This window comes from Aeromonas sp. 96A, assembly GCF_051919165.1.
Classification (GTDB): Bacteria; Pseudomonadota; Gammaproteobacteria; order Enterobacterales; family Aeromonadaceae; genus Aeromonas; species Aeromonas veronii.
Genome location: NZ_JBQBFE010000001.1, coordinates 1,775,542 through 1,887,660, shown reverse-complemented (window position 1 = coordinate 1,887,660; position 112,119 = coordinate 1,775,542). Strand labels below are relative to the sequence as shown.

At 52.9% G+C, this 112,119-nt stretch carries 112 protein-coding genes, 1 tRNA gene, 5 pseudogenes and 1 other annotated feature (1 of these 119 only partly in view); of the genes and pseudogenes, 71 read left to right on the top strand and 47 right to left on the bottom strand.

Going from position 1 to position 112,119, the window contains the following annotated elements:
• Window positions 1-127: 127 nt before the first annotated feature.
• The gene (locus ACTG2W_RS08500) at window positions 128-2,065 is read right to left on the bottom strand and encodes a methyl-accepting chemotaxis protein (protein ID WP_128836359.1); all 1,938 of its coding nucleotides are present in this window, start codon (window positions 2,063-2,065) and stop codon (window positions 128-130) included.
• A gap of 105 nt (window positions 2,066-2,170) precedes the next feature.
• Window positions 2,171-3,055: a DMT family transporter gene (locus ACTG2W_RS08495; protein WP_128836358.1), complete on the bottom strand. Its 885-nt coding sequence runs from the start codon at window positions 3,053-3,055 to the stop codon at window positions 2,171-2,173.
• 386 nt (window positions 3,056-3,441) lie between these two features.
• Here ACTG2W_RS08495 and ACTG2W_RS08490 point away from each other — a divergent pair, with 386 nt between their 5' ends.
• The gene (locus tag ACTG2W_RS08490) at window positions 3,442-3,639 is read left to right on the top strand and encodes a hypothetical protein (RefSeq protein ID WP_440016168.1); all 198 of its coding nucleotides are present in this window, start codon (window positions 3,442-3,444) and stop codon (window positions 3,637-3,639) included.
• A 35-nt stretch (window positions 3,640-3,674) separates the two neighbouring features.
• Window positions 3,675-4,766, top strand: coding sequence for a tyrosine-type recombinase/integrase (locus ACTG2W_RS08485; protein ID WP_440016167.1), 1,092 nt, complete (start codon window positions 3,675-3,677; stop codon window positions 4,764-4,766).
• A gap of 167 nt (window positions 4,767-4,933) precedes the next feature.
• Here ACTG2W_RS08485 and ACTG2W_RS08480 read toward each other — a convergent pair whose 3' ends face one another.
• Window positions 4,934-5,893 carry a hypothetical protein gene (locus tag ACTG2W_RS08480; protein WP_245147381.1) on the bottom strand — a complete coding sequence of 320 codons (960 nt, stop codon included), beginning with the start codon at window positions 5,891-5,893 and terminating at the stop codon, window positions 4,934-4,936.
• A 451-nt stretch (window positions 5,894-6,344) separates the two neighbouring features.
• Between ACTG2W_RS08480 and ACTG2W_RS08475 the strand changes: the two genes are divergently transcribed.
• Window positions 6,345-6,521: a helix-turn-helix transcriptional regulator gene (locus ACTG2W_RS08475; protein ID WP_245147382.1), complete on the top strand. Its 177-nt coding sequence runs from the start codon at window positions 6,345-6,347 to the stop codon at window positions 6,519-6,521.
• A 503-nt stretch (window positions 6,522-7,024) separates the two neighbouring features.
• Window positions 7,025-7,708: an inovirus Gp2 family protein gene (locus ACTG2W_RS08470; protein WP_421308846.1), complete on the top strand. Its 684-nt coding sequence runs from the start codon at window positions 7,025-7,027 to the stop codon at window positions 7,706-7,708.
• Between the two features lie 416 nt (window positions 7,709-8,124).
• Here ACTG2W_RS08470 and ACTG2W_RS08465 read toward each other — a convergent pair whose 3' ends face one another.
• The 3 genes and pseudogenes from ACTG2W_RS08465 to ACTG2W_RS08455 form a co-directional block, all read right to left on the bottom strand.
• Window positions 8,125-9,153 (bottom strand): IS110 family transposase, encoded by a 1,029-nt coding sequence (locus ACTG2W_RS08465; protein WP_245147384.1) that lies wholly within the window; start codon window positions 9,151-9,153, stop codon window positions 8,125-8,127.
• Window positions 9,154-9,239: 86 nt separating this feature from the next.
• A pseudogene (locus ACTG2W_RS08460) lies at window positions 9,240-9,510 on the bottom strand (transposase); the annotation flags it as partial.
• Between the two features lie 74 nt (window positions 9,511-9,584).
• The gene (locus ACTG2W_RS08455; RefSeq protein ID WP_245147385.1) at window positions 9,585-10,391 is read right to left on the bottom strand and encodes a DeoR family transcriptional regulator; all 807 of its coding nucleotides are present in this window, start codon (window positions 10,389-10,391) and stop codon (window positions 9,585-9,587) included.
• Between the two features lie 279 nt (window positions 10,392-10,670).
• On the opposite strand from ACTG2W_RS08455, the gene kbaZ reads away from it, so the two are divergent.
• From kbaZ to ACTG2W_RS08355, 20 genes are all read left to right on the top strand, one after another.
• Window positions 10,671-11,966, top strand: a complete 1,296-nt coding sequence (gene kbaZ, locus ACTG2W_RS08450) for a tagatose-bisphosphate aldolase subunit KbaZ (protein ID WP_167566996.1) — start codon at window positions 10,671-10,673, stop codon at window positions 11,964-11,966.
• A gap of 12 nt (window positions 11,967-11,978) precedes the next feature.
• Window positions 11,979-13,181, top strand: a complete 1,203-nt coding sequence (locus tag ACTG2W_RS08445) for an SIS domain-containing protein (protein WP_245147386.1) — start codon at window positions 11,979-11,981, stop codon at window positions 13,179-13,181.
• Between the two features lie 124 nt (window positions 13,182-13,305).
• Window positions 13,306-14,505, top strand: a complete 1,200-nt coding sequence (nagA, locus tag ACTG2W_RS08440; RefSeq protein WP_245147387.1) for an N-acetylglucosamine-6-phosphate deacetylase — start codon at window positions 13,306-13,308, stop codon at window positions 14,503-14,505.
• On the top strand, window positions 14,496-15,350 hold the full coding sequence (locus tag ACTG2W_RS08435; protein ID WP_107682504.1) for a tagatose bisphosphate family class II aldolase: 855 nt from the start codon (window positions 14,496-14,498) through the stop codon (window positions 15,348-15,350). Before nagA ends, ACTG2W_RS08435 begins: the two co-directional genes overlap by 10 nt.
• A 432-nt stretch (window positions 15,351-15,782) precedes the next feature.
• Window positions 15,783-16,283, top strand: coding sequence for a PTS N-acetylgalactosamine transporter subunit IIB (gene agaV / locus ACTG2W_RS08430; RefSeq protein WP_245147388.1), 501 nt, complete (start codon window positions 15,783-15,785; stop codon window positions 16,281-16,283).
• A 50-nt stretch (window positions 16,284-16,333) separates the two neighbouring features.
• Window positions 16,334-17,098, top strand: a complete 765-nt coding sequence (gene agaW, locus ACTG2W_RS08425) for a PTS N-acetylgalactosamine transporter subunit IIC (protein ID WP_107682502.1) — start codon at window positions 16,334-16,336, stop codon at window positions 17,096-17,098.
• Window positions 17,088-17,990: a PTS system mannose/fructose/sorbose family transporter subunit IID gene (locus tag ACTG2W_RS08420; RefSeq protein WP_107682501.1), complete on the top strand. Its 903-nt coding sequence runs from the start codon at window positions 17,088-17,090 to the stop codon at window positions 17,988-17,990. The genes agaW and ACTG2W_RS08420 overlap by 11 nt, the downstream gene beginning before the upstream one ends.
• Window positions 17,991-18,051: 61 nt before the next feature.
• On the top strand, window positions 18,052-18,492 hold the full coding sequence (gene agaF, locus ACTG2W_RS08415; protein WP_167566946.1) for a PTS galactosamine/N-acetylgalactosamine transporter subunit IIA: 441 nt from the start codon (window positions 18,052-18,054) through the stop codon (window positions 18,490-18,492).
• A gap of 168 nt (window positions 18,493-18,660) precedes the next feature.
• A complete protein-coding gene (gene kduI / locus ACTG2W_RS08410) occupies window positions 18,661-19,491 on the top strand; it encodes a 5-dehydro-4-deoxy-D-glucuronate isomerase (RefSeq protein ID WP_107682499.1) in 831 nt (276 codons plus the stop codon).
• 65 nt (window positions 19,492-19,556) lie between these two features.
• Entirely contained in the window at window positions 19,557-20,312 is a 756-nt protein-coding gene (kduD, locus tag ACTG2W_RS08405) for a 2-dehydro-3-deoxy-D-gluconate 5-dehydrogenase KduD (protein WP_107682498.1), read from the top strand.
• Window positions 20,313-20,327: 15 nt separating this feature from the next.
• On the top strand, window positions 20,328-21,374 hold the full coding sequence (locus ACTG2W_RS08400) for a glycoside hydrolase family 88/105 protein (protein ID WP_107682497.1): 1,047 nt from the start codon (window positions 20,328-20,330) through the stop codon (window positions 21,372-21,374).
• Window positions 21,375-21,539: 165 nt separating this feature from the next.
• Entirely contained in the window at window positions 21,540-22,766 is a 1,227-nt protein-coding gene (locus ACTG2W_RS08395; RefSeq protein ID WP_167566948.1) for an anaerobic sulfatase maturase, read from the top strand.
• Window positions 22,767-22,800: 34 nt separating this feature from the next.
• Complete coding sequence (locus ACTG2W_RS08390) at window positions 22,801-24,390, top strand: sulfatase family protein (RefSeq protein ID WP_245147389.1); 1,590 nt, start codon at window positions 22,801-22,803, stop codon at window positions 24,388-24,390.
• Between the two features lie 4 nt (window positions 24,391-24,394).
• Window positions 24,395-25,915 carry a DUF2264 domain-containing protein gene (locus ACTG2W_RS08385; protein ID WP_107682494.1) on the top strand — a complete coding sequence of 507 codons (1,521 nt, stop codon included), beginning with the start codon at window positions 24,395-24,397 and terminating at the stop codon, window positions 25,913-25,915.
• Between the two features lie 253 nt (window positions 25,916-26,168).
• Window positions 26,169-27,122, top strand: coding sequence for a sugar kinase (locus ACTG2W_RS08380; RefSeq protein WP_167566954.1), 954 nt, complete (start codon window positions 26,169-26,171; stop codon window positions 27,120-27,122).
• Entirely contained in the window at window positions 27,119-27,760 is a 642-nt protein-coding gene (locus ACTG2W_RS08375; protein WP_245147390.1) for a bifunctional 4-hydroxy-2-oxoglutarate aldolase/2-dehydro-3-deoxy-phosphogluconate aldolase, read from the top strand. The genes ACTG2W_RS08380 and ACTG2W_RS08375 overlap by 4 nt, the downstream gene beginning before the upstream one ends.
• A complete protein-coding gene (locus tag ACTG2W_RS08370; RefSeq protein WP_167566956.1) occupies window positions 27,757-28,353 on the top strand; it encodes a DJ-1/PfpI family protein in 597 nt (198 codons plus the stop codon). The genes ACTG2W_RS08375 and ACTG2W_RS08370 overlap by 4 nt, the downstream gene beginning before the upstream one ends.
• A gap of 290 nt (window positions 28,354-28,643) precedes the next feature.
• Complete coding sequence (locus ACTG2W_RS08365; protein ID WP_245147391.1) at window positions 28,644-30,197, top strand: sulfatase-like hydrolase/transferase; 1,554 nt, start codon at window positions 28,644-28,646, stop codon at window positions 30,195-30,197.
• Window positions 30,198-30,237: 40 nt separating this feature from the next.
• On the top strand, window positions 30,238-30,957 hold the full coding sequence (locus ACTG2W_RS08360) for an oligogalacturonate-specific porin KdgM family protein (protein ID WP_107682489.1): 720 nt from the start codon (window positions 30,238-30,240) through the stop codon (window positions 30,955-30,957).
• A 67-nt stretch (window positions 30,958-31,024) separates the two neighbouring features.
• A complete protein-coding gene (locus tag ACTG2W_RS08355; RefSeq protein WP_245147392.1) occupies window positions 31,025-33,442 on the top strand; it encodes a polysaccharide lyase 8 family protein in 2,418 nt (805 codons plus the stop codon).
• A 63-nt stretch (window positions 33,443-33,505) separates the two neighbouring features.
• On the opposite strand, the gene ACTG2W_RS08350 is transcribed toward ACTG2W_RS08355, so the two are convergent.
• From ACTG2W_RS08350 to ACTG2W_RS08290, 13 genes and pseudogenes are all read right to left on the bottom strand, one after another.
• Entirely contained in the window at window positions 33,506-33,829 is a 324-nt protein-coding gene (locus ACTG2W_RS08350) for a hypothetical protein (RefSeq protein ID WP_245147393.1), read from the bottom strand.
• A 109-nt stretch (window positions 33,830-33,938) separates the two neighbouring features.
• The gene (locus tag ACTG2W_RS08345) at window positions 33,939-34,196 is read right to left on the bottom strand and encodes a hypothetical protein (RefSeq protein WP_421308839.1); all 258 of its coding nucleotides are present in this window, start codon (window positions 34,194-34,196) and stop codon (window positions 33,939-33,941) included.
• A 64-nt stretch (window positions 34,197-34,260) separates the two neighbouring features.
• Window positions 34,261-34,599, bottom strand: a complete 339-nt coding sequence (locus ACTG2W_RS08340) for a hypothetical protein (RefSeq protein WP_421308837.1) — start codon at window positions 34,597-34,599, stop codon at window positions 34,261-34,263.
• 9 nt (window positions 34,600-34,608) lie between these two features.
• The gene (locus tag ACTG2W_RS08335; RefSeq protein WP_421308835.1) at window positions 34,609-35,034 is read right to left on the bottom strand and encodes a DUF2787 domain-containing protein; all 426 of its coding nucleotides are present in this window, start codon (window positions 35,032-35,034) and stop codon (window positions 34,609-34,611) included.
• Window positions 35,035-35,053: 19 nt separating this feature from the next.
• On the bottom strand, window positions 35,054-35,401 hold the full coding sequence (locus ACTG2W_RS08330; protein WP_421308833.1) for a YkvA family protein: 348 nt from the start codon (window positions 35,399-35,401) through the stop codon (window positions 35,054-35,056).
• 83 nt (window positions 35,402-35,484) lie between these two features.
• Window positions 35,485-35,934, bottom strand: coding sequence for a hypothetical protein (locus ACTG2W_RS08325; RefSeq protein ID WP_421285501.1), 450 nt, complete (start codon window positions 35,932-35,934; stop codon window positions 35,485-35,487).
• 41 nt (window positions 35,935-35,975) lie between these two features.
• Window positions 35,976-37,139: a hypothetical protein gene (locus ACTG2W_RS08320; protein WP_421308831.1), complete on the bottom strand. Its 1,164-nt coding sequence runs from the start codon at window positions 37,137-37,139 to the stop codon at window positions 35,976-35,978.
• A 70-nt stretch (window positions 37,140-37,209) separates the two neighbouring features.
• Entirely contained in the window at window positions 37,210-37,527 is a 318-nt protein-coding gene (locus ACTG2W_RS08315) for a hypothetical protein (protein ID WP_421308829.1), read from the bottom strand.
• A gap of 69 nt (window positions 37,528-37,596) precedes the next feature.
• The gene (locus ACTG2W_RS08310) at window positions 37,597-38,148 is read right to left on the bottom strand and encodes a recombinase family protein (protein ID WP_047435435.1); all 552 of its coding nucleotides are present in this window, start codon (window positions 38,146-38,148) and stop codon (window positions 37,597-37,599) included.
• A 289-nt stretch (window positions 38,149-38,437) separates the two neighbouring features.
• Window positions 38,438-39,421 carry a recombination directionality factor gene (locus ACTG2W_RS08305; RefSeq protein ID WP_440016166.1) on the bottom strand — a complete coding sequence of 328 codons (984 nt, stop codon included), beginning with the start codon at window positions 39,419-39,421 and terminating at the stop codon, window positions 38,438-38,440.
• Window positions 39,418-40,407 carry a YqaJ viral recombinase family nuclease gene (locus ACTG2W_RS08300; RefSeq protein ID WP_421308825.1) on the bottom strand — a complete coding sequence of 330 codons (990 nt, stop codon included), beginning with the start codon at window positions 40,405-40,407 and terminating at the stop codon, window positions 39,418-39,420. The genes ACTG2W_RS08305 and ACTG2W_RS08300 overlap by 4 nt, the downstream gene beginning before the upstream one ends.
• Window positions 40,408-40,501: 94 nt before the next feature.
• Window positions 40,502-41,452 (bottom strand): DUF932 domain-containing protein, encoded by a 951-nt coding sequence (locus ACTG2W_RS08295; protein WP_245147400.1) that lies wholly within the window; start codon window positions 41,450-41,452, stop codon window positions 40,502-40,504.
• 648 nt (window positions 41,453-42,100) lie between these two features.
• A pseudogene (locus ACTG2W_RS08290) lies at window positions 42,101-42,160 on the bottom strand (SEC-C metal-binding domain-containing protein); the annotation flags it as partial.
• Between the two features lie 359 nt (window positions 42,161-42,519).
• Between ACTG2W_RS08290 and ACTG2W_RS08285 the strand changes: the two are divergent.
• From ACTG2W_RS08285 to ACTG2W_RS08250, 8 genes are all read left to right on the top strand, one after another.
• Window positions 42,520-43,533 (top strand): LacI family DNA-binding transcriptional regulator, encoded by a 1,014-nt coding sequence (locus ACTG2W_RS08285; RefSeq protein WP_245147401.1) that lies wholly within the window; start codon window positions 42,520-42,522, stop codon window positions 43,531-43,533.
• 326 nt (window positions 43,534-43,859) lie between these two features.
• Window positions 43,860-44,180: a PTS sugar transporter subunit IIB gene (locus tag ACTG2W_RS08280; RefSeq protein WP_069529424.1), complete on the top strand. Its 321-nt coding sequence runs from the start codon at window positions 43,860-43,862 to the stop codon at window positions 44,178-44,180.
• Window positions 44,181-44,366: 186 nt separating this feature from the next.
• On the top strand, window positions 44,367-44,735 hold the full coding sequence (gene chbA / locus ACTG2W_RS08275) for a PTS N,N'-diacetylchitobiose transporter subunit IIA (RefSeq protein WP_224968541.1): 369 nt from the start codon (window positions 44,367-44,369) through the stop codon (window positions 44,733-44,735).
• 14 nt (window positions 44,736-44,749) lie between these two features.
• Complete coding sequence (locus ACTG2W_RS08270) at window positions 44,750-46,159, top strand: glycoside hydrolase family 1 protein (protein ID WP_224968539.1); 1,410 nt, start codon at window positions 44,750-44,752, stop codon at window positions 46,157-46,159.
• Window positions 46,159-47,502 (top strand): PTS sugar transporter subunit IIC, encoded by a 1,344-nt coding sequence (locus ACTG2W_RS08265; protein WP_245147402.1) that lies wholly within the window; start codon window positions 46,159-46,161, stop codon window positions 47,500-47,502. The genes ACTG2W_RS08270 and ACTG2W_RS08265 overlap by 1 nt, the downstream gene beginning before the upstream one ends.
• Window positions 47,503-47,703: 201 nt before the next feature.
• Window positions 47,704-49,014, top strand: a complete 1,311-nt coding sequence (locus ACTG2W_RS08260; protein WP_245147403.1) for a carbohydrate porin — start codon at window positions 47,704-47,706, stop codon at window positions 49,012-49,014.
• Between the two features lie 279 nt (window positions 49,015-49,293).
• Window positions 49,294-50,640 carry a 6-phospho-beta-glucosidase gene (locus tag ACTG2W_RS08255; RefSeq protein ID WP_245147404.1) on the top strand — a complete coding sequence of 449 codons (1,347 nt, stop codon included), beginning with the start codon at window positions 49,294-49,296 and terminating at the stop codon, window positions 50,638-50,640.
• 75 nt (window positions 50,641-50,715) lie between these two features.
• A complete protein-coding gene (locus tag ACTG2W_RS08250; protein WP_245147405.1) occupies window positions 50,716-51,588 on the top strand; it encodes an ROK family protein in 873 nt (290 codons plus the stop codon).
• A 172-nt stretch (window positions 51,589-51,760) separates the two neighbouring features.
• On the opposite strand, the pseudogene ACTG2W_RS08245 reads toward ACTG2W_RS08250, so the two are convergent.
• The 3 genes and pseudogenes from ACTG2W_RS08245 to ACTG2W_RS08235 form a co-directional block, all read right to left on the bottom strand.
• Window positions 51,761-52,095: pseudogene (locus tag ACTG2W_RS08245) on the bottom strand (DUF932 domain-containing protein); the annotation flags it as partial.
• A gap of 235 nt (window positions 52,096-52,330) precedes the next feature.
• Window positions 52,331-52,407: transfer RNA gene (locus ACTG2W_RS08240), tRNA-Arg, on the bottom strand.
• A gap of 50 nt (window positions 52,408-52,457) precedes the next feature.
• On the bottom strand, window positions 52,458-53,612 hold the full coding sequence (locus ACTG2W_RS08235; RefSeq protein WP_019446850.1) for a flagellar assembly protein FlgT: 1,155 nt from the start codon (window positions 53,610-53,612) through the stop codon (window positions 52,458-52,460).
• 206 nt (window positions 53,613-53,818) lie between these two features.
• Between ACTG2W_RS08235 and ACTG2W_RS08230 the strand changes: the two genes are divergently transcribed.
• Entirely contained in the window at window positions 53,819-54,439 is a 621-nt protein-coding gene (locus tag ACTG2W_RS08230) for a FlgO family outer membrane protein (protein ID WP_106842335.1), read from the top strand.
• Between the two features lie 10 nt (window positions 54,440-54,449).
• Window positions 54,450-54,875, top strand: a complete 426-nt coding sequence (locus ACTG2W_RS08225; RefSeq protein ID WP_005349622.1) for an LPP20 family lipoprotein — start codon at window positions 54,450-54,452, stop codon at window positions 54,873-54,875.
• Window positions 54,876-54,952: 77 nt separating this feature from the next.
• Here ACTG2W_RS08225 and pheA read toward each other — a convergent pair whose 3' ends face one another.
• Window positions 54,953-56,125 (bottom strand): prephenate dehydratase, encoded by a 1,173-nt coding sequence (gene pheA, locus ACTG2W_RS08220; RefSeq protein ID WP_005338715.1) that lies wholly within the window; start codon window positions 56,123-56,125, stop codon window positions 54,953-54,955.
• 38 nt (window positions 56,126-56,163) lie between these two features.
• Window positions 56,164-56,285: a sequence feature (Phe leader region), on the bottom strand.
• 170 nt (window positions 56,286-56,455) lie between these two features.
• On the opposite strand from pheA, the gene ACTG2W_RS08215 reads away from it, so the two are divergent.
• The 17 genes and pseudogenes from ACTG2W_RS08215 (at window position 56,456) to ACTG2W_RS08135 (ending at window position 69,494) form a co-directional block, all read left to right on the top strand.
• Window positions 56,456-57,067: an HAD family hydrolase gene (locus ACTG2W_RS08215; RefSeq protein WP_106842336.1), complete on the top strand. Its 612-nt coding sequence runs from the start codon at window positions 56,456-56,458 to the stop codon at window positions 57,065-57,067.
• Window positions 57,068-57,085: 18 nt separating this feature from the next.
• Window positions 57,086-57,364, top strand: a complete 279-nt coding sequence (locus tag ACTG2W_RS08210; RefSeq protein WP_005338699.1) for a DUF6482 family protein — start codon at window positions 57,086-57,088, stop codon at window positions 57,362-57,364.
• Between the two features lie 79 nt (window positions 57,365-57,443).
• Window positions 57,444-58,280: a hypothetical protein gene (locus ACTG2W_RS08205; RefSeq protein ID WP_108611964.1), complete on the top strand. Its 837-nt coding sequence runs from the start codon at window positions 57,444-57,446 to the stop codon at window positions 58,278-58,280.
• A gap of 106 nt (window positions 58,281-58,386) precedes the next feature.
• Window positions 58,387-58,959, top strand: a complete 573-nt coding sequence (locus ACTG2W_RS08200) for a DUF3157 family protein (RefSeq protein WP_106842338.1) — start codon at window positions 58,387-58,389, stop codon at window positions 58,957-58,959.
• Window positions 58,960-59,148: 189 nt separating this feature from the next.
• Window positions 59,149-59,790 (top strand): autotransporter, encoded by a 642-nt coding sequence (locus ACTG2W_RS08195; RefSeq protein ID WP_106842339.1) that lies wholly within the window; start codon window positions 59,149-59,151, stop codon window positions 59,788-59,790.
• 180 nt (window positions 59,791-59,970) lie between these two features.
• On the top strand, window positions 59,971-60,918 hold the full coding sequence (locus ACTG2W_RS08190) for a YbgA family protein (protein ID WP_005343644.1): 948 nt from the start codon (window positions 59,971-59,973) through the stop codon (window positions 60,916-60,918).
• A 69-nt stretch (window positions 60,919-60,987) separates the two neighbouring features.
• Complete coding sequence (locus ACTG2W_RS08185; RefSeq protein ID WP_128836352.1) at window positions 60,988-61,875, top strand: MerR family transcriptional regulator; 888 nt, start codon at window positions 60,988-60,990, stop codon at window positions 61,873-61,875.
• Window positions 61,872-63,293: a deoxyribodipyrimidine photo-lyase gene (gene phrB / locus ACTG2W_RS08180; RefSeq protein WP_440016165.1), complete on the top strand. Its 1,422-nt coding sequence runs from the start codon at window positions 61,872-61,874 to the stop codon at window positions 63,291-63,293. The genes ACTG2W_RS08185 and phrB overlap by 4 nt, the downstream gene beginning before the upstream one ends.
• A 1-nt stretch (window position 63,294) precedes the next feature.
• Window positions 63,295-63,723: a nuclear transport factor 2 family protein gene (locus ACTG2W_RS08175; protein ID WP_429030060.1), complete on the top strand. Its 429-nt coding sequence runs from the start codon at window positions 63,295-63,297 to the stop codon at window positions 63,721-63,723.
• Complete coding sequence (locus tag ACTG2W_RS08170) at window positions 63,720-64,454, top strand: SDR family NAD(P)-dependent oxidoreductase (RefSeq protein WP_335836942.1); 735 nt, start codon at window positions 63,720-63,722, stop codon at window positions 64,452-64,454. The genes ACTG2W_RS08175 and ACTG2W_RS08170 overlap by 4 nt, the downstream gene beginning before the upstream one ends.
• Window positions 64,451-65,710: an NAD(P)/FAD-dependent oxidoreductase gene (locus tag ACTG2W_RS08165; RefSeq protein ID WP_440016164.1), complete on the top strand. Its 1,260-nt coding sequence runs from the start codon at window positions 64,451-64,453 to the stop codon at window positions 65,708-65,710. The genes ACTG2W_RS08170 and ACTG2W_RS08165 overlap by 4 nt, the downstream gene beginning before the upstream one ends.
• Complete coding sequence (locus ACTG2W_RS08160) at window positions 65,707-66,489, top strand: DUF1365 domain-containing protein (RefSeq protein WP_167564708.1); 783 nt, start codon at window positions 65,707-65,709, stop codon at window positions 66,487-66,489. The genes ACTG2W_RS08165 and ACTG2W_RS08160 overlap by 4 nt, the downstream gene beginning before the upstream one ends.
• Window positions 66,489-67,744, top strand: a pseudogene (locus ACTG2W_RS08155) (class I SAM-dependent methyltransferase). The gene ACTG2W_RS08160 and the pseudogene ACTG2W_RS08155 overlap by 1 nt, the downstream one beginning before the upstream one ends.
• Window positions 67,745-67,746: 2 nt before the next feature.
• Window positions 67,747-68,223, top strand: a complete 477-nt coding sequence (locus ACTG2W_RS08150) for a DUF2878 domain-containing protein (protein WP_421308327.1) — start codon at window positions 67,747-67,749, stop codon at window positions 68,221-68,223.
• Window positions 68,220-68,441, top strand: a complete 222-nt coding sequence (locus ACTG2W_RS08145) for a TIGR02450 family Trp-rich protein (protein ID WP_005338671.1) — start codon at window positions 68,220-68,222, stop codon at window positions 68,439-68,441. Before ACTG2W_RS08150 ends, ACTG2W_RS08145 begins: the two co-directional genes overlap by 4 nt.
• Entirely contained in the window at window positions 68,398-68,940 is a 543-nt protein-coding gene (locus tag ACTG2W_RS08140) for a chalcone isomerase family protein (RefSeq protein ID WP_181281548.1), read from the top strand. Before ACTG2W_RS08145 ends, ACTG2W_RS08140 begins: the two co-directional genes overlap by 44 nt.
• Before the next feature lie 14 nt (window positions 68,941-68,954).
• On the top strand, window positions 68,955-69,494 hold the full coding sequence (locus tag ACTG2W_RS08135; protein ID WP_106842348.1) for a DUF3833 domain-containing protein: 540 nt from the start codon (window positions 68,955-68,957) through the stop codon (window positions 69,492-69,494).
• Between the two features lie 73 nt (window positions 69,495-69,567).
• Here the strand turns inward: ACTG2W_RS08135 and nqrM are convergent, their stop codons facing one another.
• From nqrM to ACTG2W_RS08090, 9 genes are all read right to left on the bottom strand, one after another.
• Window positions 69,568-69,792, bottom strand: a complete 225-nt coding sequence (nqrM, locus tag ACTG2W_RS08130; RefSeq protein ID WP_005338668.1) for a (Na+)-NQR maturation NqrM — start codon at window positions 69,790-69,792, stop codon at window positions 69,568-69,570.
• A 9-nt stretch (window positions 69,793-69,801) separates the two neighbouring features.
• A complete protein-coding gene (locus ACTG2W_RS08125) occupies window positions 69,802-70,839 on the bottom strand; it encodes an FAD:protein FMN transferase (protein WP_106842349.1) in 1,038 nt (345 codons plus the stop codon).
• Between the two features lie 3 nt (window positions 70,840-70,842).
• Complete coding sequence (nqrF, locus tag ACTG2W_RS08120) at window positions 70,843-72,066, bottom strand: NADH:ubiquinone reductase (Na(+)-transporting) subunit F (RefSeq protein ID WP_005338656.1); 1,224 nt, start codon at window positions 72,064-72,066, stop codon at window positions 70,843-70,845.
• Between the two features lie 32 nt (window positions 72,067-72,098).
• Window positions 72,099-72,695: an NADH:ubiquinone reductase (Na(+)-transporting) subunit E gene (nqrE, locus tag ACTG2W_RS08115; RefSeq protein WP_005338645.1), complete on the bottom strand. Its 597-nt coding sequence runs from the start codon at window positions 72,693-72,695 to the stop codon at window positions 72,099-72,101.
• Window positions 72,696-72,698: 3 nt separating this feature from the next.
• Window positions 72,699-73,331, bottom strand: coding sequence for an NADH:ubiquinone reductase (Na(+)-transporting) subunit D (locus ACTG2W_RS08110; protein ID WP_005338644.1), 633 nt, complete (start codon window positions 73,329-73,331; stop codon window positions 72,699-72,701).
• Complete coding sequence (locus ACTG2W_RS08105; RefSeq protein WP_005358609.1) at window positions 73,324-74,112, bottom strand: Na(+)-translocating NADH-quinone reductase subunit C; 789 nt, start codon at window positions 74,110-74,112, stop codon at window positions 73,324-73,326. The genes ACTG2W_RS08110 and ACTG2W_RS08105 overlap by 8 nt, the downstream gene beginning before the upstream one ends.
• Entirely contained in the window at window positions 74,102-75,331 is a 1,230-nt protein-coding gene (locus ACTG2W_RS08100; RefSeq protein ID WP_005338642.1) for an NADH:ubiquinone reductase (Na(+)-transporting) subunit B, read from the bottom strand. Before ACTG2W_RS08100 ends, ACTG2W_RS08105 begins: the two co-directional genes overlap by 11 nt.
• Before the next feature lie 3 nt (window positions 75,332-75,334).
• Window positions 75,335-76,678 (bottom strand): Na(+)-translocating NADH-quinone reductase subunit A, encoded by a 1,344-nt coding sequence (locus ACTG2W_RS08095; RefSeq protein ID WP_005349684.1) that lies wholly within the window; start codon window positions 76,676-76,678, stop codon window positions 75,335-75,337.
• Window positions 76,679-77,112: 434 nt separating this feature from the next.
• Entirely contained in the window at window positions 77,113-77,427 is a 315-nt protein-coding gene (locus ACTG2W_RS08090) for a BolA family protein (RefSeq protein WP_440016163.1), read from the bottom strand.
• A 204-nt stretch (window positions 77,428-77,631) separates the two neighbouring features.
• Here ACTG2W_RS08090 and ACTG2W_RS08085 point away from each other — a divergent pair, with 204 nt between their 5' ends.
• From ACTG2W_RS08085 to ACTG2W_RS08065, 5 genes are all read left to right on the top strand, one after another.
• The gene (locus ACTG2W_RS08085; RefSeq protein WP_429189585.1) at window positions 77,632-78,765 is read left to right on the top strand and encodes a methyltransferase; all 1,134 of its coding nucleotides are present in this window, start codon (window positions 77,632-77,634) and stop codon (window positions 78,763-78,765) included.
• 17 nt (window positions 78,766-78,782) lie between these two features.
• A complete protein-coding gene (locus ACTG2W_RS08080; RefSeq protein ID WP_005349692.1) occupies window positions 78,783-79,367 on the top strand; it encodes a YajG family lipoprotein in 585 nt (194 codons plus the stop codon).
• 2 nt (window positions 79,368-79,369) lie between these two features.
• Window positions 79,370-79,957: a peptidylprolyl isomerase gene (locus ACTG2W_RS08075; protein WP_042053243.1), complete on the top strand. Its 588-nt coding sequence runs from the start codon at window positions 79,370-79,372 to the stop codon at window positions 79,955-79,957.
• A 173-nt stretch (window positions 79,958-80,130) separates the two neighbouring features.
• Window positions 80,131-81,510 (top strand): AmpG family muropeptide MFS transporter, encoded by a 1,380-nt coding sequence (locus ACTG2W_RS08070; RefSeq protein ID WP_335827177.1) that lies wholly within the window; start codon window positions 80,131-80,133, stop codon window positions 81,508-81,510.
• A gap of 156 nt (window positions 81,511-81,666) precedes the next feature.
• Window positions 81,667-82,515, top strand: a complete 849-nt coding sequence (locus tag ACTG2W_RS08065; protein WP_111899935.1) for a nucleoside-specific channel-forming Tsx family protein — start codon at window positions 81,667-81,669, stop codon at window positions 82,513-82,515.
• Between the two features lie 107 nt (window positions 82,516-82,622).
• Here the strand turns inward: ACTG2W_RS08065 and ACTG2W_RS08060 are convergent, their stop codons facing one another.
• Window positions 82,623-83,105, bottom strand: coding sequence for a YajQ family cyclic di-GMP-binding protein (locus ACTG2W_RS08060; protein WP_005338634.1), 483 nt, complete (start codon window positions 83,103-83,105; stop codon window positions 82,623-82,625).
• Between the two features lie 200 nt (window positions 83,106-83,305).
• Between ACTG2W_RS08060 and ACTG2W_RS08055 the strand changes: the two genes are divergently transcribed.
• Both ACTG2W_RS08055 and ACTG2W_RS08050 read left to right on the top strand, forming a co-directional pair.
• Window positions 83,306-84,259, top strand: a complete 954-nt coding sequence (locus ACTG2W_RS08055; RefSeq protein ID WP_440016162.1) for a ketopantoate reductase family protein — start codon at window positions 83,306-83,308, stop codon at window positions 84,257-84,259.
• A gap of 37 nt (window positions 84,260-84,296) precedes the next feature.
• On the top strand, window positions 84,297-84,857 hold the full coding sequence (locus tag ACTG2W_RS08050) for a DJ-1 family glyoxalase III (protein WP_247824065.1): 561 nt from the start codon (window positions 84,297-84,299) through the stop codon (window positions 84,855-84,857).
• Between the two features lie 111 nt (window positions 84,858-84,968).
• On the opposite strand, the gene ACTG2W_RS08045 is transcribed toward ACTG2W_RS08050, so the two are convergent.
• A complete protein-coding gene (locus tag ACTG2W_RS08045; RefSeq protein ID WP_040068504.1) occupies window positions 84,969-85,175 on the bottom strand; it encodes a hypothetical protein in 207 nt (68 codons plus the stop codon).
• Between the two features lie 131 nt (window positions 85,176-85,306).
• On the opposite strand from ACTG2W_RS08045, the gene dinB reads away from it, so the two are divergent.
• The 6 genes from dinB (at window position 85,307) to rlmM (ending at window position 91,923) form a co-directional block, all read left to right on the top strand.
• Entirely contained in the window at window positions 85,307-86,362 is a 1,056-nt protein-coding gene (gene dinB / locus ACTG2W_RS08040) for a DNA polymerase IV (protein ID WP_440016541.1), read from the top strand.
• A 66-nt stretch (window positions 86,363-86,428) separates the two neighbouring features.
• Window positions 86,429-88,570: a methyl-accepting chemotaxis protein gene (locus tag ACTG2W_RS08035; RefSeq protein WP_440016161.1), complete on the top strand. Its 2,142-nt coding sequence runs from the start codon at window positions 86,429-86,431 to the stop codon at window positions 88,568-88,570.
• A gap of 285 nt (window positions 88,571-88,855) precedes the next feature.
• The gene (locus tag ACTG2W_RS08030; RefSeq protein ID WP_005338622.1) at window positions 88,856-89,776 is read left to right on the top strand and encodes a transcriptional regulator GcvA; all 921 of its coding nucleotides are present in this window, start codon (window positions 88,856-88,858) and stop codon (window positions 89,774-89,776) included.
• Window positions 89,769-90,398, top strand: coding sequence for an alpha/beta family hydrolase (locus ACTG2W_RS08025; protein ID WP_368209766.1), 630 nt, complete (start codon window positions 89,769-89,771; stop codon window positions 90,396-90,398). Before ACTG2W_RS08030 ends, ACTG2W_RS08025 begins: the two co-directional genes overlap by 8 nt.
• 51 nt (window positions 90,399-90,449) lie before the next feature.
• A complete protein-coding gene (locus tag ACTG2W_RS08020; RefSeq protein WP_058052208.1) occupies window positions 90,450-90,836 on the top strand; it encodes a DUF423 domain-containing protein in 387 nt (128 codons plus the stop codon).
• Window positions 90,829-91,923, top strand: a complete 1,095-nt coding sequence (rlmM, locus tag ACTG2W_RS08015; protein ID WP_005338617.1) for a 23S rRNA (cytidine(2498)-2'-O)-methyltransferase RlmM — start codon at window positions 90,829-90,831, stop codon at window positions 91,921-91,923. Before ACTG2W_RS08020 ends, rlmM begins: the two co-directional genes overlap by 8 nt.
• An 82-nt stretch (window positions 91,924-92,005) precedes the next feature.
• Here rlmM and ACTG2W_RS08010 read toward each other — a convergent pair whose 3' ends face one another.
• The 7 genes from ACTG2W_RS08010 to queF form a co-directional block, all read right to left on the bottom strand.
• Window positions 92,006-92,464, bottom strand: a complete 459-nt coding sequence (locus tag ACTG2W_RS08010) for a hypothetical protein (protein WP_279488967.1) — start codon at window positions 92,462-92,464, stop codon at window positions 92,006-92,008.
• A 117-nt stretch (window positions 92,465-92,581) separates the two neighbouring features.
• Window positions 92,582-93,589, bottom strand: coding sequence for an isocitrate dehydrogenase (locus ACTG2W_RS08005; RefSeq protein WP_005349723.1), 1,008 nt, complete (start codon window positions 93,587-93,589; stop codon window positions 92,582-92,584).
• Between the two features lie 159 nt (window positions 93,590-93,748).
• Window positions 93,749-94,549, bottom strand: a complete 801-nt coding sequence (gene xni, locus ACTG2W_RS08000) for a flap endonuclease Xni (RefSeq protein WP_123173615.1) — start codon at window positions 94,547-94,549, stop codon at window positions 93,749-93,751.
• A gap of 135 nt (window positions 94,550-94,684) precedes the next feature.
• Window positions 94,685-96,040: a nucleotide 5'-monophosphate nucleosidase PpnN gene (gene ppnN, locus ACTG2W_RS07995; RefSeq protein ID WP_005338611.1), complete on the bottom strand. Its 1,356-nt coding sequence runs from the start codon at window positions 96,038-96,040 to the stop codon at window positions 94,685-94,687.
• Between the two features lie 148 nt (window positions 96,041-96,188).
• Window positions 96,189-97,805, bottom strand: a complete 1,617-nt coding sequence (locus ACTG2W_RS07990; RefSeq protein WP_368176582.1) for a diguanylate cyclase — start codon at window positions 97,803-97,805, stop codon at window positions 96,189-96,191.
• A gap of 83 nt (window positions 97,806-97,888) precedes the next feature.
• A complete protein-coding gene (locus ACTG2W_RS07985) occupies window positions 97,889-100,171 on the bottom strand; it encodes a tetratricopeptide repeat protein (protein ID WP_368176583.1) in 2,283 nt (760 codons plus the stop codon).
• A gap of 210 nt (window positions 100,172-100,381) precedes the next feature.
• Window positions 100,382-101,230 (bottom strand): NADPH-dependent 7-cyano-7-deazaguanine reductase QueF, encoded by an 849-nt coding sequence (gene queF / locus ACTG2W_RS07980; RefSeq protein ID WP_440016160.1) that lies wholly within the window; start codon window positions 101,228-101,230, stop codon window positions 100,382-100,384.
• 204 nt (window positions 101,231-101,434) lie between these two features.
• On the opposite strand from queF, the gene syd reads away from it, so the two are divergent.
• On the top strand, window positions 101,435-101,983 hold the full coding sequence (gene syd / locus ACTG2W_RS07975; RefSeq protein ID WP_106842364.1) for a SecY-interacting protein: 549 nt from the start codon (window positions 101,435-101,437) through the stop codon (window positions 101,981-101,983).
• 92 nt (window positions 101,984-102,075) lie between these two features.
• Here the strand turns inward: syd and ACTG2W_RS07970 are convergent, their stop codons facing one another.
• The 5 genes and pseudogenes from ACTG2W_RS07970 to ACTG2W_RS07950 form a co-directional block, all read right to left on the bottom strand.
• Window positions 102,076-102,861, bottom strand: coding sequence for a Zn-ribbon-containing protein (locus tag ACTG2W_RS07970; RefSeq protein WP_047435581.1), 786 nt, complete (start codon window positions 102,859-102,861; stop codon window positions 102,076-102,078).
• A gap of 3 nt (window positions 102,862-102,864) precedes the next feature.
• Entirely contained in the window at window positions 102,865-103,161 is a 297-nt protein-coding gene (locus ACTG2W_RS07965) for a DNA-binding protein (RefSeq protein WP_106842365.1), read from the bottom strand.
• A gap of 84 nt (window positions 103,162-103,245) precedes the next feature.
• Window positions 103,246-103,482: a DUF2789 family protein gene (locus tag ACTG2W_RS07960; RefSeq protein ID WP_005338602.1), complete on the bottom strand. Its 237-nt coding sequence runs from the start codon at window positions 103,480-103,482 to the stop codon at window positions 103,246-103,248.
• Between the two features lie 74 nt (window positions 103,483-103,556).
• Window positions 103,557-103,855: pseudogene (locus ACTG2W_RS07955) on the bottom strand (DUF3301 domain-containing protein).
• Window positions 103,856-103,966: 111 nt separating this feature from the next.
• Window positions 103,967-105,007, bottom strand: coding sequence for a DUF3549 family protein (locus ACTG2W_RS07950; RefSeq protein ID WP_244775415.1), 1,041 nt, complete (start codon window positions 105,005-105,007; stop codon window positions 103,967-103,969).
• Between the two features lie 276 nt (window positions 105,008-105,283).
• Between ACTG2W_RS07950 and ACTG2W_RS07945 the strand changes: the two genes are divergently transcribed.
• The 6 genes from ACTG2W_RS07945 (at window position 105,284) to ptsG (ending at window position 111,644) form a co-directional block, all read left to right on the top strand.
• The gene (locus tag ACTG2W_RS07945; RefSeq protein ID WP_005338596.1) at window positions 105,284-105,619 is read left to right on the top strand and encodes a YqcC family protein; all 336 of its coding nucleotides are present in this window, start codon (window positions 105,284-105,286) and stop codon (window positions 105,617-105,619) included.
• Window positions 105,616-106,389 (top strand): tRNA pseudouridine(65) synthase TruC, encoded by a 774-nt coding sequence (truC, locus tag ACTG2W_RS07940; RefSeq protein ID WP_323890810.1) that lies wholly within the window; start codon window positions 105,616-105,618, stop codon window positions 106,387-106,389. Before ACTG2W_RS07945 ends, truC begins: the two co-directional genes overlap by 4 nt.
• 89 nt (window positions 106,390-106,478) lie before the next feature.
• Complete coding sequence (locus ACTG2W_RS07935) at window positions 106,479-106,919, top strand: flavodoxin (protein ID WP_304520134.1); 441 nt, start codon at window positions 106,479-106,481, stop codon at window positions 106,917-106,919.
• A 542-nt stretch (window positions 106,920-107,461) separates the two neighbouring features.
• Window positions 107,462-108,700: a maltoporin LamB gene (gene lamB, locus ACTG2W_RS07930; protein WP_019445215.1), complete on the top strand. Its 1,239-nt coding sequence runs from the start codon at window positions 107,462-107,464 to the stop codon at window positions 108,698-108,700.
• Window positions 108,701-108,782: 82 nt separating this feature from the next.
• Window positions 108,783-109,790, top strand: coding sequence for a MalM family protein (locus ACTG2W_RS07925; protein WP_440016159.1), 1,008 nt, complete (start codon window positions 108,783-108,785; stop codon window positions 109,788-109,790).
• Between the two features lie 423 nt (window positions 109,791-110,213).
• Window positions 110,214-111,644 carry a PTS glucose transporter subunit IIBC gene (ptsG, locus tag ACTG2W_RS07920; RefSeq protein WP_005338586.1) on the top strand — a complete coding sequence of 477 codons (1,431 nt, stop codon included), beginning with the start codon at window positions 110,214-110,216 and terminating at the stop codon, window positions 111,642-111,644.
• A 279-nt stretch (window positions 111,645-111,923) separates the two neighbouring features.
• Here ptsG and ACTG2W_RS07915 read toward each other — a convergent pair whose 3' ends face one another.
• On the bottom strand, window positions 111,924-112,119 hold the 3' portion of the coding sequence (locus tag ACTG2W_RS07915; protein ID WP_005338583.1) for a DUF3461 family protein. The gene runs 188 nt beyond the window's last position; 196 of the gene's 384 nt are visible here — the last part of the coding sequence; its start codon lies off the right edge, out of view; the stop codon is at window positions 111,924-111,926.

Here is a 112,119-nt window from a genome sequence, read left to right as displayed (position 1 = left end):
GGTTTTCATCCGGTACGGGGGAAGAGGTGTCAGTTAACCTGCCGATAACAGATAATTTTGTGCTACAAAAAAACTTTCCCTCTGGTCGAGGGAAAGTGATCTGGTGAGGATGTGGGGCAAATAGGGGTCAGCCTTGCTGGCCGAGGATGCGGGGGATCTGCTGCGCCTGATGGTGGATATGGGAGGAGACCTGCACCGAGAGCTGACTCACCTGACGGGCATGCTGATGGATACGGGCGATCAGATCGGCAAAACTGGCCAGCTTGTGTTCCTGACTTTTGGCGTTGTCGGCCCCCTGCAGGGCGATCACTGCGGTGTTGCGGGCGATCTCCCGCACCGCCTGGGTGGTCTGGCGCAGTTGTTCCGCCTGCGCCCGCTGGCGGCTTGATTCGCTGGTGATCCGGTTCAGTACAGTGCCAAGTTGTTCGCCGGATTGGGTCAGGCGCCCCAGAATATCGGTGATCTGGTTGAGGGATTGCTGGGTATTGGCCGAGAGGTGGCGCACTTCATCGGCAACCACGGCAAAACCGCGTCCCTGTTCCCCTGCGCGGGCCGCTTCGATGGCGGCGTTGAGGGCCAGCAAGTTGGTCTGCTGAGCGATATGACCGATCACATCGACAATGGCCGTCACATCGACAACCGAGCGGGTGAGGGCTTGCAGCGCCTCATCGCTTTCGTCAATCGCCAGTCCGGTCTGATGAGTGGCGTGTAGCATGCTCCCCACCAGATCTTCGCTCTGGCTCATCGCCTGTTCGTTATGGTGGGCATGCTGGGCGATGTCGGCGGCGACCTGATGGACCTCTCCGGCCAGCTGGTTCAGCTCATCCATCATCTGGCCGCTCTCGTCGACCACCTGTTCGGTGGTGCGGGTGCTGTGGTGGATCTCGTCAACCTGACTGACCATCCCTTGCAGACTGAGGGATACCGCTGACAGCTGCCCCTCTTTTTGTTGTTGGTCCAGTTGCAGGCGACCGATCAGCCGATTGTAGCTGGCAACAATATCGGCCAGCTCGTTGCGATCGCGCCCGTCAGGCAACGGCTCGGCCTGCCCCGTCTGATCGAGTTGCATAAAAGCTCCGCGCAGTCGCAACAAGGGGGTGAGCAGCCAGCGTCGTTGCACCAGCGCAAACAGCAGGGCGACTATCACCAGACAGAGCGCCAGCGTGCCGAGGATGGTGGCCAGCTCCTGATTGACGGCTTGCCGTTCGCGGGCAAGTTGTTCCCCCATCTGTCTGGTCGCTTGCAACATGGCCATGATGTCTTGCTGCACGGTCTGGCGGCCAGCCTGTTGCTGTTGTAGCGCCGTGCGGCTGTTGGCCAGCTCCTGCGGATAGCGGCCCAGCAGCGAGCGTAATTCGCTGCGCGGTTGATCTCCCAGCTCCTTGCGTACCGGCTCCCCCAGCGTGAACTCATCGGCGGGAGCCTCTTCATACAGGCCGATCAGCGGCAAGGCTTGCAGCGCTTGCGCCTGTTTTTGCAGTGCCTCCAGCTCGAAGCGGATCCCTTCGAGCAGCTTTTCATTGCCCTGCTCCATATAGCTTTGGCGCAAATGGGCGAGGCGCGGCAGGCCCGCCAGGATCTCGGCCGCACCGCGGCGATATTGTTGTGCCGCGGCAGATTGTTCCGTGCTGGCGCCTTGCTCCCCATAGCGGATCAGCGCCATGGCCTGGCTGCCCAGCTCACTCTCAGCATTTTGCAGCAGCAGCTGGCTGTTGCCCGAGAGCTTGCCTGCGGCCTGATAGTCGTGCGCGATGCGCTGCGCCATCTGTTCGAGTTGCTGTCTGAGCGGGGCCGCCACGGCATCATCCTGAGCGGCCAGCGAGGAGAGCGCTTGCTGGCGGACCTTCTCCGCTGCTGTCAGTTGTTGCGGATCGCCGCTGTTGAGGTAGTCACGCAGGCTGTTTTGCAGGGTCACGGTTACCAGTTGTTGCAGCGTCTCGTGCTGATGCTGGGCCTGATTGGTATGGGCAAGCTGTTGCCAGCCGTGGTAGAGGGCCAGCGCCTGTCCTCCCGCAACCAGTAACAAAACAAGGGAGGATAGGGTGGCGTAATGGGCGATTTTCACGGGGTAATTCCTGTCAACACAGACCATGGGGGAGCGTGGCCAGAGCCTAAACAGGGATGATGGCGTTTTTATGACAGCACGGTCAGGTAGCCCTATCTTGCCGGCTTAACTGGATGGGGATACCTGAGCGCTGTTGCGTTGGCCAAGCATACCGAGCAGGGCGCCTCCCATGATAAGTGCACCGGCCAGCAGATGGCGCGAGGTCAGCGTTTCTCCATTGAGCAACACCAGCAGCAAGGTGCTCAGCAGAGGTGTCAGGTAGGCAAGGGCACCGATCCGGCGTGGATCGCCGTCTCGCAGTGCCAGATACCAGGTCACAAAGGCCGCCCCCATAGGGCCCAGCGCCAGCCCGATGATGAGACACCAGTCACTGGTGGGGATCTGCGCGAGCGGCAGGGGCCCCTCCAGCAGACGGGCAAGCAGCAGCGCCAGCAAACCCGCGGGCAGACAGGCTGCCGCAGTGACCACGGCGGGGGCTGGCGGCAGACGGCGTGATAATACCGAGTAGGCTCCCCAGACGACAGCTGCACCGAGCGCCAACAGGTATCCCGGCAGATAGGCCTGCTGCAGTTGCAGCTCGCCATCGACCATCACCAGCATGGAACCCGCCAGACCAAAGGCGCCAGCCAGCAGGTGATGGGCATGGAGTGGATGGCCGGGCAACAACAGCGGGGTGAACAGAATGATGCAGAGCGGCCAGAGGTAGTTGATGAGGTTGGCCTCCAGCACCGGGGCATGGCGAAAGCTCATAAAGAGCAGCAGATGGTAGAGCTGCAATGCCGTAATCGTCACCAGCCAGGTAAAAGGGCGAGCACGCCACTGGCGCCAGAACGGCAAGGCCCCGACCCCGCAGAAAAACAGCACCAGCCCGACCAGCACCAGTGGTGACACGCTGGTGACCCGTGACGTCAGCGCCGCCAGCGAGGCCCACAGCACAATGGTCAGCAAGGCAAAACCGGTGGATCTATCCCACCAGGAACATCCGGACATCCAACACTCCTTTGCAAGATGAAACAGGGCTTGGCCTCAAAGACAAGCCGAAGAGAAGCAGTCTATCAGAGAGCGCATGCTCTGAACGCAGAAAGGAGAGGGTCATTACGGTTGGATGGTCGGATTCATTGTCGCCAAAAACGACCAAGGGGTTGGCATCATCACGATGTCAACCCCTTGTTTTATATGGCGCTCCCGACTGGAGTCGAACCAGTGGCCTGTCCCTTAGGAGTCTAGGTGTTATTAGTTTCATATAGAATCAGTTGGTTTTATATGAGATTATATTTTGATTAAAAACAGCATGTTACATAATATGTTTGTATCCAGTGGTTTCATGAAGTCTCACTCCAATGCACTGCGTTGGAGGGGTACAAGGAGGGGTACGGATGGCGATAAGTAAAGACTTGGAGGTCTCGTCACTCAAGCCAGTTGAAGGGGTTAAAGTGAAGCGCTATGCGATTCAATCGAAGCATGGTGGTGGGCTCAAGATAGAAATCCGTGAAAGTGGCCTCAAGCGTTTTGTATATCGCTTCAAGATTGGTGGTAGTGAAGGCGAATTGTTGCTGGGGAGTTACCTGCCCTGACTCTGGCTAAAGCTAGAGAGGAGCATGGGAAAGCCGTGCAGCTTGTGAAGCGGGGCATTGACCCCACCAAGTTTGCGGCACAAGAAAAGGCTAAAAATGAAACGGCTCTGACGATGGATGAGTTACTCGGACGATGGCTCGATGCGCAACGTGTTGCTCAGGTCGTCAAACCCAAAACCCTCCAATGTCATCAGGATCGTTGGAATCGTCATCTCAAGAAGACCTTGGGCAATATTCGCTTAATCGATCTGACTCGTGCCCACTTGGCACAAGCGTTAGAGATAACTAGGCGCGCAACAAAAGACGAAACCCGTAAGGGGTTGGGAACGCTGAATCAGATGTTGGATTATGCGGTGGTTCACTGCCTGATTGAAGCTAACCCGGCAAGGCTATTACGGCCAAAAGATTTTGGCGCCAGCGCAGGGGCTCCAAGAGAGCGTTGGCTGACTGTCCCCGAATTGCGCAGGTTATGGAAGGCCATTGATGAGGACTTGGGGAGCGGCGGCAGCCTGGCTGCTGGGGGACGGGGCGTTTCTCGCCATGCTACTATTTCTCTGCCTGCAGCGAATGCGATCAAGCTATTGATACTGACCGGATGTCGGCGTAGTGAAGTCGCCAATATGCGTTTTTCACAGATCAAGGATGATATATGGACCATACCAGAAACAAAAAATGGTAGAGCTCATACAGTCTTTATTTCTCCTCAAGCAAGATCAGTAATTGAGGAACAGGGGCAGTATGCCAATGGTGATTTCGTATTCGAATCTGATCGTCCAAAAAATGATGAAATAGAGCCAATTTTAGTCGACTCAATTACACGAGCACTAAGACGATTCATTGCCAGATGTTTAGCTGATATGGAACCATTTACTGTCCATGATTTACGGCGTAGTGCGGCTACTAACTGGGCGGAAAGACTAGATATTGAGGAAAGAGTGATTGAGCTTTGTTTGAATCACACTCCTATTAACAAACTGATTAGAACTTACCATCGTTCACGGCATACCGAGAAAACCCGCCTTGTATGGATTAATTGGGGCCGACTGGTAGCCGATGAGGTGATGCAAGATCCTGCTGCTGAAGCAGCATTCAAGAACGTTGTGAAAGTGAGTTTTAATAGAAAATAAGTGGCTATGATAATGCTGAGTGATGGACTAAACTATTAAATAGTTTAGTCCATATTGATTTTGTTTACACTGAATTAACTTTAATAATCTCTAAATTGCCCTCAATGGTTTAAATTAAATCAAAACTGGTGGATAATTCAATTTTTATATCTATTCAATTGTGGAATTCAAGTTATAGCAATTTTCTCGTACTCAGCCCTGATCAGCGCCTCAACGATTTTATTTTTATTTTCATTTCTAGCTAAGCTAAGTTTATCAAGAATATCGCCAATATCTTGGCTCATGTTTATACTGTATTGTTTCTTATCTTTGTTTTTATCTCTGTATTTTCTCTGGCTCCATGATTTTTTCATGGTGAGTGCAATAAGTTTTGAGCTATCCTCATTGAATGTTCGCGTCACATCAAAAAATGAAATAATATCATCTCGAACTCCAATTGAGCCTCGAGGTACTAGCGGAATATAATCTGACCTAGTACCACGCAAGTAATCATACATCCAAGGGATTTTTTGCTTTTCATCTTTTTTTAGCCAATGTGTGATTTCTTGATTATCTATAGCATATGAAGACGCCTGTTTTATCTTCTCTAATATCTGCAATTTATTAACTTTGTCAATTTGCAGTCTATTGATGCAACAGATAATTAAAAATACACTTATATTCCTGTTTGTGATTTCGTTTACTCTCACAACTCTTTGAATATTATTCGGCTGTACAGTTTCACCAAGTTCAAGCTTGAAATTATAGTTAAATATTCCATTAGGAGTGCTTTCAAGTATTAAATGACTTAAGGTTCGCCAAATGTAACAAAGCAATCGAGTGTTTTTATCATCTATCCAAGAGAGGTCATTGTTGGAAATACAATTTCGGGAATATTCTTTGTGGAGTATTTTTATAAATCGGTCGAGGTTAAGTGGTGAATCGTCTCTAATATGATTTTCAGACATGAATTTTTGGGCGTTAGGTTCTAAGCTGGCTCTTGATAGTTCGTTTTCAAGATTCTCAGCTGTAGGAATTATGCATACTGAATACGCATTTATTTCACATGTTCTATACCAAAGATAATCAACGAAGTATCTGTCGAGTAACTGTGTTCTGATAACTTTTCCATCCGCCCAGACTGCCATATTTTCACCCCAATAACTTAAAACTACATTGTAGTTTTTATTGTGTGTTTTATGTGCGTTTCATGAGTGTTTTTTGTGGGGTTTTGTGATGCATTTCACGTGTTTTTTATGTTTGGCCTGGTGCAGGCTAGTGTCAACTGGTGTCTGGGGTGTCTGGGGTGTCTGGGGTGTCTAGGGTGTCTGGCTTTAAGCTCCCTATGTATCTGATGGTTTGGTTCCTGATCTTGTTTGGTGTGCTATGAATTACTGTGTGTGTCAGTAAAGTTATTTCTTCATGAGTTTATCACACAAAGTTCAGTGGAGGCTGGGCTTTATTATTCAGTTGTGGGAGGTAGTAAATTTACTCTACTAATTAATGAGATTGAGATTAGAACGGTTAGATAGTGGTTTTCTTCGGATGGTAATTTTTCACATGAGGTCCTTCGTTATGAAGAAATAACGGAGAGATAACATGAAGTTGATTAAGCTGAAAGAAGTCATCGAAATGACTACCTTATCCAAAGCGACAATTTATCGCTTGATGAGTAAGGGGGAATTTCCAGGTGCCATTTCTTTAGGGCCTCGTGCGGTCGCTTGGAAGCTGTGTGAAGTAATTGAATGGATTGATTTGAAGGCATCTGCCAGATAGGAGGTATCGAGCTAAGTTCAGAGTAAATTTTTTGTCTTAATGCTCGGCATTATCGAGCGCTTATCGAAAATAACCAAGCTTTTCTCGGCGATTTAGAATGTCACTCAGTTCGGTAATAGTATTACATATACACACAAGGTGTATAACAAGGTAGAGGGGGTAGGAGATATATCGAGGGTGAGAGTGATACACCATCAGAGTGTATCAAAGGGTATGTGAACGAGAACATGTTATATATACACATCGTGTATACCAATCAGATGCACATCAGGCTTGTACATCAGATATAAGCCATTAGCTGTATAGATCTGCATAACAAAGTATATGTAATGCACAGAGTGCTAAATGCAGGTTGGTATATCAACCTAGTGGTTTGATAAGAGAGAACAGTATCAGTTGTCCGTAAAGTTTTACGTAGCAATCCTCATTAATTACGATAAGTGAAGTCACCTGAGTATCTAACCAACGGGTATAGGTATTCCATGCGTGCTATAGGAACTTATATGAAATCAAAATTCGGGTATCATTTAATAGCCGACGAGCTAGAAAACTTACGAGTTGTGGCTGAGGCTAAGTATGGTTCAATATCTTTTGAACAGTTGAAAACATCCGTGGAGGTAATCGCTAACTTCTTGAATAAACACCCACGAGTGTTTGCAGTGCGTGTTGACCTACGCTTTCCCCAGATACCAGTTATGGATGATCCGGACATGCCGACAAGTTTTCCACCGGAGGTAGAGGAGGAAAAGGTTATTAAGCGCTTTATAGCTTCACTAAAAAGCCACATACAGGCGGCACGTCACCGTAAGGGTAAGACGGGTAAACCATTCTTCTTTGGATTTATCTGGGTGAAGGAGCAAGTAACGAGCCAGCACCCTCATTATCACGTGGTGCTACTATTTAACCGAGATGATTACGGTCATCTTGGGGATTACTCTAATTTCGATGGAGATAACATGGCTACGCGTATCAGTAAAGCTTGGTGTAGTGCATTGAGGCTCGCATACCCTGATTATGCGTCTTTGGTGCATTTCCCTGATGATGCAGAGTATCGATTTGATCGCCGAGATGCTGACCTGCATAATGAGAAATTTTATAAATTCTTGGAGAGGACAGCATATTTATTTAAGTTACGCTCAAAAGTAAGAGGCAGCCGTAATTTTGGGCGTAGTCAACTGATAAGGTAATCTTTACACTGGCGTTGTTTCCCAAATCAATCATCAAGCAGAAAATGCCCCAGCCCCTGCGACCGCTACACTCGGGGCTTTCTGACAGGTAGGCCAAGGGTATTCATAGATGGTCGCCCCGGTTTGCCAAGCCCTCAATCAATGAAAGTGAGTTAGGTTGAGATTGCAGCCATAGATCCGGATTTCACCGAGGCAACAGCCCCTATCCCTGATGGAATTCACTGACTGGCTCCTCTATCAGCTAAACGCACTTATTAGTGCCCTGTGTCTGTCGGGTTTTGCCAGTCACGGTCTGACCTGCCTCGCCATCACGTCATGATCGCCCGTGCAATCGGTGATACTTTCTAACGCTGGTTGTTAACTCGATACTTTGTCACGCTTGCGATGAAACACAGTTCTTGTGCTGACTATTGAGCTTAGGCCGCTACTGCGTAATCAGCATCGTACTCGCGCTCATGGGCAAGTAATGCCCAGATGATGCGTGCATTCTTGTTGGCCAGTGCCACTACCGTTACATTATGGTTACGTCGCTCCATGACCCCCGCAAGCCAGCTTCCTGCGTACTCCGTCTTACGCTCAGCGACCCGGAGCACGGCGCGAGCACCGTGGATCAGCAGTGTGCGTAAATAGATGTCACCGCGTTTGCTTATCCCCAATAGGGTCGGCTTGCCACCGCTGGAATGTTGCTTGGGTACCAAACCCAGCCAGGCTGCTAGCTGGCGGCTATTTTCGAACTGCTTTGCATCGCCGATAGACGCAACCAGTGCACTGGCCGTGAGAGGACCAATACCTGGCATCTTAGCCAGCTTCTGACTTGCCGAGTTTTCTTTGTGCCAACTCCAGATCTGCTCTTCCAGTTCATTCACCTGCTTGGTGAGCTCTTTGAGGTGCTCCCCTAAACGCTCAATTAATTGACGAAAAATTCCGGGTAGGTCGTTCTCTGCGTCCTCCAAGATCTCGGGCAATCGTGGGTTAATGTATGCAATACCTTTAGGGACAATGATGCCATGTTCAGCCAGCATGCCCCTGATTTGATTAGCTTGTGCCGTTCTGGCTTTGACGAACCCTTGCCTTGCACGATGTAGCGACAACACGGCTAACTGCTCGCCATTTTTTATTGGCACAAACCGCATATTGGGTCGGGTGACGGCTTCGCAGATAGCTTCTGCATCCGCAGCATCGTTCTTGTTGGTCTTCACATAGGGCTTCACGAACTGCGGCGCCATCAGTTTGACAGTATGCCCCATTCCTTGCAGTTTATTGGCCCAGTAATGGGTACTGCCGCATGCCTCCATGCCGATCAGGCTAGGAGGAAGATTGCTAAAGAATGAGAGCATCTGATCCCGCTTCAACTGTCGCTTGAGGACCGTCTTGCCTTGTTGATCAACGCCATGTAATTGGAAGAGATGTTTTGCCAGATCGATGCCGATAGTCGTAGCCTTCATGGTGGTCGCCTCTCTCATCAGTGGGAACTTACATTCGCCACTTTGGCACTCTGATGCCATTTTGGGGAGGGGCGACCATCCCATTAGCTATAATCGGGGTCACAAAGCGATACGTTCCTCAACTTGAACAGGGAGTCGAGTAACCCGCTGAGTGATGCTGACAATCCCCTTGAGCATCAGGAAGGTCGAGATGCTCTGATCAGTGCAAAGCTGGCTTTGGCCCCTTCGTCCGTGATGGTCATGGTGAAACAAGTTGCGCATGGCCTCGGCATCAACCCTGAAGGTGAGTGAGCCACGGTTAATCAGAAGCTTGTAGCATTTAGGCCAGTTGGGGATGGGGAGAAGCGTTTTGCTCATAATGAAGAATTGAAGGTGAAGGTCTCCCTGTAATTCGTCCCATTCAGCCGCATCGATTTGGGCTACAACACCGACTAGTGGGAATCATTCGGTACTAACAGTACCTCAATCCCTGCATGACGCAAGCCAGTCAGCACTTCTGCAGGCAGTGAATCATCGGTGATCAGGGTATGAATACGTGTGGTATCGATGATCTTATGCAGACTAGAACGACGAAATTTGCTGGCGTCGGTGACTACAATGATCCGCTCTGCTACTTGACACATGCAGCGATTAAGGCGTGCTTCGTCCTCGTGATGAGTACTGACACCACGTTCGAGGTCGATGCCATCCACCCCGAGAAATAGCAGGTCAAAATGGTAGTTTTGCAGGGATTGTTCGGCCTGCGCACCATAAAACGAGAGTGATTTTCGGCGCAGATGGCCGCCTGTCATCAGCAGATCTACCCCCTCCGCCTCAAGCAGAGCATTGGCTACATTCATTCCGTTGGTCATCACTAGGATCTCCTGATGCTCGCGTAGATGGCGAGCTACCTCCAGAGTTGTAGTGCCCGAATCTAGGATAATACGACACCCAGGCTGTACTAGTGTGGCCGCCAGTGCGCCTATCCTCTGTTTGACCGGCGTATTGAGCACGCTCTTGTCGGCAATGGTCCGCTCGGGCACTACTTGATTAGGTTCGCACAGCAGGGCACCCCCATAGGCGCGTACCGCGACTCCTTGCTTTTCGAGGAAAGCCAGATCGTTACGAATTGTGACGGTTGAAACCTTAAAATGTGTTGATAAATCATTTACTTGCACACTTCCATGGCTACGTAGTTGTTGGATGATACGCTCACGGCGCTCACTGGTGCCGATGGGATTTTTCTCGGTAATTTGCATTATTCCGCTCTGTCCGTATTAGTTGTCCTGTCTGCACATGGACTTTCACTTTATTGCATTTTGCGTATTAACGCTTAGTGGACAATCCAAATCAAGTCTTGGCCTTGCGCTTTGTGACAAAAAAATCACTTCAGTCAAAGTCCTTTCTTTTCCTTTTGTTTTTCGTGATCTGGTTCATAAAAAACATGTCATTTCATTTCATTTCGTTTTCATTGGGTTTATCTTTTTAGAAATGAAATGAAATGTCACGGCTGGTTTTTCGATGGCCTTGGAGGAGAAGTGAAAGGTATCGCTCAGTTAATAGAAAGAAACAAGAATGGGGAAGCAGTTGGCATCACCTCGGTATGTTCTGCTCACCCGTTAGTGCTGGAAGCTGCATTAACGCTGGCTAAGAGAGAAGGAAACGTTCTGCTGGTCGAGGCCACCTCTAATCAAGTGGATCAATTTGGTGGCTATACCGGTATGACACCAGCAGATTTTCGCGAACGTTTATATCAGTTGGCAGATCGCTGTGGTGTTGAGCGTGAGATGGTGATCCTTGGTGGCGATCACTTGGGTCCAAATCGATGGCAGGGACTTTCTGCTTCCGAAGCCATGGCACATGCAGAAACGCTTATTGCCACATATGTGGCGGCAGGTTTCAAAAAAATCCATCTTGACTGCAGTATGGCTTGTTCAGATGACCCCTTATCACTCAGTGATGAAGTGGTTGCCGAACGTGCAGCTAGGCTTGCGGTAGTTGCTGAGCGTACTTGTTACGAGAAGTTTGGGCGCTGCGACCTGATTTATGTAATTGGCACCGAAGTACCCGTTCCTGGTGGGGCGCATGAAGATCTCTCAGAACTTGCGGTAACAACACCTCAGGCTGCGCGTTATACATTGGAAGCACATCGAGCGGCCTTTACTCGTCATGGTTTGGGGGATGTATGGTCACGGGTCATTGCGTTAGTCGTGCAGCCGGGCGTTGAATTTGATCATACGAGAGTGGTTGATTATCAAAGTGGCAAGGCTATTGGCTTGAGTCTGTTGATCAAGGAATACCCCCACATGGTGTTTGAAGCCCACTCGACGGATTATCAAACACCTCAGGCTTACCAGCAGTTAGTACGTGATCACTTTGCAATTCTCAAGGTCGGGCCTGCACTCACGTTTGCTTTGCGTGAAGCGTTGTTCTCATTGGCTGCTATTGAATCGGAATTAGTGACTGCTAGTGCTTGTTCAAGACTACGTGATGTGCTCGAGCAGACCATGTTAGAGCAGCCTGGATATTGGCAAAGCCACTATCAGGGGAGTCCTAATGACAGACGTCTGGCTCGAGGTTACAGCTATTCGGATCGGATTCGTTACTACTGGCCTGAGCAGCGGGTAGATGAAGCGTATGCCTGTCTGTTGGCCAATCTTGAACAAGAGCAAATTCCATTGCCACTGCTGAGTCAGTATCTACCAATTCAATATCAAAAAGTGCGTGCGGGACAGCTTTCTGCAGATCCCCACAGTCTGATTCTTGATCAGGTTCAGGAAGTGCTGCGGCACTATTCTCGGGCTTGCTGTCCCCAGCCTGAAATGGCGATGTGAGGTATTACAGTCATGATTCTTGGTTATGAAAAAGAGACATTAATAGCAGCCAAAGGGATTGCTACTGCGAGTGAAATTCAGCAACAGCCTGCTACATGGTTAGAAACATTAGGCATGGTCGAGAAGGAAAGAGTCGCCATAGACCGATTTATTATTCCTTTATTAATGAAAGGTAATCTACGAATTATTTTGACTGGTGCTGGTACATCTGCTTTTGCTGGGCGTGCATTGGCCCCTTATCTATCGGCACGAATTAACGGTAGAGTAGAGTCGATACCCAGTACTGATATCGTTACTGATCCAAAAGAGTGCCTTAACAAAGACATCCCTACGTTACTTGTCTCGTTTGCCCGTTCGGGAAATAGCCCTGAAAGTGTGGCTGCTGTTGATTTGGCTAGTAGTTTGGTAAGTGAATGCTATCACTTGGTTCTCACTTGCAATACTGATGGGAAACTATATCAGCGTTGTCAGAACGATAGTCGATCACTGGCACTGTTGATGCCGCCTCAAACCAATGATCGTAGTTTTGCCATGACAAGTAGCCTCACTAGCATGATGTTGAGCTGCTTGGCCGTATTGTTGCCAAAACAGTTCAACCAGCATGCTTGTACTTCACTGGCTGTCGTGAGTGAGGCAATCCTGAAACAGATCGTTCAAACGGTGCCTGCATGGAATGCGCCTCTACCACAACGAGTTATCTATCTTGGCTGTGGCAGTCTGCAAGGGGTGGCTCAGGAGGCGGCACTCAAGCTGTTAGAGCTGACTGCCGGACGCCTAGTCGCCATGTTTGATTCTCCGACCGGATTTCGCCACGGGCCCAAATCCGTGGTCGATAGCAATACCCTGATTGTGCACATGATCTCCAATGATCCTTATACACGACAGTATGACTTGGATTTATTGGATGAGCTGCGACGTGATGGTGTTGCTGCTCGCGTAGTGGCATTGGCTGACCTTCCTGAGCCACGGATCGAGGCTGGTGAACATATCTACCTTCCACGGACTCTGAATGGAGATGATGCAGAACTAGCATTCTGCTACCTGCTATATGCCCAGTTCTATGCATTTCATACATCAATGGCTTTGGGTATCAATCCTGACAACCCATGTCCGAGTGGCTGTGTCAACCGGGTCGTTCAAGGCGTAACCATCTATCCACATCCCGAGCAATTGAAGCAGCAATTGGATGAAGAATCATGTCTAACCGCATGTTAAAAAAATGTCATGTGCAGGGGGGCGCGAGTCAATCTGGGGACTGCCGGTTCGGTTTCATTGTGAATGAACATACTGGTGAAGAGCGTCACGATGACTCGATGGATTTGGTAGAGGAGGGCATTTGATGGCCTCACGGATCCGTGCCCGTCGCCTGCTGACCGAACAGGGTTGGCTGGAACATCAGGAGCTCACCCATGAAGGGGGCATCATCACCGCTATCGACCCCATCACTGATGGCGATCCGGCGCTGGATGTCGAGCTGCTGGTGCCCGCGCTGATCGATGGTCATGTCCACGGCGGTGCCGGTGTCGATGTCATGGATAGCGATGGCAATGCCTTGGCTACCTTGTCGATGGCCAAGGCGGCAGAAGGGGTTGGTGCTTTTCTTGCCACCACGGTCACCGCCCCACTCCCCGAGATAGAGCAAGCACTTGCCCGCATTGCCGATGGCGTTGCTCACGGCATGCCGGGCGCCGAGCTGCTCGGCTGCTATCTGGAAGGGCCCTACTTCACGCCGGACAACAAGGGCGCCCACGATCAGGCGCTGTTTCGGGAGCTGGATATTGCCGAACTGACCCACCTGCAACAGCTGGCGCGCGGCAGCCTGAAAGTGGTCGCGCTGGCACCGGAAAAGCCCAACGCCATCGCGTCCATTCACCATCTTGTTGCAAACGGCGTGCGGGTGATGCTGGGCCACTCGGCGGCGGATCACGACACCACCATGGCGGCGCTGGCGGCGGGCGCCTCCGGGCTGGTGCACTGCTTCAACGGCATGCGCGGCCTGCACCACCGCGAACCTGGTATGGTCGGTGCAGGTCTTGTCCATCCCACAGCCTGGTTGGAGCTGATCGCCGATGGCCATCATCTCCACCCGAGCGTGCTCAAGCTCTGTCACTGCTGCGCCGGCCAGCGTCTGCTCTTGGTCACCGATGCGATGCGCGCCGCCGGTATGCCCGATGGTCACTATCTGCTTGGCAACTATCGGGTCGAGATGAAAAACGGCGTGGTACGCACCGACACCGGCGGTCTGGCGGGCAGCACCCTCACCCTGCTTGGCGCCGTACGCAACATGGTGCAGCTGGCGAGCGTACCGCTCGATGCAGCCATCGCAATGGCCTCACTGGCACCAGCAAAGATGCTCGGCATTGCCGATCGCCTCGGTTCACTGGCAGTTGGCAAACAGGCCAACCTGCTCGCCCTCACCACTGAACTCAATCAACAACATATCTGGGTGGCTGGCCGGGAGATAAACCCGACTCAGCTCTCCTCCCTTTTCTCAGGATCTTGCGTCAATCAGGACGCTCAGGAGTCACTATGTATCTGATCTCTTCCCATGAAATGCTCAAAGATGCCCAGCGCCGCGGCTACGCCGTACCGGCTTTCAACATCCACAACCTGGAAACCGTGCAGGTGGTAGCCCGCACTGCCGCTCGCATGCGCTCTCCGGTGATCCTGGCTGGCACCCCGGGTACCTATCGCCATGCCGGGGTCGAGTATCTGGTCTCTATCTGTCAGGCTGCCGCCCATGAATATCGCATCCCGCTGGTGCTGCATCTGGATCACCACGAAGACGAGCAGGACATCCACAGCAAGGTCGAAGCGGGGATTCGCTCCGCAATGATCGATGCCTCGCACTTTCCGTTTGAAGAGAACATCGAGAAGGTGCGCAGCGTGGTGACCTTCTGCCACCGCATGGGCGCCAGCGTCGAAGCGGAGCTGGGCCAGCTGGGCGGTCAGGAGGATGACCTCATCGTCGATGCCGCTCATGCCAAATTTACCGATCCGCTCAAGGCGGCCGAGTTTGTCCGCCGCACCGGTATCGACTCGCTGGCGGTGGCCATCGGCACCGCCCACGGCCTCTACAAGGAGGAGCCCCGTCTGGACTTTGCGCGCCTCGCCGCCATTCGCGAGCAGGTGGATATTCCGCTGGTGCTGCACGGCGCCTCCGGCGTACCGGAAGCCGATGTGCGCCGCTGCATCGAACTCGGGATCTGCAAGGTCAACGTTGCGACCGAACTGAAGATCGCCTTCGCCGATGCCATGAAAGCCTTCCTTGGCTCTCATCCGGATGCCAGCGACCCGCGCCAGTATCTGGTGCCAGCCATGGCAGCAATGGAAGAGGTGGTTGCAGCGAAAATTCGTATGTGTATGAGCGAAGGGAAGATTTAACGTGATTTTGTTTCAGCGAGCTAAATCAACATTACGAAGACACAATATGGCATTGTGATTACATGATTCAATGCGGTGACATTATGAGTATGTTATGTGTTGAAGGCTATTAAATATATGCTCTAAAGCTAATCAGATCTTTTTATTGATTTAATCAAGCACAGTTCGTTGTTTCAATTTCTTTGTTTCACTTGGTTTTGCTTATGAATAAAATGAGAACTTTGTGAAAGCGATCTCAATTTTGGTAACTTTCGTTTCCTTTTTTTTATGTGGTGGGTAGACTAAAGGAAGTTGAACTAAGTGGAAAGTGAATTGTTGCTTGTGTAGCTGCAGACGTGACAAGTTACTTTGGTGTCCATTTTTCGTTGAATAAATCGGATTTTCAGGTTTTACCAGCACATATGTTGGTACATTTATAATATAGGAAGATATATGACAACTCCAAATATTGTCTGGACTCGAATTGATGAACGCTTGTTACATGGCCAAATTCGTATCACATGGGGGAAGCACTCGGAGGCTAATCTGATATTGGTTGCTAATGACGAGGCGGCGGAGGGACCTAATGCGGCGTTTATGCAAGCAGGGATGAAGGCATCTGCTGGTGGGGAATATGCCGTCCGCTTCTTCACAATTCAAAAAACAATTGATGTCATTCACAATGCAACGGAAAAACAGCGAATTTTTATTCTTTGCAATAATCCAACTGATGTTGCTCGCTTAGTTTCTGGTGGAGTTCCGATTACTCATTGCAATATCGGAAATATGCATTACCACGATGGTAAAAAACAAATCACAAAAACAGTCTCTGTTGATGAAGTAGATATGAAGGCATTTGAAATGATGGCTAGTCATGGTGTCTCATGTACGATTCAAAACACCCCAGATCAAACGGAAGTAGATATTTTCTCATTGGCAAGTAATGCTGCCTAATAAAATATTTGCTTAATGTAAACAAATTGAAAATATAAAAGGAATAGGGCATGTTTTTCGAAGCTATGCTTGTTGCAATTTGGGCATTTTTTTGTGGCATCGATAAATTCGATGTCGCATTAAATATTCATCGCCCCATTATTACTGGCCCTGTGGTGGGGTTAATTATGGGGGATATGCAAATTGGTTTGGTGGCTGGGGCTACCTTGGAGTTGGCTTGGTTAGGATTGGTACCTAACGCAGGTGCGCAGCCACCTGATGTTACAATGGGTACCATCGCAGCAGTCGCTTTTGCTGTGATGACTGGTCAATCTGCGGAAGTGGCTATGGGTGTCGGGATGCCCATCGCGGTCCTGATGCAGATGTTAGTGATTGGTTTCTTTGCATTGACTTCTTTCACTATGGGTAAGGCGGATCGTTACGCAGAACAGGGTGATGCATCTGGTATCGATCGATTACTGATAGCGACTATTTCACTTCGCTCAATGCTTTACGCTGTTGTCGCATTTGCTACAGTCTATTTTGGTGAACATGGTGCAACTTGGATTGATGAAAATGCACCAACGGTATTGTTAGAAGGACTAGGGATTGGTGCCAAGATGGTGCCAGCGATCGGTTTTGCCATGTTGCTTAAAATTATGTGGTCGAAAGAAGTTGCTGGGATATTTTTTATCGGTTTTGTGATGACAACCTATCTCAAGTTACCAATTATGGCTGTTGCGATTTTGGGGGCATCTGCCGCGGCTCTTTATTACTTCTTTAGTGGAAATACCAACTCAAACAAGCAAGCAGAGGAATTTGAAGATGGCATCTGATATTACAATGTCTCCACTGAGGAATAATGTTGAGGCATCTCAAGTAAAAAATAATTCATTGGTAGATAATATAGATGCTTATGAAGATACCGCTGTACGTAAAGTCATCACCAAGAAAGATTTGTGGATCTGTTCTTTACGTGGCTTGTTTATGGAGGGCAACTTCAACTTTGAACGAATGCAGGGTGGTGGTTTTGCATACTCCATTATTCCTGCTTTAAAAAAGATTCATGGTAATAATAGAAATGATCTAGCCAAAGCATTGAAAAATCATTTGCAGTTCTTCAATGCAAGTCCGAAATTATTTACCTTCCTGCTAGGTACAGCTATAGCAATGGAAGAGAATAAAGAAAAACCGTCTACTGTCAACGTAATGAAAGTGGCTGGTATGGGCCCTACCGGTGGTATTGGCGATGCGATAGACCACATGACGTTGATGCCATTGACATTAGCACTGGGGGCGTCGATTGCCATTGAAGGATCTATTGCTGGTCCGTTTGTTTTCTTCCTGCTATATCAGATTGTGCACTTTTTTGTTTATTTTGGTTTGATGTTCATGGGATACCGTGCTGGTACTGCAGCGATGGTAAACATGAGTGATGCAACAGAAAAGCTAGCAAAAGCTGCCAATATCATGGGTATTTTCGTAATCGGCGCACTATCGGCAACATTTATCAAGTTACAGACGACAGCATCCTTAGAGCTCGGTGGTAAAACGGTAGAGCTTCAAGCTTCGTTGTTTGACAAAATCATGCCAAATCTATTGCCGTTAGCATTGGTATTTTTTATGTTCAAGATGGTTAAGGGGACTGGGTTCTGGGCAAAGCCACCAGTGCTTATTTTCTCAACCTTGGCCGCTGGGGTAGTCGGGCATTACCTTGGGATTATTTGAATACGCTAATCAATACTAATGGGGTGGGGTATCCCCCACCTATTTAAGAGGGATAATTTACATGATCGGTATTGTAGTGTCTGGACATATCAACTTTGCATCCGGAATGCAGTCTGCAATGAAAGCGATTGTGGGGGAGCCGGAGCAGATGCGCTTCGTCGACTTTGTCGAGTCCATGTCGACGGACGATTTGGAGACTGCTCTGAGAAATGCGGCTCAGGAAGTTAACTCTGACGATGGCGTACTGTTTTTAACAGATATTCCTGGCGGTTCACCAGCAAATCGAGCATCCGTCATTTTAATGGATTCCGATCAGGTAGAGGTATTGTCTGGGGTTAACTTACCAATGATTGCAAATGCCGCATTTGAACGTGACGGTGCATCATTGCATGAGCTGGTCGATATTCTTCAAGATATTGGTAAAAGTACAATTCAGGATATGAGAAAGGCACTGGAGGCTGCCATTGTTGAGGAGTGCATTAGTGAGGAAGAGGGTCTTTAATAATGCTCTCATTCAGTATTACGTGGGAGTCTTATAAGGTATTTTCCCCTGCATTATGAGGAATTAATTCTCACGACTGCTTTGTCATGAATGAACAGTCAGCAATGCACTGATGGCTAGTTATTTTCATCGATGTCAGTGGCTGTGGTTATAACTTGAGGTTTTAAAATGGAAATTCGTCAACCCATACACAGTGAACATGCGCAACACTTAGATACAAGTGGCCTGCGTCGCCATTTTCTGATCGAAGAGATGTTCCAGCAGAATAAAATCAATCTTACCTATAGTCACATAGACCGTATCATCGTTGGTGCCGCTGTACCGCTTGGTGAGCCTCTTTCTCTGGAAGGTGGGAAGGAGATCGGGGTTGAGTTCTTTCTGCAACGTCGTGAGTTGGGTGTGATCAACATCGGTGAGCCAGGTTTGGTGACTGTTGATGGTAAGACTTTTGAGATTGGTGCTCGTGAGGCTCTCTATGTTGGCATGGGGGCGCGTGAAATTGTATTTTCCAGCGTAAAACCGGAGCATCCTGCGCGTTTTTATCTTAATTGTGCTCCGGCTCATCATGCTTATCCGACGCGTAAAATTTCTCGCGAAGAGGCTGCTCCGGAATCTTTGGGAAGTCAGGAAAATTGTAACGTTCGCACCATTTATAAATACTTGCATCCTTCGGTACTGCCGACTTGCCAGTTGCTGATGGGAATGACAGAACTCGCTCCAGGCAATCTGTGGAATACCATGCCTTGTCATACCCACGAACGCCGCATGGAGGTTTATCTCTATTTTGACATGAGCGAGAACAACCTGGTTTTCCACTACATGGGTGAACCTCAGGAGACTCGGCATCTGGTGGTACGTAATGAGCAGGCGGTAATCAGTCCGAGTTGGTCTATCCACTCTGGTGTCGGTACTTCGGCTTATACCTTCATTTGGGGCATGGTCGGTGAAAACCAGACTTTCCACGATATGGATCATGTTGCCATGAGTGATTTGAAGTAAACCCTACTAATTAATTTATGCGGGTTGCTTGACGCAAGCCAATCCGCCTTGTCGCAGGAAGAAATATGAACATGTTTGATCTCATGGGTAAAGTCGCTATGGTGACCGGCTGTAATACCGGTCTTGGACAGGGCATGGCATTGGGTCTTGCTCAGGCTGGGGCTGATATCGTTGGTGTCGGTTACGAACCAGCTGCTGAGACACAGGCAGCCATTGAAGCAATGGGACGGAAATTTCACTACATCACTGCAAATTTGATGCAACAGGACTTGCTGGGTGCAATTGTCTCAGAAGCTGTCGAAGTAATGGGTGGTGTAGATATTCTAGTGAATAATGCTGGTATTATTCGCCGTCAGGATATTCTCGAGTTTACAAATAAGGATTGGGATGACGTGATTAATATCAACCAAAAGACGGTATTTTTCTTGTCACAGGCGGTAGCTAAGCAATTTGTTAAACAAGGTCGGGGTGGCAAGATCATCAATATTGCCTCAATGCTCTCGTTCCAGGGGGGTGTGAGAGTTCCTTCCTATACAGCTAGTAAGTCTGCGGTAATGGGTCTGACGAGAGCTCTTGCCACTGAACTTGCTCATCATGGCATTAATGTTAATGCCATTGCGCCAGGCTATATGGCAACGGATAACACCGCTGCTCTACGTGCAGATGAGGCTCGTAACCTCGCAATCTTGGAGCGGATCCCCGCTAATCGTTGGGGAGTGCCATCTGATCTAGCTGGCCCTGCGGTATTTTTGGCATCAGCTGCCAGCGACTATGTTAATGGCTACACATTGGCCGTTGATGGTGGCTGGCTAGCACGTTGATAGGGAGAGCTCACAATGTCATCTGAAGCTAGAGTTGAGGTGCTGGCAGCGATGAAGCGTGTTTATCGCTATCAAGCGGCCCATCAGACCCGTAGTGTGGTTCGTCGTAGCGGCAAGGTTCGATTTATTAAAGATACTGATTGGGAGCGGGGGGTATTCTGGTCCTGTGTTGCGAGCGCATGGCAAGCAACCGATGACAATGAATACCTTAATGGGGTGATGGACTATACATTGCATACCGGTTTTCGGGCCGGCCCTAACCCACGGTTTGCTGATGATCATGTGTGCTGCCAGGCCTACCTGGATGTCTATCCATTGGTCAACCAGATTGAAGCGCTGGAGCCGACCATCAAGGCCCTCGATTTGATGTTGGAATCTCCGGCTCCAGGTCGCCAAGATTGGTGGTGGTGTGACTCTTTATTTATGGCTCCCCCCGTGTTTGCTGGGCTCTCCCAACTGACAGGTGATCACAAGTATCTGGATTATATGGAGCCTGCATTTTGGGATGCGGTGGATCATTTATTAGATCCACAAACCGGTCTTTTCTTTCGTGATCATCGCTATATCCCTGATGGAAAAGGGGGGGAGTTGCGTGAAGCAAATGGAGAGTTGGTTTTCTGGAGTCGAGGGGTGGGTTGGGTACTGGCCAGTATCCCTCGCTTGCTAGCACGAATGCCTGATGACCATCCCTCACGGGAACGTTACCTGACACTGTTTTGTCGCTTGGCCAAGACAATATGTCGCTATCAACAGCCGGATGGTTTTTGGCGCACCAGTTTGCTCGATCCAGAGCATTTCCCCGCGCCAGAGAGCAGTGCAACGTCATTGTTTTGTTATGGTTTGGCCTGGGGGATCAATCAGGGGATTCTATCTCGTGATGAGTACCTCCCATCTGTACTTTCATCCTGGCAGGCATTACTCGGTTGTATCCATGAAAATGGCATGATGGGTTGGGTGCAGTTGCCCGCATTTAATCCCCGCGATGTTCAGAGAGACCATAATATTGACTATGGTGCAGGTGTATTTTTGCTTGCTGCCACAGAGGTGATGCAACTCGTATAGTGTAGTGGCGTACACGAGTCGCAATGATATAAAGACCCAGCCAGCAGGCTGGGTTTTCATTTTCTTTTTTCTTTGTCGTGCAAATTGTGACATCACACAACAAATGCTTTCATGTTGTTTCGTACACTACAGTCATAGCTTCAATTTATTTAAAGTAACGACATCATGAGCATTGATCAAAAGAGTCAAACAGCATTTCATATAATGGCAAAGCCAACAGGCTATCGCTGTAATCTCAAGTGTGAGTACTGTTTTTATCTGGAGAAAGAACACACCATTCATCAGGATAGTCCCACTGCATCACAGACTATGTCAGATGCGACCCTGAAGCGTTACATCCGGGAATATATCCGCTCTCAACATAGCCAGCAGATAGACTTCTCATGGCAGGGGGGAGAACCTACTCTCGCAGGCTTGGATTTTTACCGCAATGTGGTTGCATATCAACAGAAATATGCGGATGGAAAGCATATTACCAACAGCTTTCAAACCAACGCGATAGGGATTAATCGTCAATGGGCCGAATTTTTTGCCAAGCATAATTTCTTGGTTGGTATATCTGTAGATGGACTGCAAAGTGTGCACGACGCATATCGCGTTTCAGTGAATGGTAACCCAACATTTGAACGAGTTCAGTATGCGATAAAATTGCTGAAAGAGTTTGGCGTAGAGTTCAACACTCTGACTGTAATTAATGATAAAAATTGGGATAAGGGGCGTGACACCTATCTTGCGCTGAAAAACTTGGGCGTAAATTTCATGCAGTTTATTCCTTTGGTGGAGTTGTCACCTGATAGTCTTGCTGATAATAATGGCCATTATACACCTATGACAAATCCAAAATTAATGGAATTTTCCGTGCCTGCACATGGTTATGGTCGTTTCATGGCGGATATCTTTGATGAATGGTGTCAAAATGATGTCGGGCGTGTTTTCATTCGTATGTTTGATAGTATCCTCGCAGTTTGGATGGGGTATCCTGCTTCAGTATGTGTTCAGTCTAAGGATTGTGGTCAGGCAGTTATCATTGAAGCAAATGGTGATTTGTATTCATGCGATCATTATGTATATCACGCTAATAGACTCGGGAATATTCATTCGCAATCACTTGTCAGTATTGTAACTGGTAAGAAACAAAATAAATTTGGGAAAGCAAAATCATCACGTTTGACCTCTGAATGTCAACAATGTGATGTTCATTTACTTTGTTATGGTGGTTGCCCAAAACATAGAATTATTTCTATTCCAACTGAAAAATATCGGCATAACTATTTGTGCCCCTCATACCGCCATATATTTAACTACACGGCCCCCATCATGGCAAGGATGGCTGATGAGATTCGAAAAGGAGGTGTTGCCGCTAATGTAATAGTCAATGGTCACAAATATTGATGAAAGCTAAATTAATGGGGTTGAAATTTACACTATGTCAAAAAAAATCATCGCAAGCATGGTTGCTCTTGCCTGTTCAATGTCACCTGTAATGGCTTACAGTGCCGAATCAGCGCAACCCAATGTGCTCGTTATAATAATGGATGACCTAGGTACGGGTCAGCTAGACTTTACTCTTAATTCATTAGATCGAGAGGCTCTTGAGAAGCGCCAGGTAGCTCCGCGCTATCAAGGCGATATTACAAAAATGATAGATGCTGCTGCTCATTCAATGCCAAATGTAGTAAATTTAGCTCATTCCGGTGTTAAAATGACAAATGCATTTGTCGCTCATCCCGTATGCGGACCATCCCGAGCAGGTATATTTACGGGGCGATACCCAGCAAGTTTTGGAACTTATAGTAATGATGATGCATCACAAGGTATTCCGCTTGGTGTAACATTACTTCCTAAACTATTCCAAGACAATGGCTATGCTACCGCTACAATTGGTAAATGGCATAATGCTAAAGTAGAAAGTAAAAATTTAGTACCAGAAAATGCCCGAACTAGGGATTATCATGATAATGAAGTGACGGTAACATCAAAAGGATATGAACCCAATGAGCGAGGGTTTGATTATTCCTATAGTTATTATGCGTCAGGTGCAGCGTTATGGAACTCACCTGCAATATGGGTAAATGGCAAAAACGTACCATCTCAAGGATATTTGACGCATAATTTGACTAATGAAGCCATCAAGTTTATTAAAAACAACAAGAGTAAGCCTTTTTTTATTAACCTTTCTTATAGTGTGCCACATATCCCTTTGGAGCAAAATTCACCAGCTCGATACATGGATAAATTTAATACAGGCAATATAGAAGCAGATAAATATTTTGCAGCCATTAATGCCGCAGATGAAGGGATTGGACAAATCCTAGACACATTGAAAAAAAGAGATGAACTCGATAATACACTAATCTTTTTCCTTTCAGATAATGGTGCGGTGCACGAGTCGCCGATGCCATTGAATGGCATGGACAGGGGATTCAAAGGGCAAATGTATAATGGCGGGGTTAGAGTCCCATTCATTGTTTCATGGCCTAAAAAGATCCCTGCTGGTCAAGTCAGTGACATCATGGTATCTGCATTAGATATATTGCCAACTGCATTGAACTCAGCCGGTATTGAAATACCCAGCACCATGCATATAGATGGCAAGAATATTATGCCTGTACTTAGTGGCGTCAGTCATGACTCACCTCATGATTATCTATATTGGGCTGGCCCTGGCGCCAAGCATTACAGTGAAGATAATGATAAGTTCTGGGCAGGATATTGGAAATGGATCACCTATCAGAGTAATGATATCCCAAGTAATCCAAATCTAGAAAAATTATCTCCAGGTTCATGGGCCATACGTGATGGTGAATGGGCACTGTATTTCTATGATGATGGTGGTCAAATCAGATTATTCAATGACAAATTAAATCCTGCCGAAAGCAAGGACCTTTCTTTACAATATCCAGACAGGGTTAAGAAAATGAAATCAGCATTCTATGACTGGATTAAAAACAAACCAAAGCCAGTTGCATGGGGTGGGGACCGTTATCAGGTTTTAACTACATCAGCACAAAGCTAAATACATGGCCACCAGATTGGTGGCCGTGTCATTGAAACTAAAGGGTTTTTATTCGATGAGAATTTCTGAAACAAAACGTCCATATATTCCTTATGAAAATCCTGATCTGGCTATGTACTGCCATCTTTTTAGAGAGAATTTGATACGTCAACGTTACAGAAAATGTGTTTATCGTGATAATGACAAGTACATCACTGATGTCTTCTCAACGTCAGAAGGTGAGTTGAGATATCAATGTGCCGAGTTGGTAAAATATTTTATTGAAGCATTTGAACACTATGCTGTTTGGGACTATACGCATGCATATTATCCCGGGAAACCTAGTCAGCAAAGTGCTAGAACTGATGCTATGGAGGGGACTAGCCGATTATTACCAACATTGGCATCTTGGCTACATGGAAAAGACATTCAAGACAATAAAATTACCCTAATCAATGGTAATCATCTGAATGTGGCTGAAGTTATTCGTCGTGCATTTATCGCGGGCACAGACCCCCATCACATGGGTTATTGGGGGCGGATGCATGATTGCGATCAGCGTATTTGTGAAAGTGCAGATTTGGCTCTAACACTCTGGTTGAGTCGTGAGCATGTATGGAAATATTACTCTGATGCAGAGCGAAAACAAATAATCGCATGGTTTTGTCAAGTGAATGAGTTGATCACTGTTGACAATAACTGGCATTTGTTTCCGTTAACGGTGCAGTGCGTGTTTAAGGCACTAACAGGAGAAGACCATATTAATCGAAGAAAATATGATAGGATCAAAGAGTTTTATGTCGGTTCAGGCTGGTTTCGCGATGGCGCATTAGGTAACTATGACTATTATAATGCGTGGGGTTTTCATTATTCACTTTATTGGCTAGACCAAATTCTTCCTGATTTTGACCCTGAGTTTATTCGTGGCACTCTAGCTGAATTTGTTGCTTCCTATCGCTATTTTTTCACTACGCAGGGATTACCATTTTTTGGCCGTAGTGCTTGCTATCGACTAGCCGCAGCAGCCCCTCTGATTGCAGCTGCAGATCACGCTATCTTGCCACCAGGGGAAGTGAAGCATGCTTTTAGTTCTTCGCTTTCTTATTTTATTTCGAATGGTGCACTGGAAGCAGGCCTTCCAACCCAAGGAGTATTTGGGTGTGATGATAGGTTAATAGATAACTACAGTGGCCCAGCAAGTAGCCTCTGGTCTTTGCGGGCCTTGAATATGGCTCTCTATTGCGGGGAGCGAAGTGGTCTCTGGGAGGCGCAACCATTACCACTACCGGTCGAGCAAGGTGATTTTACTCTTGCGATACCTGCTATTGGACTCCAGCTGCAGGGTGTAAGGGAAACAAATGAAGTGGTTGCGCTGTTTCGTTTTGATTATACCGCGCAGCAGAGTCCTTTGACGCGACGTTTGGAGCAGCAACGCTGGTGGAATCGTTGTAAAGAATGGGTCATAGGAAGGGCAGAAAGACCGAAAAATAATCTGCTTCGAAAGGGAGTTACCTGTTACACCTCAAAAATGTTTCATTTCTTCTAGTGTTGCTTACGATTCTTTTCTTTTTATGTGATCGAGATCTTTGTGATTGTTGGTTTGTTTCGTTATCCTTCCTTTGCGGTTGGAAACGAAACTATTGGGGCATGATGTGTTCCAGTGCTAGTAAGATACTTGCAACATGGAACGCGTTTGTTCGTTGTGGGCTTATGAACTGGGTATGCGGGAATGCGTCAGCTCTTTCACTTATAGTGCATGGTGACTCATATGTGCCTTACGATTAAGGTGGATAACTCAAATGGATAAACAACCTGATGGTATCGCGATTCTCGGTGAGTGCATGGTTGAATTGAGCGGACCTGCATTCGGCATTCAGCAGCAAGCGTTTGGGGGCGATACCCTGAATACCGCTATTTATCTCTCTAGATTATTACCAGATCTATTTCCTCGTTATGTTACTGTACTGGGCCATGATCATTACAGCGATGGTATGTTGGAACGTTGGAAGGAAGAGCAGATAGATTGCTCTATGATATTGCGAGATCAGCATCGGCTTCCTGGTCTGTATGCCATCGAGATAGATAATCAGGGGGAGCGTTGTTTCCATTATTGGCGTAATGAATCCGCAGCACGTTTTCTCTGTCAACATGAGAAATTTACATCATGTCTGGATAAACTACATAGCATAGAGTTACTTTACCTATCTGGGATCAGTATCGCTATTTTACCTGAAGAGGATAAGGAGATATTGATTTTGGCTTTACAGTCACTTAAAGCCGCAGGTGTCACGATTGCATTTGACTCAAATTATCGTCCTCGTCTGTGGAATAATCATGCTCATGCGGCAATGTGGATTAATCGGTTATATCAACTGTGTGATATTGCGTTGGTAACTGCAGATGATGAAAGTTTGCTGCTTGATGAACCTCAGAGTTCAGAGATGATTATTGAGCGCTTGCACAATCTTGGTGTTAGCCAAGTTATTATCAAATTGGGTAAAGAAGGTGCTATGTGGTCCGTACTGGATGTTGGCTGTGGATTGAGTCGAGGTGAACAGGTCCAGAATGTGATCGATACGACAGCTGCTGGTGATTCGTTTAACGCGGGGTTTTTGGCTGCTCGACATCATAAGCTATCGGTAGCGGAGTGTTGCCGATGGGGTAACAAGGTCGCTGCAGAAGTGATACAGCATCGAGGCGCCATCATTGGCCGTCACTATATTGAGACGTTAACGAAGGAGTTGAAATCATGATGAGCAGGTGGCAAGAGCGGTTGGGGAAATTAAAAGTAGTCCCAGTGATTCAGATCGACAATGCCATGGATGCAGCCATGTTGGGTTCAACTTTGGTTGAAAATGGTTTGCCTGCTGCCGAGATCACCTTTCGCACTCCAGCAGCAGCGGAAGCTATTCGTCAGATAAAGGCAACAATCCCTGATATTATTCTTTGCGCTGGAACAGTATTGACACGGGAGCAAGTGGATCAAGCTATTGGTGCCGGTGCTGACTTTGTGATCAGTCCTGGATTGAATCCAAATATTGTTAAATACTGTCAGGATGCAGAGATCGGGATTATTCCAGGAGTGAATAATCCTAGCCAAATAGAACAGGGGTTGGAGCTGGGACTTCAACTATTGAAGTTCTTTCCCGCAGAAGCCTCTGGTGGTGTAGCTATGCTGAAGTCGCTAGCAGGACCATATCCCCAAGTTAGATTTATGCCTACCGGAGGAATTAACTTGAGTAATTTGCTGAGCTATCTGGCATTGCCGCAAGTATTAGCCTGCGGTGGTACTTGGATTGCCACTCCGTCAGCTATTAATGGTCATGATTGGGGCTCTATTGGTCTTAATGTTAGAAATACTATCAGTTTGATTCATAAGGGTTCCGTATGAATGGTTTTAAACATGTCGCGGTGCTATTGGCTGATGGATTCGAAGAGGCCGAAGCGGTCGTATTTATCGATATAATGCGAAGGCTGGATGTTAAAGTAGATGTACTCTCATGTATGGCGACAACCAAATTATCAACATATTTCGGTACCAGAATTGAGGCTGATGCTCTTCTGGATGAAAAGGTAGATTTTCTGTATGACGCCATTATGATGCCTGGCGGTCCGAAAGGAACCGACAATCTTTTTGGTTCTTTATATGTTCACAAGTTCATTACAAATCATATTGCTAACAATAAATTAATTTGTGCGCTTTGTTCTTCAGGTGCAAAGGTTCTGGCTGCACATAACTTGTTACAACATCATCAATATACCTGTGGCAGTGGATTGGAGAAGAAGTTTTCTGATGGTGCATATGTTGATAAAAAAGTTGTTGTGGATGGGCAGTTCATCACAGGCAAGGGCCTCGGTGTTAGTTTTGAATTTGCATTTACTGTTGCCCATCACTTATTAAGTGACAATCAAGCTAAGGTAGATTGGCAAGCACAACATATCTATTTTGAGCATTGGCCGCTGTCTGAATTGGATAATGGTTAGTTTTAGCAATATTCTGTTGGTTTATTGGGCATGTAAAAAGTCATCTCTTCGGAGATGATTTTTTACATCTATTCTCATGTCACTTCACTTCACTTCACTTCACTTCACTTCACTTCACTTCACTTCACCTGTCATTGTCTTTTTTTGAAATAAAAAGCACACATCGTAACTTTCATTTTGTTTGTGTGATCTTGGGCACGATGCGTTTTCTTTCTTTTGGTTATCATTTAACTGTTGGTAAGAGTTGAAAGAAAAGGTATCGAAATTATCTATTATTTCTGGAGTGAAACATGTCCATCTCTCGGCGTGATTTGCTGAAGGGACTAGCGGCAACCGGCGCGGTCGCTATGACTTCATCAATTTCAGGGTGTCAAACATCACTAAGTGGAGGCGCATCCACTGGGCGTATCAATGGAAAAACAAATCTATTAGTTGTATTTCCAGATGAGATGAGAGCTCATGCTCTTGGATTTATGGGGCAAGACCCATCATATACCCCTAATATAAATAGATTTGCGAAAGAGAGTGTTGTTCTTCGGCAAGCTGTATCCAATTTCCCGCTTTGTACCCCATTTCGTGGTATGTTGATGACGGGGCAATATCCATATCGCAATGGTATACAAGGTAACAGCCACACAGGTATGCCTGGCCAGTTTGGCGGAAAAGACTTTGGTATTGAGTTGAAAAAAGGCTCGGTGACTTGGTCAGATATTCTGAGCCAGCAAGGCTACTCAATGGGGTATATTGGTAAATGGCACCTCGATGCCCCCAGCGCACCTTTTATTCCAAGTTATAATAACCCAATGGAGGGGCGTTATTGGAATGATTGGACGGCACCGGATCGTCGACATGGTTTTGATTTTTGGTATTCATATGGTACGTATGATAAGCATATGTCACCTATGTATTGGGCCAATAATACTCCTCGTGATAATCCGATAAAAGTAAATCAGTGGAGTCCTGAACATGAGGCCGATATTGCGATAAAATATCTCCGTAATGAAAATGGGTCTTATCGCGATCAAGATAAGCCATTTGCACTTGTAGTATCAATGAATCCCCCCCACTCCCCATACGATGAGATACCCAAAAAATATCTAGATAAGTTTGATGGGAAGACATCGAAAGAATTGAATAGTAGGCCAAATGTTCAATGGAATAAAGAGTACCTAGAAGGATATGGTCCCCAGTATTTCAAAGAATACATGGCGATGGTTCATGGTGTTGATGAACAATTCGGAAGAATATTGGATGAGTTAGATAGCCTGGGGTTGAAAAATGATACATTAGTTGTATTTTTTTCAGATCACGGTAGTTGTATGGGTTCAAATGGTGAACCGACAAAAAATGTTTATTATGAGGAATCTATGAGGATTCCAATGATTTTTAGGTTGCCAGGGAAACTAAAACCAAAACAAGATGATTTACTTTTTTCTGCTCCTGACATATATCCTACAATATTCGGGTTACTCGGTTTTGAAGCATTAATACCCGATACGGTAGAAGGGAATAATTATGTTAAAACCCTGAAAGGTGAAGCTGGTGATGTTGTGCCGACATCGCAGTTTTATACTTTTATGCCATATGGTGCGCAATCATATGGCCGGCGTGGAATTAGAACTGAACGCTATACGATGGTTATCGATAGGAAGATTGGTAAGTCGTTGACATATATTTTGCATGATAATCAAAATGATCCTTATCAATTGCAGAACATAGCGGATAGTCACATGGATTTGGTTAATCAATTAATTGAACAAGAATTGATACCATGGTTAGAACATACCGGTGATCCATGGCGTCCAACAGAGGTACCTGTTGGCGTATTGAAAGCATACTCATAACATATTGTAAAAATAATAATTGGAAACAGGAGTGATTTAAATGAAAGGCTATGTCAAGTTTTTACCTATTGCTTTACTTTCTATTTCTATGAGTCAAGCATGGGCAAATGATTACAAGACAACGGTAGAATATCGTCATGGTTATGCTGACGGTTCTAAAAAACATGATGATAGGTTTAAGGTTTATGTAGATACGGGAAAAAATATAGGATTTGAGCTTGATGCTCGATATGGTAACAGTAATCCATCCCAAGTTTTTGATTCTACATATCTTGACGGTTCAGAGTTATGTGCATTTTATTATAAAGCCTTAAATAAAAATTTGACGGGCTTAGTTGGCTCTTCATTCGATGTGTCATCAAATGGTGCTGTTCATATTCCATTTGTAAGGTTGAATTATAGCTTCGATAATGGTTTTAGAGTTCAAGGTCGTTATAAATGGAAGTTTTGGGATTATGAAACGATAAATCCAGTCACAAATTATGGGTATCGTTCTAAAATACAAGAATTTGATGCATGGGTTGGTTATAAATATAATGATTTTGACTTTGAATATCAGCTCGATTTGTTTAAGCAAATGGCGAGTGGTGCAATGCCAGAATTTAATGGGAAGGAATATGATACACAACATAATATTAAAATCAGTTATGCAATAGATAAAAATTGGAAACCATTTTTTGAAATTGGTAACTTGAGGGAAGACCGTTATTCTGACAACCGGCAAACGCGTTATCGTATTGGTATAAAGTATACGTGGTAATATTATTTTTAACTAAATAAAGCTGAAGGTTTATTTCTTCAGCTTTTTTACATAAATAGGTGAATTTATGTTTTCTATAAAAAACATTGTACTTTATACATTGTTATTTAGTAATGTTGTTGCAGCTCAGCAATTAACAACAGAGTATAAAATTTTAGCTGACAGATGGACTGAGTCGATTATTGGTACTCCTGAACAGGAGTATGATTCATTTCAGCAGAATATGATTAGCAATAATCAGCGGGATGCAATGAAATATCTAAATTCATTAGATATGACTGATATGCGACATTCTCTTTGGGATGATCTTCCGCTCGATTACTCACAGGGAGGGAAAACCATTGGCCCTAATATAAGATCTTCAATGATTAGATTGCTTACTATGGCAAAGGCTTATCGTTTTCCAGGGGAATTGCAAGGTAATAAGATATTAATATCTAGTGTAATTAACTCTCTAGATTATCTATTTAAAGAGCATTATAGAGTGGGCGCTCTTGAATATGGGAACTGGTGGGAGTGGGAGATTGGTATACCAAAAACAGTAAATGATATTTTGACTTTAATTTACTCTGAACTGACAGAAGCACAATTAGATAATTATACAAGTGCCTGTAGATATTTTTCACCATTACCGGACAGAAATGGTGTCAGTGAGGGGGCTAGTGCTTCAACTAATCCGGTCAATCGTGAAGCTACAGGAGGAAACCGTACAGATATGGTGCAAGTTGTACTGGTTCGAGGGATCTTATCAGAAAGAGATGATGAAATAAAAAATGCACTTAATGCATTACCTCAAGTACTCGAATCTGTGACAACAGATGATGGCTTTTATAATGATGGTTCTTTTATTCAGCATGGAGATATTCCATATACAGGAACCTATGGTAATGTATTGCTTGAAGGTGTTGGTAAAGTAATGAATCTGATGGCAAATTCAACATGGCCTGCAGATGATCCAAGATTATTACGAGTATATGAAATTCTCTACAATAGTTTTTTCCCATTTATTTATTCGGGGCAAATGCTGGATATGCAAAACGGTAGAGGCATTGCACGAGGTAATCGACAAAATCATGTTGAAGGCCATGCTGTTTTAGCATCAATGATCAGATTTTTGGATGGTGCATCCGAGAGTGATAATAAAAAATTATCAGGATTTATTAAAGGACAAATTCTATCAGATCATGTCAAAAATTTTCTTGAGGGACAGCAGGATTTCTTGATTAGTAATAAAGCTAAAAAACTGATCGAAGATATAACTCTTGAGCCAGTGGCTCTATCGCCTAAGGCTTATTATTTTCCTGATATGGACCGTTTTGTTTACCATGGTAGTGACTATGTTTTCTCTCTAGCATTACATTCTGCTAGAGTAGGTAATTTTGAATGTATGAATGATGAAAATAGAAAAGGTTGGTTTACTGGTGATGGGGCTACATATATCTATAATACGGATCTGACACAATATACTGACTACTGGCCTTTAATAAACCCATACCATATCGCCGGAACTACCGTTGATATGACAACCACTCTGGATGAGTGTACAAATAAAAATAAAGTTGCTTCACGTATTGGTAAAAACAAGCAGTTTAAAATGCAAAGAGTTGGGGGGGCTGCATACAGGACGGAGGCAGCGATTGGAGCAGATTTCTATAACCATGATGATAGTGTTAGCGCGTTGAAATCCTGGTTTGTTCTGAACGATAAGGTGGTTGCAATTGGTTCTGATATTAAAAGCGTTGATAATATTAACGTAGGAACAATTGTTGATAGTAGAAAATTAAATCAGAATGGAAAAAATAGAATAGAAATAAATGGCGTTGTGGATTCGATTCATGACAAAAAAGTATATGAAAATGTAAATTCTTTGTTTGTTGAGGGAAATGTTGAGGGGGCAAATATGGGCTATTGGTTCCCTAAAACGGAACATTTGACAATGGAGCATCTTAACGTTTCGGCTAACTGGTCTGATATCGGAACTACAAGAAAATCAGTAAGTGGACATACACTATCATCATTTATTTCTCACAATGATCACCAGTCTGGTTACCAGTATGTAATATTAAATGGTATAAGTGGGCAAGGTCTAAGGGAGTACTCCCTCAATCCTGATATTATCGTGATACGAGCAGATAACAAGGCGCATGTTGTTGGTGATGTGTCTGGTGAATATATATTAGCAAATTTATGGGGCAATGGAGATGTTAGTGTTGGTAGCCTTAAAACATCTTCCCCTGTATCTATAGTATTGAAGATGCATTTGAATACATTGGAGGTTAGCCTTGCTGACCCGACCAGAGTGCTATCTCAAGTGGAATTTATAACGAATGAAGGTTTTAATGTTATGTCTGACCCTGATGGTAGAGTCAGTATCAATGGTAAAACGATGGTAGTGAATATTGATGCTCTAAGAGGAAGTACCTACCATTTTTCTCTTCAGAGAGATAATGGTTCTTCACTTGAAAATGAACGAGGTGAAGATTAAAACGACGAAGATTAAGTTGATTTGTATGCGATAATTATCTTGGGGCATATGAATGCCATAGTGTTATTCACGATATCCACTCAGAGTATTGTTAATAAAAGAACCACCCTTTTGGTGGTTCTTTTTATTTTGGATTATCCAGTTGTTAAGCGGGCTATCTTGATGTCTGCCTCCTGTATGATGTATAGCCCAGCTTACGATGGGCTGGCTAAATAGCGGTTTCGAATAGTAGATAACCGGAGGAAGTATTCCCTGGTCGCGCTGGTTAAAAATACAGAATGGTTGCGCCCCCCTGCGGGCACGTGAAGTGAGCACCTCTTCGTTAATCAGCTTAGTGACGAGATAGGTGCCGGGGATCTCCCCGGCGATCAGTTTGTGATGCAACATGATTGTGCTCCATACGCCATCGCCCCACCGCGTTGGACGCTGCAGGGTAGGCGAGGTGTTTGGTTAATGGGTTGGTAAATGTGGTGGTTGCAGGATTGGTAGGGGGTGTTCAGGCGGCAAGGGTGTGAGTGGTGTAGTCGTGCAACGGGACGTGGTAACTGGTCGCAAGCAGGGTGCCTAGCTGGGTTAGCCAGCGGTGATCCGGGTGGTCGCACAACCATTGAGCCAGTGCATTGCCCTGTTCGTTTTCATAGCGCAGGTAGAGGGCGTAACCATCCACCGGCTGGTCTCGGTCATGCACAGCTTCAATCTGACCATCGTGCTCAATATAAGCCTCCAGCTCGATGGCGATCACGGCATTAATCATCTTCGCTCTCCTTGTCGGCGATGGGGTCACTCTCCACGGCATAGCCGCGATGGATGCAGATGCGCTACAGGTCAGCCAAGAAGCTGGCCAGCACGCGAGGTTGCTCGTTGAGAGAGACTGGCCCTGCCTGGCAACGCCAAAAACAACGGCGCTTGGGGTCGATGCAGATCTCATCTCTCGGTTGGCTCATGGTGCGCCAGTCGTCAGCATTGCTGATGGTGAGTAGTTGCCACTGCGCCCCAGACCAACGCACTTGTAAGGTGACGGTGCGGGTATGTGGGCTATCCGGTGTCAGGTGCAGCAGCCAGCGCTGACCACTGCGGGTGGGGGTTAACTTGGCGCTTGCGGCGACGTGTCCCAGCCACTGACGTGAGTAGTGGGAGAGCGCTAATTCTTGGCTCATCGTGTCCTCCTAATCTCCTGCGACCGTGACGCTGAAACACTCCAACCGGCAGTAGGCAATGAAGTTGCTCTGCCAGATATCGAACAGCTCCCGCGCTTCTGCCAGCCGCAGTGGTCCCCAGCCCAACATGGTGTGTTCCCCATCAAGGAAGTTGAAATCGAGCTCTTTGCAGAGCTCGGCATCCTGCCCCAGCCCCTGATAACTGAAATCAGTGACGTAATCGAACAGCCAGCCATCGAGCCCACGGATCAGGCGGATCTCGACTGGGTGCACGCCGCCTTGCTCGGCACTGTAGCCGGGGTTACGAAAGTTGAAAGTCAGTTGGGTTAAGCGCTCAAGATTGAGCTCGGTTTTAGCAACTTCTTGGTTAAGCTGAACCAGCAATGCTTGGTTAACGGGCAGGGCAAAGCCGTCCCGGAAAAAGGGAATGATCATGGTGTACTCCTTGTGGGGGTTAATCTTGGCCGAACAGCTCGCGCATTTTTCTGGCCACACGGGCACGGATTTGGTCATCAATGAAGGCAGTAATACTGGCGAGTGCGGCACTCAGCACCGCAATGTCATCAGCGAGCCCCATCGGTAGCACATCCGGGATGGCATCGATGGGGGAGATAAAGTAGGCCAGCGCACTGTAGATCAGCAGCTTGGCCCAAAGTGGCAGGTCATCCTTCTGGCTGGTGTAGTAGAGCAACAGGCTGGTCTCGATAAAGGGCCGACCGGCACGTTTGGCAAAGGCCCAGAGTTTGTGCCAAAAGCCTGGGTGATCGAACGGCTCGCATTCAGGGGGAATGCAGGGTGGCATAGTGCGTCTCCTTCACGGGTGGGTGAATGGCAGAAATAAAAAGAGGAGGCAAATGCCTCCTCTTGGATGGGAATGAGTGTGAGCTATTGGTCCCACATCAAGCAGTCAAACTCGGGGGTATTGGTGGCGGGCAGAACTGATGCCACCTCTTGGGTCGGCAGTGCGAGCTGCTTGCCGTCAGCCGTCAAAATGCGGATCGACTTGGCCTTGCGCAGCTTGCCCCACATGTCGAAGAAGTTGTTCTCACCGACACGGGACTCGGTCTCATAGGGCGCATCATATTGGCTGCCATCGACGATGATGGTGAAAGCCTGCCCAGCATAAGAGCCGTACTCCTTGCCCTGCACGGTGGCCGTCATGCTGACCTTGCGGGTGTCACTACAGGCGATATAGAGATGGTTCTGCTCGTTGACCACCGCCGTGTATTCGCTGGTGCCCTGACCCCAACCACTGCTCCAGCGTCCGGCCTCGCCATAGGCAAAGGCTACGCTGGATGAAATAAGCAAACCAGGCAATACAATTAACCATTTCATATTCCAAGCCTCACTCATTATTGTTAAACACAACGTACAGATTAATTTTGTGGTTGGAACTGGTATTCCACATCACCATTGGTAGTTGATAAATTCAATTCTAACACGTTGCAGTCATAGCCCGTGTAAAGCATGAGTTCCTTACCAAAAGCTAACGTTAGAGGTAATGGGGAAATTGACTTTACTTGACACTGGCCTCTGTTAACGACAGCTTTCGTTATCTTCACCCGGTCGCTGTGAGAAACAACAGTTATTACTTTTGATGGCAACCCCTTGTTGGGGATAATTGGCCGCACATTGACCGAAAATGTGGAGGCTGTTGTCGGCCCCTGCTGGGCTAACAGTGCATCATTCTTTTTATGTGAGATGGTATCAGCCGTGAGGCAGGTAAAATCTGAAGATGTTCTGTCAGGTAGTGCAGAGGCTCCCCCCTGTGGGGTCAGCACGTAGGTAATATTGTCTGGTTGAGAGATGAGATAAAGGGTTTTATTTTCACGCAAGCCATCCCAAAATTTATCAAGGTACGTCTTGTTGTTGGTTATTACGCTTGCAGGTTCAGCCTTGTCTCCGACACTGACGTAAAACGAATCCTTTTCAACGTCATACTTGTCACCATCCAGGATTGCTCGCATGGTCATTTTATTGGTGTTGTCACAAGAGAAGTACAACGCATGCTTATCGTCAGCGACAACCGAGTAGCGATGTTCATTACCCACTGTGGTATGTGTTACTTGGGCAGGTGCCTGATAGTCTTTCTTTTTTATCCCTTCCGTCAAGCAGATAAATTCACTGCTGTCACGTGCTGGCAATACTTGACTGGCATTTGCTGTTGGCAATTCTGGTCCACGTTGGTCCAACATAATGGAATGCCCGGATCTTATTTCATCCCATAACTTAAAGAAATTCGATATGCTGCTATCTCCATTTATCACGTAAGGTGTGAAGTAATACGATTCGCTGGTTTTTATATCAAAGGTTCTATCGTATACATCAGTGCCAACTTGGACACCTTTAATCGTGGCATACATAGCGATATCTTTACCATTTTTATCGCAAGAGATGATGAGCTTATTCTGGTCATCAATCACAGCGGCATACTCCATGCCATCCTGTGTTTTTCTACTCGACCATTGGCCTGCCTCACCATAGGCCAAGGCGTTACTACACAGCAATGCGGTGACTGACGAAATTAAAAGTTTATTCATTTTTATTACTCCCCAACGTTCTTCATCTTAAAAAGAACGGTCTAAGTGATGGTTGTTTATTGTAGCGCTCTCAGATGGAGCCATCAAAGACATATTTCACTATTTCATAATCAGGGTTATACGTAGCCAGGTTATGCGCTGCGATACCAAGGGTTGCGAACATACCTGCAACCCCGGTTGCGCCACCTAAAAATGTTGTTCCTGCTGCGGCAATATGCCCTTGGGTGTATACCCTGCATTTCAATCCGGCTGATTCTATCGTTGTCTCAAGAATTCGCACGGTACTGCCCATATTTCCGGAGACACCCACAATCTCAAAGGTGCTTCGGGTATTAATGAGGGCTGCTATTTTCTCGGTACGAAAATCATCATATTGCAGTATTTCCATCGAAGGTCATTGCTCCTTGGTAAGTGATACAACCCCCTGCTCAAGCAACGCAGCTGGGGGGCTTGTGCTTTAACTCGTCGCGGCGGTTTTGAGAATGCGTTGCACACTGGAGAGGCTGATCCCCGTTTGTCTTGCTATCTCTGTTTTGGCAAGTCCCCGGTCGGCAAGAGCCAGCACTTCTTCTCCTCTTGCCATCGCGGTAGGTTTGCGGCCTTTGTACACGCCACGTTGTTTGGCCAACTCAATGCCCTCCGCCTGCCGCTCCAGCATCAGCTCCCGCTCGAAGGTGGCGATAGCACCAATCATGGTGAGCATCAGCTTGCCGGTAGGGGTCGAGGTATTGATCCCCAGATTCAAAATTCTCAGTGCTACCTGCTTGCTTTGCAGGTATTCCGAGATCTCCAACAGGTGACGGGTGTTGCGGGCCAAGCGATCCAGCTTGGTGACCAACACCACATCCCCCTCACGCACAAAGTTGAGTAACTGAGCCAATTGGGGGCGGTCGTCCCTTGCCCCACTGACTTTCTCCTGAAAAATCGTGCTGCACTCAGCCAGTGCCTGAAGCTGGGTGTCCAGGCTCTGCCCGACGGTACTCACGCGTGCATAACCCACCAGTGCCATGGTCTCCTCCTGGTCAATAGGGCAGGGTACAATGACGGCACAAGTCAAAAGCCTGAAACCAACCCTATTGACTTGAAAACAGTGCCTTTTTAGTGCGTATTCGTGCATGTCACTAGGGCCTGAGCTATTGACCCAGCGCCAGCAGTTGGATCCAGTAATGAGCCGTTCTGTGATTGCCGTGGATATCGATTTGCGAATGCAATCGGACTGGAAGTCGTGAACTGGGCCCTATAGGGAGGGCCTTATGATTCAGTAGAACCGCTTGCCCATTCCAGAGGGACATCAGCAGTTAACCGGGGGAAGGGGATGGAGTCCCTTTCCCCAATTTGTTGGTTAGTGGGCTCCTTCTTGGTTGTGGTCTCTGCGGCGTTCTGGTCGCTTGGCTTTGTGGTGGGTTAAGCGAGGCAGTCGCCATTGCCCCTGTGTTTCCATTTGCCGTTTCGTCGCTGTTGGCTTCGGGATAGAACTCCTCCAGCAGCATCGGCACCTCTTCATCGATATCTTCAAACTGGCCGTTACGCAGCAAGTCACGAGCGGCCTGCTCCATCTGGTCGATAGCGAGCCCCGCCTCTTGGTCTCGCTGGGCGGCCTCCTGTGCCTGTCTGACTGCCTCGGTCAGGTTGGTTTCTTCCCGCAAGGTTAAATCCACGTAGTACACCGGTGTGCGGTACGACTGGGTGGTGCTCTTGGCTCGCAACCGCAGGGTGAGCGGCAGATAGCGGGTATGGCCCCCGCTCACTGCCTCCAGGTACTTCAGTCGCGCCGCCAGGGTGCGTACCGAGTTGTAGCCGGTGGTGCGGAAGATAAAGCTGCCCAGCTCATCCCCTTGCCCCTCCACAAACAGGTTCAGTCGCCCGTACAGCTTGCAGCCCTGTTGCACGGCAAAGGCGCAGCGCTCTGGTCCAGGGCAGCTGACCTCCTCCATGCCTTGCGCGCCCACACGTCTAGCCACCTCCCCATTCCCGATACAGAGCGGCCTGCCAGTTTGCCGGTCAAAGGCGCTGTATTCCGCCCGCAAATTCAAGTCGCTGTCGTTGAACAGCACCCGCACCGGAATGGCGCGGATCTTGGTTTGCTCCTGCCCTTGGCCACTTTTCTGTGATGAGTAGTGTTGATGCAGAGGATGGAGCAACCATCCCCCCTTTTGCTGTATCTGGGTGGTGAGGGTGAAGCTGTCGTCCTTCTCCGGTACCCACTTATCCTGTTTTTGCACCAGCTTGCCGATGCAGATCCGCCCAATCACGGGCGGGGTGATCGCCAGTCCTTTGATCATGGTGTTTGCCTCAAGGGTTGAATGGTGAAACGGCGCACGCCGGGTACCGGTTTGACGTAACGGGTGAGCAGGTCGGGATGATCCTGACCGAGCTTATCCAGATCCGGTGCTAGCCGGTCTTTACTGCGCTTCCAGGTGATCTTGCCATCGGCAAACAGCCCGGCTGTCGCTTCACCCAAGGTGGCTTGCAGCCGCTGCTTGAGTTGTGACTCCTGTAGCTCGACAGCTTCCTTTTGCTGACGCAATCGCAGTAGCTCCCCAAACAGCTGGTTGAACTCGGGAGAATCGGAGAGATCCACCGTCTGGCCATCGTCACGCGGAAACAGCCAGCTCAGGGCATTGGCTGCATCACTGGAGCCGTCAGGTTCAGGCTGCTGGTCTTGTTGTACCATCTGCCAGAACTGCGCTTCCCGCTCGGTGAGATCCTGAATCTTCACCTCATCGCGCTCGATGCGGTAAATCCGAAAATCCTGGCCGCCGATCAGTACTGCCACCTCAGCCCAGGAATGGCCGGTGACGGCCAGCTGATGGAGTACCTGACACTGGTAAGCCACCGGCACCCCTTCCTCCCACTGGGGCGCGCTGTGATAGCTGGCGGTCTTGATCTCCAGAATGCCCGGCCCATCGGGATGGCCGACTACCTCCCGGTCGAGGTTGGCGAGCATGAAGGGTTGCTCGGGGTGTTGCAGTACCGCATTGACCCGGCGCACCTTATAGCCTGTGCGTTTGGCATAGACCTGCGCCAACACCGGCTCCAGCTCTATGCCCCACAGCACCGCTTCCTTGTGGGAGATATCCTCTGGCTCCTTGCGGCCAGTCTTCTCTAACCACAGGCTGAGCGGGCATTTGTAGGGGGATAGCCCCACTGCCACGGCGGCATCGGAGGATCCAATGCCGAGTTTGCGGATAGCGAGCCACTGCTCGCGGGTTAATTGAGTAGTGGAGGCCAGCCGCAGGGCTTGGCCGTATTTGGCTTTTGCTTTCATGACTATTCCTTGTTGACGGCATAAATGGCTACGCCCGGATTGGCTTGTGCCAGTCCGGGTGAGGTCGTTATGCGGTTTGAATGGGGAAGCGGAATTACTGCAGCAGAGTGAGTGCCTGATTCAGGGCTTGGGATTTGAGTTGGGCGCCCTGACCAAACCAGGCGGAATCGAGCCGGTGGTCTTGGCTGCGAGCGCGGCGGTGGTGATCAACGTATTCTGTTACCGCATTGACCAGCCCCCAGGCGGTATTGCGGGAGCTGGCAAGCTCTGAGCCCATACCCGCGCCCTGATAGAGCTCATGCAGCCGTTGTACCGGCTTGGTGAGGATGATGTTCTCCTCATCGAGCGGTTGCGCCAGCAAGTCGCTGAAAAAGCGCAGCGCCTCTTCGGGGGCGACGGGCCGTTGTGCCAATTCCTTAGTCTGGACTTTGAACTCATCCCAATGGGAGAGCCCCAGTCCGAGCGACTCTTTGACGGTCGCCGCATCGAACTGAGTGGAGTGGGGTACCTTGATGGCGCCGGTAGCGCCACGCAGTGCCATCTGCAGGGTGTTATTGCAGACCACCCGCAGCGAGGTGAACTGCGCCGTGGTGCAGAGCGTGCCGTCGCAGCTGGTTGCCAGCAGCAGATAGGATTTTACCAAGTCATTACCTTTGAGTTTTAGATCCTGGCCGGTCTTAGCCAGTGCCCACAGTTTGCGGCCACCTTTGAGCGAGCCTGCGGTTTCTAGCTCAAAGCCACCGGCTTCCACTAGGTCTTGATAGAAGTGCAGCACCTCGTGAGGCTGTACCACGTTGTAGCGGCTTGAGACCACCGACAGAGGGGTGAGGGTATCGGAGCGATACAGCACCTTGCTATCGCTGTAGGGACGGATATGCAGTGCATCGGAGGCGACGTTAAACATCACGTCGCTCTGCTCGATGGTCCAATCCATCCCGGCTGCCTGCAGCCAGATATCGAGAGATTGTTGCGGGGGCAAGACATTGCCAAGGCCATGCCAAGGGGTTTGGCCGGTGTAGGCCATCGTATCGATCAGGTGAGCCATGAGAAATCTCCAATGAAAAAGGGACTGCACAGAGCAGTCCCTTAGGTAGGTTCATGGAGATAATATATATCTGAAATCAATTCGAATAAGACTTATTTGCATCCCTGGTTTCTAGCTATTGGATGTGTGCTGTGGTACCCCAGGCCAAAAACGACCAATGTGTTGGCTCAGTGAAGATGCCAACACATTGTTTTATATGGTGATACAGGCTGGAGTTGAACCATTATGTACTATAGGCGGAGATCAAATTGCGACAGGAACTCTACGACGAATTCAACTCTGAAGTGCAACACCCGCTCAGAAATCAGGCCGCTTTGAGTTACACCTCAAACACCATCTGCTGTTGCCTTAACCCAGGCGATCATCACTCAACCCGCATCGCAGGAAAAACGCGGGTTAAAAATCCGGTAGAAATGCGGGTGAAAACGCCAGAGCAGATCTTGTTGGTTGTGTTGGCAGAAGACCCAACTCTGATGCTTATAAACAAGTCGCGGAGCAAGTTGGGAAATACACAACACGGTGGAACGTGCTGTTGCTAGGTTAAGCAACGCGGGACGACTTCGCGCTGTCGGACTACGTAAAAGTGGGCGGTGGGAGGTATTGCTGATAAACGGTAGCTCCATTGTCTCTTGCTATCTATTTTGTTGGTCAGTGTAAACAACACTGTTTGTACTGCTTGCCGCTACCACAGGGGCACGGATTTTGACGGAGCTAATCTCAGGTTGTTGGCTCTACATGGGTTCACAAAGTTACGCAATAAAATAAGCATATAGGATACTGGCTTCAAAGTGGGCTTGGGCCTCTTGCTATCATAAGCATGGCAGAGCAATGCCAATGACAGTAAGGCGGGACTCGTATTGTGCTATTCTGGTTGATCCTGCCCCCCACACCAAATCGCAAGGCACTAGCTGCTCGGCATGTTGAGCTGCGGGTCATAGTGCGTTTCCGTTCAAAAATCATCCAGTGTTGGGCTGGACGCTAAACAAAATATTATATATGCCAAAAAATTGATATGCTGACTCCATTGATAATTCATACTAATCGAATTGACAGGAACGTACACTCTGATGGCAACTATTAATGACATCTGCAGAATTACTGGATTTTCCAAGGCAACCGTATCACGCGCCATTAATGAAACAGGTCCGGTTAAAGAGTCAACCCGAAAAGTGATTCATGCTGCCATGCAACAACTCAACTTTCGTCCTAATTTGGTAGCACAGGCGTTAGCAAATAAGAGTGGCAATAGTATTGGTTTGGTTGTATCGGATTTTGACGGTGCTCACTTTGGGCATTTATTAAAGAATGCAGCCTTGGTTGCAGACCAAACAAATAAGCAGTTGATTGTGACCGATGGCCATAATGAACCAGAACGAGAAAAGCAGGCTATTTATTCACTGGTAGATCGTCGCTGCAGCGTGTTGATTGTGTATACCCGGCATATGACTGAAATTGATATGTTGTCCATTCAGCAAGAAATTGGGCTGCCAATCATCTTTATTGGACGCTCACTACCTTCCCATTGTGGTTATTCGATTTACTTTGATAATGAACACGCCACCAAACAAGCAGTGAGTCACCTGCTCTCCCTAGGCCACACTAGGATTGCCTATTTTGGTCCACCAGCGATCACGCCAACAGGCATTGCTCGTATGGGCACATATCGGAAGATGTTATTGGAATGGGGTATTGAGTATCAAGAACACTGGTACCAATGCAGCAGCTTTAACATCGCGGAGGGTTATCGTGCGGCAAAGCAATATCTCACAAAAGGGGGTGGATGTAGTGCCCTCTTTGCCGCGAGTGACTCGATTGCATTCGGGGCGATGCAGGCATTTCGCGAGGCAGGGCTATTGCTACCTAACGACATGTCCATCGCCAGTATCGACGATGAAGAGATCTCGGCCTATCTATCGCCACCGTTGACCACTTATCGGTTCCCGCTCACTGAGATGGTTCATCATGCCATGGCGATAGCACTCAAGTTGATGGATGGGCAAGAAGTACCTTTCGAGTCTAAAGTGTTTCGGGGGGAATTAAAGATCAGGTCATCCGGGATGACTTGCATCACTTCATCGTGATTTGAATCATACCACACAAAGACCCTATCGGGTCCTTGTGTGTGCCTCCAATGTCTAAAAAACCTCACATGAGTCCGCTCGATCCCTCGCTTATCTATGGCCGCAGTAGACCGGAGTCTTTCGGCGCTAAAGCCAATAATACTAGGCCCTCAGGCGAACTTTTGCCTAGCTTCTGACACGTTCTACGAATGCAGTGAACTGTTATTTCTTGTGAGTTGCAGCACAAAAATGGAACCGGTTTCTGTAACCGGTTCCATTTTTCTTTATAGTCATCATCAAGGTGATTAAACACCACATTCTAACTTAAGTATGTTGAGGACTATGTAATGAATAAAAAAATCTATCTGTTTTGTGCCGCAGGCATGTCTACATCTTTACTAGTCAATAAAATGCGTGAGCAAGCCGCCAAACATTCTGTGCCGGTTGATATTGAAGCTTTTCCTGAATCTCAATCCAATGAAAAAGGTATCGAAGCTGACGTTATTCTACTGGGCCCTCAGGTCGGTTATATGTGTCAAGATATCTCAGCGCGTTTCCCTCATAAGCCAGTAGCGGTGATTGACACTGGTATGTATGGCCGTGTAGATGGTCTAAGCGTATTGAAAGTTGCTATAGCTGAAATTAAAAAAGCAGCCAAGCCAGCCTAACCTATAGTACTTAGGCTTCAACAAAGCCATACCAAATTATTTTATCAATGAACCTGCCAAATATAATTAGGTGGCGTTCATTGGTGCACGCCACCGTTTTTATTAAGGTGACAAGGATAATTTCTATAAACTAACCTGGCAATTATTTAACAAATTTTATTTATATTTAAATAATCAGAGGCACCTATGAATTTCGACGATCTAAACCTAGACAATATAAAAGAAGACGGTTCAGAGGTTCAGCAAATGGATCTTGAAGAGCAGGTAATGGGCATCATTATCAATTCTGGTGAAGCTCGTAGCTGTTCTTACAAAGCCTTGGCATTTGCAAAGCAAGGGGATTTTGCTCAGGCCGATGCGAAAATGGAAGAGGCTCGTCACGCAGCGAATGCCGCCCATTTGGTGCAGACACAGTTGATTGAAGCTGATATGGGAGAGGGTAAGACCCCAATGACACTCATCATGGTCCATGCCCAAGATCACCTGATGACATCGATGTTGGCCCGTGAGTTGATCAAAGAGTTGATCGATCTTCACAAGAAAACTTCCAATTAAGCGGAGCATTATCAATGAAGTTTGCACATGACTTTCTTATGGGCGCAGCCAGCGCATCTTACCAAGTAGAAGGTGCCTGGAATGAAGATGGCAAAGGCATGACTAACTGGGATGAATTTACCAAGATCCCGGGGAAAACCTTCGAAGGCACCAATGGTGATATCGCGGTTGACCACTATCATCGCTATAAAGAAGATGTTGCCTTGATGGCTGAGATGGGTCTGGAGTCCTATCGCTTCTCCATTTCATGGGCTCGTATTTTCCCAAATGGTGATGGCGAGATTAATCCAAAAGGGATTGAATTTTACAACAACTTAATCGACGAGTGTCTGAAATATGGCATTGTGCCATTTATCACACTTTATCACTGGGATCTGCCACTGCCCCTAGAAAAAGAGGGGGGATGGTTGAGCCAGCGTACCGTCGATGCATTTGTTAACTATGCAAGAGTGTGCTTCGAAGCCTTTGGTGATCGTGTAAAACACTTCATCACCATCAATGAGACGATTGTATTTTGTTCTCTAGGTTATATGGCTGGCGCTCACCCACCAGGAATCAAGAATGATCCGAAGAAGTACTTCCAGGCTGTTCACAATGTTTTTTATGCTCATGCCAAGGTGGTACTGCTATATAAATCCATGAATCTATATGGTGAAATTGGTATCAGTAACGTATTTAGTCCAGCTTTTGGCGTTGATGATAGTGAAGATAGCCAAAAAGCGGCATATCATGCTAATGCGTATGCGACCCATCTCTACTTCGACCCGATTTTGAAGGGTGAGTATCCAGCTTATGTCATGGACGCACTGAAAGTCAGCGGCTTCCATCCAGAGCAGACAGCAGAAGAGTTAGAAACTATCAAGTTGGCTGCTAGTTTGAATGACTTTATGGGGCTCAATTATTATCAGCCGAGTCGGGTTGAATTGATCAAAGGTTCTCTAGAGCAGCGTGAAGCTACCCGTGAAAACTCAACTGGTGCACCGGGAAATCCAAGTTTCGATGGTTTCTTCCGCACCGTGAAGATGGATGATAAACGTTATACCAAATGGAATTGGGAGATTTCGCCAGAGGGCTTTGTAGCTGGTTTGAACATGCTCAAAGATCGTTATGGTCAAGTCAAGATTTACATTACTGAGAATGGTCTTGGTGATGAAGATCCGATTGTGGAAGATGAAATTTGTGATGTCCCACGCATCAAATATATCAGCGAGCATTTAACTGCGCTGAAACAAGCAATCAGTGATGGTGTGAACGTCAAAGGATACTTTGCTTGGTCTGTTATTGACCTGTTGAGCTGGCTCAATGGATATAAAAAACAGTATGGCTTTATTTATGTCGATCACAAAAATAACTATCAGCGAAAGAAAAAAATGTCTTTCCACTGGTTTAGTTCGGTGATTAAAAATCGTGGGGAAGATCTCTAATGAGTAATTTTAACCAAAAAATACAAGTTGTGATGCCCTATGTCATGGGGTTTGTTAACTCCAAGCCGGTCAAGGCAATCAAGGATGGCTTTCTTTACACCATGCCGTTGACCATTATTGGTTCGGTCTTCCTGCTGCTGGCATTTATTCCTGTCCCTGGGTATGGCGAATTGATGGCCAGTATCTTTGGTGACAATTGGCAGGGGCCATTGTGGCAAGTAGTAGGTGCCACCTTTGATATTCTGGCACTCATCGGTGTGTTCGGTATCGCTTATAGCTGGGTTCAAAATGAAGGCTATCAGGGGGTTAGTGCAGGCATTTTTGCAATCGTAACCATGCTGATCCTCAACGATAACTTCATTCTGGCTGCGGATGGTGCCACCTTGGGTGGGGTGATTCCTAAAGCCTATATGGGCGGTAAGGGAATGATCGTGGCCATCTTTGTCGGCATCACTGTAGGTTGGATTTATAGCTGGTGCATGAAGAAGAACCTGACCATCAAGATGCCGGATGGTGTGCCGCAGGGGGTTGCTAATGCGTTTACCGCCCTGATCCCGGGGGCCTTGATCATCCTGACAGCCTGCTTCACCTGGATTTTCTTTAAGTTCGCGTTCGACAAGACAGTGGTCGTGGTGTTGTACGATCTGCTGCAGATACCATTGCAAGGTTTGTCTGACTCTCTGGGGGGTGTCATCGTTGTTGCCCTGCTGATTTCTTTATTGTGGTGGTGTGGTGTGCATGGCTCCGCCATTGTAATGGGGATCATGGGGCCGATCGTGACGGCGAACGCGCTGCAAAACCAAGAATTGCTCATCAAAGGAGAGCAGTTGATTGCCGGGGAAAACGCCAAGATTGTTACTAACCAGTTCATCGATCAATATGTAACGTTTGGTGGTGCAGGCCTGACCCTTGGTTTGGTTGTATGTATGTTGATGTTTGCAAAGTCCACGCAATATAAAGATTTGGGTAAAATAGCGATCATGCCAGGGTTGTTCAATATTAACGAGCCGGTGATCTTTGCTTTCCCCATCGTATTTAACCCACTGATGTTGATCCCGTTCTTGTGCGCACCGATTATTTCTGTACTGATGGTTTATTTTTCCATCTCTGCAGGCCTGGTCGAGCCGTTCACTGCGATTACCGTTCCTTGGACCACTCCGATGATAATCAGTGGCTTCATTGTGGGTGGTTGGAAGGCCGCGTTGTTGCAAGTATCAGTATTCTTGATGACTATCTTTGTGTATTACCCATTTATGAAAGCGCAGGACAATATCGCCTGCAAAAATGAAGATGTGTCAAAAGAGACGTTTGAAGAAGATGATGCTTTGTCACTGCAACTGTGACGATATGATGGCAGGGTGTTGATGTTGAAAAACACCCTGCTATAAGCAGAAACAAATATTGAATTAAAAAACATCCCAACCAGTACAGATATTGATATTTTCATACAGTTCTATTCAGCTCATTTCATGGATTGAATGGCAATACTTTACCTGTTGTTTTTTCATTCACAGAAATACTAAGTAAATTAACATGGAGTTATAATGAAAAAATTTAGCTTACTATATACCGCCGCAGCTGTGGCTGCGGTAATGAGCTCCGCGTCTGTTTTTGCGAATAGCAACGATGATATTGAAGCGCTGAAACTTCGCCTTCAGGAGTTGGAAACCAAGGTCAACACAGAAACTAAATATAAAGATGACCAGCAGCCAGCAACATTGACCAGTGAGACAAAAGTGCCGGATGGACTTGTATTTTCTGGTTATGCCCGTTATGGCGCACATTATCAAAACTCTGATAAAGAGCGGGTGAGCAGCTTTGGTAGCTTGAGTGGTAATGCTACGGGTCGCTTGGGCAATGAAGGTAATGGTGGTGAGTTTCAGCTTGCCAAAGCCTTTAAAAACGACAGTGGTGCCATCTGGGATTTAGTCTTGATGCTGGATCATTGGTCTGAAGGTTCCTGGGCCGACGACGGTGGTGTCAACGTCAAGAAAATGTACGCCGGTGTGGCTAATGTTTTTGAGTCGCAACCAGACCTGTATCTGTGGGCTGGCCGAGATTTTCATCAGAGACCTCAGACCGATCTGAATGACTATTTCTGGATGACTCATGATAGCCAAGGTGCCGGTTTCAAAAATTTGACCTTAGGTGGGATCAAATTTGATTTTGCCGGTGTCGGACAAGTTAATGATGACATGGTAGAAGACAACGGTCGTTACGCGCTGACCAGTAAACTACATGGTATCAAGCTGGGTGACGTGGATCTTAGCCTTTATGCAAACTACGGCACTACATCCGAAAAATTGACTGAAGATGACAAAAAAGATCTAGCAAACTCTGCTTATCAGTTAGCAAGTGAAGCGGTATGGGCGGGCCAAAAGTTTGTTATTCGTTATTCACACAATGCGCTAAACAGTGTGTTCGATTTGGCTGACAATCAAGATGCCTTGCTGTTCAGCCTAGATGGTGCCATCCCCTTGACTGAGCGGGCAAAAATTCAATATTTGACCTCTTATCAAAAACTTGATTTAGACAAGAGTGACGAGAGCCGCAAAAACTACAGCTTTATCCTGCGCCCGACTTACCAATGGAACGATGTACATTCTACCTGGTTAGAGGGTGGTTATAGCATCGTTGATTATGATGATATCGATGCGACTAACACCTCTTGGAAAACTACTCTATCACAAAATATCGCTATCGGTGGGGAAACCTGGTCTCGCCCGATGTTACGCTTCTACGCCACCGTCGGGAATGCAGATAATGAATATACCGGTCGTGATGACAAAGGTGTGTTGACAACATCTGATGATGACACAGTGACCTTCGGCGCCATGTTTGAAGCATGGTGGTAAAGTGATGCTCGTGTTTCATGACGGCCATAAGGCCGTCATGCTTTTCGCATTACAGGTGTGCTTACCCTTTGTACCCACATATAGTAGTCGAGGTGGCGTAAATAGTGACATGCCTTTGATGCCATACTGCCGTTACAATAAATAATGTTTAGGTTCCATCAAAAACTTCATGATGAACTTATCAAAAGCATATTTGTTCTCAATTAGATGGAAAAATGTAAGCGGCATCTTTATTTAAAATATGCTGCAAGAGCAGCGTGAAGGATTAACGGTATTTTTATGAATAAAAAACTCAAAGTAGTCACCATTGGTGGTGGCAGTAGCTATACTCCTGAGCTGGTTGAGGGATTCATTAAAAGGTATGCAGAACTCCCTATTGGTGAGCTCTGGTTGGTCGATATTCCTGACGGTGAAAAAAAACAGAATATAATATTTGATCTGTGCCAACGAATGATTGCCAAGTCAGGCTTGCCGATTACCCTTCATAAGACTCTCAATCGCCGTGAGGCCTTGACTGGTGCAGATTTTGTCACCACTCAGTTACGAGTCGGTCTGCTCAAAGCTCGAGAAAAAGATGAGCGCATTCCATTAAGCCATGGTTTGCTTGGTCAGGAAACAAACGGCGCGGGTGGTTTATTTAAGGGGCTACGAACCATTCCGATCATTTTTGATATAATCAAGGATGTTGAAGAAATTTGCCCAGACGCATGGATTATTAACTTCACTAATCCGGCTGGGATGGTCACTGAAGCTGTCGCCCGTCATACCAATTTCCAAAAATTCATTGGGGTATGCAATGTCCCCATTGGCATGAAAATGTTTGTGCAAAAATCGCTACAGTTAACAGATGCTGATGAATTATCTCTTGAGCTGTTCGGGTTGAATCACTTCGTTTTTATAAAAGATGCTTTTGTTAATGGTGAATCCCGTTTTAATGAGCTATTTGAATATGTAATCGATGGCGCACAAAAGGAATCCGCTTCAGTAAAAAACATATTTAGCATTCCCTTTGAGGCTGATTTTTTGCGCGGATTACGGTTATTACCTTGTCCCTATCATCGTTATTACTTTAAAGAAAATGAAATGCTAAGTATTGAGATGGGCGAGTATTACAAAGGTGAAACCAGGGCACAGGTAGTGCAACGGGTAGAAAAAGACTTGTTCAAGCTGTATCAAGACCCTAATCTAAATTATAAGCCAAAAGAACTTGAAATGCGTGGTGGCGCATATTATTCAGATGCAGCCTGTGAAGTGATCAGCGCCATTTATAATGACAGTCACAGCGAACACTATGTGATTGTCCCCCATCATGGTCAGATCAAAAACATCCCAGCTGACTGGACAGTCGAGATGACCTGCCGGGTCGGTCGTGATGGTGCTAAACCTGATCCACGTTTTAGTCAGTTTGACGAAAAAGTACTAGGTTTAATCCATGGCATCAAAGCATTTGAAATTGCTGCAGCCAATGCAGCAGTGAGTGGTAGCCTCAATGATTTGCTGGTTGCCATGAATATCAATCCGCTGGTACATTCTGATGATGATGCAAGAAAGGTGGCAACCGAGTTGCTATTGGCACACAAAAAACATTTGCCACAATTTGCTGAGACTATTTCTGAACTGGAATAAGACTGCCAATCTCACTTAGCATTAGCTGGTTGCTGCGAGAACGGCAACCAGTTGTTATTTTTATAGGGGACGATCATGTCTAATTATATCTCTTTTGATATCGGCGGTACCGCCGTTAAATATGGTGTAATAGATGATGCTGGAGTTATTTATGAAAAGGGTTCATTCCCGACCCCTGATAATTTTCATGGGTTACTAGATGCAATGAAGATGGTCTTGTCGACCTATCAACACAAATATTCACCGGTTGCTATCGCGCTAAGTATTCCTGGAGCAGTTAATGAAGTTTCTGGTTTTATTGGCGGTATTACAGCACTGAGATATATCCATGGATTTAATATTAAGGCTAAGTTCTCAGAGGTCTTTGGTTTGCCCGTTGGAATGGCCAATGATGCTAACTGTGCCGTGCTATCGGAAGGTTGGATTGGTGCAGCGAAGGACGTTAAATCATATGCCTGTGTTGTGATTGGCACCGGCGTGGGTGGTGGCGTGGTGGTCAATGATCATTTAGTGAGTGGCGCGACTCAGCATGGTGGTGAGTTTGGCTACTGGATTATGGATCCATTTAGTCGGACCAACTGGAGTGATCTTGGCTCAACACGAATCTTATTGCGCAAAGCGGCATGGGCGCTGGGAGTTGATACTATTGATGGCGAGGCTTTTTTTGCCTTGGTAGCAAATGGGAATCCATTGATGATTTCTTTACTTGATGAATTTTGCTTTATCAATGCATTGGGCATTTATAACATCAAGCACGCAATAGATCCGGATCTCATCTTGGTCGGTGGTGGAATTAGCTGCCAACCTAAAGTTATTGAGGGCATTAATAATCAATTGAAAATATTATTGAGTCGTGGTGGGAACATGGAGTTTGAGGTTGTTGCATGCCATCATCGAAATGATGCTAATCTAATTGGCGCAGTATATAACATGCTACTTAAAGATTAGTTTTTTATAACCTAAATTTGTAGGGTATATTTTTATTCCCTATGGTTTAGTAGCTGAAAATTCAATTAGATTGAGGTTGCTTGGCATATGCAAAGGTAAATGTTCACGATAAGATAGGCGTTGTTGAATAAGTATGAAAAGGAGAAGCCTTTCCTCAAGCTGCTATGCAGTTCAGTTCACCTGCTTTCTCCAGCTCAAAGCCACCGGCTTCCACTAGGTCTTGATAGAAGTGCAGCACCTCGTGAGGCTGTACCACGTTGTAGCGGCTTGAGACCACCGACAGAGGGGTGAGGGTATCGGAGCGATACAGCACTTGCTATCGCTGTAGGGACGGATATGCAGTGCATCGGAGGCGACGTTAAACATCACGTCGCTTTGCTCGATGGTCCAATCCATCCCGGCTGCCTGTAGCCAGATATCGAGGGATTGTTGTGGGGGCAAAACATTGCCAAGGCCATGCCAAGGGGTTTGGCCAGTGTAGGCCATGGTGTCAATCAGGTGAGCCATATCTCCTCCAGGAATAGTGAAATGCAGGCATTCAGCCTGCTAACTCATGGAGGTGATGTAGGTTTGAGAGATTATTGAATGGGATTCATTTGCCACCGCGCTCTCATTGTTTCAAGGGGCGTTACAGCATGATGGTGTTGTGCAATGAACTGCATTGGAGGGGTACGGAGAGGGGTACGGGGCCAAAAACGACCAAGGGGTTGGCATCGTGATGATGCCAACCCCTTGTTTTATATGGCGCTCCCGACTGGAGTCGAACCAGTGGCCTGTCCCTTAGGAGGGGACCGCTCTATCCTGCTGAGCTACGGGAGCTGTGCGGCGGGCATTATACAAGAAGCAACTCCCTTTTAAACCCTTGATTCTTATTCCAATACTGCCAAATCCCCGTTCTGGATGTTAAACGGCGAATATTTGTTCTGGCTGCTGATGATGGCGCCATCATCGAATACCTGTACCACCTCGAACAGGCCGTCGGCCGGGTTGCGCATCATGCGCGACTTGCCGTAGGGGTCGATAAAGTCGGCGTTGTGCTGGATGCGGAACTGATCGCCAAGCTTGACGCCGTTGCGCCGTCCCAGATTGATGTAGGGGCCGCGTTCGTTCTGGCCGACCACTCTTGCGGTGACCGGGGCACAGGTGAGCTGGGCTACCAGGTCCTGAGCCGCCTGTTGCAACTGGTAGTTGACCTCCTGGCCATAACTTGACTGCCAGAACTGGCCGCTGCTGCTGCCCACTTGCTCCCGCTTGCCAAAGGTCCAGGTGGCGCGCCCTTCGTAGACCTTGCGGTTGACCAGACTGCCGTTGATGCCGTCGAACAGGTAGAGCTGCATGCGAAAGTTGCGCACCGGATCCTCATACCAGCTGGTCAGCTGGTTGCCCTGCGGCTCTATGGAGAGATCGTCGATGCTGCCGAGCACCAGATATTGGCTGTCGGTACGCAGGCTGAGCGCCTTGATCTCTTCCAGAGCGCTGCGATCCCCCTGTTGCAGATGCAGCGGATCGATGCGCAGGTTTTCATCCAGCCACTGGCGCACCGCGACCCCTTGCGGCGCGTTGGCGAGAGTCTCGAACAGTCGTCGCGAGAGGTTCTCCGGCATGTCGTCCATGGCGCCGTAGCTGGCTTGGTCCGGATAACGCATCCGCAGCCTGACCAGTGTCAAATCCTTGGCGAAGTGCTGGGTCTGGCAGATCTGGCGCTCGGCCTGAATGTCGGCCACTAGGGTGATATACATGCGGCCGTTGCGCACCTCTTCCCGCTTGAGCCGGTACTGGCGAATGTCGCCGCCGGAGCGGATCTGGATCTGCTCGGATCGCAGGCTGCCATTTTCCAGACGCTGCACGCTGGAAACGGCCGCGCCGCTGGCTAGCAAGGCTTGACGTAGGGCGTCGCGGGTCGCCTGCTCGCGGGCATAGACCTCATCGCCCCCCAGAATGGCGGCGCTGCCCTGCGCTTCGATAAGCTCGGCTCGGGCGCTCAGGCTGGCCAGCAGCAGGGTCAACAGCAGCGGTAATTTCATAGCAGATACCTTGAGTTGGCGGGCAGCCGAGCCATGTTGAGGAAATGGCGCCTGCTGACCGACATGGATCACAACACGTTCCAAGTGGCAGCGCACGTTGGCGCTGACGATGACCATTAAAAAGCAAGAATCATGCCTCATTCCCGGCTCAAGCTTTGTCCGGCGCGTCCGATAATAAGTCAGGTGCAGATACAGGAAAGGTATCCATGAACAAACTCATCACGGCGTTGGCGTTCGCCCTGGCATTAACCGGGTGCGGCTCCGACCCTATCAATCGGGATCAGGGTGACCCCCGCCAGGCGGCGCAGGGGATGGAGCTCAACTGGCTGGTGGCGCGTATGACCGACCAGCTGATGGAGCGCAAATCGCTGACCACCCTGACCGAACCCATCGCGGTGGCCTCTTTCGTCGATCTCGATACCCTGCAGGATACCAACTGGATGGGGCAGCAGATTGAGGAGAGCTTTATCTACGAGCTCAACCGTCGCGGCGAGGTGGTGGTGGACTTCAAGCTGACCGGTAGCATCAAGGTGACGCCGCAGGGGGACTTCGTGCTGAGCCGAAACTACAAGGAGCTCTCCTCCCGTTTGCCGATCTCCCGCATTCTGGTTGGCACCTTCAGCCGCAACAGCAAGGGGATCCTGGTCAACGCCCGCGTTATCGACATGCGCACCAAGATGGTGGAGACCACGGCCCAGAGCCTGATCCCGCAAAAATATCTGTTCGGTGCCAACAACTCGTTTGGTCGGGCATCGATCAATCGCGGTTATCTGATGCGTGACAGTCAGGCCCGGCCGGGCGGTCATCTGGTCAACCTGACCCCGTGAGGAGCGAGTCATGAAGATCCTGTTTGGTTGCCTGTTGGCACTCTTGCTCACCGGTTGCAGCTACAACCGGGTGGTGGATTACACCCAGGGTGGCAAGCCCGATGATTTTCCTGTGCTCAAGGCGGTGGGCTATGCGGTGATCGACATCCAGCCTGGCCCCTCCCAGTCGGAGAAGATGCTGCAAGCCATTCGCGCTTCAAAGATGGATGCTTATCGCGAGCTGGCCGAGCAGCTCAATGGTCAGCAGGTCCGCGGCCAGAGCAGCTATCGTGACTTGACCCAGACCTCCAACTCGCTCGATGTGTCGGTCGCCGGTGTGGTGCGTGGTGCCCGGGTCGTTGCCTCTTATCCGCGCGGCAATACCTATGCCACCGAGATGGAGCTCGATACCCGTGCCCTCTACAACATCAACCAGCTGATGGCCGGTCAGTTCTGAGTTGATGGGCTTGCCGTGAAAACCGGCATCAAAATAAAAGGCGAGCAGGGTGCTCGCCTTTTGTCGTTGTAGGCTGGTTAGCTCCCCATCAGCACCGGCGGCACTGCGGTGGGTTTCACATCCTCGCTCGGGTAGCAGCCAAGCACCTTGATATAGCGGGTGATCTTGGTCAGCTCCACCAGTGCGGCCTGCATCGCCGGGGTCTGCAGGTTGGCGGAGACATCCAGATAGAACATCTCTTCCCACGGGTTGCCCTGCACCGGACGGGATTCGAGCTTGGTCATGTTGATCTCGTGGCTGCGCAGTACCAGCAACGCCTCGACCAGCGAACCCGGCTTCTGGGAGGTGGACATGATGAGGGTGGTCTTGGCCGGGATCTGCGGCGCCACGTCGATGGGCTTGCGCGCTACCACGATAAAACGGCTGTAGTTCTCTTTCTGGTTGGCGAGCTGCTCGGCCAGCACATCCAAGCCATAGAGCTCGCCACCGGCGGCGCTGCCGATGGCGGCGGCCTCCGGGCTTGCCAGTTCTTTCACCTTCATCATGGCACTGGAGGAGGAGTCACAGATCTCGTGGCGCGCCCCTTCCAGCTTGCTCAGATAGTGGGAGCACTGCTGGAACACCTGCGGGTGGGCATAGAAGGTCTTGATGCGGCCAAGCTCGGTCGGGACGGCGGTGAGGATGCAGTGCTCGATGGGGTAGGTTAGCTCGCCGACGATGGAGAGGCTGGTGTGCTGCATCACGTCATAGACTTCGTTGATGGAGCCAGAGCTGGTGTTCTCGATGGGCAGCACGCCGAAGGCGGCGCGGCCTGACTCCACCGCATCCAGCACTTCGCGAAAATTCTGGCAGTTCACCTCGATCACCTGATCCTTGTAGCGCGCCAGATATTTGCGGGCGGCCAGGCTGGAGTAGGAACCGCGTGGCCCCAGATAGGCGACGCTGGTCATCGGCTCCTGCTGCTCCGGGTTGAGCAGGCTCTGCAGATAGGCCTGCTGGGAGAGCACAGAGTCTTCGATGATGGTGTGGTAGATGCGGGTGATGTACTGGGCATCCAGCCCCAGCACGCGCCCTTTCTGGATCAGGGCGACCAGCAGCTCCTGCTCCCGCTGGTGGTCACGAATGGGGCGCGGGTTGGCTTGCTTGGCACGGGCGACCTCGATGCTGAGGGTCTTGCGTTTCGCCAGCAGGGCAAGCAGCTCCTGATCCAACCGGGTGATGTCTTGTCTGATCTCATCGAGCGTTGCCATGATTGTTCCCTATCCAAGTAATCGATTGATATTAATGCAAAAAAAAGCCTCCGCTAGGGGAGGCTCGATTCGTCTTTGCTTTTTGTTCACACGACGACAGGCCTTCCCTCAAGCGGGCCGGATAAACGAGAAAGCAAAGAAGAATGGTGCGTGCATAGGTGTGTCCTTGAAGTAACGTCATAACCATTAAGGGATTTGCCGGTCTGATGCAAGTAAAACTTGCCCGCGGGCGGGGATGGGGGCAGGGTATCCGGTTAAGAAAATGGCGTATTAGCGATGTTCTATTGACTCTGTTTTTATGACTGAAACCCAGTGGGGGAGGTAAAGACGATGGCGATTATTTTCGATCTGGGACGGGTGGTGGTGAGCTGGGATCCGGTAGGCATAGTGCGTTCGGTGCGTGGCCCGCAAGGGGCTGAACAGTTGGCCGAGCTGCTTTTTAACCACCCGGATTGGCTGGAGGTGGACAGAGGCACCATGTCGCTCCACACCATGGCCCGGGAAGCGCAAGCGCGCACCGGCCTCTCGGCGGCGGAGAATCTGGCCATTTTACAGGCAGTTCCCGCCTCCCTGCTGCCAGATCCCGCTATGCTAACCCTGATAGCCGAGCTGCACGGGGCGGGGCACACCTTGTATGCCCTCTCCAACATGGGTCATGCCAGCATCGACTGGCTGGAGCAGCATCAGGATTTCTGGCGCTTCTTTAGCGGCAAGGTGGTGTCGGCGCGGGTGCGGATGATGAAGCCGGAGCCGGATATCTATCGCTATCTGCTGGTGTCGTTCGATCTGAAACCGGCAGAGTGCATCTTCATCGATGACAGTCCCGCCAACATCGCGGCCGCCGAGGCCCTCGGTATCAGGGGGATCGTCTTTACCGACGCGGCGAGTTGTCGTCAGCAACTGGGTGAGCTGGGCTGTTTGCCCGCCACCGGCAGGGGGTGATGCCCCTCTAGGAGCACTATGGAGCATGGCCGGTTTCGCAATTGGCTCAGTCACTATCCCGAGGCGACCCTGATCATCGCCTGCAAGGATGGTAGCGGTTATCAGCTCTGTGTTGAGGCAGAAGGGGAGTGCCTCTGCCTGACCGACAGCGAGGGAGGGCGCTTGACCTTCACCTCGCTGGATCAGGCGCAGGGTTTCTTGCGAGCCCATCGGGTTCACCAAGCAAGATTACGAATTTATGACGCCCAAAATGAAGATTTAGCAGCAGAATCACAGGAAATAATCATCAAGTTTTAATTTTAACCAGACTCTTTAAGGGTCTATTCAGTTTGTTTGCCGCACAATACTGCACCTGTTCATCATCCGGAGCTGTTTAATGGGGGCCAATGTAGTTGTACTGAATCAGGGATATGATCACTCTTTTCAAGCCAGGGAACAGCTGCTGATTGAGCGACTGGCAAGTTTTGACGAGCTGGTTGTCTCTTTTTCGGGACGGTTGGAATCCTGCTACAGCATCGAGCTGTGCCGCGCTGCCGGTGTGAAAATCCATGCAATTACCCTCGATAATCCGACCCGCAGTCGCAGTGAAGTGGCCCGAGCCCGCCGTTATTGCCAGCGTTATGGCATCGATCACTGGGTCATCAAGAGTGACGAGATCGTCTTTTGCGATCGCCTGCCAAATATTGAAGGGCTGATCGACCCGGTTCGCCGCATTGGTGAGTATGTGCAGACTCGTCCGGAATGGACTCATCTGCCGTTGCTGGTTCCGGCAGCGGTGGAGGAGCGTGATGATTATCTTGCCCAGTTCGGGTCTCTGCCTGCCAACTCAATCTGGTTTTTTGCCGAAAACGGATTGATGCGTCGCGATTATCGTTACGGCTTCAACAAGCGTCAGCTCGGTCGTTGGGGCAAGGGGAGCAACGGTTGCCTCAGCAATCGCTTCACCAATCCACGGCAGCTTGAGCAGCGTTATCTGCGAATGGTGGATCAGGCTGAGCAGATGCTGGCCGACATGGGGCTGGACGAGGCACAGGTCTTTTTCCATACCCTGTGCGACTGCTCCACCACCCTGGCCCGGGTGCGTCTGCCCGAGCATCAGCGTGCGCAGGCCTTTGATATGCAATCGGATATTTTGTCCGCCCTCAAGGGGAGCAAGTTCGATCTGGTGACACTGGATATGGCACAGAAAGAGCGGCACGATCTCGCCATCTAGCCTGCGGGCAAGCGATGCGGGTGCCAGAACGTGAGTGCTGTCATAGGCAAGGGGCGACGGGACTGTTTATACTGTTGCCCTTTCACCCGTTACCGAGCTTTGCCCTATGAAACCCTTCTCCCGTCTGCTGATTGCCCTGTGCCTCTCCCCCGTATTGGCGCAGGCTGCCCCTCTTTCTCAGGTGACGTTGCCCGATGGTCGGCAGGTTCAGCTCAACGACGACTTCACCTGGGAGTATCTGGTGGTTAAACCGGCCGAGTCCGTACAGGGCATGGCTGCTGATGGGAAGGCTGGGGCCGTGGTGGCCGTCGCTGCTCCGGTGCTGACCGATCAGGCCAAGGCCAATCCGGACCTGCTTGCCCAGATGGCGCGTGACGGTGTGGTGGTCAAGCTGGACAAGATCGAGGGATCTGACCCGCTGGTGCTGACCTTTATGGTGAGCAATACCGGCACCCGCAATGTGGTCGGGGTACGTGGCATGGTGACCCTGTTCAGTGCTGACGGGGTGCAGCTGAGCCGTCAGGAGGCCCGCTTCTGGGTTGCCGAGAATCGTCTGCCGGAGACCTATCTGCGCAAGGGGCAAGCCCGTCCTTCGCTGGCCCTCGAGATCCCCCGTCCAGCCGGATTGACCGGTCAGCCGCTGGTGCGGGTTGAAATTGACGAGGTGGTCTTCCGCTGATTTGGCGTTGTGCCGGCCCATGCAAACCGTGTGGGCCGGCAACTTGTTGCCGCTGACACCCCCTGCAATATCTGCTTACATCTGACATGGTTCTGCAACAGCTTGCAGCTCGGCAAGTTGGAAACCTGATCGCAAAATGACTCCATACCAGCTCGCTAGCAACGGGCCCAATCACATGGAGTTATCATCATGAAAAAAGCAACTGTCTCTCTTCTGGTTCTGGCCGGGTTTGCCTCTACTTCCGTCATGGCGCAGGATGCCTTCAGCTACGCCAAGGGTTCCGCCACCTGGGCGCACACCAAATCCGACTATCTCAACGGTACCTTCAGCAATGACAGCAAAGGAACCCGTGATTTTGGCGGTCTGAGCCTGGATCTCTCCAAGAGCTTTAGTTCCAACTTCTACGGTCGTGCCGGGACCGAATATACCTCCCGCAACGATGGCAATGACAGCATGTCCATTTCCAGCATTGGTATGGGTCTCTTTACCCCGCTCAGCACTGGTCTCAATCTCTATGGTGAAACCGGTGTGATGGGCTACACCCTGGAGCGTGAGCTGGCGAATAATGTTGCCGGTAAGGGTTGGGATGCGGTCGCTCGCAAGGATAGCGGCAGCATGTACGGTGAAGTGGGTCTGCGCTACGACATCGGCAATGTCGAGCTCTCCACGGCCTACCGCTACGCCAACATGACCGACGATATGCACGACTTCAAGGTGGGCGGTGCCTACAAGCTCAACCAGAACTGGGCGCTGACTGCCGATTACACCTATCGCAACTGGGATCTGCAAAAAGGTTCCATCTCCAGCCTGGGTGTGAAGTACAGCTTCTAATTTTCCTTCCCGTAGTCCGTAGTGTCTTGATTTTTACCCATGGCGTTCGCCATGGGTTTTTTCTTTTTCCGGTGATCCTCTTTTTCTCCTTGTGTCGTATCAGTCGCAAATAGTTATACAACTTTCATTTTTTTGTATAACTGCTATAACTGAATCAATACTTATGCAAGGAGCGTCATCATGTACAAGATTAAAGTCGGTATCAGTGCCTGCCTGCTGGGACAAGAGGTACGTTTCGATGGGGGCCACAAGCGCTCCAGCTTCTGCGAACGGGATCTTGGCGCTCACTTTGACTATCACCCCGTCTGTCCCGAGATGGCCATTGGCCTGGGGGCGCCTCGCGCCGCCATCCGGCTGGTCAAGCGCAACGGCGAGATCCGTGCCGAGGCGAGCAACGGTAGTTTCGATGTCACCGAAAAGCTGATTGCCTTCAGCGAGCAGAAGGCACGCCAGCTCGACTTCATCTCCGGTTATATCCTCTGTGCCAAATCACCCAGCTGCGGTATGGAGCGGGTCAAGGTCTATGGCGCCAACAACGAGGGGAGCGCCAAGGAGGGGATCGGCCTCTTTGCCAAGGCGTTGATGGAGGCCAACCCCCTGCTGCCGGTTGAAGAGGATGGCCGCCTGTGCGACCCCATCCTGCGGGAGAACTTCGTGCTGCGGGTCTTCGCCTACCACGACTGGCAGCAGCTCTGCGCCCGCGGCATTACCGCCTCTGCGCTAATCCGCTTCCACTCCCGCTACAAGTATCTGGTGCTCTCCCATGCTACCACCCACTACAGGGCGCTCGGCAAGCTGCTCGGCAATCTGGGCAAGTCCACCAATTTGCAGGAGGTGGCCGACAACTACATCAAGGGATTGATGACGGCGCTGACCCTGCGGGCCAACCGTCGCAGCCACACCAATGTGCTGATGCACCTGCAGGGCTACTTCAAGCGTGTGCTGACCCCGGCCCAGAAGCAGGAGCTTGCCGATACCATCGACAAGTACCGCACCGGCATATTCCCCTTGCTGGTGCCGCTCACCCTGATCCGCCACTACCTGCGCGAGTACCCCAATCCCTATCTCGCCGAGCAGGTTTATCTCAATCCGCACCCCGATACGCTCAAATTGCGTTACGGGCTCTGAATCCGTTCTGTTGCCCCGGCGCATGGTTTGCGCCGGGGCGCTTTACACCTCTGTTTGATGGACGTTGTCATGTCTGATTTACCGCAAGAAGTTGCTCCTCTGGCTGATGAGGGGATCTACCCCATTCGCGAGGTCTCCCGTCTCACCGGCGTCAACGCCGTGACCCTGCGCGCCTGGCAGCGTCGCTACGGGCTGGTGCAGCCGGCCCGCACCGAGAAGGGCCACCGCCTCTACAGCGAGCAGGACATTCGCCAGATCGGCGAGATCCTGAGCTGGCTGGAGCGGGGGGTGAGCATCGGACAGGTGAAGGGGCTCCTGAGCGAACCCCAGGCCCAGCCGGTGAGCGATCACTGGCAGCAAACCCTGGAGCAGTTCAGTCAGGCGCTGCTCGCCTTCAACCAGCGCAAGGCGGAGGCTGAGCTCAACGACCTGCTGGCGAGCTACCCGTTCGAGCTGGTGCGCAGCCGGGTACTGCAACCGCTGGTGGAGCGGCTGCTGGGGCTGTGGCGCGAGCGGCCCGATGGCGAGTTGCTGCAACAGGTGTGGCTGGGTTGGCTCCATACCCGCTTCGCCCGCCACCTGATCGAGCAGGAGAAGGGCGTGCCGATCACGCTGGCGAGCTGGGGGCAAGTCGGCCCCCTCGATCTGGTCTGGGCCGCTTACGAGTTGATCGGTCAGGGTTATGAGGTGCAACTGCTGGGAGCGGTCGAGCCCCGCCATGCCAGCTTGCTGGAGGGGCGTGCCGTTACCCCCTGGCTGGTATTGCTGGGGGCTGGGCTTGGCAAACAGGAGCTGGCCGCCGGGTGGCCCGCAGGCACGCGCCTGTTTGGCGAACTAGGTCGTCTCTACGATGATGAGTGGCTTAAAGCGCATGGCTGGCAGGCGAGCCTTGCCGAGCTGATGGCGAACGCACCTGCTGCGGCTGGCGCCAGCGGACGCGGGAGGAAAAAGTCATGAAGCTGGTCTGGTTTCGCCACGATCTACGCCTTGCTGACAACCCCGCGCTGCGGCATGCCTGCGGCGGTGATGAACCGGTCGCCGCGCTCTTTATCATCTCTCCCACCCAGTGGCGGCAGCACAACATGGCCCCCATCCGTCAGCGCTTTATGTTGGCGCAGGTAGATGAATTGGGCCGCGAGCTGGGGGCCCTTGGCATCCCGCTCCATCTGCTGCGAGTAGAGACTTTTGCCGAGGTGCCAGCAGCGCTGGCAGATCTTTGCCGCGAGCTGGGCGTAACCCAGCTCTACGCCAATCAAGCCATCGAGATCGATGAGCTGCGTCGTGACCACACTGTCACTGCCGCACTGGCAGAGCAGGCGGTGAGCTGTCACTGGTTCAACGGCTGCTGCGTGTTGCCGCCGGGGCGTGTGCTGACCGGGTCGGGGGAGATGTTCAAAGTCTTCACCCCCTTCAGCCGTGCCTGGCTCAAGGCGCTGGATGAGGAGGGGTTTGTTATTCATTGCGCTCCTGCGCGCCGTGGCGAGCCGTTGCCGTGGCAGCCGCTGGCCGAACGTGCGTGGGTTGATGAGGCTCTCGGCGAGCTGACGGCGGATCCCCGCTGGCCAGTGGGGGAGGCAGAAGCTCTGCGCCGTTTGAACATTTTTCTGGAGCGTGCCGTGGTTGACTATGGCGAACAGCGTGATTTTCCAGCCATCGCGGGCACGTCCGTGCTCTCCCCCTATCTGGCTGCGGGCATCATCAGCCCGCGCCAGTGTGTGGCGGCGCTCCAGCAGCGCCTTGGCTACCGGCCCCAGTCCAAGGACCAGCCCGGCTTTGTCTGGCTCAATGAGCTCATCTGGCGCGAGTTCTATCGCCACCTGCTGCTGCTGATCCCGACTCTCTCCATGAATCGCCCCTTCAAACCAGAGACGGCAGCCTTGCCGTGGAGCTGGGACCCGGATGCCTTCGCCGCCTGGTGCGAGGGCCGTACCGGCTACCCCATCGTTGATGCAGCGATGCGCTGTCTCAACGCCACCGGCTGGATGCACAACCGGCTGCGGATGATAGTGGCGAGCTTTCTCACCAAGGATCTCCATATCCACTGGCGGCTCGGGGAGGATTACTTCATGAGTCGACTGATCGACGGGGATCTGGCAGCCAACAACGGTGGCTGGCAGTGGGCTGCAGGCACCGGTGCCGATGCCGCCCCCTACTTTCGGATCTTCAACCCCACCACTCAGGGGCAACGATTTGATCCACAAGGGGAGTTTATCCGTACCTGGGTAACTGAACTTGCCGATATTCCCGCCGCTTATGTGCATCAGCCCCACGACTGGCTGCGACTCAAGGGGCGACAGGATTATCCGGCCCCCATGGTGGATCACGCCGTTGCCCGGGTGAGAGCCATCGAGATGTTTCGCTCTCTGGAGAAATAGGATGAACGAGCCGCTGGCCCGCTTTATTGGCCTCTATCAGCAACTGGACAAACAGCAGTTGCACCGCTTGCCCGAGGTCTATGCCGAACAGGTGGTCTTTACCGATCCGGCCCACCGTATCGAGGGGCTGGCGGCCCTTGGCGACTATTTTGCCGCCCTCTATCAGCGCCTCGCCTACTGCCGTTTCGTCATCACTAGTCAGCAGCTGCAAGGGCAGCAGGCCTGGCTCGGCTGGACCATGACCTTCTCTCACCCCAGATTGCGTGGTGGTGAGCCGGTGACGGTGGAGGGGGCCACCCGCCTCGAATTCGACGAGGCGGGCAAGGTGTGCCAGCACAGGGACTATTTTGACCTGGGCGCCATGCTCTACGAGCAGTTGCCGTTGCTCGGGCCAGTGGTTCGCACCATCAAGATGAGGCTTGGCGCATGAGCGGCCGAGTGCTTATCACAGGCGCGACCTCCGGCATAGGTCGCCAGTTGGCGCTGGATTACCGGCGCGCCGGCTGGCAGGTGTGGGGTTGTGGCCGCGATGGCGAACGGCTGCAGGCGCTGGGGCTGGATGGCGTGACGCCGCTGCAGTTCGATGCCCGGGATCTGGCCGCAATGAGCGGGGTGGCTGCTACGCTGCCATCCCTCGATCTGCTGATCCTCAACGCAGGCAACTGCGAGTACATGGATGTGGCGGAGGGGTTTGACAGCGCGCTGTTTGCCCGAGTGATTGAGACCAATTTGACCGCCACCGGCCATGCGCTGGCCGCCTTCTTGCCGTTGCTCGGGGCTGGGTCACGGCTGGCCATCGTTAGCTCGTCGGTGAGCTGGCTGCCGCTGCCTCGGGCCGAGGCCTATGGCGCCTCCAAGGCTGCCCTCGACTATCTGGCGGATACCTTGCGCCTCGATCTGGCCAGCAAAGGGATCGGGGTGACCCTGATCCGCCCCGGCTTTGTCCAGACGCCGCTCACCGCCAAAAATGATTTTCCCATGCCCTGTCTGGTGACGGTGGAGCATGCCTCTCGCGCCATCATGGACGGGCTGACCGCTGGTCGTCACCAGATCCACTTTCCCCGCCGTTTCATCTGGTTGCTGCGCCTGCTTGGTGCGCTGCCGGTGGGGCTCTGGCTGCGCCTTGGCCGCGCACTCGTATCGAAAGGAAGCCATTCATGAAGAAAAAGATCGCCATCGTCGGTTCAGGGATCTCGGGGCTCACCGCCGGTTTTCTGCTCCACAAACTCCATGACATCACCCTGTTCGAGGCGGCGCCGACCCTGGGCGGCCACACAGCGACCGTCGATGTGAATCAGGCTGGCCGCAGCTATGCCATCGACACCGGCTTTATCGTCTTCAACGATCGCACCTACCCCAACTTCTTGAAGTTGCTGGCGCGGATCGGCATGGCGCGCCAACCGGCCGAGATGAGCTTCTCGGTGAAGAGCCCGGAGGGGCTGGAGTATAACGGCCACAACCTCGACACCCTGTTTGCCCAGCGCAGCAATTTGTTGAGCCCGCGCTTCTACGGCTTCGTTGCCGAGATCCTGCGTTTCAACCGGGAGGCGCGGGCCTGGCTGGCGGATGGTCAGCATCAGGGGGCTGGCCCCGAGCTGACTCTGGGGGATTTTTTGCTGGCGGGGGAGTTTAGCGACTACTTCGCCCGCCACTACATCTTGCCGATGGGAGCGGCGATCTGGTCATCGACCCTGGCCGATATGCGCGCCTTTCCCCTTGGCTTCTTCCTACGCTTTTTTGCCAACCATGGCCTGCTGGATGTGGCCAATCGCCCCCAGTGGTACGTGATTCCGGGCGGCTCGCGGGAATATATCGGCCCCCTTACCGCGGGTTGGCAGACGCAGATCCGCCTCGCCTGTCCGGTGCAGAGCGTACGGCGGGATGCGGATGGCGTGGTGATCCAGAGCAGTTACGGCGAGGAGCGGTTTGACGAGGTGATCTTCGCCTGTCACAGCGATCAGGCGCTGGCGCTGCTGGCGGATCCCGGCGAGCGGGAGCAGGCCATCCTCGGCGACATGCCCTATCAGGCCAACGATGTCTGGCTCCATACCGATGCGCGCTGCCTGCCCACCCGCCGCAAGGCATGGGCCAGCTGGAACTATCAGCTCGATGGCAATGACGAGGCACGGCCGCTGGTGAGCTACAACATGAACATCTTGCAGGGGGTGAACTCGCCGGAGCCCTTCTGCGTCAGCCTCAATCCCAAGGGCAAGGTGGATGAGAGCAAGGTATTGCGCCGCTTCGTCTACCACCATCCGGTGTTCAATCAGGCCTCCATCGCCGCCCAGCAGCGGCGCGCGGAGATCTGCGGCCAGCAGCACACCCACTTCTGTGGTGCCTACTGGTACAACGGCTTCCATGAGGATGGGGTACGCAGCGCGCTGGATGTCGCCAGGCGCTTCGGAGCCGAGCTATGAACGGCGCCACCGTGGCCACCGAACATGAGCGTACAGACGAACTGGCTGGCATCACCAGCGCCATCTGGCAGGGCTCGGTGCGCCACCGCCGTTTTGCACCGCGGGCTCACGCCTTCTCCTACAGCCTTTTTATGCTGGGACTGGATCTCGACGAGCTGCCGCAGCTCGATCAGGGGCGCTGGTTCGGTGTGGAGCGCTCGGGGCTGCTTTCGTTTCACCGCCATGACTATCTCAAGGGGAGTGAGGGAAGCCTCAAGCAGGCGGTGTGGCAGAAGGTGAGCGAGCTGGGTGGTGATGCCGACCCCGAGGGGCGGGTACTGCTGCTCGGCAATGTGCGCTGTCTGGGGTTCTACTTCAGCCCGGTCAACTTCTACTTCTGCTACCGGCAGGGCGAGGCGCGCTATCTGCTGGCAGAGGTGTCGAACACCCCCTGGAACGAGCGTCATTACTACCTGCTGGATTTGGCGGCGCTGGCACCCCATGACAAGGATTTTCACGTATCCCCCTTTATGGGGCTGGCGATGCGTTACCACTGGCGGATCAGGCCGCCCGCGCAGGAGACTCTGATCCATATCGAGAGTCATCCCGTATCCGGTGAAGCCAAGCTGTTTGACGCCACCCTGGCGCTCACTCGCGAACCCTTGTCACGCAAGGGGCTGGTGGCCCTGCTGGCTCGCTGGCCCTGGATGACCATGAAGGTGCTGCTCGGGATCTACTGGCAGGCACTGCGTCTATTTATAAAACGAACCCCGATTTTTACCCATCCGGAGAGCCGCTAATGGAACTTGCTCAATCAACCCTCTCTGCCTCTTTCATCGACAAGGGGGCAAGACAACTGCTGCTCAATCTGCTGGGTCGCCTCGAACATGGCCAGCTGCTGCTGCGGGATGGCGGTGAGCGCCACAGCTTTGGCGTCGCGGGTACCGATCTGCATGCCGAACTGGTGGTGCAAGATCCTGCCTTCTATCGTCGCCTGTTGCTGGGGGGCAGCATTGCCGCCGGGGAAACCTGGGTGGAGGGGCTCTGGACCAGCCCGGATCCGGTGGCGCTGGTGCGGCTGCTGGCCCGCAATCTGACCCTGCTCGACTCCCTTGAGCGGCGCCTTGGCTGGTTCAGCTTCCCGTTCAACAAGGTGCGCCACTGGCTCAACCGCAATACTCTGACCGGTTCGCGCTCCAACATCGCCGCCCACTACGATCTCGGCAATACCCTCTATCAGGGTTTTCTCGACAGCCATATGCAGTACTCTAGCGCCATCTATCCGAGCGCCGAGGCCACTCTCGAAGAGGGGCAGCAGGCCAAGCTGCGCACTATCTGCGAGCGACTGGCGCTGGGGCCTGACGACCATCTGCTGGAGATCGGTACCGGCTGGGGCGGCCTGGCCGTCTATGCCGCCCGCCACTATGGCTGCCGGGTGACGCCACTACCATCTCCCGGGCCCAGCATGACTACGCCAAGGAGTGGATTGCGCGGGAGGGGCTGGGGGATCGCATCACCTTGCTGCTGGAGGATTACCGCAAGCTGGAAGGCACCTATGACAAGCTGGTCTCCATCGAAATGATCGAGGCGGTGGGGCACGCCTTCCTGCCCGACTATTTCCGCCAGTTGTCACGGCTGCTCAAGCCCGGTGGCCGCCTGCTCATTCAGGCCATCACCATCGCCGATCAGCGCCACGCCCAATATCTGCGCGGAGTCGATTTCATCCAGCGCTACATCTTCCCCGGTGGCTGCTTGCCCAGCGTCTCCCAGATGGCGGGGTTGCTGGCGCGGGAGACCGACATGCAACTGGTGCGGTTGCATGATCACGGTCATCACTATGCCCGCACCCTGGCTCACTGGTGCGAGCGTTTTCTGGCGTTGGCGCCCGAGCTGCCCAAGCTCGGTTACAGCCAGGATTTCATCCGGTTGTGGCACTTCTACTTTGCCTATTGCGAGGGGGGATTCTGGGAGCGCACCATCAGTCTGGTGCAGTTGGAGGCCGCCAAGCCGGGGCCTGCTGGCTGGTCGGGTGATTTGCCAGTAAGCGGTCACTGACCATGTGGCAGTGGGCTCACCTGCTGGGGTTCAACCTCTACTGGTTGCTGGCGGTGAAGTGGCAGCAGCCGGGCCCGCTGCTGGCAATCTTGCTGCTGCACTTTCTCTTCTCGCCCTGCCGCCGGCGTGACTGGCGGCTGCTCCCCATCGCGGTGGCCGGTTGTCTGCTGGATGCCCTGCTCTGGCAGCTCGGCCTGTTCCGGTTCCCGTCCGGTTTTCCCCTCTGGCTGGTGCTGCTCTGGCTCGGTTTTGCCCTGACGCTGGCCCACGGTATGCGCTGGCTGCTGCGCTTGCCTCGCTGGCAGCAGGCGCTGTTTGGCGTATTTGGCGGTGCCTCCTCCTATGTGGCGGGGGCCGCCATGGGGGCGGTAAACTTACCCTGGGGCATCTGGATCAGCACGGCGCTGCTGGCAGTGATCTGGATGTGGTGGTTACCCGTACTCCTGTGGGTAATGGTCAAGCTGGAGGGTGAGTCATGACAAACACCTTTTCGACCGACTCGTTGCTTTTTTCCAAATGGACCAAAGAGAGCCAGCATGAGCTGACTGATCGCTTCTATCTGGTGGTTGCCTGCCAGCGGGATGCGCAGGGGCAGCTGGTGCAGGTGGTGATGCAGGATATCAACACCCTGCAAGAACAGGAGATGGATTGGCATGAACTGGAAGACCCCAACCACTGGCATATGGGGTGGAATTAATCCGCTACTGCTGGCGTTTACGCTCTTGGCTGCAACCACAGTGCAGGCTTCTGCCGCCCCCTGGCAGCAGCTGCGCCCGGTCGGGCAGGGGGAGATGAACTGGCTCTGGTTCAAGCTCTACGATGCCACCCTCTACAGTGTGAGCGGGCGCTATCAGCCCGGTCACTATCCGCAGGCCCTGACCCTCACCTATGCCAGAGCCATCGAGCGGGAAGATCTGCTGAGCGCCACTGCCGCCGAGTGGCAGCGACTCGGTCTTGGCTCCGACGCCGAACGTCAGCGCTGGCTCGGCCAGCTCGCTGCACTCTGGCCCGATGTGCAGGCTGGCGACAAGCTCACCTTCTATGTCGACAAGAGCGGGGCAGGCCACTTCTGGTGGCAGGAGAAGTCCCTCGGGACTCTGGCCGATCCGCAATTCTCGGCCGCTTTTCTCGCCATCTGGCTGGCTGACAACAGCCGCGATCCCGCCCTGACCCGCCGCCTGCGTGGCCAACCCTGAACATGGAGTCTCTGATGCCTTTCTATCGTGCATACCGCTGGTTGCTGTTGCTCCCCTTTTTGCTGCTGAGTGGCTGTGGTGCCAGTCTCGATGACTATCGGGGGCAGGGGCCAAATTGGGATCTCGCCCGTTTCTTCAACGGCAAACTGGTGGCTCACGGCCTTGTAACCGACCGCAGCGGCGAAGTGACCAGTCGCTTTCGGGTCGAGATGGTGGGGCGCTGGCTGAACGGTAAGGGGGAGCTGTTCGAGCAATTCTACTTCGATGATGGCCGCCAGCAGACCCGTACCTGGTATCTGAACAAGGGCGATGATGGTCACTGGCGTGGGACGGCATCGGATGTGGTCGGGGAAGCTGTGGGCAAGAGTGAAGGGTTTGCCCTCAACTGGCGTTATCAGCTCGATCTGGCGCTGCCGGATGGCGAGGTAGTGCGGGTGAGCTTCGATGACTGGATGTACCTGCTGGACGAAGATCGTCTGATCAATCGTGCTGAGATCAGCAAGTTCGGTATCCATCTTGGCGAAGTGATCCTCTATATCGAACGTCAGCCCTGACCGTTAACGCAAGATAACGCCCAGTAAAAAGCGCGCCGATGGCGCGCTTTTGTTTACCGAAAAACCAGAGTCATCAGATGATGCGGTTCTCTTCCAGCATCTTGCGACGGGCCTCTTCCTTGGCCATCTTCTTCTTGCGGTTGTCGCAGGGTTCCGGGCAATCGCACTCTTTCTCGATGCCGACACTACCCAGACCGCCACAGGAGCCGGAGATGGTCTTCTTCTGGAAGATGTAACCGATAGCCATGGCGGCTATCACCAGCATGAATACCCCGAAGGTGATCAGAAAAATCTGCATCTCTACCTCTTACTTCTTGACCAGATAGGGCTTGAAGGCATCGGAGTAAGCCTCTTCAAAGCCGTTGTCCGTCTTGGTGACCACGAAGATCGCCAGGCCGCGCTCGTTGGCATAGGCCAGGCTTTTCTCGGTCCCCATCACCATAAACACGGTGGCCAACCCGTCTGCGGTCATGCAGGAGGGGTGGATCACGGTGACCGACACCAGACGGTGCTGGATCGGCTTGCCGCTGCGCGGATCTATGGTGTGGGAGAAGCGCTGACCATCCAGTTCATAGTAGTTGCGGTAATCGCCGGAGGTGGCCACCCCGTTGTCACCGGGCACGATCACCTCTTGCACCGTGCCGGTGCCTGCGGTGGGCTTCTCGATGGCCACGCGCCAGGGGTGACCCTTGCCGTTGACGCCATTGATCCGCAGCTCGCCGCCAATCTCCACCAGATAGTTGCGTGCACCCAGTGACTCCAGATACTCGGCTACCTTGTCCACACCAAAACCCTTGGCGATGGCGGAGAGATCAACGTAGAGATCCGGAATGTCTTTTTGCAGGGTGTCGGCATCCACCGAGGTGATGACGTGCAGGTTGCCCAGACCGGTCTTCTGGCGAGTCTGGGTGATCAGCTCGTCGGAAGGGACCTTGGTCGGCTTCTTGTCCGGGCCAAAGCCCCACAGATTGACCAAGGGGCCAACGGTGACGTCCAGCGCCCCCTGGCTCTCACGGCCAATGTGAATGGCCTCTGTGACGACCCGTGCGGTATCGCGGGAGACCACTACCGGTTTGTTGTCACGGCTCTGGTTGAAGCGCGACAGTTCGGAATCGGGGCGATAGGTCGACATCTGATCGTTGACCCGCTCCAGCAAGACATCCACCTCAGCTTGAAGCTTGGCCGGATCGCTGATGGCGCTGTCCGCCACCTTGATGGAGTAGTAAGTGCCCATGGTGCTACCGGTGATGTGGATCTCCGGTTTGGATTGGACCGTCTCCTGACCGCACCCAGTCAAGAAAAAGGCTAGCCCGAAGGCTAGCCAGGTCTTTACAACACTGTGCATGGATTAACCACCAAAGTCATCCAACAGGATGTTTTCGTCTTCAACGCCCAAATCTTTGAGCATGTTGATGACGGCAGCGTTCATCACCGGAGGTCCACACATGTAGAACTCGCAATCTTCCGGTGCTTCGTGGTTCTTGAGATAGTTCTCGTAGAGCACGTTGTGGATGAAGCCGGTGTAGCCGTCCCAGTTGTCTTCCGGTTGCGGATCAGACAGCGCGACGTTCCAGGTGAAGTTCTCGTTCTCGGCGGCGAGCATGTCAAAGTCTTCGACATAGAACATTTCGCGCTTGGAACGGGCACCGTACCAGAAGCTCATCTTGCGCTTGGACTTCAGGCGACGCAGCTGGTCGAAGATATGGGAACGCATCGGCGCCATACCTGCACCACCACCGATGAATACCATTTCGGCATCGGTGTCTTTGGCGAAGAACTCACCGAACGGACCGGAGATAGTCACCTTGTCGCCAGCCTTCAGGCTGAAGATGTAGGAGGACATCTGTCCCGGAGGGGCAGTCCAGTTGCTCGGGGGCGGGGTCGCGATACGCACGTTCAGCATGATGATGCCGAACTCTTCCGGATAGTTGGCCATGGAGTAGGCACGGATGATTGGCTCATCGACCTTGGACTCCAGCTCAAAAATCTTGAAGCGATCCCAGTCACCGCGATACTCCTCGGGAATATCGAAGTTCTTGTAGTGCACGTGGTGAGCCGGGGCTTCAATCTGGATATAACCACCGGCGCGGAACGGCACGCTCTCGCCATCGGGGATCTGCAGCTTGAGCTCCTTGATGAAGGTGGCCTTGTTATCGTTGGAGATAACAGTACATTCCCACTTCTTCACCCCGAAGATCTCTTCCGGCAGTTCGATATCCATGTCGGAGCGAACGGTAACCTGACAGGCCAGACGCTCGCCATGACGGGCTTCGCCCTTGCTGATGTGATCCAGTTCGGTCGGCAGAATGTCGCCGCCACCGGATTTCACCCGTACCTTGCACTGGCCGCAGGAGCCACCGCCGCCACAGGCGGAGGAGACGAAGATACCGCTGCCAGCCAGCACGCCGAGCAGCTTGCCACCGGCCGGGCTGGTCACAGCCTTGGCCGGGTCACCATTGATGCTGATTGTCACGTCGCCCGCGGTCACCAGCTTGGACTTGGCGAACAGAATGACTGCCACCAGTGCCAGCAGGATCACGGTAAACATGACCACACCCAAAATAATTTCCATCTATCGTTCCTTTCTGATTGCAGGAAAGCCGATTACAGGGAGATACCAGAGAAGGACATGAAGCCCAGCGCCATCAGACCGGCGGTGATGAAGGTGATGCCCAGACCGCGCAGGCCTTCCGGAACATCGGAATACTTCATCTTCTCGCGGATACCAGCCAGCGCAACGATCGCCAGCATCCAGCCTGCCCCTGAACCCACACCGTAGACCACAGACTCCATGAAGTTGTAGTCACGCTGCACCATGAAGGAGACGCCACCGAAGATGGCGCAGTTCACGGTGATGAGCGGCAGGAAGATACCCAGCGCGTTGTAGAGTGCCGGGAAGTACTTGTCCAGCGCCATCTCCAGGATCTGTACCAGTGCTGCAATCACACCGATGAAGGTGATGAAGCTCAGGAAGCTCAGATCCAGGCCGGATACCAGAGCGCCATCTTTAAGCACGTAGTTGTAGATCAGGTTGTTGGCAGGAACCGCGATGGTCTGCACCACAATAACGGCAATACCCAGACCCATGGAGGTCTTTACCTTCTTGGACACCGCCAGAAAGGTACACATCCCCAGGAAGAAGGAGAGTGCCAGGTTTTCGATGAAGATCGATTTAATCAACAGACTCAGATAGTGTTCCATACCTTAATCCTTCGCCTCCACCTGCTTGGGATCCTTGGTGCGTACGCCCCAAATGATCAGACCAATGATGAAGAATGCACTCGGCGGCAGCAGCAGCAGGCCGTTGGGCACATACCAGCCACCGTTGTTCACCAGCGGCAGCAGCTCGATGCCGAACCAGGTGCCGGAGCCCAGCAGTTCACGCACAGTCGCGACGCTCAGCAGAATGGCGCCATAGCCCAGACCGTTGCCGATACCATCCAGGAAGGAGGGCAGCGGGGCACTCTTCATGGCATACGCTTCGGCGCGGCCCATTACGATACAGTTGGTGATGATCAGACCCACGAAGACCGACAGTTGCTTGGAGATGTCATAGGCGTACGCCTTGAGCACCTGGTCAACCACGATAACCAGTGAGGCGATGATCGCCATCTGCACGATGATCCGGACGCTGTTCGGGATCTGGTTGCGGATCAGGGAGATGAACAGGTTTGAGAAGGCGGTGACCGCCATGACCGCGAGGGTCATTACAAACGCAGTTTTCATCTGGCTGGTAACCGCCAGTGCAGAACAGACACCCAGCACCTGCAAGGCGATGGGGTTGTTGCCCAGCACAGGCGTCAACAGCAACTTCTTCATTTCGCTCTTGTCAGCCATTGTTGATTTCTCCTGCACGAACCTTGGCCAGGAAAGGACCGAAGCCCTTGGGACCCATCCAGAAGTCGAAGGTATGCTGTACGCCGTTACCGGTCAGAGTGGCACCGGAGAGACCATCGATCTCGTGCTCGGAGCCCGCCGGAGCATGGCCCTTGATGACGCGCAGCGCCGGCATGCCATTCTGGTCGAACAGTTTCTTGTCCTTGAACAGCGCCTGCCAGGCCGGGTTTTCGATCTCGCCACCCAGACCCGGTGTTTCACCGTGGTCATAGTAGGTGATGCCCTTGATGGTCTGGCCATCAGCGGCAACGGCGACGAAGGCATACATGGTCGACCACAGACCCTGACCGTAGATGGGCAGGATGATGCTGTCGATCTTGCCTTCGGCATCCTTGGCGAAGAATACCGGGATCTGCTTGGAGATCTGACGCAGGCTGGCCTTGTCGTCAGCGGCGGCGAGACGGATGCTGCGGGCCGGATCTTTGGCTGCTTGCTTGGTGTCGAAGTTGTCGGCATCGCCGTCAACAAAGTCACCGGTCGCCAGATCCACCAGACGCGCTTCGATCTTCTCGCCATACAGTTTGGCCAGGTCGCGCTTGGCCACTTCGCTCACATCCACACCGGCTACGGAGAGAATGTTGCTCTGCTTGTCCAGCGCCTTGTTTTCCTGCTGGGTAGAACGCAGGCCCACAGCGGCAACAGATACCACGATGGAACAGGCCAGACACAGGCCGGTGACCACGCTGACGGTGCCGAGGGTTGAATCTTTATTAAACGCCACGAGCAATCCTCCGCTTGATGTTTGCCTGAGCGACGAAGTGGTCAAACAGGGGAGCAAACAGGTTCGCAAACAGAATGGCCAGCATCATGCCTTCCGGGAACGCAGGGTTGACCACGCGAACCAGCACGACCATTACGCCGATCAGGGCGCCATACCACCACTTGCCTTTGTTGGTAAAGGCTGCGGAGACAGGGTCGGTCGCCATGAAGGCCATACCGAAGGCGAAGCCACCCAGTACCAGATGCCAGTGCCACGGCATGTTGAACATGGGGTTGGTATCGGAACCGATGACGTTGAACAGCAGGGAGGTGGCGATCATACCGATCATCACGCCGGCGATGATGCGCCAGGAGGCGATGCGCATGTAGACGATCATGGCGGCACCCAGCAGGATCATCAGGGTAGAGACTTCACCGATGGAACCCGGCAGGTTACCCAGGAAAGCGTCCATCCAGCTGATAGCCTGGCCGGTAGCACCGTTGATCAGCGCCATCTGGCCGCCTTGGGCCCACTGGCTCAGGGCAGTCGCGCCGGAGAAGCCGTCAACGGCAACCCACACGGCGTCACCGGAGATCTGGCCCGGGTAGGCGAAGAACAGGAACGCACGGCCAGCAAGCGCCGGGTTCAGGAAGTTCTTGCCGGTACCACCGAACACCTCTTTGGCCATCACCACACCGAAGGTGATACCCAGCGCAGCTTGCCACAGGGGCAGCTCGGGCGGCACGATCAGGGCAAACAGAATGGAGGTCACAAAGAAGCCTTCGTTGATCTCGTGTTTGCGCACCATGGCGAACAGCACTTCCCAGAAACCACCGACAAAGAAGACGGTGATGTAGATCGGGAAGAAGTGGGTGGCGCCAATCAGCATCTTGCTGCCGATACCGGCTACAGCCGGATCGAGGGAGGCGCCCAGCATGGTAGCCAGGGCATATTGCCAGCTGCTGGCACCAGCAGCCGAGCCCATGTGGGCAATGGCGGCAATCGCCTGGTTACCAACGTTGTACATGCCCCAGAACATGGCCGGGAACACGGCCAGCCACACCATGATCATCATGCGCTTCAGATCGAGCGCATCACGAACGTGGGAGGCGTTGCGGGTAACGCTACCCGGGGTGTAGAACAGGGTGTACGCCGCTTCGAACAGGGCATAGTACTTGGCGTACTTTCCACCCGGTTCGAAGTGGTGTTCCATATTTTCAAGAAGTTGCTTGAAACTCATCGCTTAACCTTCCAGTTCAATCTTGGTCAGGCACTCACGCAAGATCGGGCCGTACTCTGTCTTGCCAGGGCAGACAAAGGTACAGAGCGCCAAATCTTCCTCATCCAGCTCCAGGCAGCCCAGTGCTTGCGCACCGTCGGTATCGCCGGAGACCATGTCCCGCAGCAGCAGGGTCGGCAGGATGTCGAGTGGCATCACCCGCTCATAGTTGCCGATAGGCACCATGGAACGGTCACTACCGTTGGTAGTGGTGGTGAAGTTGATCAGCTTGCCCTTCATCAGATGAGAGAGGGTGGTACGGGTGATAGAGAACTTGTTGGCGCTGGGGTTGATCCAGCCTAGGAACTCTTTCTCGCGACCTTCACCCAGCACGCAAACCTGATTGTGGTAGCGGCCCAGGTAGTCGTGAACACCTTCGGCTTTGGCACCACTCAGGATAGAACCGGAGATGATACGGTTTTCGTCGGCACGCAGCTCATTATTGGTGAGCTGGCTGATGCAGGCGCCCAGACGGGTACGTAGCAGACGCGGCTTGAGCACGTTCGGGCCAGCCAGCGCGATCACCTTGTCAGTGAAAATCTGACCGGTGGTGAACAGCTTGCCGAATGCAATCACATCCTGATAGTTGATGTGCCACTGCACCTTGGTGCTGCTGACCGGATCCAGGAAGTGGATATGGGTACCCGGCAGACCGGCAGGGTGCGGACCAACGAAGATCTCTTCCTTGACCTGAGCCAGCGGAGAGTGGGGCAGACTGCCTTCGCCTTTACAGACGTAGACGGCGCCGTCGGTCAGGCGGGTCAATACGGCCAGACCATCGAGGAAGGCCTGCGGCTGTTCCTTGATAATCAGCTCGGCATCGGCTGCCAGCGGGTTGGTGTCCATTGCAGTCACAAAGATGGCGCGCGGGGCAGACGCTACCGCGGGGACTTTGCTGAACGGACGGGTACGCAACGCAGTCCACTGACCTGATGCGACCAGGATCTCTTGCACCTTGCTGCGCTCGAGCTTGGCCAGCTCGGCAGAGGCAAAATGCTCAAACGTCACCTGTTCATCGGAACCGTCGAGGTCGATGACCACAGACTGGAGAACACGTTTGGCACCACGGTTGATCTCTGAAACCACACCGGTGGCAGGAGCTGTGAATTTAACGCCCGGATTCTTCTTGTCTTCAAAAAGATCCTGACCTTTGATGACGCGATCACCTACTTTGACGAACATAGTAGGTCGCATCCCCACAAACTCCTCGCCCAGTGTCGCAACACGGGTGATGGCGGGGCCATCGTAGATTACTTGCTCTGGCGCACCCAGCACGGGGATGTCCAGTCCTCTTTTGATTGTAATCATACTTACTTGCACTACCGTTACGGGAGAGGTTGGTTAGCGCCGAGAAATACATCACGACGGGTGGTTGAATGAGTCGATGTTGTGGTTGCGCCAGGTGGGCAGGCTCAACAATTATTCAACATGCAGGCTCACTCAAAAGCGCTTGAGTTTACCACTTAAGGTGCATTTTCTGCCATGCCAAATGGGCAAAATCCCCGTGCCATCACAAAATTAACCTGCAATGAATAAGCCCCCGACACCTTGTAAGTAGTGGTTTTAAAGGTTTTTTTATTTCGATACCTCGATGGGGGTATTTGCCGTTGTCTCCACTATGAGCAAAAAGCCTTGATGCCGAAATATACCCCCTTGGATGTAGCCTTTTCGGGGCCAATGGGGGAAATTTGTTTAATTTTTGTTGGCAGGTTCTCGAGGGAAATCCTGTGGTACAACCGGTTTCAGGAGAGTGACGGTTTGCCAACGCAGCTCGGGGTGCGCGGGGCGTGGCCTTTTTCCTGCCACTCGCTCTCTGTGTAGGTATGCAGCGCCAGTGCATGAATGGCACCGGCCAGCTCGTCGGCCAGTACGGCATTGACCTGACGATGACGGGCCAGCAGCCGCTGCCCTGCAAATTGCTCGCTGACGATCACCACCTTGAAGTGGCTCTCAGATCCCGGTTCCACACGGTGCATGTGGCTCTCGTTGATCACCTCCAGCACGGAGGGGGAGAGGGCTGCGGTCAGCTTGGCTTCAATCAGTTGTTGGATGGTCATCGGATCGGCTTCCAGAGTGAATGTTGGGCCATTCTATCGGCAGTCGCGGGATGGAATAAGCCCCCATAAGAGGGAAATCACCCGTCAGTTGCCCCCTTGATGCGCATCGAACTGGTGAAATTCCTGCTCCTCGCTAGAATAGCGCCACTTTGCGTCGCCCCTGGCGCCTGTATACACGAATCAAGCCGAGGTTGGACTCTTCCTATGCAAACCCTTCTCGACACTCCCCATTGCCAGCTCACGCTCTACCGCTATCCGCGCCAGAGTCAGGAGACCCTGCAAGCCTGGGATGCGGCTGACGAATACCTGATCAACACCCTGGCGGAGTCTCCCCTCGAGCAGGCGGGCCCCGTCATCATCATGAATGACGGTTTTGGCGCGCTGGCTGCCTATCTGCATCCGTACTCCCCCTGCTGCGTCACCGACTCCTACATCAGTGAGCGGGCGACCCAGGCCAATCTGGCCGAAAACGGACTGGATGCAGGCGGGGTTCGCTTGCAGGATGCGCTGGCGCCGCTGCCCGATGCCCCTGCGCTGGTGGTGATCAAGGTCTCCAAATATCAGGCACTGCTGGAGCAGCAACTGCTAGCGCTGCGGGAGGTGGTGACACCGGCAACCCGCGTTATCGCTGCCGGCAAGGCGAAGGATATTCATACCTCCACCCTCAAGTTATTCGAGAAGTATCTGGGGCCTACCCGTACCTCGCTGGCCTGGAAGAAGGCGCGCCTCATTCACTGCGAGCCGCAGGCAGAACGTCCCGCGCTGGCCAACCCCTTCCCGACTGTCTGGCCGCTGGAGGGGAGTGGCATGCTCATCCACAACCATGCCAACGTCTTCTCGCGCACCAGTCTCGATATCGGTGCCCGCTTTATGCTGGACAACCTGCCCATCCACAGTGCCCGCAAGGTGATCGATCTGGGCTGTGGCAACGGGGTGCTGGGTCTGTCGCTGCTCGCCAAAGACAGCGAGGTGGATGTGACTTTTATCGATGAATCCTATATGGCAGTCGCCTCGGCACAGCTCAACGTCGAGCACAATCTGCCCGATGCACTGCCGCGCGCCCGCTTTATGGTCAATAACTGTCTCGACGGGGTGGCGGTCGGCTCGGCGGATCGGATCCTCTGCAACCCTCCTTTCCATCAGCTGCAGGCGATCACCGATCATATCGCCTGGCAGATGTTCAGCGATGCGCACCGGGTGTTGCCTCAGGGGGGGGAACTCTGGATAGTAGGCAACCGTCATCTGGACTATCACAACAAACTCAAGCGCTTGTTTGCCAACGCACAAGTCGTTGCGTCGAACAGCAAATTCGTTATTTTGAAAGCCATCAAACGCTAAAGCCAAAGGAAACCATGATGAAAAAGTCACTCTTGCTGCTGGCCGCCCTGATGCTGGGCGGGTGTGCCACTCATTGGCCGGAGACAGCGCTGCTCAATCCGCAGGTGATCCCCGCCAACCAGCAATACTACTCTGGCAATCGCATCACCATGGAAGGGGTGGACAAGCGTGAGGCTGCCTACGTCTTCTCCATCAAACATAAAGAGAAAGCGCCCGTGCTGGTCAACAGCGAGCGTCCGCTCAACCTGCTGATGGCCGAGCGGCTGGCCGAAGGGCTGCGCAGCCAGGGTCTGGAAGTGGGCAACAGTGGCACCACCAACCTGACGCTGGTGATCTCCAACGCCGCAGTCAATGTGGAAGAGAAGACCTTTACCTATGTCACCAAATCCCGCGTCAGCCTGCAGGTGATAGCCGATTTCCAGGGCAACCGTCTGACCAAGCAGTTCAACATGTCCTCCAGCAAGGAGAGCCCGAGCGAGCCAAGCATGGCCGACCTGGAGTCTACACTGAACCTGCAACTGGGTAGCGTGCTGCAGCAGATCATGGCGGATGATGCGCTGCGCGGTTACCTGAAAGGTCAACCGAACGGTGCAGGGGTCTGATGATGAAAAAACTCTGGTTGCTGGCCATGCTGATCGCCCCGCTGGCGTTCGCGGGCCCGAAAGTCAGAATGGAGACCAACCACGGCAATATCGTGGTGGAGTTGGCGTCCAAGCAGGCGCCCCAGACGGTGAAGAACTTCCTGCGCTACGTGGCTGATGGCAGCTATGACGGCAGTATCTTCCACCGGGTGATCCAGGATTTCGTGGTGCAGGGTGGGGGTTACAACCAGCAGTTCCAGCAGTTGCCGACTTATGAGCCTGTGGTCAACGAGTCGCGTGGCGGTCTGCCCAACAAGCGTGGCTCCATCGCCATGGCTCGCACCCAGGCGGTCGACAGCGCTACTCGCCAGTTCTACTTCAATCTGGTCGACAACAATAACCTCAACGCCGGTGGCTCTGCGGGTTATACCGTGTTCGGTCAGGTGGTTCAGGGGATGGAGGTGCTGGACAAACTGGCTCAGGTACAGACCGGTTACAGCCCCATTCTGCGCGCCAACGATGTGCCGACCAGTCCCATCATTCTGAAGAAGGTGGTCTTGCTGGCAGAAACTCCGGCAGACAAGAAAGTCGACAAGAAAGCGGGCAAGTAACTCTCGCCGGACGCGGTTCGTCACCTCGCCCTCGTCAGGCCACAATACAAGGCTCATCCCGTTCAGGATGGGCCTTTTCTCTATCCGGACTTCTTTTGCCTATCTCTTTGCTCGCCTTGGCTATCTGCCATCAACCTGCCAAAATGACGCACTTTTCCAAAGTCGTCAGGTAGTTGAACATGATCCGCAAACCAAGCTGGAGAGAGTCCCTCGCCGTCTATCTCGAATTTCGGGTGTTTATTCTCTTTGCCATGGGTTTTTCATCGGGTCTGCCGCTGCTGCTGGTGTTCGGTACCCTCTCATTCTGGTTGCGCGAGGCCGATGTCAGCCTGACCGATATCGGCTATATGAGCTGGGTGGCGCTCGCCTATGGCTTTAAATGGCTGTGGTCGCCGCTGGTGGATCGCATGCCGCTGCCGTTGCTCTCCACGCTGCTGGGGCGTCGCCGTAGCTGGATGTTCTTCTCCCAGCTGCTGATTGCCGCCGCGCTGGTAGGCATGGCGTTCTGCGATCCCAAGACCGAGCTGGCCCAGCTGGCGATGTTTGCCCTGCTGGTGGCCTTTGCCTCGGCCACGCAGGATATCGTTATCGATGCCTATCGCATCGAATCCGCCCCCGAGCGGCTACAGGCGGCGATGGCTGCTTCTTACATGACCGGCTACCGGCTGGCGATGATCATGGCGGGCGCCGGTGCGCTGGCACTGGCAGCGTGGTTTGGCAGCAACAGCGGCTATGACTATCGTGGCTGGCAGATTACCTATCTGGTGATGGCGGGTCTGATGTCACTCGGGGTCATCACCACGCTGTTTTGCCACGAGCCGGAAATCGATCTGGCCGAGCAGGGCAAACAACAGGCCGAACGCAAGGCGCAGCTCCTGGAAAAAGGGTGGCCTGCGCTGCTGGCGAGTGCGGGGGCCTGGGGCTATGAGGCGGTCTGGTGTCCGTTTGCCGACTTCTTTCGTCGCTATGGCAGCTCGGCGCTGCTGATCCTGGCCCTGATCGCCTGCTATCGGGTTGCCGATGTGGTGATGGGGGTGATGTCCAACAGCTTCTATGTGGATATGCAGTTCAGCAAGACCGAGGTTGCGACTATTACCAAGGTGTTTGGCGTCATCATGACGTTAGTGGGAGCGGCGCTGGGGGGCGTGCTGGTGATGCGCTTCGGTACGCTGCGCATCCTGTTCTTGGGGGCGCTGCTCACTGCCAGCACCAACTTGCTGTTTGCCCTGCTCAATCAGGTTGGTCACAACCTGGAACTGCTGACCCTGATCATCTCGCTGGATAACCTCAGTGCCGGTATCGCGACCGCGGCCTTCGTGACCTATCTCTCCAGCCTGACCAATGTGGCATTTTCGGCCACTCAGTACGCCCTGTTCAGCTCGGTAATGTTGCTGCTACCCAAGTTGCTCGCCGGTTTTTCCGGGCAGGTTGTGGAGCTGATTGGCTACAGTGCTTTCTTTGTCGGAACCAGTTTATTGGGCTTGCCGGTGTTGTTGTTGATTGTGCTTGTCGCCAGAAAAGGGAGTGAATTGCTCTCAACGGCTGACAAATAGCAAGCGTTTGCGTAGAATCGGGGGTGATTAGATTCACACTTCCGGATAAAGTTCCCGAGAAGTTGTTTCACCCCCAATTTTATTTGATTAGAATCCCTCTCGCTCCTTGTGGGCAGGCTACGGAAAACCTCAACTAACGCACAAGAGACCAATAAAATGGCCAAATTTACCAAGACTCTGATCGCTGCCGGTCTGCTGGCTGCTGCCGCTACCCCGGCCTTCGCTGCTGACTACAGCGGTGATATCCACAAGAATGACTACAAGTGGATGCAGTTCAACGTAATGCACACCATCGACCAGCGCCCTTTCACTACCAGTGAAGAGGACTACAACGATACCTATTTTGAAATGGAATTCGGTGGTCGCTCCGGCCTGTTTGATCTGTACGGCTATGTCGACGTATTCGATATTTTCGACTCCCGCCACAGCAACAAACACCATGGTCAGAACCTGTTCATGAAGTTTGCCCCACGCATGTCTCTGGATGCTCTGACCGGTAAAGATCTCTCCTTTGGTCCTGTGCAAGAGCTCTACATTGCCAACCTGAACAACGTCGGCGACAAGCAGATGGAAAATCAGATTGGTCTGGGTGCCGATGTGATGGTTCCTTGGTTTGGCAAGGTCGGTATGAACCTGTATGCCCGTTATTCCACAGAGAACCAGTTCTTTGCTGAAGAAGAAGGCGACTGGAACGGTTATCAGTTCTCTATGAACTGGTTCAAGCCTTTCTACACCTTCGGTAATGGCAGCTTTGTCTCCTACCAAGGTTATCTGGATTATCAATTCGATCTGGATACTCACGATCGTGCTGACCGTACCAGCGATAACCTGGCCACTTTCCACGGTATCTACTGGCACTCCGATCGTTATGCCGTTGGTTATGGTCTGAAGTACTTTATGGATGCTTACGGTACTAAAGATGGTTCCACTGGTTCCTTCCCTGGTGCGACGCCTTGGAAGAGCACCGGCTTCAGCCACTACTTCTCTGTTACCTACAAGTTCTAATAAAACTTGGGGTACAAAAAACCGGAGCATCTGCTCCGGTTTTTTTATGGCCGCGATTTAGATTGCGTGGCGCGAGTCATCAAGTGCGCCACGGCTGAGTGGATAAATCAGTCGCGGAAGTTCTGGAACTGCATCGGTTGACCCAGTTCGGCGCCACGGACCAGTGCCATGGTCTCTTGCAGATCGTCACGCTTCTTGCCGGTGACACGTACTTCATCACCTTGGATGGCGACCTGTACCTTGATCTTGGAGTCCTTGATCAGCTTGACCAGCTTCTTGGCGATCTCTTTCTCGATCCCCTGCTTGAATTTTACGGTCAGGTGGAAGCGTTTGCCGGAGTGAACGGAGTCACCTACTTCCATGGAGCTGTTTTCGATGTTGCGCTTGAGCAGGGCACCGCGCAGGATTTCGACCATCTGCTTGAGCTGGAAATCAGCATCGGCTTCCAGCTTTACCTCTTCCTTGTTCAACTCGAAGCTGGCTTCTACCCCACGAAAATCGAAACGGGTGGCCAGTTCACGATTGGCGTTGTCGACTGCGTTCAACACCTCGTTCATTTTGACTTCAGAGACAATATCGAATGACGGCATAGCCAAAGCTCCTCATGTTGCGTTATCGGGGGGCAAATCTACCAGAAAACGGGCAAATTTGCTGATTTTGATGGGGTTGCTCTGCTAGAATCCCCTGCGCACAGGACGGGTGGACCCGTTAGTGTCCACCAGCGACATCTTCACTTATCCCCGGTAACAGGTTGAGAGGATTGCAACCCTTACCCTGACAGAGTCACACCATGCCAAGCGGATTAAAAAATTCCCGACAGCCCGTTATTCCACCCGTTACTCCGAAGTGGTCACTGTTGGGTTGTGGCGCCCTCGGCGGCGTTTTTGCCTCCCTGCTGACCCAGAGTGGTCAATCCACCCGTGTCTTGTTGCGCGAACATCATAAGTCCACGCTCCATCCGGGGATCGATTTCACCTCGCTGGAGGGGCATGTCCAGCTGCTCAATATCGAGCGCGGGTTTGTCAGCAAACCCGGCAAGATCCAGCGTCTGCTGGTGATGACCAAGGCCAGTCAGGTGATTGCCGCACTGACGCCACTGGTGGGTAAGCTGGATGCCGGCGTTCCGATCGTGCTGCTGCACAACGGGATGGGCATTGCCGAGCAGGTGGTCGAGATGTTCCCGCACAATCCGGTGATTGCCGGTGTCACCAGCCATGGCGCCATGCAGTGCGGCCATTTTGTCTTCCGTCATACTGGCAAGGGGGAAACCTGGCTTGGCCCGATCAACGATGCCGCCAAGGCCCATGCCGCGCTCGCGGACGAGCTGGCGCTGGCACTGGGCCAGGCTGGTTGGGATGATCAGGTATTGACGCGCCAGTGGCAAAAGCTGGCCATCAACTGTGCCATCAATCCCCTGACGGCCCTCTACAAGCTGAAAAATGGCGAGCTGGCTGGCCCCCGTTTTGCCGATGCCCTGCAGCAGATCTGCGTGGAAGTAGCGGATGTGATGTGTGCCGAAGGAGTTGCAACCACGGCAGAGGAGTTGCAACGCCGGGTGATGACAGTGGTGGAACTGACCGCTGACAATTACTCCTCCATGCATCAGGATATGGAGCTGGGACGCGAGACCGAGATTGAGGCCATCACCGGCTTCCTGTTGGCCAAGGCTGTCCGGCATGGCATTGCCGTACCGGTCAATCAGGGTCTCTATCAGGCGATTAAAGAGAAGAGTCAGGCCGTCTGATCTTTTACATGGCAGAGCAAGCTGCAAGGAGGCGAACGTGAGTGTACTGGTGCTGGTGGCCCCCGGGTCGGAAGAGATAGAGACGGTCGCGATTGTCGATACCCTGGTGCGCGCCAGCATCGAGGTGGTGCTGGCCTCTTGCTGCCCTGCCGGGTCTCGGCAGGTGAAGGCATCGCGCGGGGTGCAGCTGGTGGCCGATTGTCATATCGACGAGCTAACCCGTCGGGACTTTGAAGCCATCGTGGTACCCGGTGGGCTGCCCGGCAGCGAAGTGATCCGCGATGCCCCGCTGGCCATCGATCTGCTCAAAGAGCAGGCCGCTCTTGGTCGCTGGCGTGCTGCCATCTGCGCCGCCCCTGTGGTGGTGTTGCAGCATCACTGTCTGCTGGGTGATGCCATCGTCACCTGTCATCCCGGCTTTCACCCCCGACTACCGACATCGCAGCTGTCACATGAGCGGGTAGTCAGAGATGAGGCTCATCGCCTTATCACCAGTCAGGGGCCGGGCAGCGCCATCGAGTTTGCGCTTGAACTGGTCCGGGTGCTGCGTGGGGATGAAGTGGCGGCCACTGTCGCTGGCCCTATGGTGCTGCCTTGAGCGCACTCTGCTGCAGAATCAAGCTGGTCATGCTTTGAAAAACGGGCCTCGATCATCTTGATCGGGGCCCGTTTGTTATCTGCCGTTGTCGGTCACGCCATCTTGTCCGGCTCAGTAGTCGTACTGTGAGCACTGTTTTTTGTTGTACTCAGTTTTCCAGCGTGACAACTCTTGCTCTGTGCCGAGCTTGTCCCCTTTCTTGATGGCCTGTTCCAGTATCTCAATCCGGTCGTACAGCCAGCGGCACTCTGCCGTCGGGTTGTTCTTGCCGATGCCGGTCAACGGCAGCAAACAGAGTCCCAGCCAAAGATATTTCATCCCGAACTCTCCTTGTCATTGTGGTAGTAAAGGTCTCCTTGGAGTCTACTATTTTAGCCGCAACGAGAGAGATAGAGCTGCGATTATCCTTGGGGTAAGATGATGCCATGTCTGTTTATTTATACAGTGGTATGCGCAAGATCATCCATATCGACATGGACTGCTTTTTTGCCGCGGTGGAGATGCGGGACAATCCGGCCTTGCGGGAGGTGCCGCTTGCCATCGGTGGGTCCTCCGAGCGGCGTGGTGTCATCTCGACCTGCAACTATGTGGCGCGCCGGTTCGGGGTGCGCTCCGCCATGCCGAGCGCGCTGGCGAAAAAACTCTGCCCGCCGTTGGTACTGATCCCCGGGCGAGTGGCGGTGTACAAGGATATCTCCCGTCAGCTCAGAGCAATTTTCCTGCGCTATACCGATCAGGTTGAACCGCTGTCGCTGGATGAGGCTTACCTAGACGTGACCCACAGCCGCTGCTGTGGCGGCAGCGCTACCCTGATGGCGCAAGAGATCCGGCAAGCCATCGTCTCCGAACTGGGGTTGACCGCCTCGGCCGGAGTGGCCCCCAACAAGTTTCTCGCCAAGCTCGCCTCGGAGCAGCGCAAACCCGATGGTCTGTTTGTCATTCGTCCCGACGAAGTGGCCGAATTTGTCTGCCAGTTGCCCCTCGGCAAACTGCCCGGGGTGGGGCGCAAGACCGCCGAGCGGCTGGAGGCGCAGGGGCTCTACACCTGTGAGGATGCGCGGGCCTTGTCGGCACAAGAGCTGTGCAGTCGTTTTGGCAAGCTGGGGGAGATGTTGACGACCCGGATCTGGGGGCTGGATGAACAGCCGGTGCAGGCGCACCGGATCCGCAAAACCATCGGGGTGGAGACCACCCTGGCGAGCGATGTTTGTGACGAAGCCGCCTGTTTGACGGTATTGCAGCAACTGCTGCCGGAGCTTGAGCGGCGATTTCAGCTGGCGTGCCCTGCCGAGCAGGTGATGGGGCAGGGAATTAAGCTCAAGTTTGCCGATTTCCACCAGACCACAGTCTATCGCAGTCAGGGTGGCTATCAGCCAGCCTTGTTCGTTCCCCTGCTCAAAGAGGGGTTACAGCGGGCGCAAGGGCGTTCGGTTCGCCTGCTGGGCTTGGTGGTGGGTTTGCCAAAAGAGGGTGAAGTTAATCAACTCTCGCTGGATTTGCTGTGAGAGAGTTAAGTTTTTGTTTATAAAGTCGATAATCTATCCATATCTGTATGACGTAGGAATATTGGCATGAGCGCTCTTTCTGTCCAGGGTCGGATTACCCTGATCGCCGGTTGCTGTCTGTTGGTGACAGCCGCCGCTCTGGTTGCCTCTTCGATTTATAACGCGAACAAGATGCAACAGCAGGTGCGGCAAGCCACCATGCATGAGGCGCAGCAGTCTGCCGAAAACTGGATGAAGGCGATGGGCTCGGAGCAGGCGGCCAAGGTGACCAGCTATCTCGATGAAGCCTATTTCCGGGCCAGCTTGCTGGCGGAGAGCGTGTTGTTCCAGCGCAAGAATGCGGCCGAGAACTTTGTCCATTCGGAGGCGCTGCGCAGCGCCGTCAATCAGCAACTGCATGATGCCGTTGCCTCATCGACCAATCTGCTTGGTGTCTATGCGGTGTTCGAGCCTGACCAGCTTGATGGGGAAGACAGCAACTATCAGGGCTCCACGGCACTGGGTTCCAACGACAAGGGGCGTTTTTCCAGTTACTGGGCATACGACAACGGCAAGATAGAGCCGGAAGTGCAGAATGAGGATGTACTGGCCGATGAGAGCCCGACCGAGGCTGGTGGAATCGAAAACGAGTGGTATCGCTGCAGTATTCGCACCCGTTCCCTCTGCCTGCTGGAGCCCTATCTGGACGATGTGGGCGATAAACAGATATTGATGACCTCGGTGACGGTCCCGCTGCTGGAGCAGGAGACCTTGCTGGGGATGGTCGGGGTTGATATCTCGCTGGCCACTTTGCAGAGTCTGGTCAGTACCATGGACAAGGAGCTCTATGAGGGCAAGGGCAGAATATTGCTGGTCAGTCACGAGGGGCGCGTGGCGGGAGCCGATGAGTTCGATGTGACCATGGGGCGCGGGCTGGATCAGAAGTATCAGGGGCTGGCCAGCGAGCTGAAAGGCTGGCTCAGTCAGGGTCAGGAGTTGACTCGCTGGAGCAGCGACGGCGCCCTGTTGCAGACCTTTGTCCCGGTATCCATGCGTGGCACCGACCGTAAATGGGGCATCTACATCGAATTGCCACGTGCCGTAGTACTGGCTTCGGCCCAGCAACTGCAAGATGAGTTGGTCAGTGAAGCCAATCGCAGCGTGGTCTCGCAGCTGTCAATCGGGGTGCTGATCTCGCTGGTGGCCCTGAGTTTTATCTGGTTGATGGCGCGCCAGATCGTGGCGCCCATCCGCGCTGTGGTTGCCCGCCTCAAGGATATCGCCAGCGGTGAGGGGGATTTGACCCAGCGTATCGAGATCCAGCGGCAAGACGAGATCGGCGAGCTGGCCAAGTGGTTCAACAGCTTCCTCAACAAGTTGCAATCCACCATCAGTCAGGTGATTGATACCGTCTCCGGTACGCGCAACAGTGCCGAGCGAGCCGCGCAAGTGGCCGAGCGCACCAGCAGCGGCATGCAGGCCCAGTATCAGGAGATCGATCTGGTGGCGACGGCATTTGAAGAGCTGAGCGCCACGGCGTTGCAGGTCTCCGGTAATGCCGGCTCGGCGGTGGCGGCTGCCAACACCACTGACGCTGCAGCGCAAGAGGGCAAATATGTCGTTGCTGACACCCAGGAGGCGATGCGCAAGCTGATGACCATCATCAACGATGCCCAGCCGGTGGTGGAGCGACTCTCCGCCAACAGCGACAACATCAATGACATCCTTATCGTGATCCAGGGGATTGCCGAGCAGACCAACTTGCTGGCGCTGAATGCAGCTATTGAAGCGGCGCGGGCCGGTGAGCAGGGCCGTGGCTTTGCCGTGGTGGCTGATGAGGTGCGTAATCTGGCGGGTCGCACCCAGAATGCCATCGTCGAGATCCAGACCCTGATCAGCCAACTGCAATCCGGTACCGGCGCCGTGGTCAAGGCGATCCGCGATGGTCATGGACAGGCTGACGAGACGCTTGCCAAGGTGGATCTCTCGGTGCAGGTGCTGGAGCAGATTATCCAGTCGGTCTCCACCATCCATCAGATGAACGAGCAGATTGCCCGGGCGGCACAGGAGCAGAGCCGGGTGGCGGACGAGATCAACCGCAACGTCAGCAACATTCGCGATGTGAGTCACACCATTCGGGCCGAGGCGGCGACCTCCGCCGAAAATGGTCGCGAGCTCTCTGCGCTGGCGGACAAGCAGCAGCAGCTGGTGGGGCAGTTCAAGGTATAGAAGGGATGAAAAAAAGGCGCCATCCAGCAGGAGGCGCCAAACACATTCAGATGACAGACTGGGTCAAACCGGTGAGATTTGAGCCCCTCTTCCCGCAGAGGAAGAAACACAACACCACAATCGCAGTCGAAAGACTCACTAAAAACACATGTAAACCAACACGTAGTAGAAAATGTGAGCCATATGACGACTGATTGCTGGGCGAATTATGTTTATTCACTGGTCGACCCGCAACCGACAAATTATAATGCGCCCCATTAGAAAAACTCATCGTCGGCTGGTGTCATGTCTCGTCGTTTACCCCCGCTCAATGCCCTCAAGGCCTTTGAAGCAGCGGCTCGTCACTTAAGCTTTACCCGCGCAGCAGAAGAGTTGTTTGTGACTCAGGCTGCCATCAGTCACCAGATCAAGGCGCTGGAGGAGTATCTTGGCATCAAGCTGTTCCGCCGCAAAAATCGCTCCTTGTTGTTGACTGAAGAGGGGCAGGGCTATTTCCTGGATATCAAGGACATCTTTGCCTCCATCTCTGAGGCGACCGACAAGTTGCTGGCCCGCAGTGCCAAGGGGGCGTTGACTGTCAGTTTGCAGCCGAGTTTCGCCATCCAGTGGCTGGTGCCGCGGTTGGTCAAGTTCAGTGAGCGCCACCCCGATATCGACGTGCGGATCAAGGCGGTCGATCTCGATGAAGGGTCGCTCACCGATGATGTGGATGTCGCCATCTACTACGGGCGCGGCAACTGGCCGGGTCTGCGCTCGGACAAGCTGCATACCGAATACCTGATCCCGGTCTGCTCCCCCTTGCTGCTGACCGGGCCCAAACCGCTGCGTACGCCGCAAGACTTGACTCTTCATACCCTGCTGCACGATACCTCCCGTCGCGACTGGAAGGCTTGGTTCCGCCAGCTCGATATCGATGCACCCAACGTCAATCAGGGGCCCATCTTTAGCCACTCCACCATGGTGATCCAGGCGGCGATCCACGGCCAGGGGGTGGCGCTTGGCCACAGCGTGCTGGCACAACCCGAGATTGAGGCCGGCCGCCTTATCTGCCCGTTCGAGCAGGTGCTGGTGAGCAAAAATGCTTTCTATCTGGTGTGCCAGGAACAACAGTCGGATCAGGGCAAGATCGTGGCCTTCCGTGACTGGATGCTGGAGCTGGTGGAGCAGGAAGAGGCGCGTCGCAGGGCAAGGCTCGCCGATGCCTGATGTGATCCGCGAGGGGGCAATTGATGCCCCCGTTCGCATTTTGCTGGCCCACGGGGCAGGCGCGGGGATGGATCATGTTTTTCTTGCCGAGTTGTCACGCCTGCTGGCTGGCCCCGACATCGAAGTGGTGCGTTTCAACTTTCCCTACATGACAAAGCGTGCACAGGATGGCAAGCGCCGCCCGCCGGACAGAGCACCTGTGCTGCTAGCCCATTGGCGCGACATGATCCGCGAGTTTGCCCATCCACGGCTGTTTCTGGCAGGCAAGTCGATGGGCGGGCGGATGGTGGCGGAACTGTATAGCGAAGGCGAGGGTGAGATGAATGCTGCAGGATTGCTCATTCTCGGGTATCCTTTCCACCCTCCGGCCAAGCCCGATAGCTGGCGAGGCGAGGTACTCAAGCATATTGCAGTGCCAACCCTGCTGTTGCAGGGGGAGCGCGACACCTTCGGTAGTCGCGCCGAACTGGCCGATTTCCCCTTCTCACCCGCCGTATCGGTCCATTGGTTGACCGATGGTGATCATGGTTTCAAACCGCGTAAAGCCAGTGGCGTGAGTGAGCAGGATAATATGCAGCATGCAGCGGCGGCCATCAGCCATTTTGTGGCCCGACATGGATAGCACAAGAGGGTTGGTTTGATTGCCAGCCTCGATGAGAGAGGGAGAGTGAGGATGCAGATCCATCGACATTGGCTGATACTGGCCGGTCTCTTCGGGTTGACGGCCACCATGCTGGGGGCTTATGGCGCCCATGGATTGGCGGCGACCGGCATTACGCCCGAGCGTCTGGCGGCATTCAATACCGCCGTGCAATATCAGTTTTTTCACGCATTGGCCCTGCTGGTTCTGGGCTGGTGTGGTGTGCGCAGCAAGGTGATCCACCTGGCTGGCACCGCTTTTGTGCTGGGGATCATCGGATTCTCTGGCAGTATTTACGCCATGGTGCTGCTTGGCAGCAAGGGGCTGGGGTTGATTACTCCGGCCGGTGGCCTCTGTTTTATGTTGGGATGGGCGGCCCTGATCTGGGCTGGCTGTCGTCTTGGAGGAAAAAATGAATAATCTGCTGCTTTATTGCCGCCCCGGTTTTGAGAAAGAGGCGGCTGCAGAGATCACCGAGCGTGCCGGTAACATGCAGTGCTACGGTTTCGCCCGGGTCAAGGACGACAGCGGTTATGTGATCTTCGAACTGTATGACGAGGAGCAGGCGGACCTGCTGGCTCGCAAGCTGCCATTCCGGGAGCTCATCTTCATCCGTCAGATGCTGGTGGTCACCCATGAGCTGAAGGATCTGGATGTCGCGGACAGGATCTCCCCGATCCTTGAGGCGGTGAGTGACTACACCATTTGCGGCGATCTGCGGGTCGAAACCGCGGATACCAACGAAGCGAAAGAGCTGTCGGCCTTCTGCCGCAAGTTCACCGTGCCGCTTCGTCAGGCGCTGCGCAGCAACGAGATCCTGACCAAGAAGGAGACGCCAAACCGTCCGGTGTTCCACGCCTTCTTCATGGCCAATGATCACGTGTTGCTGGGTTACTCCTACTCGTTCAACAACTCCGGATTCCACATGGGGATCCCGCGCCTGCGCTTCCCGGCCGATGCACCGAGCCGCTCCAGCCTCAAGCTGGAGGAGGCGTTTTACGTGTTCGTGCCGCGGGAAGAGTGGGATGTGCGTCTCTGTTCAGGCATGAAGGCGGTGGATCTGGGCGCCTGCCCGGGTGGCTGGACCTATCAGTTGGTGCGCCGTGGCATGATGGTGACGGCGGTCGACAACGGTATGATGGCCCAATCCCTGATGGATACCGGTCAGGTCAAGCATATCCGGGATGACGGTTTCGTCTGGCGTCCGAGCAAGAAGAACACCTACTGGCTGGTGTGCGACATGGTCGATAAACCGGCGCGGGTCGTTCACATGATTGCGGACTGGTTCCGTGAGGGTGACTGCCAGGAGGCGATGTTCAACCTCAAGCTGCCGATGAAGAAGCGTTATGCCGAGTCGGTGCACAATATCGAGGTGCTGCGCGAGATGCTCAAGGAGATCGACAACGCGTTCGTGATCCAGGCCAAGCAGCTCTATCACGATCGAGAAGAGATCACCGTGCATGTTTACAACAAGTACTGGGTCTCCAAACTCGAGCCCAAGGCGTGATGTAGCAGTTCTGCCCGTACGATAAATACCAAGGCCGACAGGGAAACCTGTCGGCCTTTTGCTATTCGGCTGCCGGAAACTATCAGAAACGGTAATCGAGGCGCAGGGAGGATTCGTCGTCGGTCACCTTGATCTCGATCTGCAGCGGGATGGTTTTGTCGACCGGATTGAATTGCATCTTTATCCCGTCTCCTCTCAGCCTGAGGGCGGTGTTCATTCCGCCAGCCTTGAACTTGACCTTGGGTCTGAAGCGTTCAACCGACAGACTGACGCTTTTTTCCGGGGTCAGATTAAGCTGCGGGTAGGAGGTGATCTTTTGATTACCAAAGTTGTCGGTGGAGACTTCAATACCAAACGACAGGGGGTTGGGTGCCTTGAGCAGGTCGTTGGTATTCAGGCTCGAGCGCCATACCTCGGTGGCAGTCCGTTTTTCCTGCTGTGGCAGTTTGGCGGTTTGGGTCTGTTGATCCTGCTCGAAAGCACTGGCAGTGCCACACACCAGCAGCAGACCCGACACCAGATAGCACCCGTATCCCTTCATGAAAAACACTCCCTGTTCTTCTTCTCTATTGAACATAGTTGCTGTTCGGGGAGTGGCAAAGGATTCGGAAATATAAAAAAGGGAGCCGAAGCTCCCTTTTAAAATCAATGAATTAACTCACAGGCGATCGATGATGGCCTGGGTGAATTCGCTGGTGGAAGCCGTGCCACCCAGATCGCGGGTGACCCGATCACCGGATTCGATGGTAGCTCGCACCGCCTCGCGGATCCGCTCTGCTTTATCCTGCATGCCGAGGTACTCCAGCATCTGAATGGAGGCGAGGATCACCGAGGTCGGGTTGGCGATATTCTTGCCAGCTATGTCAGGCGCAGAACCGTGGACCGCTTCGAAGATGGCCGCGCCATCGCCGATGTTGGCGCCAGGCGCCATGCCAAGGCCGCCAACCAGACCGGCGCAAAGATCCGAGAGGATGTCGCCGAACAGGTTGGTGGTGACCATGACATCGAAACGCTCCGGGTACATCACCAGGTTCATGCAGGCGGCATCGACGATCATCTCTTCGCTCTGGATATCCGGGTAGTGGCTGGCGATTTCACGTGCCACTTCGAGGAACAGGCCGGAGGTCGACTTGAGGATGTTCGCCTTGTGGATGATGGTGACCTTCTTGCGCCCTTCCTGACGAGCCAGCTCGAAGGCAAACTTGACGATGCGCTCGGCCCCTTCGCGGGTGATGATGCTCATCGCCTCGGCACTCTTGTTGTCATCGCTACGCTTCTGACCTGCACCCGAGTACATCCCTTCGGTGTTTTCACGCACCGTGATGATGTCGATGTTGTCGTAACGGCTTCTGGTGCCCTTGAAGGAGATGACCGGACGCACGTTGGCGTAGAGGTTGAACTTCTTGCGCAGGGAGACGTTGATGGAGGTAAAACCGCCGCCGACCGGTGTGGTCAATGGCCCTTTCAGGCTCACCTTGTTCTTCTCAATCAGATCCAGGGTAGCCTGGGGCAGCAGCTCGCCATGCTTCTCGAGGGCAACCAGACCCGCATCAGCGTATTCGTACTCAAAATCACAGCCCGCATGGGTCAGGATCTGGATGGCTGATTCAATGATGCTGGGGCCGATGCCGTCACCGGGGATCACGGTAATTTTTCTTTTGGACATGAGAGGGTTCCACTTCCAGGGTATAGGGGAGGATGGGGCTGCTTTATAGCATTTACTCAGCAAACCAACCACATTCCTTTACATTCTACTCACTTTTATCAACAGCGAGGGTGAGTCTCGTCATGGTTCACGCCCTTGCCTGCATTTTTGTTCGGCACTTTAGTCTGGCTGGGGCGGGTAGCGGATGTCCCGCAGGTTGAATCCCAGCGGAATATCCCGCTGCAAGCGCACCAGCCGCTGGGCCAGCAGGGCCTCATCCTGATGTTGGCGCAGTTTGAGCAGTGGTTTGGCGGTGTCCTCTTGCTGGCAGACCTCGAGCATGGCCGCCAGATTGCCATATTGCAGCAACAGCTGGGTGGCGGTCTTGGGGCCGATCCCCGGAACCCCCTTGATATTGGAGCCCCCGATACCGGTAAGCGCCCAGAAATCGACCAGCTGAGCAGGGGCTACCCCATATTGCTGCTGGACGAAGGCCGCATCCAGCCAGCGTTTGTTGAAGTAGTCGCGCACCCGGATCTGCGGGCAGATGAGCTGGCAGAAGCCCTTGTCGGTGGAGATGATGGTCGCTTGATGGCCATGGCTGGCGATGCCGCAGGCGAGAGTGGCGATAAGATCATCCGCTTCATCGGTCTCGGAGAGCAGAGCGTCGACCCCGCACTCCCAAAAGGCATCCTGCAGGGTCGCCAACCCCTCACGCAGTTCAGGGGGCATGGGGGTTCGCCCCTCCTTGTAGGCCGGATAGACCTCCTTGCGCCAGCTATGCACCTCGCCATCAAACACGGCAATGACATGGGTCGGCTCGCTATTGGCCAGCAGCTTGCGGCAGGTATTGATAAGGTTGGCGCGGGTTGCGACCAGTGCCTGGGCAGGGGTCAGTGCCTGCTGGGCTTGTACCGCGTGCAGACGGCGAATGAGGTTGAGGGCATCGATGATGAGCAGGTGTGGCCGGATAGTTGACATGGGGCACTCTTGGCGGTCGGGACGCCCCATTGTAACAAACCGCTTGCCTTATGGGGGATTGATGGCAGTCGGGAAGGCATAGCGCCAATAAAGAGGGGCGCCGATGCGCCCCTCTGTCGATGATGTATCTGTACCCTAGCGGACGATTTCGTAGCAGGGCACATACTGGCTGCCCGGCAGCTTCATCCGCTGCTGCTTGACGAAGCTCTCCAGCAGTTTGTCCATCAGGTGCATCAACTCCTTGTCGCCGTGCAGCTTGAAGGGGCCCTTCTTCTCGATGGCGCGAATGCCCCCTTCCTTGACGTTGCCAGCGACGATGCCGGAGAAGGCACGACGCAGGTTGGCGGCCAGCAACTGGGGCGGCTGGTTGCGGTGCAGATCCAGACTGGCCATGCTGGCGTGATCCGGTTCGAAGGGGAGCTGGAACTCCGGCTCAATCTTGAGGGACCAGTTGAAAGAGTAGGCATCACCGACCGATTTGCGGTATTCGCGGATTTTCGGCATCGCCTCTTTCATCACCCGGGCCACTTCCGGTGCATCGCCGACAATGATCCGGTAGAGCTTGGTCGCCGGTTCACCGAGGGTCGCCTTGATGAAGTCGTCGATAGCACGGAAGTAGTCGGCACTCTCTTTCGGGCCGGTCAGGATGATGGGCATCGGCTGCCGCTCGTTGGCCGGATGCATCATGATGCCGAGCAGATAGAGCAGCTCTTCGGCGGTGCCGACCCCTCCCGGGAAGATAATGATGCCGTGACCCAGACGCACGAAGGCTTCCAGCCGTTTCTCGATATCCGGCAGGATCACCAGCTCGTTGACGATGGGGTTGGGCGGTTCGGCCGCGATAATGGAGGGCTCCGTGAGGCCGATGTAGCGCCCGTTGCGTACCCGCTGTTTGGCATGGCCGACGGCGGCCCCTTTCATCGGGCCCTCCATGGCACCCGGGCCACAGCCGGTACAGATGTTCAGCTCACGCAAGCCCAGTTCGCTGCCCACGGCGCGGGTGTACTGGTACTCGATCTCGTTGATGGAGTGGCCACCCCAGCAGACGATCAGGTTGGGATCGGCGCCGGGCAGGATCACCTTGGCGTTGCGCAGAATGGCGAACACCACGTTGGAGATGTGAGTGGAGTTGGTCAGATTGACCTGGCGGTTGGACTCGAGCTGATTGGAGACATAGAGAATGTCGCGCAGCACCGAGAAGAGGTGCTCCTGAATGCCGCGAATGATCTCGCCATCGACAAAGGCGTGCTCGGGGGCATTGAACAGTTCCAGCTTGACCCCGCGCTCGCGCCGGATCACATGAATATCGAACGATTTGAAGCGCTCCAGGATCTCCTTGGAGCTGTCGGTATGGCTGCCGGAATTGAGCACTGCCAGCGAGCAGTTGCGAAACAGTTGATAGATATCGCTGGAGGCAGTCTGCTTGAGGCGATCCACCTCAAGCTGTGACAGCAAATCCATGCTGCCAACGGGATTGATGTGCGTAATCATAGGTTCCCCTTTACTCACTTGTTATCGTTGTGTTTTTCCCTGGGGAGAAAAGGGGACGCTATGTTGCATCCCCTGAGATCGATAGTAGTGGTAACAGAGGGTAGAGGGAAATAGGGCGACGACTGTTCGCTGTTTTTTTAGCCGCTTGTCAGGCCAGTGTCACTTGATCCCGACCTGTGTGCTTGGAGTGGTAGAGCGCCTTGTCCGCCCGCTCGAACACATCTGACGGGTTGTCCCCATCCTTGAACAGGGTTGCGCCGATGGAGATGGTGATCTCCACCTTGGCATCGCGAAAACGGAACGGGATGCTCTTGATGGTCTGGCGCAGGGTCTCCAGCGGCTTCTGGAACTTGTCCGGGTTGATGTTGGGCAGCAACACCACGAACTCTTCCCCACCAAAACGGGCGATGAAATCAGTGTCACGCAGCGCACTCTGCAGCGCCTTGGCGACCACTTTCAACGCCTTGTCACCCGCCATATGGCCGTAGTTGTCATTGATGTTCTTGAAGTGATCGATGTCGATGATCGCCATGCAGAGCGGAGTGCGGTAACGAAGCCAACGTTTGTATTCCTGCTCCAGCCGTTCATCGAGGGCGGCCCGGTTGTGTACCTGGGTCAGGCTGTCGAGGAACAGCTTGTGTTTTTGAATGGTCAGCCGCTTCTTGTACTCGGCGGTCTCCTCCTTCATCAAGCGCAGCTTGGACTCCATGGTGGAGAGGCGGGTGAGCAGGTGACGCTCCCGCGCCGCCGTGCTGTCACGCTCTTGCAGCAGCAGGTTGATGGCGCCCATATGGCCGGAGATGGCGCGCTTGAGCGCATCGATGGAGTTATGGCTGGCTAGGGAGTGATCGATCGCCTGCAACTCGTTGACCAGCGCCTCGCGGGTCTCGCGGGTTTCGTTTTGCAGCGCACGCCCCTCATCGAGGGATTCGGTAAACCCGACATGTACCGCGGACAGGCTCTCGTTGAGGGAGCTGAGGAAGGCGCGGGAGGCTTTACGCTCCTCACGGGTGCCTTCGATGATGAGCTCGATCACCTGCAGGCAGGTTTCCGCCAGCAGGGCAGGGTTGATCCCGATCAGCAGTTGGCGGCGAATGTCGCTCAGGCTCTCGCCGATGGCGCCGGCAAAGTCGAGTTCGGTGATAAGCCGCTGCAGCTCATCGGCGATACGGGTGTGATCCTTGAGATCAAACGGGTCTACATCGGGTTGGCCATCGTTGCTGGCAGTATCACTTTCTTGTTGAGTTGCACCTGAAGGTGTCAACAGGGGTTGGCTTGGCAGCAGCTGGATCTTGATCGCCTGCTGGTAGAACTCCAGCAGCTTGATCACCTTCTTCTGGTGATCGGCAATGCCGTAACCGACCGGACTTGCCAGAAATTCCTTGAGGGACTTGCGGGTCTCTTCCGGGAAGCCCTTGATGGTTTTCAGCTGTTTGGAACCAAGTTCGATGGCGGTCTGGGTCAGGGTGATCGACTCTTCCAGCGCATTGCTGTGCTGCTGCAGCAATTTTTCAATGGCAAGTAGCTCTGCATCCAGCGAGGTAAATGCGGGATTGTTATCCAGTTTCTGCTTGAGCTTGGCGAAGCGATTATCCAGCTCGCGGTCGAAGCCACGGCAGGAGAGCATCAACTTGTTGATAAACTGGATGCCGCGAGCACGCTCTGCATCGGAAAACGACAGCACGCCGTCGAGTTCCAGCTGTTTCTGCTGAAGGGATTCCCTGAGTCTTGCCAATTGTCCTGCTACGGCAGCGATGTCATTCATTATCAGGTCGCCCTGTTGTCATTATTGTTTTTGGTGTTGGATAGCAACAGTGGTCGAACCTGGTTTCGATCCTCGCCTGTTATCTACATTATTTCCTGGTGGTTATCGGCTGCCGGCTTCCTTGCAAGGCTGGGCCAATTAACCCATTGCTTTTCATGAGAAGAATTGACTTTTACCAGTCCCTTGTCAATTGCCATCAGGCCGCATTGCCACACATCTCCATTAAAAAATGCCGCTTGTTGGCAATCGATCGCAGCCAGCTCCAACCAGGCGTTTTGCTGGCATTTTTCACTGAGCTGAATGGCTCCCGACAGGGCGAGATAGCAGAGGTCAAACAGGCCATTGTGATCGAGCGCGGTCGCCGCCTTCGGCAGGAAGGGGTGACTGACAATCCCGAGGCTGATCTGGCGATCCAGCGGATAGTTGCAAGGGAAGGCGGCGATGGCGGTCAGCAGGTCTCCTGCCAGTTGATGCAGGTTGGTGACGTGGCGCTGTGGCACCACATAGAGCATGTGTCCTTCACGCAAGTCATAGATACGGCCATCTTGCGGGGTCAGGGTGTCCATATAGGCACCGAAGGCCTGCTCGATTTCTCTGCTGGCCTGATAGCCGTGGCGCTCCAGCGTATTGACCAGGAAAGGTACCCGGAACAGCAGATAGTGCAGTTTGTCATCGAACTCGCTGGAGGGCTGCTCGCTGAGGTACCAGCGATCCGATTTCAGCTGGCGCTTTGCCATCTCCCGCGGCCAGCGGTTCATCAGCCGCTGCCAGTTGGCCAGCCCTGAGCGTGGCTCGATCAGCAGGGCCTCATTGGTCCGTTTCAGTTGCAGGCGGGCAGTACGCAGCTTGAGCCAGAGGGTGAAGAAGAGGTAGATAAAGAGCGCCAGCAGCAGGCTGGTGGTGATGCTCGACCAGAGATAGCGCTCCTGCTGATGCTGGCTGTTGTTAAGCCGCTGCTCCAGCTCCTTGATATGTTGTACCCGCTCGACCTGAACATAGTTGTCGCGGATCGCCGCCTGCTCCATGGCTTGCTCCTGCTGGCGCACCTCCTCGCCAAGACGGTGGAAGCGCTTGTAGCTGTCGAGGGCCTGACGCAGATACCCCTTCTGCTCGTAGGCAAGCGACAACAGGCGGAATACTTCGTACTGACGGCGAGTATCGCCGAGCTGATTGGCCAGCGCGCGGGCGTTCTCCAACTGCAGGATGGCGATGGCGGCCTCCTGCTTCTTCAGATAGAGCTCGCCGAGCAGCAACAGGGTATCGATCAGCGGCTCTTTGGCATCGCTCAGCTCATGGGACTGACGGGCCGCATTGAGGTAGTTGCTGGCCAGCGAGAGGTTGCCGCTTTGCAGGTAGGTCTTGCCGATTTCATATTTGAGCAGGGAGGCCTGCGGTCGGTTGCTCCCCTCATCGAGCAGATCCAGCGCATTGAAGAAGTAGACCAGCGCCATATTGAGGTCGCCCTGCTCGCGGTTGAGTCGCGCCAGCACCATCAGGGAGTCGCACAGCAGGGAAGGGTTGCCGATGGAGTGGAAGTAGTTGGCCGCCTCATTGGCATACTGCAGCGCTTTCTGGGGCTCCTGCTCCTGCTGGTAGAGTTTGACTATCTGGTTCGACAGCAGGCCGAGAAAGAGCGGGTCATTGAGACTTTTGGCCTGTTGCTGGGCATCGATATATTCCCCTAGTGCCAGCTGTGGCTGCTGCAGCGCGCGATAAAGATCGCCGCTGATGGCGCTGACCCAGGCACTGGCGAGAGGATTGGGGGTCTTGGCGGCCCAGATCCGCGCATCTGCCAAGTGGGTCTTGGCATCATCGAAGTGCTGGTTCTCGATGTCGTAGCTGGTGCGTTGCAGGCGGCCATAAATTTGCAGCTGGCTCTGCTTGAGAGTGGGGACGGCCAGCTGTTCGTCCAGTTGATCCATCAGGGCGCGGCTGGTGCTCTGGTTATCCGGTTTAAGGGCCTGACTGCGGATCTTCAGATAGAGGCCGTGGGCCTTGAGTTCCGGTTGCTGCTCTTTGTCTGCCAGCGCCATCGCCTTGTCGAGCGCTTGCTGGGTGGCCTGATATTGGCCCAGTTGCAGCAGACACTCCCCTTTGAGCAGATGGGCGCCTATGGTCTGGGCTGCCGTGCTGTAACTCAGGATGGGCTCGCGATAACCGAACTCCTGGCGATTGCTGATGATTTGCTGGGGATTATTGGCTGCGCGCGTCAGGAAGGCGGTGGTGATCTGGACGCATCTGGCAGGATCGGTCAGTACCATCGATTGCGCTTGTTGCAGATCGATAGAGAGTTGCTCCTTGTCCAGATCCAGATTCGGAGCTGACAGGGAGGACATCATCATGGCCAGAAAAAACAGTTGATTCATTGGATTAAGGACGGCGCAGAGGTGTTGGCATGTTATCCAAGCCCCCCCCTGCGAGTCCAGCGTTTACTGTGGTTTGCTGGTGGCCGGCAAGTGGGTTTCGTCTGGATTTTATTATCCAGCCCCCTTATCACAGCTGCGTAAAGCATCGATCGAAACCTTTTTGCCAGTCATGGAGGGCAGTGCGACTGCCCTCTCTGTCGCAACTCGACTTTATTGGCGGATCAGACGCAGGTTGGCGGGCACGGCTTCGAAATTGGAGCGGAACGGGTTGATGTCGAGGCCGCCGCGACGGGTATAGCGGGCATAGACGGTCAACTGCTCAGGCTGGCAATAGTGCTTGAGGTCGATAAAGATCCGCTCGATGCACTGCTCGTGGAACTCGTTGTGCTGGCGGAACGAGATGAGATAGCGCAGCAGCTTCTCCCGATCGAGTTTCGGCCCTTTGTAGCGGATCACTACAGAGCCCCAGTCCGGCTGGCTGGTGACCAGACAGTTGGATTTGAGCAGGTGGCTGTGCAGGGTCTCTTCTACCTGATCGCTACCGGCTGCCCCTTGCAGCAGGGACGCATCAAACTCGTAATTGTCTACCTCGATATCCTGCTCATCAATGCACTCGCCAGGCAGCAGGGAAATCTGGTGCGGCGCCTTGTCGAGGGGGAACAGGGTCACCTTGACGGTCTTACCTGCACAGGCACTCAGATCCCTGGTCAGCATGGCGGTGACTGCCTCGATAGAGTCGCAACGGGTCTGGTTGAAGGAGTTGAGGTAGAGCTTGAAGGATTTGGATTCGATCAGGTTCGCACTGGTGGCAGGAATGGTCACTTCCCCCACCGCCACCATCGGCTTGCCCTTGGCGTTGAGCCAAGAGAGCTCATAGAGGGTCCAGACATCGCAACCGGTAAAGGGGAGGTCGTCACCGAGTTTCAGATCATCCCGGTTCAGGCTGCGGGGAACCGGTTGCAACAGGGAGGGGGTGTACTGGCTGATGTAGTCGGATTGCTGTCCCAGACTCAGGCCGGTCAGGGCGCTGGCCCCGGCGTATCTATCTTGTTTGCTCACAGGGTTGCTCACGTAATGTGCTCATGATGAGTGGAATGAAACGGGCCATTGCAGGGCCGGATGGTTGCAGCCGTTTGGCTTGGGCGTCGGCCTCTCTGTATCCCGGGTTCTGTTTCCCGGGTCACTAGGTCGGCTGGCAACCTTGTCTGTTACCGGGTTTGGTGGTGCAATAGCGGACTTTGCCAGCAATTGTGGGGATTTTCGATGTCGGATCAAGTTTTGTCTGCCCTGGAGCACTTTTTTGCCCGCTGGCAACGGGATGGCGAGGCCAGACGAGGCCTGCCCCTGTGCGAGTGGGAGGCGGACTGGCGTTCCCCCTGCCAGCTTGGTGAGCCCGCCGATGGTCGGGTGGCCTGGCGTCCTCACCATCGTCCCGAACCCGCCGATTTTACGGCTATGGCCGATGCTCTTGAGCTGACAATTCATCCCTGCGCCATTGCCCTTTTCGGACACTGGTTCAGTCGCCCTATCCCCTGCCTTTTCAAGGGGCTGCGCCTTGAACTGATCTTGCCGTGGAACGACGCGGATCTCGACCTGCTCAGGGAGAACCTCATCGGCCACCTGCTGATGTTGCGCAAGTTAAAACGAACCCCCTCCATCTTTATTGCCACCACCCGCAACGAGATGACGCTCATCTCCCTTGATAACGAGAGTGGTCAGGTGTGGCTGGAGTGGCTCGATTCCGGCCGCCGTCTGACGTTGGCGCCCTCTTTGCCGGCGTTTCTGGAACGGCTTGAGACGTTGCCGCAATAGCACCTGTTCGAGCCAAGGTTACTCATGGGAACGAAAAGCGCCTTGCCATGCGGCAAGGCTCTTTTTTATGGCATCGCGTACAGGGAACGCGCTTAATCCTTGAAATCCCAGGAGAGGTTGGAGACCAAGCGACAGCTGTCGCACTTGAAGTCGAAGATCTCGTGCAGTGGCTCTGCCAGTGCCCACTCACCGCCACAGCTGGGGCAGGGGCGCGCCTTCTCCTCGGCGGCGCTTAGCCCGCCCACCCGGTAGAGGTAGTAGTAGGTGGGGATGCCGCTCAGCACTTCCAGCCGTTTGGCCAGATCGCTGCCGCGCCGGTAGAGGCGGCTGCCCACTTCGCCGATTTCGTGCAGCGCCGCATGTTCGGCGATGGAGCCGTTCATCTGCAACTGATCGCACGCCTCCCAATCCTCCTGCCACTTGATGATCTGCTTCTGATCTCCGTTGGCGACTGCGGGCAGTTGGTAGAGCGGAATCGGGGCGAAGTGGTCGCCACAGCGCAGCGGCGAGCAGGTGTGCAGGAAGCTGGTGTAGAGCAGCATCCAGCTCGGCCGCTCGCCCTGCTGGCCGCAAGGATCTGTGCTGTCGGAGAGCAGATCCGCCCCCTGCAGTTGGAGTTTCGGCGCCAGCAGCCCGGCCTGATTGAGCTGCTGTTCGGCCAGTTTGACCTGCTCGCTCTGGTTGTCGGGGTGCAGGCTATCCTGCTCCGGGCAGACTACCCGACTGACGAAATAGCCGTCGTGCATGCTGGTGGGGAACTCCCGCCCGAGGATCTGGCCCTGATAACGCAGCATGTCGAGGTAGTTGACGATGGCCCGCTCGGCGTCGCCAAGGGAGGTATCGCGGTAGCACTCAAAGCAGAGTTCGACGATATACATGGTTCAGCCTTGCCCCTGCTGGAGGAGCAGGTCGGCTAGGCGATCCACCTTCTGTTCGATGCGTACGAGCTGTTCGGCGAGTTGCTGCAGGGTGAGCTCCGGCGCTGGCTGGGGCACTGCCTCTGGCAGGATCTCGCTCTCGGCGGTCGCGATGGGTTGCTGCTTCCACTGGCTCAGCACTTTCAGCAGCTCGGCCATCGGCACAGGCTGGGTGAGGCGGGCCTTGATCATGGCGGTGGTGGGCGTCAGGCCCTTGGCGGCCAGCTCGTTGGCAATTCGGATGATCTCGTGGGCGGACATAAGCATGCTCTGGGTGAGAAGGGGGGATCGATATCTGGGCGGGATCTTAACCAAAGCTGGCAGGGGAGGAAAGGGGCGGGCGGCTTAGCGGGGCTGGCGCAACATCACATCGAGCTGGTCGATCGCCTCGCACCAGTCGGAGTCGTTCCACAGGGCATCGCGCAGAAAGCTGGCTTGGGCGGCGTTCCAGAAACCGGCCTCCGGCAGCAGGGTCTCATTGTCGAGGTGATGGTCGTGCACAAAGCGGTGCAGGCTCAGCTCGTCGTTGGCCATCCCGAGCTGGGCAAACAGGGCTGGCAGATCGTGGACAAGGGGTTCCATCTCGTCTCTCCCTTTGTTTAATCCCTGAGATTATAGACAGGCACAGCCATCGGGCGCAGAGACGAGATTGGAGATCAGGCAGAGGGGATGCGATGGGGGGGAGATCTACGCCCACAACGTGCAGCCCCTGCATCTTGAGGGTGCCCTGATAGTGGCTCTCGCCATCGCTGGAGAATTCAAACTGATAGTGGGTCAGCAGCCGCAGGGGATTGCGGGCCAGCTCCCGCCGATGGCGAGCCAGTGACAGCAGTTGCAGATCATGGTGCTGGCAGTAGCGGCGCATGTATTGCCAGGCCACTTCTGCTTGTTGGCGTTGCAGCCAGAACAGGCCGCCCATCGCAATCAGCAACAAAATTCCGAGCATCTCTCCCATAGGCGGGCTTCCTTATCGTGATGTCGATAACCGGGAGTCCTGCTCGGCACTCCCGATCTCCTTTTCTATTTCCCGCCGTGTTGCCTCGTGGCGTGAGGGGGAGGCGAGGGATCAGGCCGAGGCAAACAGACGGCCGATGGCCTTGCCCAGCGCATCGCTGCGGTCGGGGTCGCGCAGTCTGGCCAGCATATCATTGCGCAGGGCCGGTAAAGTGACCAACTCGGCAAAAACCTGATTGAAGAACTGGGTCGGTTGTAGCGCCAGCTGTTCCAGATAGTGGCTGAGCAGATTGGCATCTTTCAGATCGGGCCAGAGCCGGCCGGCGATGGCGAGCAGCAGCGCCGGGCTTGGCTGGGTTTGCAGCAGGGTCAGCAGCTTGTTGGTGCGCAAAGTGCTGCCGGGGCAGGAGGCCATGGCGCGGCAGAGGTAGGCCAGGGTCTCAGGGTTGGGGGCGGCGCACTCCTGCTCCTTGCCGATCCGCTCGAGCAGGGCGCCTTGTACTGCTGGCGGCAGCGGGGCGTTTTCAAGGCTCTGGCAGAGGGCATAGAGCGGCTCTTGCGGCAGTTTGGGCAGCGCCTTGCAGATCAGCGCCAGATTGCGTTCATCATGCAGTCGCTCGGCCAGATCGGCAAAGCCCTGTAGTCCCAGCGTCTGCCAACCGGTGTCGTTGGGGGCGGCCAGATAGTGGCAGAGGGCATCGAAATAGGCGGAAGGGGCCTGCTCCAGCTGGCGCGCCAATTTGGCGTGCAGACTGGCCATCTTGGCCTCCGCCGGGCGGAAGGTGTAGGGATTGTCGGCCAAGCGCTGGGCTTTTTCCTCGTCCAGATCGCCGGTGAGCTTGTAGCCCAGGGTCTCCACCACCTGATCCATGAACAGCTTGGGACCATTTGACATCAGCAGGCCGCGCTCATCGAGGGCAAACTTGAGGAACCAGAGATAGTGGCGAGACTCGCTCGGCTGGAAGAAGTGCACACCGAGCCAGGCGTGCTGTTGCAGCGGCCAGGGGTAGGGCTCCTGCTGCTGTTCGATGCGGACAAAGGTATCGCTGGCCAGTGGCCGCACCTGGCGGCCCATATCAAACAGCTGGAACTGGGTGCCAGCCTGAGTCAGAAATTCGGTCAAGGTATTGATGGCAGTAGGCGTCGCAGACATGGTGAGATCCGGCTAATGGTGATGCGGGCCGATTATAAGGCCCTTGCCGAGGATAGCCAGTGGCAGCAGACGCGCGTTGCGGCAGATATCAACATGGCAGCCATGCGGGGGGAGGTGTATAGTATCGCCCTTTTTTAACGGCGGCAGGCCGCGCTGGTTGCCGTGTATGTCGATGAGTCGGCTGAATCGCCGGTGCTGCGCGACCGAATGTATCGGCATCCTGGCTGGCCCTGTCGGGTCAGCGGATCAATCTGTGGTTATGAGGAAGAGAGCGAGATGAATCAATATTTGCTGGTAGCTGGCCTGTTGGGGGAACTCACCGCCGAGTTGCAGCGCCTTGAGCGCTGGCAAGCTGACCATCCCGGTGACGAAGCCCTGGCAAGCACCCTGCCTTTTTGTGTCGATACCCTGAGCTTTGATCAGTGGCTGCAGTTCGTGCTGATCCCGCGCATGGAGCAGTTGGTGATGTTGCAGGCGCCGCTGCCGACCAGCGTCTCCCTCTATCCCATGGCCAGCGAAGTCTACAAAGAAGATCTGGCCGAAGCAGAAGCGCTGCTGCGCCTGATCGCCCGCTTCGATCTGCTGCTTTCCGGCAAAGTGATCGAACAATGATGCCAGATCAAACCCGAGAAGAGAGTGACTTGAAGCTGACCCTGCTCTATCAGGATCAGTGGTTGGTGGCGGTCAACAAGCCGTCCGGTCTGCTGGTGCACCGCAGCTGGCTCGACAAGGGCGAGACCCGTTTTGCCATGCAGATGACCCGGGATCTCATCGGTGGTCGCCATGTCTATCCGGTGCATCGCCTCGACCGACCCACCTCCGGTGTGCTGCTGTTTGCGCTCGATCCGGTGATTGCCCGCGCACTGACCGAAGCCTTTACCCAACGTCAGGTGCACAAGGAGTATCTGGCATTGGTGCGGGGCTGGGCACCCGAACAGGGGGTGATCGACTATCCCCTCAAGGAGCAGCTGGACAAGATTGCCGATGCCATGAGCAACCCGGATCGCCCGGCGCAGGATGCCGTCACCACCTTCCGTCGCCTGCATCAGGTCGAGCTGCCCCACGCGGTCTCCAAGAAGCACCCCACCAGTCGCTACAGTCTGGTCAGATTGTTCCCGAAGACCGGCCGCAAGCATCAGCTGCGCCGCCATATGGATCACCTGTTCCACCCCATTGTCGGGGATACCACCCACGGGGATGGTCGTCACAACCGTTTCTTTCGCGAGCACTTTGGCTGCGAACGGCTGCTGCTGGTGGCCCGCACCCTGAGCTTTACCCATCCGGTGCTCAAGGTGCCGATGCGGATCCAGGCGCCACTCGGTCAGGATGTGCTGCGCCTGTTTGCCGAGCTGGGCTGGCCCGCCAGCGAGAGCGACTACTAAGCGCCTGATCCTCAGCCCTGAACCGGTGGCATCTGACGCCAGCTTGCTGATAGAGTTGCTAAAAGAGTGACTCAAGCAGGGAGAGGAGAATGGCGCAGATCGATATCGTGGTAGGAACTGTCTATGGCGCAGCCATGCTGGTGGCCGAGACCTTGGCAGATGAGCTGGAACGCAAGGGGCATCACTGTTCTCTGCACGAAGAAGCACGGTTGGTGGACATCGACCCCGGCCGTTTTTTATTGCTGGTCAGTGCTACCACTGGGCAGGGGGACATTCCTCCCAATCTGCAGCCCTTTGCCAGCGAGCTGGCTGACAAGGCGCCCAGGCTCAAGGGGCTGCGGTATGCCCTGATTGCCATGGGTGACAGCAGCTATGACCATTTTTGTGGCGCGGGCCGTCGGCTGGACGGATTGCTGCAAGAGCTGGGCGCCACGCGAGTGATTCCCCCGCTGGAGCTGGATGCCACCGTGCACGATGAACCCGAACAGGTGGCACTCAACTGGCTGAAAAAGTCGGATATTCAGCCCTGAATATTCTTTGAAATAGAGCCATATCAATCCCCTGATCCTTAACCGGCAGGGGATTGTTATTTGCACAAATGTCATCTCACTCAGCAAGCATATTTTCCACGCTTATTGCCGATAGTGGCGGAGGGATATTTCCCCCTTTTGACATTCCATCGGCGTAATGGTTTCAAGTGCACTGCAGACCCGTCATCCAAATAAAAGTTCAATCTTGAAAGCGATCTCAGTCATGTTTTTGTCATTCGATCGTAAAATAATGACTTTGGTTCAGTCGCGAATTAATTGCTGGTAACGCTTTCAAGTTTGGTGTGATTGCTTGTTTTGCGATTTTATTGGTTAACTGTTGCCTTGTTGGTCGTTTTTTTGCTGACGGGTGTTGTGACGATCGTTTGCCGAGCGATTTGTCGCCATTTTGTGAGTCGCTTCATATTTGTCGTGAAATACGCTCCCTATAATCAACCTCGGTTATCACCAACAGGATTACATGGTGATAAGAAGTTGAATATTCAGGATCACACTCCTCACTGCGGGAAATAAGGAATATGACAATGAAAATGAAGTGGCTCCCGATTGCAGCAGCTGTTACTGCCGCCCTGGCTTCCCAAGCCGCCTTTGCCGTAGATTTCCACGGTTATATGCGTGGTGGTTTTGGTGTTTCTGACAATGGCGGTCAGCAGACCCTGAGCCAGCAAAAAGTTGGTCGTCTTGGTAACGAGAAAAACGTTTTCGGCGAAATTCAGCTTGGCCAAGAAGTATACAATAAAAATGATATTTCATTTTATGTTGACTCAATGATTGCTTTTGGTGATGACGATTCAGCCAAGAGCACATGGAATGACAACATTGCAGGTCGCCAATTTAACGTTCAGGCCAAGAATCTGTTTGGTGGTGGCGAGACCCTTTGGGCTGGTCAGCGCTACTATCAGCGCCACGATATTCATCTTAGTGACTTCTACTACTGGGATGTGTCTGGTATCGGTGGTGGTCTGGAAAATGTGAACATTGGCCCTGGTAAGGCATCTGTTGCGTTGATTCAATCTGATACCAGTGCTGAGTTCAAAGCAGGTAAAGAGCGTGTTGATACCAACACTTTGGATGTTCGTTATGCTGGTATCCCGTTGTGGAAAGACGCCAGCTTGGAACTGGGTTACGATTTTGCGCAAGCAAATGTCACTGACGATCAGAAAGCTCGACTTGGTTATGATGCAGAAGATGGGCAAATGGGTACGGCAGAGCTTACTTGGGGTCTGTCTGGCGGCTTTAATAAGACAGTTCTGCAGTACATGAGTGGCGGTTTGGCCAATCAAGCTGCTGGTTACGGTGCTGGTAACGGAAACGGTTTGGTTATCGAACAAGGTGATGGGAAAGGTTTCCGTGCAATCAACCACGGTGTCATCGCTTTGGGCGCAAGTAACTTCGAAGTTGGCCATCAACTGGTCTATGGTGAAGCCAATGACGTTTACGTTAACAAAAAACTCGCAGACATTGATACCTTCTCTGTAGTTGTTCGTCCTGCCTATAACTGGACTGATACCATGAAGACCTACCTTGAGCTGGGTTACTTCAAGGATAACGAGAAGATTAAAAATAGTGCAGAAAAGTCTACCGAAGGTAGTAAATACACTATCGCGCAGGCATGGTCTGCTGGCCGTGGCTACTGGGCTCGTCCGGAAATTCGGGTTTTTGCTAGCTACCTGCAGCAGGACGGTGCACTTGAAAAAGACTCCAATGGAGTTCCGCAAGATGATGCTTTCACTGTCGGTGTGCAAGCAGAAGCTTGGTGGTAATCGGTGTATTAAATGCTTGTATAGTCACGCCCCCGCTTGTCGGGGGCTTCTTTGTTTATTCTGTTAATGGATGCGTCGAATCATGTATAACACCAAGCTCGCAGTCGTTTTGCTAGGCTCTTTGTTGTTGGGCGGGTGTGCCTCGCTCGAAGCACAGCTCTCTCCAACCAAAGGGTTCAAAGCAGCCGTTACGGATCGAGAACGTGCCATGCAATCTCTGGATTTGGCTAAAGCGTGTTGCAAGGATTTTGCGAATATCCCGTATGTTGATATGGTGCCTGGGACATCTCAGCTAGCCGCCATTGATGCAAATTCTCCCGTGTATGCGTTTTCTGAAGGCAAGAGTTATTTTGCTGCTTATCGTCTCCCTACTCATTCTGGTGACCTCAGTATCACTGTCGAAGGGATCATCGATCAGACTATGTTTGAGCCAGTCGTGGTTATGTTGGACTCGCGTTTTCAGGTCACCCGAACGATGGGGCAGAACGTTTTTAGGTATGACCCAGCGAGATTGATCAGTGGGAATGCTGTTAGTGGAACCTTTACCGTCGACCGTAGTCACATCGGTAATCCGAACAATGAGAGCTACCTGCTTATCTATACAGATGAATCGCGATTGAATGAGACCCTAACGATTCCCAGTGACGCCAAGTTGATGGCCAAAGCAAAGGTTGTCAATGATTACGGCATCAAGGACCCAGTTATTCGACATTCGCCTTGGGGGGTTATCCGTTTCTCTGTTGTAGACCTTAGCGCAGGAAAAGGAGGTGGAAATGTGTACAAACCAGCGTATGCAATTGGTACTGATGAGATAAAAGAGCAAGCGAGACGCTCAACTGTGGAAGTGGTTCCTAATAAGCTGGTCGTCCCTGCTGCAACTGCGGTTGTCGCAACCAGTGCCTCGGTAGTTGCCAAACCTGCTCCTGCCATGCTGAGTGAAACTGAAGCCTTCTACCAGAGCCAGATCGAAAAAGCGGTCAAGGCGGGGGATATCGACAAGGCGATGAAGCTGGTGAACGAGGCCGAGCGGGCTGGTTCAACCAAAGCAAAAAGCGTGTTTATTGATGCGGTCAAGCGCTCGCAAAAATAGAGTAATACGACCATTTACTGGTCAGATATATTTATTGAGGCTTCCCTTGTTGGAGGCCTTTTTAATCGGTAGACTGTAATAAATAAAAGTCACGCCGTTACACTTGGTTACAATAGGTTGCTGTTTGATGTAAATGGCATTATTAAAATACAAAGTGAAACTGCTATTTATATGTCTTTGTAATAGAGTGATGGTGCGGATTATTAACTTATATTAGATGCGTTTTTTAGCCGCTAAACAAGTTGTGATCTTCCCTCCAAATTCAATATTCCCCCGCCTTCGAAAGCAGCAATTTATGACCCGCTGGGTTATATTCTGATGGTCAAAATAAACAAGCCCGACTCGAAGATATCTGAATGAATCAGTCCTTATTTCATCCAGATAGATCGTTCAGGGACGACAATCCATTCAGGAGCGCACACAATGTTCAAAAATGCTTTCTCTAATCTGCAAAAGGTTGGTAAGGCGCTGATGCTGCCAGTATCAGTCTTGCCAGTCGCAGGTATTCTGCTGGGGGTGGGTGCTGCCCACTTCAGCTGGATGCCGGAAATTGTCTCCCAATTGATGGAGCAAGCCGGTGGTTCTGTATTTGGCCAGATGGCCCTGCTGTTTGCAGTGGGTGTTGCTCTGGGCTTTACCAATAACGACGGTGTATCCGGTCTGTCAGCCATCGTTGGCTACGGCATCATGGTCGCAACCCTGAAGGTCATGGCACCTGTGATGGGTGTTGAAACCATCGAAACCGGCGTGCTGGGTGGTATCTTGGCCGGTGGTATCGCTGCCTGGGCGTTCAACCGTTTCTACAAGATCCAGCTGCCAGAATACCTGGGCTTCTTCGCGGGCAAACGTGCCGTACCCATCATCACCGGTTTCCTCTCTATCGGTCTGGGTGTGATCCTGTCCGTGATTTGGCCGCCAGTGGGTGGCGCCATCGGTGCCTTTTCTGACTGGGCTGCCAACCAGAACCCGGTACTGGCCTTCGGTATCTACGGCGTGGTTGAGCGCTCCCTGATCCCGTTCGGTCTGCACCACATCTGGAACGTACCGTTCTTCTATCAGGCTGGTACCTGCGTCAACGGTGCCGGTGAAACTGTTCACGGTATCATGACCTGCTTCCTGACTGCTGATGACGCTTCCCGCGCTGCCGGTAACGGTTTCGGTCAGCTGGCTGGTGGCTACCTGTTCAAAATGTTCGGTCTGCCTGCTGCTGCGTTCGCCATTGCTCACGCTGCCAAGCCGGAAAACCGTGCCAAGATCGTTGGTATCATGGCCTCTGCAGCCCTGACCTCTTTCCTGACCGGTATCACCGAGCCGATTGAATTCTCCTTCCTGTTCATCGCTCCGGTTCTGTACGCAATCCACGCTGTACTGGCTGGTCTGGCTTATGTGCTGACCAACTCTCTGGGTATCGTACACGGTCACACCTTCTCCAACGGCTTCATCGACTTCGTGGTGCAATCACCGCGTGCCGACAACATGCTGCTGCTGGTTGGTCTGGGTCTGGTTTACGCGGCTATCTACTACGTCGTATTCAGCTTCGTTATCCGTGCCATGAACCTGAAAACCCCGGGTCGTGAAGACGAGACTGCTGAAGAGGCCGTTGGCCAAGGCAAAGACGAGATGTCTGCTGCTCTGGTTGCCGCCTTCGGTGGTAAAGAGAACATCGCTTCTCTGGATGCCTGCATCACCCGTCTGCGTGTTGGCGTGAAAGATGTTGCCAAAGTTGACCAGGCTGGTCTGAAGAAACTGGGTGCAGCCGGTGTGGTAGTGGCTGGTTCCGGCGTTCAAGCCATCTTCGGTACCAAGTCCGACAACCTGAAAACTGACATGGACATCTGGATGAAGAGCAACTAATCCTGTTGCCTGAATATCAGCGTGTTTGAAGAGGGAGGCGAAAGCCTCCCTCTTGCTATTTGTGGTTATGGAGCGTGCGAGTCGCTGTAGATCGATCTCGGCAGGAGTCTCTTTGCCCAAGGGGCGATATGTAACGGGTTGCCCAATGGTGGCCCAACAGCACAAGGTGGTGTGCTCCGCTCACCTTATCGCACGGCATTGCCAGATAACCCCATAGCCCCATAAAGCCAGCCAATAAAAAGAGCGCCACCTGGGCGCTCTTTTGTCGAGTCGGGGGGATTAGAGTTTCTCCAGATCCCGCTCGATTTCGCTGATCTTGTTCTGCACCACTTTTTCCAGATGGCGCAGGTCGCGCAGGATCTTCTGCTTGATGTCCGGGTCGGCCTGCTGATGAACGCCCTGGGTCAGGTTGTCCAGCTCATCCACCACATACTTGAGGTTGGCGTTGATCTCGGTGACATCCTTGTACTCATGG

Excerpts from the sequence above, each read along its gene's own strand:
- ACTG2W_RS08495 (WP_128836358.1), bottom strand. The coding sequence starts at position 3,055 with ATGTCCGGATGTTCCTGGTGGGATAGATCCACCGGTTTTGCCTTGCTG.
- ACTG2W_RS08490 (WP_440016168.1), top strand. The coding sequence starts at position 3,442 with ATGGCGATAAGTAAAGACTTGGAGGTCTCGTCACTCAAGCCAGTTGAA.
- ACTG2W_RS08480 (WP_245147381.1), bottom strand. The coding sequence starts at position 5,893 with ATGGCAGTCTGGGCGGATGGAAAAGTTATCAGAACACAGTTACTCGAC.
- ACTG2W_RS08475 (WP_245147382.1), top strand. The coding sequence starts at position 6,345 with ATGAAGTTGATTAAGCTGAAAGAAGTCATCGAAATGACTACCTTATCC.
- ACTG2W_RS08470 (WP_421308846.1), top strand. The coding sequence starts at position 7,025 with ATGAAATCAAAATTCGGGTATCATTTAATAGCCGACGAGCTAGAAAAC.
- ACTG2W_RS08465 (WP_245147384.1), bottom strand. The coding sequence starts at position 9,153 with ATGAAGGCTACGACTATCGGCATCGATCTGGCAAAACATCTCTTCCAA.
- ACTG2W_RS08455 (WP_245147385.1), bottom strand. The coding sequence starts at position 10,391 with ATGCAAATTACCGAGAAAAATCCCATCGGCACCAGTGAGCGCCGTGAG.
- ACTG2W_RS08445 (WP_245147386.1), top strand. The coding sequence starts at position 11,979 with ATGATTCTTGGTTATGAAAAAGAGACATTAATAGCAGCCAAAGGGATT.
- nagA (WP_245147387.1), top strand. The coding sequence starts at position 13,306 with ATGGCCTCACGGATCCGTGCCCGTCGCCTGCTGACCGAACAGGGTTGG.
- ACTG2W_RS08435 (WP_107682504.1), top strand. The coding sequence starts at position 14,496 with ATGTATCTGATCTCTTCCCATGAAATGCTCAAAGATGCCCAGCGCCGC.
- agaV (WP_245147388.1), top strand. The coding sequence starts at position 15,783 with ATGACAACTCCAAATATTGTCTGGACTCGAATTGATGAACGCTTGTTA.
- agaW (WP_107682502.1), top strand. The coding sequence starts at position 16,334 with ATGTTTTTCGAAGCTATGCTTGTTGCAATTTGGGCATTTTTTTGTGGC.
- ACTG2W_RS08420 (WP_107682501.1), top strand. The coding sequence starts at position 17,088 with ATGGCATCTGATATTACAATGTCTCCACTGAGGAATAATGTTGAGGCA.
- agaF (WP_167566946.1), top strand. The coding sequence starts at position 18,052 with ATGATCGGTATTGTAGTGTCTGGACATATCAACTTTGCATCCGGAATG.
- kduI (WP_107682499.1), top strand. The coding sequence starts at position 18,661 with ATGGAAATTCGTCAACCCATACACAGTGAACATGCGCAACACTTAGAT.
- kduD (WP_107682498.1), top strand. The coding sequence starts at position 19,557 with ATGAACATGTTTGATCTCATGGGTAAAGTCGCTATGGTGACCGGCTGT.
- ACTG2W_RS08400 (WP_107682497.1), top strand. The coding sequence starts at position 20,328 with ATGTCATCTGAAGCTAGAGTTGAGGTGCTGGCAGCGATGAAGCGTGTT.
- ACTG2W_RS08395 (WP_167566948.1), top strand. The coding sequence starts at position 21,540 with ATGAGCATTGATCAAAAGAGTCAAACAGCATTTCATATAATGGCAAAG.
- ACTG2W_RS08390 (WP_245147389.1), top strand. The coding sequence starts at position 22,801 with ATGTCAAAAAAAATCATCGCAAGCATGGTTGCTCTTGCCTGTTCAATG.
- ACTG2W_RS08385 (WP_107682494.1), top strand. The coding sequence starts at position 24,395 with ATGGCCACCAGATTGGTGGCCGTGTCATTGAAACTAAAGGGTTTTTAT.
- ACTG2W_RS08380 (WP_167566954.1), top strand. The coding sequence starts at position 26,169 with ATGGATAAACAACCTGATGGTATCGCGATTCTCGGTGAGTGCATGGTT.
- ACTG2W_RS08375 (WP_245147390.1), top strand. The coding sequence starts at position 27,119 with ATGATGAGCAGGTGGCAAGAGCGGTTGGGGAAATTAAAAGTAGTCCCA.
- ACTG2W_RS08370 (WP_167566956.1), top strand. The coding sequence starts at position 27,757 with ATGAATGGTTTTAAACATGTCGCGGTGCTATTGGCTGATGGATTCGAA.
- ACTG2W_RS08365 (WP_245147391.1), top strand. The coding sequence starts at position 28,644 with ATGTCCATCTCTCGGCGTGATTTGCTGAAGGGACTAGCGGCAACCGGC.
- ACTG2W_RS08360 (WP_107682489.1), top strand. The coding sequence starts at position 30,238 with ATGAAAGGCTATGTCAAGTTTTTACCTATTGCTTTACTTTCTATTTCT.
- ACTG2W_RS08355 (WP_245147392.1), top strand. The coding sequence starts at position 31,025 with ATGTTTTCTATAAAAAACATTGTACTTTATACATTGTTATTTAGTAAT.
- ACTG2W_RS08350 (WP_245147393.1), bottom strand. The coding sequence starts at position 33,829 with ATGTTGCATCACAAACTGATCGCCGGGGAGATCCCCGGCACCTATCTC.
- ACTG2W_RS08345 (WP_421308839.1), bottom strand. The coding sequence starts at position 34,196 with ATGATTAATGCCGTGATCGCCATCGAGCTGGAGGCTTATATTGAGCAC.
- ACTG2W_RS08340 (WP_421308837.1), bottom strand. The coding sequence starts at position 34,599 with ATGAGCCAAGAATTAGCGCTCTCCCACTACTCACGTCAGTGGCTGGGA.
- ACTG2W_RS08335 (WP_421308835.1), bottom strand. The coding sequence starts at position 35,034 with ATGATCATTCCCTTTTTCCGGGACGGCTTTGCCCTGCCCGTTAACCAA.
- ACTG2W_RS08330 (WP_421308833.1), bottom strand. The coding sequence starts at position 35,401 with ATGCCACCCTGCATTCCCCCTGAATGCGAGCCGTTCGATCACCCAGGC.
- ACTG2W_RS08325 (WP_421285501.1), bottom strand. The coding sequence starts at position 35,934 with ATGAAATGGTTAATTGTATTGCCTGGTTTGCTTATTTCATCCAGCGTA.
- ACTG2W_RS08320 (WP_421308831.1), bottom strand. The coding sequence starts at position 37,139 with ATGAATAAACTTTTAATTTCGTCAGTCACCGCATTGCTGTGTAGTAAC.
- ACTG2W_RS08315 (WP_421308829.1), bottom strand. The coding sequence starts at position 37,527 with ATGGAAATACTGCAATATGATGATTTTCGTACCGAGAAAATAGCAGCC.
- ACTG2W_RS08310 (WP_047435435.1), bottom strand. The coding sequence starts at position 38,148 with ATGGCACTGGTGGGTTATGCACGCGTGAGTACCGTCGGGCAGAGCCTG.
- ACTG2W_RS08305 (WP_440016166.1), bottom strand. The coding sequence starts at position 39,421 with ATGATCAAAGGACTGGCGATCACCCCGCCCGTGATTGGGCGGATCTGC.
- ACTG2W_RS08300 (WP_421308825.1), bottom strand. The coding sequence starts at position 40,407 with ATGAAAGCAAAAGCCAAATACGGCCAAGCCCTGCGGCTGGCCTCCACT.
- ACTG2W_RS08295 (WP_245147400.1), bottom strand. The coding sequence starts at position 41,452 with ATGGCTCACCTGATCGATACGATGGCCTACACCGGCCAAACCCCTTGG.
- ACTG2W_RS08285 (WP_245147401.1), top strand. The coding sequence starts at position 42,520 with ATGGCAACTATTAATGACATCTGCAGAATTACTGGATTTTCCAAGGCA.
- ACTG2W_RS08280 (WP_069529424.1), top strand. The coding sequence starts at position 43,860 with ATGAATAAAAAAATCTATCTGTTTTGTGCCGCAGGCATGTCTACATCT.
- chbA (WP_224968541.1), top strand. The coding sequence starts at position 44,367 with ATGAATTTCGACGATCTAAACCTAGACAATATAAAAGAAGACGGTTCA.
- ACTG2W_RS08270 (WP_224968539.1), top strand. The coding sequence starts at position 44,750 with ATGAAGTTTGCACATGACTTTCTTATGGGCGCAGCCAGCGCATCTTAC.
- ACTG2W_RS08265 (WP_245147402.1), top strand. The coding sequence starts at position 46,159 with ATGAGTAATTTTAACCAAAAAATACAAGTTGTGATGCCCTATGTCATG.
- ACTG2W_RS08260 (WP_245147403.1), top strand. The coding sequence starts at position 47,704 with ATGAAAAAATTTAGCTTACTATATACCGCCGCAGCTGTGGCTGCGGTA.
- ACTG2W_RS08255 (WP_245147404.1), top strand. The coding sequence starts at position 49,294 with ATGAATAAAAAACTCAAAGTAGTCACCATTGGTGGTGGCAGTAGCTAT.
- ACTG2W_RS08250 (WP_245147405.1), top strand. The coding sequence starts at position 50,716 with ATGTCTAATTATATCTCTTTTGATATCGGCGGTACCGCCGTTAAATAT.
- ACTG2W_RS08235 (WP_019446850.1), bottom strand. The coding sequence starts at position 53,612 with ATGAAATTACCGCTGCTGTTGACCCTGCTGCTGGCCAGCCTGAGCGCC.
- ACTG2W_RS08230 (WP_106842335.1), top strand. The coding sequence starts at position 53,819 with ATGAACAAACTCATCACGGCGTTGGCGTTCGCCCTGGCATTAACCGGG.
- ACTG2W_RS08225 (WP_005349622.1), top strand. The coding sequence starts at position 54,450 with ATGAAGATCCTGTTTGGTTGCCTGTTGGCACTCTTGCTCACCGGTTGC.
- pheA (WP_005338715.1), bottom strand. The coding sequence starts at position 56,125 with ATGGCAACGCTCGATGAGATCAGACAAGACATCACCCGGTTGGATCAG.
- ACTG2W_RS08215 (WP_106842336.1), top strand. The coding sequence starts at position 56,456 with ATGGCGATTATTTTCGATCTGGGACGGGTGGTGGTGAGCTGGGATCCG.
- ACTG2W_RS08210 (WP_005338699.1), top strand. The coding sequence starts at position 57,086 with ATGGAGCATGGCCGGTTTCGCAATTGGCTCAGTCACTATCCCGAGGCG.
- ACTG2W_RS08205 (WP_108611964.1), top strand. The coding sequence starts at position 57,444 with ATGGGGGCCAATGTAGTTGTACTGAATCAGGGATATGATCACTCTTTT.
- ACTG2W_RS08200 (WP_106842338.1), top strand. The coding sequence starts at position 58,387 with ATGAAACCCTTCTCCCGTCTGCTGATTGCCCTGTGCCTCTCCCCCGTA.
- ACTG2W_RS08195 (WP_106842339.1), top strand. The coding sequence starts at position 59,149 with ATGAAAAAAGCAACTGTCTCTCTTCTGGTTCTGGCCGGGTTTGCCTCT.
- ACTG2W_RS08190 (WP_005343644.1), top strand. The coding sequence starts at position 59,971 with ATGTACAAGATTAAAGTCGGTATCAGTGCCTGCCTGCTGGGACAAGAG.
- ACTG2W_RS08185 (WP_128836352.1), top strand. The coding sequence starts at position 60,988 with ATGTCTGATTTACCGCAAGAAGTTGCTCCTCTGGCTGATGAGGGGATC.
- phrB (WP_440016165.1), top strand. The coding sequence starts at position 61,872 with ATGAAGCTGGTCTGGTTTCGCCACGATCTACGCCTTGCTGACAACCCC.
- ACTG2W_RS08175 (WP_429030060.1), top strand. The coding sequence starts at position 63,295 with ATGAACGAGCCGCTGGCCCGCTTTATTGGCCTCTATCAGCAACTGGAC.
- ACTG2W_RS08170 (WP_335836942.1), top strand. The coding sequence starts at position 63,720 with ATGAGCGGCCGAGTGCTTATCACAGGCGCGACCTCCGGCATAGGTCGC.
- ACTG2W_RS08165 (WP_440016164.1), top strand. The coding sequence starts at position 64,451 with ATGAAGAAAAAGATCGCCATCGTCGGTTCAGGGATCTCGGGGCTCACC.
- ACTG2W_RS08160 (WP_167564708.1), top strand. The coding sequence starts at position 65,707 with ATGAACGGCGCCACCGTGGCCACCGAACATGAGCGTACAGACGAACTG.
- ACTG2W_RS08150 (WP_421308327.1), top strand. The coding sequence starts at position 67,747 with ATGTGGCAGTGGGCTCACCTGCTGGGGTTCAACCTCTACTGGTTGCTG.
- ACTG2W_RS08145 (WP_005338671.1), top strand. The coding sequence starts at position 68,220 with ATGACAAACACCTTTTCGACCGACTCGTTGCTTTTTTCCAAATGGACC.
- ACTG2W_RS08140 (WP_181281548.1), top strand. The coding sequence starts at position 68,398 with ATGAACTGGAAGACCCCAACCACTGGCATATGGGGTGGAATTAATCCG.
- ACTG2W_RS08135 (WP_106842348.1), top strand. The coding sequence starts at position 68,955 with ATGCCTTTCTATCGTGCATACCGCTGGTTGCTGTTGCTCCCCTTTTTG.
- nqrM (WP_005338668.1), bottom strand. The coding sequence starts at position 69,792 with ATGCAGATTTTTCTGATCACCTTCGGGGTATTCATGCTGGTGATAGCC.
- ACTG2W_RS08125 (WP_106842349.1), bottom strand. The coding sequence starts at position 70,839 with ATGCACAGTGTTGTAAAGACCTGGCTAGCCTTCGGGCTAGCCTTTTTC.
- nqrF (WP_005338656.1), bottom strand. The coding sequence starts at position 72,066 with ATGGAAATTATTTTGGGTGTGGTCATGTTTACCGTGATCCTGCTGGCA.
- nqrE (WP_005338645.1), bottom strand. The coding sequence starts at position 72,695 with ATGGAACACTATCTGAGTCTGTTGATTAAATCGATCTTCATCGAAAAC.
- ACTG2W_RS08110 (WP_005338644.1), bottom strand. The coding sequence starts at position 73,331 with ATGGCTGACAAGAGCGAAATGAAGAAGTTGCTGTTGACGCCTGTGCTG.
- ACTG2W_RS08100 (WP_005338642.1), bottom strand. The coding sequence starts at position 75,331 with ATGAGTTTCAAGCAACTTCTTGAAAATATGGAACACCACTTCGAACCG.
- ACTG2W_RS08095 (WP_005349684.1), bottom strand. The coding sequence starts at position 76,678 with ATGATTACAATCAAAAGAGGACTGGACATCCCCGTGCTGGGTGCGCCA.
- ACTG2W_RS08090 (WP_440016163.1), bottom strand. The coding sequence starts at position 77,427 with ATGACCATCCAACAACTGATTGAAGCCAAGCTGACCGCAGCCCTCTCC.
- ACTG2W_RS08085 (WP_429189585.1), top strand. The coding sequence starts at position 77,632 with ATGCAAACCCTTCTCGACACTCCCCATTGCCAGCTCACGCTCTACCGC.
- ACTG2W_RS08080 (WP_005349692.1), top strand. The coding sequence starts at position 78,783 with ATGAAAAAGTCACTCTTGCTGCTGGCCGCCCTGATGCTGGGCGGGTGT.
- ACTG2W_RS08075 (WP_042053243.1), top strand. The coding sequence starts at position 79,370 with ATGAAAAAACTCTGGTTGCTGGCCATGCTGATCGCCCCGCTGGCGTTC.
- ACTG2W_RS08065 (WP_111899935.1), top strand. The coding sequence starts at position 81,667 with ATGGCCAAATTTACCAAGACTCTGATCGCTGCCGGTCTGCTGGCTGCT.
- ACTG2W_RS08060 (WP_005338634.1), bottom strand. The coding sequence starts at position 83,105 with ATGCCGTCATTCGATATTGTCTCTGAAGTCAAAATGAACGAGGTGTTG.
- ACTG2W_RS08055 (WP_440016162.1), top strand. The coding sequence starts at position 83,306 with ATGCCAAGCGGATTAAAAAATTCCCGACAGCCCGTTATTCCACCCGTT.
- ACTG2W_RS08045 (WP_040068504.1), bottom strand. The coding sequence starts at position 85,175 with ATGAAATATCTTTGGCTGGGACTCTGTTTGCTGCCGTTGACCGGCATC.
- dinB (WP_440016541.1), top strand. The coding sequence starts at position 85,307 with ATGCGCAAGATCATCCATATCGACATGGACTGCTTTTTTGCCGCGGTG.
- ACTG2W_RS08035 (WP_440016161.1), top strand. The coding sequence starts at position 86,429 with ATGAGCGCTCTTTCTGTCCAGGGTCGGATTACCCTGATCGCCGGTTGC.
- ACTG2W_RS08030 (WP_005338622.1), top strand. The coding sequence starts at position 88,856 with ATGTCTCGTCGTTTACCCCCGCTCAATGCCCTCAAGGCCTTTGAAGCA.
- ACTG2W_RS08025 (WP_368209766.1), top strand. The coding sequence starts at position 89,769 with ATGCCTGATGTGATCCGCGAGGGGGCAATTGATGCCCCCGTTCGCATT.
- ACTG2W_RS08020 (WP_058052208.1), top strand. The coding sequence starts at position 90,450 with ATGCAGATCCATCGACATTGGCTGATACTGGCCGGTCTCTTCGGGTTG.
- rlmM (WP_005338617.1), top strand. The coding sequence starts at position 90,829 with ATGAATAATCTGCTGCTTTATTGCCGCCCCGGTTTTGAGAAAGAGGCG.
- ACTG2W_RS08010 (WP_279488967.1), bottom strand. The coding sequence starts at position 92,464 with ATGAAGGGATACGGGTGCTATCTGGTGTCGGGTCTGCTGCTGGTGTGT.
- ACTG2W_RS08005 (WP_005349723.1), bottom strand. The coding sequence starts at position 93,589 with ATGTCCAAAAGAAAAATTACCGTGATCCCCGGTGACGGCATCGGCCCC.
- xni (WP_123173615.1), bottom strand. The coding sequence starts at position 94,549 with ATGTCAACTATCCGGCCACACCTGCTCATCATCGATGCCCTCAACCTC.
- ppnN (WP_005338611.1), bottom strand. The coding sequence starts at position 96,040 with ATGATTACGCACATCAATCCCGTTGGCAGCATGGATTTGCTGTCACAG.
- ACTG2W_RS07990 (WP_368176582.1), bottom strand. The coding sequence starts at position 97,805 with ATGAATGACATCGCTGCCGTAGCAGGACAATTGGCAAGACTCAGGGAA.
- ACTG2W_RS07985 (WP_368176583.1), bottom strand. The coding sequence starts at position 100,171 with ATGAATCAACTGTTTTTTCTGGCCATGATGATGTCCTCCCTGTCAGCT.
- syd (WP_106842364.1), top strand. The coding sequence starts at position 101,435 with ATGTCGGATCAAGTTTTGTCTGCCCTGGAGCACTTTTTTGCCCGCTGG.
- ACTG2W_RS07970 (WP_047435581.1), bottom strand. The coding sequence starts at position 102,861 with ATGTATATCGTCGAACTCTGCTTTGAGTGCTACCGCGATACCTCCCTT.
- ACTG2W_RS07965 (WP_106842365.1), bottom strand. The coding sequence starts at position 103,161 with ATGTCCGCCCACGAGATCATCCGAATTGCCAACGAGCTGGCCGCCAAG.
- ACTG2W_RS07960 (WP_005338602.1), bottom strand. The coding sequence starts at position 103,482 with ATGGAACCCCTTGTCCACGATCTGCCAGCCCTGTTTGCCCAGCTCGGG.
- ACTG2W_RS07950 (WP_244775415.1), bottom strand. The coding sequence starts at position 105,007 with ATGTCTGCGACGCCTACTGCCATCAATACCTTGACCGAATTTCTGACT.
- ACTG2W_RS07945 (WP_005338596.1), top strand. The coding sequence starts at position 105,284 with ATGAATCAATATTTGCTGGTAGCTGGCCTGTTGGGGGAACTCACCGCC.
- truC (WP_323890810.1), top strand. The coding sequence starts at position 105,616 with ATGATGCCAGATCAAACCCGAGAAGAGAGTGACTTGAAGCTGACCCTG.
- ACTG2W_RS07935 (WP_304520134.1), top strand. The coding sequence starts at position 106,479 with ATGGCGCAGATCGATATCGTGGTAGGAACTGTCTATGGCGCAGCCATG.
- lamB (WP_019445215.1), top strand. The coding sequence starts at position 107,462 with ATGAAAATGAAGTGGCTCCCGATTGCAGCAGCTGTTACTGCCGCCCTG.
- ACTG2W_RS07925 (WP_440016159.1), top strand. The coding sequence starts at position 108,783 with ATGTATAACACCAAGCTCGCAGTCGTTTTGCTAGGCTCTTTGTTGTTG.
- ptsG (WP_005338586.1), top strand. The coding sequence starts at position 110,214 with ATGTTCAAAAATGCTTTCTCTAATCTGCAAAAGGTTGGTAAGGCGCTG.